This window comes from Pontibacter sp. 13R65 (assembly GCF_047525655.1).
Classification (GTDB): domain Bacteria; phylum Bacteroidota; class Bacteroidia; order Cytophagales; family Hymenobacteraceae; genus Pontibacter.
In genome coordinates this window covers 1-115,343 of record NZ_JBLIQL010000015.1, presented here as the reverse complement: position 1 = coordinate 115,343, position 115,343 = coordinate 1, and the positions used below count along the sequence as shown (strand labels likewise).

General features: G+C 46.6%; 93 protein-coding genes (1 of these 93 running past the window's edge). 31 read left to right on the top strand and 62 right to left on the bottom strand.

The features are described 5' to 3' along the window. A protein-coding gene (locus ACMA1I_RS16645) for a GntR family transcriptional regulator (RefSeq protein WP_337069547.1) crosses the window boundary here: on the bottom strand, positions 1 to 411 show its 5' end (the start). The gene continues 603 nt to the left of window position 1, outside the view; 411 of the gene's 1,014 nt are visible here — the first part of the coding sequence; its start codon is at positions 409 to 411; the stop codon falls past the left edge of the window. A gap of 504 nt (positions 412 to 915) precedes the next feature. Between ACMA1I_RS16645 and ACMA1I_RS16640 the strand changes: the two genes are divergently transcribed. The 4 genes from ACMA1I_RS16640 (at position 916) to ACMA1I_RS16625 (ending at position 5,014) form a co-directional block, all read left to right on the top strand. Continuing rightward, a complete protein-coding gene (locus ACMA1I_RS16640; RefSeq protein WP_337069546.1) occupies positions 916 to 1,944 on the top strand; it encodes a LacI family DNA-binding transcriptional regulator in 1,029 nt (342 codons plus the stop codon). A gap of 167 nt (positions 1,945 to 2,111) precedes the next feature. Beyond that, positions 2,112 to 3,101 carry an L-glyceraldehyde 3-phosphate reductase gene (gene mgrA / locus ACMA1I_RS16635; RefSeq protein ID WP_337069545.1) on the top strand — a complete coding sequence of 330 codons (990 nt, stop codon included), beginning with the start codon at positions 2,112 to 2,114 and terminating at the stop codon, positions 3,099 to 3,101. A gap of 165 nt (positions 3,102 to 3,266) precedes the next feature. Next, positions 3,267 to 4,052: a rhamnogalacturonan acetylesterase gene (locus ACMA1I_RS16630; protein ID WP_337069544.1), complete on the top strand. Its 786-nt coding sequence runs from the start codon at positions 3,267 to 3,269 to the stop codon at positions 4,050 to 4,052. Positions 4,053 to 4,171: 119 nt separating this feature from the next. Further along, complete coding sequence (locus tag ACMA1I_RS16625; RefSeq protein WP_337069543.1) at positions 4,172 to 5,014, top strand: rhamnogalacturonan acetylesterase; 843 nt, start codon at positions 4,172 to 4,174, stop codon at positions 5,012 to 5,014. 225 nt (positions 5,015 to 5,239) lie between these two features. On the opposite strand, the gene ACMA1I_RS16620 is transcribed toward ACMA1I_RS16625, so the two are convergent. Further along, a complete protein-coding gene (locus ACMA1I_RS16620; RefSeq protein WP_337069542.1) occupies positions 5,240 to 6,781 on the bottom strand; it encodes a SulP family inorganic anion transporter in 1,542 nt (513 codons plus the stop codon). A gap of 601 nt (positions 6,782 to 7,382) precedes the next feature. Between ACMA1I_RS16620 and ACMA1I_RS16615 the strand changes: the two genes are divergently transcribed. Next, entirely contained in the window at positions 7,383 to 8,264 is an 882-nt protein-coding gene (locus ACMA1I_RS16615) for a YicC/YloC family endoribonuclease (protein WP_337069541.1), read from the top strand. Between the two features lie 396 nt (positions 8,265 to 8,660). Here ACMA1I_RS16615 and ACMA1I_RS16610 read toward each other — a convergent pair whose 3' ends face one another. The 7 genes from ACMA1I_RS16610 to ACMA1I_RS16580 all read right to left on the bottom strand — a co-directional run bounded on the left by ACMA1I_RS16610 (position 8,661) and on the right by ACMA1I_RS16580 (position 21,771). Continuing rightward, positions 8,661 to 8,819: a hypothetical protein gene (locus ACMA1I_RS16610; protein ID WP_337069540.1), complete on the bottom strand. Its 159-nt coding sequence runs from the start codon at positions 8,817 to 8,819 to the stop codon at positions 8,661 to 8,663. Between the two features lie 512 nt (positions 8,820 to 9,331). Next, a complete protein-coding gene (locus tag ACMA1I_RS16605; RefSeq protein WP_337069539.1) occupies positions 9,332 to 10,615 on the bottom strand; it encodes a M28 family metallopeptidase in 1,284 nt (427 codons plus the stop codon). Between the two features lie 258 nt (positions 10,616 to 10,873). Then, on the bottom strand, positions 10,874 to 11,218 hold the full coding sequence (locus tag ACMA1I_RS16600; RefSeq protein ID WP_337069538.1) for a VanZ family protein: 345 nt from the start codon (positions 11,216 to 11,218) through the stop codon (positions 10,874 to 10,876). A 61-nt stretch (positions 11,219 to 11,279) separates the two neighbouring features. Further along, positions 11,280 to 11,660, bottom strand: coding sequence for a glycine cleavage system protein GcvH (gene gcvH, locus ACMA1I_RS16595; protein WP_337069537.1), 381 nt, complete (start codon positions 11,658 to 11,660; stop codon positions 11,280 to 11,282). A gap of 63 nt (positions 11,661 to 11,723) precedes the next feature. Continuing rightward, entirely contained in the window at positions 11,724 to 18,896 is a 7,173-nt protein-coding gene (gene sprA / locus ACMA1I_RS16590; RefSeq protein WP_337069536.1) for a cell surface protein SprA, read from the bottom strand. A 14-nt stretch (positions 18,897 to 18,910) separates the two neighbouring features. Beyond that, positions 18,911 to 19,501, bottom strand: a complete 591-nt coding sequence (gene ruvA, locus ACMA1I_RS16585; RefSeq protein WP_337069535.1) for a Holliday junction branch migration protein RuvA — start codon at positions 19,499 to 19,501, stop codon at positions 18,911 to 18,913. Next, entirely contained in the window at positions 19,498 to 21,771 is a 2,274-nt protein-coding gene (locus tag ACMA1I_RS16580) for an NADP-dependent malic enzyme (protein WP_337069534.1), read from the bottom strand. The genes ruvA and ACMA1I_RS16580 overlap by 4 nt, the downstream gene beginning before the upstream one ends. 574 nt (positions 21,772 to 22,345) lie before the next feature. Here ACMA1I_RS16580 and ACMA1I_RS16575 point away from each other — a divergent pair. Further along, positions 22,346 to 22,777, top strand: coding sequence for a DoxX family protein (locus tag ACMA1I_RS16575; protein ID WP_337069533.1), 432 nt, complete (start codon positions 22,346 to 22,348; stop codon positions 22,775 to 22,777). A 170-nt stretch (positions 22,778 to 22,947) separates the two neighbouring features. Here the strand turns inward: ACMA1I_RS16575 and ACMA1I_RS16570 are convergent, their stop codons facing one another. The 12 genes from ACMA1I_RS16570 to ACMA1I_RS16515 all read right to left on the bottom strand — a co-directional run bounded on the left by ACMA1I_RS16570 (position 22,948) and on the right by ACMA1I_RS16515 (position 36,552). Continuing rightward, positions 22,948 to 24,453: a lytic transglycosylase domain-containing protein gene (locus tag ACMA1I_RS16570; protein ID WP_337069532.1), complete on the bottom strand. Its 1,506-nt coding sequence runs from the start codon at positions 24,451 to 24,453 to the stop codon at positions 22,948 to 22,950. 8 nt (positions 24,454 to 24,461) lie between these two features. After that, on the bottom strand, positions 24,462 to 25,901 hold the full coding sequence (gatA, locus tag ACMA1I_RS16565; RefSeq protein ID WP_337069530.1) for an Asp-tRNA(Asn)/Glu-tRNA(Gln) amidotransferase subunit GatA: 1,440 nt from the start codon (positions 25,899 to 25,901) through the stop codon (positions 24,462 to 24,464). After that, positions 25,898 to 26,116, bottom strand: a complete 219-nt coding sequence (locus tag ACMA1I_RS16560; protein WP_337069529.1) for a twin-arginine translocase TatA/TatE family subunit — start codon at positions 26,114 to 26,116, stop codon at positions 25,898 to 25,900. Before ACMA1I_RS16560 ends, gatA begins: the two co-directional genes overlap by 4 nt. Before the next feature lie 29 nt (positions 26,117 to 26,145). Further along, complete coding sequence (locus ACMA1I_RS16555) at positions 26,146 to 26,355, bottom strand: twin-arginine translocase TatA/TatE family subunit (protein ID WP_337069527.1); 210 nt, start codon at positions 26,353 to 26,355, stop codon at positions 26,146 to 26,148. Between the two features lie 865 nt (positions 26,356 to 27,220). Further along, entirely contained in the window at positions 27,221 to 28,408 is a 1,188-nt protein-coding gene (locus ACMA1I_RS16550; RefSeq protein WP_337069526.1) for a thioredoxin family protein, read from the bottom strand. Between the two features lie 144 nt (positions 28,409 to 28,552). Beyond that, a complete protein-coding gene (locus ACMA1I_RS16545; RefSeq protein WP_337069524.1) occupies positions 28,553 to 29,797 on the bottom strand; it encodes a murein hydrolase activator EnvC family protein in 1,245 nt (414 codons plus the stop codon). Positions 29,798 to 29,963: 166 nt separating this feature from the next. Continuing rightward, on the bottom strand, positions 29,964 to 30,707 hold the full coding sequence (locus ACMA1I_RS16540) for a DUF4292 domain-containing protein (RefSeq protein WP_337069522.1): 744 nt from the start codon (positions 30,705 to 30,707) through the stop codon (positions 29,964 to 29,966). Next, positions 30,700 to 32,463, bottom strand: coding sequence for a tetratricopeptide repeat protein (locus ACMA1I_RS16535; protein ID WP_337069521.1), 1,764 nt, complete (start codon positions 32,461 to 32,463; stop codon positions 30,700 to 30,702). Before ACMA1I_RS16535 ends, ACMA1I_RS16540 begins: the two co-directional genes overlap by 8 nt. Positions 32,464 to 32,469: 6 nt before the next feature. After that, positions 32,470 to 33,477, bottom strand: coding sequence for a sugar phosphate nucleotidyltransferase (locus ACMA1I_RS16530; protein WP_337069520.1), 1,008 nt, complete (start codon positions 33,475 to 33,477; stop codon positions 32,470 to 32,472). 299 nt (positions 33,478 to 33,776) lie between these two features. Next, entirely contained in the window at positions 33,777 to 34,223 is a 447-nt protein-coding gene (dut, locus tag ACMA1I_RS16525; protein ID WP_337069519.1) for a dUTP diphosphatase, read from the bottom strand. A gap of 19 nt (positions 34,224 to 34,242) precedes the next feature. Further along, a complete protein-coding gene (locus ACMA1I_RS16520) occupies positions 34,243 to 35,736 on the bottom strand; it encodes a lipopolysaccharide biosynthesis protein (protein ID WP_337069518.1) in 1,494 nt (497 codons plus the stop codon). A 33-nt stretch (positions 35,737 to 35,769) separates the two neighbouring features. After that, positions 35,770 to 36,552, bottom strand: coding sequence for an enoyl-CoA hydratase/isomerase family protein (locus ACMA1I_RS16515; RefSeq protein ID WP_337069517.1), 783 nt, complete (start codon positions 36,550 to 36,552; stop codon positions 35,770 to 35,772). A gap of 995 nt (positions 36,553 to 37,547) precedes the next feature. Here ACMA1I_RS16515 and ACMA1I_RS16510 point away from each other — a divergent pair. Both ACMA1I_RS16510 and ACMA1I_RS16505 read left to right on the top strand, forming a co-directional pair. Beyond that, entirely contained in the window at positions 37,548 to 38,507 is a 960-nt protein-coding gene (locus ACMA1I_RS16510) for a DUF3078 domain-containing protein (protein WP_337069516.1), read from the top strand. Between the two features lie 390 nt (positions 38,508 to 38,897). Continuing rightward, positions 38,898 to 39,233, top strand: coding sequence for a hypothetical protein (locus ACMA1I_RS16505; RefSeq protein ID WP_337069515.1), 336 nt, complete (start codon positions 38,898 to 38,900; stop codon positions 39,231 to 39,233). Positions 39,234 to 39,345: 112 nt separating this feature from the next. On the opposite strand, the gene infB is transcribed toward ACMA1I_RS16505, so the two are convergent. From infB to rimP, 3 genes are all read right to left on the bottom strand, one after another. Further along, a complete protein-coding gene (gene infB / locus ACMA1I_RS16500; RefSeq protein WP_337069514.1) occupies positions 39,346 to 42,555 on the bottom strand; it encodes a translation initiation factor IF-2 in 3,210 nt (1,069 codons plus the stop codon). Positions 42,556 to 42,677: 122 nt separating this feature from the next. Beyond that, positions 42,678 to 43,931: a transcription termination factor NusA gene (gene nusA / locus ACMA1I_RS16495; RefSeq protein ID WP_337069513.1), complete on the bottom strand. Its 1,254-nt coding sequence runs from the start codon at positions 43,929 to 43,931 to the stop codon at positions 42,678 to 42,680. A 7-nt stretch (positions 43,932 to 43,938) separates the two neighbouring features. Further along, entirely contained in the window at positions 43,939 to 44,412 is a 474-nt protein-coding gene (rimP, locus tag ACMA1I_RS16490) for a ribosome maturation factor RimP (protein ID WP_337069512.1), read from the bottom strand. 357 nt (positions 44,413 to 44,769) lie between these two features. Between rimP and ACMA1I_RS16485 the strand changes: the two genes are divergently transcribed. From ACMA1I_RS16485 to ACMA1I_RS16475, 3 genes are all read left to right on the top strand, one after another. Continuing rightward, positions 44,770 to 45,858: an endonuclease/exonuclease/phosphatase family protein gene (locus ACMA1I_RS16485; protein WP_337069511.1), complete on the top strand. Its 1,089-nt coding sequence runs from the start codon at positions 44,770 to 44,772 to the stop codon at positions 45,856 to 45,858. Between the two features lie 340 nt (positions 45,859 to 46,198). Continuing rightward, a complete protein-coding gene (cysS, locus tag ACMA1I_RS16480) occupies positions 46,199 to 47,692 on the top strand; it encodes a cysteine--tRNA ligase (protein ID WP_337069510.1) in 1,494 nt (497 codons plus the stop codon). Further along, on the top strand, positions 47,682 to 48,692 hold the full coding sequence (locus tag ACMA1I_RS16475; RefSeq protein WP_337069509.1) for a M28 family peptidase: 1,011 nt from the start codon (positions 47,682 to 47,684) through the stop codon (positions 48,690 to 48,692). Before cysS ends, ACMA1I_RS16475 begins: the two co-directional genes overlap by 11 nt. Before the next feature lie 106 nt (positions 48,693 to 48,798). Here the strand turns inward: ACMA1I_RS16475 and ACMA1I_RS16470 are convergent, their stop codons facing one another. After that, complete coding sequence (locus ACMA1I_RS16470) at positions 48,799 to 49,452, bottom strand: hypothetical protein (protein WP_337069508.1); 654 nt, start codon at positions 49,450 to 49,452, stop codon at positions 48,799 to 48,801. 309 nt (positions 49,453 to 49,761) lie between these two features. Between ACMA1I_RS16470 and ACMA1I_RS16465 the strand changes: the two genes are divergently transcribed. From ACMA1I_RS16465 to ACMA1I_RS16445, 5 genes are all read left to right on the top strand, one after another. Continuing rightward, a complete protein-coding gene (locus ACMA1I_RS16465) occupies positions 49,762 to 50,820 on the top strand; it encodes a class I fructose-bisphosphate aldolase (RefSeq protein ID WP_337069507.1) in 1,059 nt (352 codons plus the stop codon). Positions 50,821 to 51,094: 274 nt separating this feature from the next. Continuing rightward, positions 51,095 to 51,991 carry an acetyl-CoA carboxylase, carboxyltransferase subunit beta gene (gene accD / locus ACMA1I_RS16460; protein ID WP_337069558.1) on the top strand — a complete coding sequence of 299 codons (897 nt, stop codon included), beginning with the start codon at positions 51,095 to 51,097 and terminating at the stop codon, positions 51,989 to 51,991. 342 nt (positions 51,992 to 52,333) lie between these two features. Next, entirely contained in the window at positions 52,334 to 53,101 is a 768-nt protein-coding gene (locus tag ACMA1I_RS16455; protein WP_337069506.1) for an OmpA family protein, read from the top strand. 317 nt (positions 53,102 to 53,418) lie between these two features. Then, positions 53,419 to 54,084, top strand: a complete 666-nt coding sequence (locus tag ACMA1I_RS16450) for an OmpA family protein (protein ID WP_337069505.1) — start codon at positions 53,419 to 53,421, stop codon at positions 54,082 to 54,084. 170 nt (positions 54,085 to 54,254) lie between these two features. Beyond that, complete coding sequence (locus tag ACMA1I_RS16445) at positions 54,255 to 54,602, top strand: hypothetical protein (RefSeq protein ID WP_337069504.1); 348 nt, start codon at positions 54,255 to 54,257, stop codon at positions 54,600 to 54,602. Positions 54,603 to 54,742: 140 nt separating this feature from the next. Here the strand turns inward: ACMA1I_RS16445 and ACMA1I_RS16440 are convergent, their stop codons facing one another. Continuing rightward, on the bottom strand, positions 54,743 to 55,375 hold the full coding sequence (locus ACMA1I_RS16440; RefSeq protein WP_337069503.1) for a DUF2238 domain-containing protein: 633 nt from the start codon (positions 55,373 to 55,375) through the stop codon (positions 54,743 to 54,745). Between the two features lie 516 nt (positions 55,376 to 55,891). Continuing rightward, on the bottom strand, positions 55,892 to 56,581 hold the full coding sequence (locus ACMA1I_RS16435) for an MBL fold metallo-hydrolase (protein WP_337069502.1): 690 nt from the start codon (positions 56,579 to 56,581) through the stop codon (positions 55,892 to 55,894). Between the two features lie 213 nt (positions 56,582 to 56,794). Here ACMA1I_RS16435 and ACMA1I_RS16430 point away from each other — a divergent pair, with 213 nt between their 5' ends. Further along, positions 56,795 to 57,505, top strand: coding sequence for an endonuclease III (locus ACMA1I_RS16430; RefSeq protein ID WP_337069557.1), 711 nt, complete (start codon positions 56,795 to 56,797; stop codon positions 57,503 to 57,505). A gap of 30 nt (positions 57,506 to 57,535) precedes the next feature. Here the strand turns inward: ACMA1I_RS16430 and ACMA1I_RS16425 are convergent, their stop codons facing one another. Together ACMA1I_RS16425 and ACMA1I_RS16420 are read right to left on the bottom strand one after the other, a co-directional pair. Further along, positions 57,536 to 58,300: a DUF4184 family protein gene (locus ACMA1I_RS16425; protein ID WP_337069501.1), complete on the bottom strand. Its 765-nt coding sequence runs from the start codon at positions 58,298 to 58,300 to the stop codon at positions 57,536 to 57,538. Positions 58,301 to 58,490: 190 nt separating this feature from the next. After that, the gene (locus ACMA1I_RS16420) at positions 58,491 to 59,384 is read right to left on the bottom strand and encodes an LD-carboxypeptidase (RefSeq protein ID WP_337069500.1); all 894 of its coding nucleotides are present in this window, start codon (positions 59,382 to 59,384) and stop codon (positions 58,491 to 58,493) included. Between the two features lie 169 nt (positions 59,385 to 59,553). Here ACMA1I_RS16420 and ACMA1I_RS16415 point away from each other — a divergent pair, with 169 nt between their 5' ends. Further along, a complete protein-coding gene (locus ACMA1I_RS16415; RefSeq protein WP_337069499.1) occupies positions 59,554 to 61,077 on the top strand; it encodes an AbgT family transporter in 1,524 nt (507 codons plus the stop codon). Positions 61,078 to 61,269: 192 nt separating this feature from the next. Here the strand turns inward: ACMA1I_RS16415 and ACMA1I_RS16410 are convergent, their stop codons facing one another. Together ACMA1I_RS16410 and ACMA1I_RS16405 are read right to left on the bottom strand one after the other, a co-directional pair. Then, complete coding sequence (locus ACMA1I_RS16410) at positions 61,270 to 61,878, bottom strand: porin family protein (protein ID WP_337069498.1); 609 nt, start codon at positions 61,876 to 61,878, stop codon at positions 61,270 to 61,272. A 116-nt stretch (positions 61,879 to 61,994) separates the two neighbouring features. After that, positions 61,995 to 62,387: a RidA family protein gene (locus ACMA1I_RS16405; RefSeq protein WP_337069497.1), complete on the bottom strand. Its 393-nt coding sequence runs from the start codon at positions 62,385 to 62,387 to the stop codon at positions 61,995 to 61,997. Between the two features lie 91 nt (positions 62,388 to 62,478). Here ACMA1I_RS16405 and ACMA1I_RS16400 point away from each other — a divergent pair, with 91 nt between their 5' ends. The 7 genes from ACMA1I_RS16400 (at position 62,479) to ACMA1I_RS16370 (ending at position 73,301) form a co-directional block, all read left to right on the top strand. Then, positions 62,479 to 63,462, top strand: a complete 984-nt coding sequence (locus ACMA1I_RS16400; RefSeq protein ID WP_337069496.1) for a radical SAM protein — start codon at positions 62,479 to 62,481, stop codon at positions 63,460 to 63,462. Between the two features lie 601 nt (positions 63,463 to 64,063). After that, positions 64,064 to 65,557, top strand: coding sequence for an arabinan endo-1,5-alpha-L-arabinosidase (locus ACMA1I_RS16395; RefSeq protein WP_337069495.1), 1,494 nt, complete (start codon positions 64,064 to 64,066; stop codon positions 65,555 to 65,557). A gap of 123 nt (positions 65,558 to 65,680) precedes the next feature. Further along, positions 65,681 to 67,672: an alpha-L-arabinofuranosidase C-terminal domain-containing protein gene (locus tag ACMA1I_RS16390; protein WP_337069493.1), complete on the top strand. Its 1,992-nt coding sequence runs from the start codon at positions 65,681 to 65,683 to the stop codon at positions 67,670 to 67,672. Positions 67,673 to 68,116: 444 nt separating this feature from the next. Next, positions 68,117 to 70,108: a glycoside hydrolase family 97 protein gene (locus ACMA1I_RS16385; RefSeq protein ID WP_337069492.1), complete on the top strand. Its 1,992-nt coding sequence runs from the start codon at positions 68,117 to 68,119 to the stop codon at positions 70,106 to 70,108. A gap of 39 nt (positions 70,109 to 70,147) precedes the next feature. Next, positions 70,148 to 71,203, top strand: coding sequence for an arabinan endo-1,5-alpha-L-arabinosidase (locus ACMA1I_RS16380; protein WP_337069491.1), 1,056 nt, complete (start codon positions 70,148 to 70,150; stop codon positions 71,201 to 71,203). A 210-nt stretch (positions 71,204 to 71,413) separates the two neighbouring features. Next, complete coding sequence (locus ACMA1I_RS16375) at positions 71,414 to 72,598, top strand: aldose epimerase family protein (RefSeq protein WP_337069490.1); 1,185 nt, start codon at positions 71,414 to 71,416, stop codon at positions 72,596 to 72,598. A gap of 184 nt (positions 72,599 to 72,782) precedes the next feature. Further along, positions 72,783 to 73,301, top strand: coding sequence for a gamma carbonic anhydrase family protein (locus tag ACMA1I_RS16370; protein WP_337069488.1), 519 nt, complete (start codon positions 72,783 to 72,785; stop codon positions 73,299 to 73,301). Between the two features lie 262 nt (positions 73,302 to 73,563). Here ACMA1I_RS16370 and ACMA1I_RS16365 read toward each other — a convergent pair whose 3' ends face one another. Together ACMA1I_RS16365 and ACMA1I_RS16360 are read right to left on the bottom strand one after the other, a co-directional pair. Further along, positions 73,564 to 74,013, bottom strand: coding sequence for an N-acetyltransferase (locus ACMA1I_RS16365; RefSeq protein ID WP_337069487.1), 450 nt, complete (start codon positions 74,011 to 74,013; stop codon positions 73,564 to 73,566). Positions 74,014 to 74,042: 29 nt separating this feature from the next. After that, on the bottom strand, positions 74,043 to 75,359 hold the full coding sequence (locus ACMA1I_RS16360; RefSeq protein ID WP_337069486.1) for a hemolysin family protein: 1,317 nt from the start codon (positions 75,357 to 75,359) through the stop codon (positions 74,043 to 74,045). Between the two features lie 898 nt (positions 75,360 to 76,257). Here ACMA1I_RS16360 and ACMA1I_RS16355 point away from each other — a divergent pair. Continuing rightward, a complete protein-coding gene (locus tag ACMA1I_RS16355; protein WP_337069485.1) occupies positions 76,258 to 78,480 on the top strand; it encodes a protein-disulfide reductase DsbD family protein in 2,223 nt (740 codons plus the stop codon). A 578-nt stretch (positions 78,481 to 79,058) separates the two neighbouring features. Here the strand turns inward: ACMA1I_RS16355 and ACMA1I_RS16350 are convergent. The 8 genes from ACMA1I_RS16350 to ACMA1I_RS16315 all read right to left on the bottom strand — a co-directional run bounded on the left by ACMA1I_RS16350 (position 79,059) and on the right by ACMA1I_RS16315 (position 88,241). Beyond that, the gene (locus ACMA1I_RS16350; protein ID WP_337069484.1) at positions 79,059 to 80,363 is read right to left on the bottom strand and encodes a DUF3999 family protein; all 1,305 of its coding nucleotides are present in this window, start codon (positions 80,361 to 80,363) and stop codon (positions 79,059 to 79,061) included. After that, on the bottom strand, positions 80,308 to 82,701 hold the full coding sequence (locus tag ACMA1I_RS16345; RefSeq protein WP_337069483.1) for a DUF2339 domain-containing protein: 2,394 nt from the start codon (positions 82,699 to 82,701) through the stop codon (positions 80,308 to 80,310). Before ACMA1I_RS16345 ends, ACMA1I_RS16350 begins: the two co-directional genes overlap by 56 nt. 122 nt (positions 82,702 to 82,823) lie before the next feature. Continuing rightward, positions 82,824 to 83,789 (bottom strand): hypothetical protein, encoded by a 966-nt coding sequence (locus tag ACMA1I_RS16340; protein WP_337069482.1) that lies wholly within the window; start codon positions 83,787 to 83,789, stop codon positions 82,824 to 82,826. Positions 83,790 to 83,792: 3 nt separating this feature from the next. Beyond that, positions 83,793 to 85,274 carry an MBOAT family O-acyltransferase gene (locus tag ACMA1I_RS16335; protein ID WP_337069481.1) on the bottom strand — a complete coding sequence of 494 codons (1,482 nt, stop codon included), beginning with the start codon at positions 85,272 to 85,274 and terminating at the stop codon, positions 83,793 to 83,795. 464 nt (positions 85,275 to 85,738) lie between these two features. Continuing rightward, positions 85,739 to 86,347, bottom strand: coding sequence for a superoxide dismutase (locus ACMA1I_RS16330; RefSeq protein ID WP_337069480.1), 609 nt, complete (start codon positions 86,345 to 86,347; stop codon positions 85,739 to 85,741). An 87-nt stretch (positions 86,348 to 86,434) separates the two neighbouring features. Next, positions 86,435 to 86,887, bottom strand: a complete 453-nt coding sequence (locus ACMA1I_RS16325; protein WP_337069479.1) for a nucleoside deaminase — start codon at positions 86,885 to 86,887, stop codon at positions 86,435 to 86,437. An 86-nt stretch (positions 86,888 to 86,973) separates the two neighbouring features. Next, positions 86,974 to 87,549, bottom strand: a complete 576-nt coding sequence (locus ACMA1I_RS16320; RefSeq protein ID WP_337069478.1) for a TonB family protein — start codon at positions 87,547 to 87,549, stop codon at positions 86,974 to 86,976. A gap of 137 nt (positions 87,550 to 87,686) precedes the next feature. Continuing rightward, positions 87,687 to 88,241: a hypothetical protein gene (locus ACMA1I_RS16315; RefSeq protein ID WP_337069477.1), complete on the bottom strand. Its 555-nt coding sequence runs from the start codon at positions 88,239 to 88,241 to the stop codon at positions 87,687 to 87,689. A gap of 233 nt (positions 88,242 to 88,474) precedes the next feature. On the opposite strand from ACMA1I_RS16315, the gene ACMA1I_RS16310 reads away from it, so the two are divergent. Then, complete coding sequence (locus tag ACMA1I_RS16310; RefSeq protein WP_337069476.1) at positions 88,475 to 88,918, top strand: hypothetical protein; 444 nt, start codon at positions 88,475 to 88,477, stop codon at positions 88,916 to 88,918. A 397-nt stretch (positions 88,919 to 89,315) separates the two neighbouring features. Then, complete coding sequence (locus ACMA1I_RS16305; protein ID WP_337069475.1) at positions 89,316 to 89,705, top strand: GtrA family protein; 390 nt, start codon at positions 89,316 to 89,318, stop codon at positions 89,703 to 89,705. A 185-nt stretch (positions 89,706 to 89,890) separates the two neighbouring features. Here ACMA1I_RS16305 and ACMA1I_RS16300 read toward each other — a convergent pair whose 3' ends face one another. After that, positions 89,891 to 91,255 (bottom strand): hypothetical protein, encoded by a 1,365-nt coding sequence (locus ACMA1I_RS16300; RefSeq protein ID WP_337069474.1) that lies wholly within the window; start codon positions 91,253 to 91,255, stop codon positions 89,891 to 89,893. Positions 91,256 to 91,770: 515 nt separating this feature from the next. Between ACMA1I_RS16300 and aspS the strand changes: the two genes are divergently transcribed. After that, entirely contained in the window at positions 91,771 to 93,516 is a 1,746-nt protein-coding gene (gene aspS, locus ACMA1I_RS16295) for an aspartate--tRNA ligase (protein ID WP_337069473.1), read from the top strand. Between the two features lie 249 nt (positions 93,517 to 93,765). Here the strand turns inward: aspS and ACMA1I_RS16290 are convergent, their stop codons facing one another. The 5 genes from ACMA1I_RS16290 to ACMA1I_RS16270 form a co-directional block, all read right to left on the bottom strand. After that, a complete protein-coding gene (locus ACMA1I_RS16290) occupies positions 93,766 to 95,148 on the bottom strand; it encodes an NADH-quinone oxidoreductase subunit N (protein WP_337069472.1) in 1,383 nt (460 codons plus the stop codon). Positions 95,149 to 95,180: 32 nt separating this feature from the next. Then, a complete protein-coding gene (locus ACMA1I_RS16285; RefSeq protein WP_337069471.1) occupies positions 95,181 to 96,647 on the bottom strand; it encodes an NADH-quinone oxidoreductase subunit M in 1,467 nt (488 codons plus the stop codon). Positions 96,648 to 96,659: 12 nt separating this feature from the next. Then, positions 96,660 to 98,618 carry an NADH-quinone oxidoreductase subunit L gene (gene nuoL / locus ACMA1I_RS16280; protein ID WP_337069470.1) on the bottom strand — a complete coding sequence of 653 codons (1,959 nt, stop codon included), beginning with the start codon at positions 98,616 to 98,618 and terminating at the stop codon, positions 96,660 to 96,662. A 43-nt stretch (positions 98,619 to 98,661) separates the two neighbouring features. Then, on the bottom strand, positions 98,662 to 98,991 hold the full coding sequence (nuoK, locus tag ACMA1I_RS16275; protein ID WP_337069469.1) for an NADH-quinone oxidoreductase subunit NuoK: 330 nt from the start codon (positions 98,989 to 98,991) through the stop codon (positions 98,662 to 98,664). Positions 98,992 to 99,171: 180 nt separating this feature from the next. Continuing rightward, the gene (locus tag ACMA1I_RS16270) at positions 99,172 to 99,318 is read right to left on the bottom strand and encodes a hypothetical protein (protein WP_337069467.1); all 147 of its coding nucleotides are present in this window, start codon (positions 99,316 to 99,318) and stop codon (positions 99,172 to 99,174) included. A gap of 496 nt (positions 99,319 to 99,814) precedes the next feature. Between ACMA1I_RS16270 and ACMA1I_RS16265 the strand changes: the two genes are divergently transcribed. Next, positions 99,815 to 100,750 (top strand): DUF6929 family protein, encoded by a 936-nt coding sequence (locus tag ACMA1I_RS16265; protein ID WP_337069466.1) that lies wholly within the window; start codon positions 99,815 to 99,817, stop codon positions 100,748 to 100,750. A gap of 49 nt (positions 100,751 to 100,799) precedes the next feature. Here the strand turns inward: ACMA1I_RS16265 and ACMA1I_RS16260 are convergent, their stop codons facing one another. The 15 genes from ACMA1I_RS16260 to ACMA1I_RS16190 form a co-directional block, all read right to left on the bottom strand. Next, on the bottom strand, positions 100,800 to 101,309 hold the full coding sequence (locus ACMA1I_RS16260) for an NADH-quinone oxidoreductase subunit J (RefSeq protein WP_337069465.1): 510 nt from the start codon (positions 101,307 to 101,309) through the stop codon (positions 100,800 to 100,802). 6 nt (positions 101,310 to 101,315) lie between these two features. Continuing rightward, the gene (locus ACMA1I_RS16255; protein ID WP_337069464.1) at positions 101,316 to 101,825 is read right to left on the bottom strand and encodes an NADH-quinone oxidoreductase subunit I; all 510 of its coding nucleotides are present in this window, start codon (positions 101,823 to 101,825) and stop codon (positions 101,316 to 101,318) included. 78 nt (positions 101,826 to 101,903) lie between these two features. Beyond that, positions 101,904 to 102,965 carry an NADH-quinone oxidoreductase subunit NuoH gene (gene nuoH, locus ACMA1I_RS16250; RefSeq protein ID WP_337069463.1) on the bottom strand — a complete coding sequence of 354 codons (1,062 nt, stop codon included), beginning with the start codon at positions 102,963 to 102,965 and terminating at the stop codon, positions 101,904 to 101,906. Continuing rightward, positions 102,953 to 103,951, bottom strand: coding sequence for a 2Fe-2S iron-sulfur cluster-binding protein (locus ACMA1I_RS16245; protein WP_337069462.1), 999 nt, complete (start codon positions 103,949 to 103,951; stop codon positions 102,953 to 102,955). Before ACMA1I_RS16245 ends, nuoH begins: the two co-directional genes overlap by 13 nt. A 233-nt stretch (positions 103,952 to 104,184) precedes the next feature. Further along, complete coding sequence (nuoF, locus tag ACMA1I_RS16240; protein WP_337069461.1) at positions 104,185 to 105,531, bottom strand: NADH-quinone oxidoreductase subunit NuoF; 1,347 nt, start codon at positions 105,529 to 105,531, stop codon at positions 104,185 to 104,187. Between the two features lie 53 nt (positions 105,532 to 105,584). Next, on the bottom strand, positions 105,585 to 106,133 hold the full coding sequence (locus tag ACMA1I_RS16235) for an NAD(P)H-dependent oxidoreductase subunit E (RefSeq protein WP_337069460.1): 549 nt from the start codon (positions 106,131 to 106,133) through the stop codon (positions 105,585 to 105,587). A 58-nt stretch (positions 106,134 to 106,191) separates the two neighbouring features. Then, positions 106,192 to 107,445, bottom strand: a complete 1,254-nt coding sequence (locus ACMA1I_RS16230; RefSeq protein ID WP_337069459.1) for an NADH-quinone oxidoreductase subunit D — start codon at positions 107,443 to 107,445, stop codon at positions 106,192 to 106,194. A gap of 57 nt (positions 107,446 to 107,502) precedes the next feature. Then, positions 107,503 to 108,009, bottom strand: a complete 507-nt coding sequence (locus tag ACMA1I_RS16225; protein WP_337069458.1) for an NADH-quinone oxidoreductase subunit C — start codon at positions 108,007 to 108,009, stop codon at positions 107,503 to 107,505. Positions 108,010 to 108,011: 2 nt separating this feature from the next. Next, entirely contained in the window at positions 108,012 to 108,566 is a 555-nt protein-coding gene (locus ACMA1I_RS16220) for an NADH-quinone oxidoreductase subunit B (RefSeq protein ID WP_337069457.1), read from the bottom strand. Between the two features lie 83 nt (positions 108,567 to 108,649). Continuing rightward, the gene (locus ACMA1I_RS16215) at positions 108,650 to 109,024 is read right to left on the bottom strand and encodes an NADH-quinone oxidoreductase subunit A (RefSeq protein WP_337069456.1); all 375 of its coding nucleotides are present in this window, start codon (positions 109,022 to 109,024) and stop codon (positions 108,650 to 108,652) included. Positions 109,025 to 109,257: 233 nt separating this feature from the next. Then, positions 109,258 to 110,091, bottom strand: coding sequence for a T9SS type A sorting domain-containing protein (locus ACMA1I_RS16210; protein WP_337069455.1), 834 nt, complete (start codon positions 110,089 to 110,091; stop codon positions 109,258 to 109,260). A gap of 57 nt (positions 110,092 to 110,148) precedes the next feature. After that, complete coding sequence (locus ACMA1I_RS16205) at positions 110,149 to 110,649, bottom strand: hypothetical protein (RefSeq protein WP_337069454.1); 501 nt, start codon at positions 110,647 to 110,649, stop codon at positions 110,149 to 110,151. A gap of 387 nt (positions 110,650 to 111,036) precedes the next feature. Beyond that, positions 111,037 to 112,671 (bottom strand): L-glutamate gamma-semialdehyde dehydrogenase, encoded by a 1,635-nt coding sequence (pruA, locus tag ACMA1I_RS16200; RefSeq protein ID WP_337069453.1) that lies wholly within the window; start codon positions 112,669 to 112,671, stop codon positions 111,037 to 111,039. 178 nt (positions 112,672 to 112,849) lie between these two features. Further along, positions 112,850 to 113,545, bottom strand: coding sequence for a YjjG family noncanonical pyrimidine nucleotidase (locus ACMA1I_RS16195; protein ID WP_337069452.1), 696 nt, complete (start codon positions 113,543 to 113,545; stop codon positions 112,850 to 112,852). 143 nt (positions 113,546 to 113,688) lie between these two features. Beyond that, on the bottom strand, positions 113,689 to 114,075 hold the full coding sequence (locus ACMA1I_RS16190) for a metalloregulator ArsR/SmtB family transcription factor (RefSeq protein ID WP_337069451.1): 387 nt from the start codon (positions 114,073 to 114,075) through the stop codon (positions 113,689 to 113,691). Between the two features lie 69 nt (positions 114,076 to 114,144). Between ACMA1I_RS16190 and ACMA1I_RS16185 the strand changes: the two genes are divergently transcribed. Beyond that, positions 114,145 to 114,819, top strand: a complete 675-nt coding sequence (locus tag ACMA1I_RS16185; protein ID WP_337069450.1) for a carboxypeptidase-like regulatory domain-containing protein — start codon at positions 114,145 to 114,147, stop codon at positions 114,817 to 114,819. Positions 114,820 to 115,343 lie beyond the last annotated feature (524 nt).

Sequence of the window (115,343 nt, the reverse complement as noted above, 5' to 3'; positions counted from 1 at the left end):
TGTATTCTCCTGAAGCAGGTTTTCGCAAATGCGGCCATCGAGGTGGTGAATCTGAAGATCTATCTCCGCATCTTCGCCCAAGGTATCTAAAATAGAGTAGTAAATGTTTTTCTTATAGGTGCTGAGTTTGTTGAACAGGAGGAGTACGCGCAATTTGCCAGGCGTAAAATTGTCGCTCACAAAGCAGCCTTTGCATTTTATGGAAACGATTACGCCACGCTTCCGCAGCAACTGGTATGCTTTTTCAACGGTGTCTCTTGATAAGTAATAGCTTTCGCTTAGCTCGTTGATCGACGGTAGTTGCCGGTCGCGCCGTAGAGTGCCTGACTCAATATCCGATACAATCGCATTAGCTACCTGCATGTAAACAGGCATAGCAGAAGTGGTGTCTATACGATCTAAAAGCTCCATAAGAAAGTAATTTTCAATGAAAGATAAGCTTTGTAAAACCTGTAATTCAATCCAGTACACCTCCACCATCTGCCTTGTCAGCAAAATGTATTGTGGCTACCGAGAGTCTGGTAAGCAACTATTTGTTCTTAAGTAGTTATATGGCAGAGCCCTGCTAATCCTGCGAAGTGGTTACGTAATCGATTACATAGATATAGAGTTTAAGCTGCATTAACAAATGTTTGTTTATTTAGTTTAAAATAAATCGTTGTTTAGTTTTATTTTAAATTACAATAGTGTCTCTACATTTCAGCTGCTGATCGTGTTGATATAAAGTGTAAGTGGTTGATTTATATAATTTTGTTCTTAACCTGGTTTGCTGCTGCTGTTATCTGGTAAATGCACTAAATAAGGGGTTAGCTGGAATTGGTTTAAAGATTTGAATGAATGGAGTTTAAGGGCATGTTATGGCAGGTTAGATAGCTTAAAAGCCTTAATTACATTTGAATAAATGCTTGCAGAAATATGAAGAGGAGAATCACTTTACAGGATATTGCGCTCGATCTCAATTTAACGCCTGCCACCGTTTCCAGAGCCTTAAATAACCATCCGGAAATAAGTGATAAGACGAAAAGAATGGTGGAAGAAACAGCCTCTCGTCTGGATTATAACCGTAATAAAATAGCTTCATCATTAAGATCAGGCAAAACACATGTAATTGGTGTACTTATTCCTACAGCAGAGCCGGCTTTTTTCGGATCGGTAATTCATGGCATCACCAATATGGCCAACCACAATGGCTACGATGTTATTATTTATCAGTCTAATGAATCGTACGATTATGAAGTAAAGGGCATAAAGGCTTTTATCAGTGCGCGTGTAGATGGTATACTGGCTTCTATTTCTAAAGACACCATAGATTGTTCTCATTTTTTAAGGGCGAAGCGCAATGGTATCCCGGTTGTGCTCTTCGACAGGGTAAACAATGACCTGGATATTCCGTCTGTAACCGTAGACGATTACCAGGGAGGCTTTCTGGCGACAGAGCATTTAATCAGGCAAGGTTATAAGCGCATTGCCCATGTATCGGGGCCACAGCACATCAAAGCCTTTTATGATCGCCTGAAAGGGTATAGGGGCGCTTTGCAGGCAAATGGCGTTGCATACGATCCTTCGCTGGTGTTTGCCGGCGACATTTGCATAGAGGCTGGCAAAAGAGCCGTAGAAAGCTTTGTGAGCTTGCCCAACCCACCCGATGCTATTTTTGCAGTAGAAGACTTTGCGGCGCTGGGCGTTATAAAGAAACTGAAAGAGCTGGAAGTAAAAATGCCTGAAGAAATAGGTGTGTTTGGCTTCTGCAACGACTTGTTTAGCGAGCATATAACTCCTGGCCTTTCTACCATAGACCAGCAAACTGTTCTGATGGGGCAGGAGGCCTTTAAAATGATGCTAAACATGATCGATACAAATGATCTGAAGTACCAGCCAACCAACGTTATACTTAATCCTGTTCCGGTCATCAGAGAATCGTCTTTGAGAAGCAGAAAAGCATAGCTGATTTTTCGTAATCGATTGCGAAAAGCAGGTGGAAGGGCTCCTGCAGCACAAGGCTCAATATCCAATTTGTTTGATGCTGCGGCGTACAAATACAATCAAATTAGCTGTAATTATTGCCATATAAATGTAAATTAAAGACTTTACCTATAAGTAGAACCATAACTATGACATACAAACCATCTGAGGCACGATACCAGAACATGCAGTACAGGCGATGTGGCAGGAGTGGACTAAAGTTATCTGCCATGTCGCTGGGCCTGTGGCATAATTTCGGTTATGTAAACAACTTCGAGAACAGCAGGAATCTGATTAGAACAGCATTCAACAACGGCATAACGCACTTCGACCTAGCTAATAATTATGGTCCACCACCAGGCTCAGCCGAAGAAAACTTTGGCAAAATCCTAAACATGGACTTTCAGGGCTACCGCGACGAAATGATTATCTCATCAAAGGCCGGTTACACCATGTGGGACGGTCCGTACGGCGATTGGGGATCTAAAAAATACTTGGTCTCCAGCCTGGACCAGAGCCTGAAAAGAATGGGGCTAGATTATGTAGATATTTTTTACCATCACCGGCCCGACCCGGATACACCGCTTGAAGAAACCATGGCCACTCTGGACCTGATGGTACGGCAGGGAAAGGCCCTGTATGTAGGCATTTCTAACTACAGGCCAGCAGAAGCCGCCGAAGCTTTCCAGATTCTGAAAGACCTTGGTACGCCCTGCCTCATTCATCAGCCTAAATACTCTATGTTCGAAAGATGGGTAGAAGAGGGACTGCTTGATCTGTTAGGCCAGCAAGGTGTGGGATGTATTCCGTTCTCGCCGCTTGCCCAGGGGCTTTTAACAGATAAATACCTGCACGGCATACCTGCAGATTCCAGGGTAGCCACCAGTGGCGTATTTCTGAAAGAAAGCCACCTGACACCAGAGAAGCTGGATCAAATTGCACAGTTAAACGTTATCGCACAGCAGCGTGGACAAAAATTGGCGCACATGGCCCTCTCTTGGATTTTGAAAGATGAGCGCATCACCTCTGTTCTGATAGGCGCGAGCAAACCCGAACAAATAACAGACTCGCTCCAGGCGCTCGATAATATCAATTTTAGTGCCGAAGAGCTTGAGGCAATTAACAAAATCCTGAGCTGAAAACAGGTGGGACGGCACGTAAAAGTTGATTGCTGTGTAGGAGAGGATAAATAAGGCTGGCCTAAAGCAGGTTCTTACAGAGCTAATTCATTATTGTAAGAAAGGCAGAAGCTTAACTAAAGAAACTCAAGCTGATTACGCTTTCTTCCTTTATTGAAGTATCTTATGATTCATCAGAAAAATATTTTTTACGCTTTACTGGTACTGGTTTGCGCAGCCTGTGCAGTAGGAACCGGCAATAAAACAAAAGAAAAGCCGACACTCTACATTATTGGGGACTCTACCGTGCGCAACACCGGAGAAGGTGCCGGAGGCTGGGGATCTTATATGCAGGAGCATTTCGACAGCACTAAACTTGCTGTGAGCAACCAGGCTATGGCCGGCCGGAGCACCCGTACCTTTATAAAAGAAGGGCGCTGGGACAAAGTCTTGTCTACGCTCAAGCCAGGCGATTATGTGCTCATGCAGTTTGGCCACAACGAAGGCAGCGAACCAGACACCACCAAAGCTGGCTACAGGGGCGTACTGCGCGGCATAGGCGACGAAACAAAAGACCTTACCTGGAAAGACGGACAAGTAGAAACCGTGCACACCTATGGGTGGTACCTCCGCAAATTTGTGAACGAGGCCAAAGCCAAAGGAGCCACACCTATCATTGCCTCCATGATACCCCGCAACCAGTGGAAAGACGGCAAAGTAATTCGTGCCACCGACACGTTTGGAAAATGGGCCGCAGAAGTAGCCGAGCAAGAGGGTACTTATTTTATAGACCTCAACCAGATTACTGCTGATAAGTACGATGCCTGGGGACCAGAGAAAGTAGGAGCCTACTTCCCAAAAGATCATACCCACACCAATGTAGCCGGAGCCCGCATTAATGCAGCTTCCGTAGCAGAAGGTATAAAAGCCCACAGAAAGCTAGGGCTGAACAAGTACTTTATGAAGAATTAAAAATTCAATAATAGAAATTGAGCCTCAGGAGCAGCAGAACACCCCTCCGGATCGTTCTGCTGCTCCTGAGGCTGTTGCAGTTGATGCCTACATATAACTAATAACTCTTAATCCATATAATGAAGTCGATATTTCTTTTTAAAAAAGCAACTTTTACTTACCTGCTGTTGCTAAGCATGCTGCTGGCTGGCGCATCGTGCGCAGTGGTAAAGAACAAGGAGGAGGCAAAGCCTACTATATTTTTGATAGGAGACTCCACCGTAAAGAACGGAAAAGGCAAAGGCGATGGCGGTTTGTGGGGCTGGGGCAATTTTCTGGATGTGTACTTCGATAGCACCAAAGTATCTGTAGAGAACCACGCGCTTGGTGGCACCAGCAGCCGCACGTTTCGCACTTATGGGCATTGGGAGAAGGTGCTGGCCCAGCTAAAACCAGGCGATTATGTGCTCATGCAGTTTGGCCACAACGACAGCAGCCCGGTAAACGATACCCTGCGGGCACGCGGCACTTTAAAAAGCAACGGCGACGAAACCGAGGAGATAGAGAACCTCATCACTAAAAAGCACGAGGTGGTACACTCGTATGGCTGGTACCTCCGTGAGTTTATAAATGATACCAGAGCCAAAGGTGCCACACCGGTAGTGTTGTCGCCGGTGCCACGCAACACCTGGAACAATGGCCAAGCAAACCGCAACAACGACACCTATGGCCAATGGGCATCTGAAGCAGCGGCTCAGGAAGGAGTGGTGTATATAGACCTGAACGGCATTATAGCAGACCGCTACGAAGAAGAGGGCGAGGCAAAAGTAAGAAGCACCTACTTTAACACCACCGACCATACTCACACCATAGAGGAAGGTGCCAAGTTAAATGCCGCAGCCGTGGTGGCAGGCATAAAGCGAAAGAAGCAACTGCCCCTGAACAAGTACCTCTCCAGGCAAGGAAAGAAACTGAGCTTCTAATTACACCGGTAGCAGGCAAATGTTGCCTTATGTGGTATTTGGTTAGAAAGCCTCTGGAAGGTCAAATTCATTAGAATAATTTAGTTTTCATGGCGCAAGCGGAGACGCTTGCGCCATGGTGGCTTTTCAAAATCAGGCAAAACGCTTCTGACTTCGATAGGCAGTTTGACTTATTGACCTCTTATCCACAAATTTCAAAGAGAGGAAAGTGTGGATAAGGCTGCACTAATCCATTTTATCAGAAGCGATGTGGTACGTGGGGTCTTCCATAATATTTACATCTATTACTTCATCGGCATTTTTGAGCAGCACCAGGCAATCGGGGCTCAGGTGCTTGAGGTGCAGTTTTTTGCCTGCTTTGTGGTACCGCTCTGTTAATTTATTCAGCGCTTCTATACCCGACATATCGGCTACACGGCTTTCCTTGAAATCGATTATGACCTCTTCCGGGTCTTGTTGCACATCAAATTTTTCGGTAAAAGCGGCAACAGAACCAAAGAACAGCGGGCCGTACATTTCATAGTGCTTTACCCCGTTGGCATCGGTATACTTGCGGGCCCTGATGCGCTTGGCACTTTCCCACGCAAACACCAACGCGGCTATAATTACACCTATCAATACGGCCAAAGCCAGGTTGTGCAGCCAAATAGTAATAGCGGCCACCAGTATGCCAACAAACACATCAGACTTAGGCATTTTGTTTATAATCCTGAAACTGATCCATTCAAAGGTGCCAAAAGCTACCATAATCATAACGCCTACCAGCGCGGCCATAGGTACTCTTTCTATAACAGGAGCACCAATAAGAATAATAACCAGTATGGTAAACGCGGCGACAATGCCTGCCAGGCGTGCTCTTGCACCAGCCGAGAGGTTCACCAGCGTTTGCGCGATCATGGCGCAGCCTCCCATCCCAAAAAAGAAGCCATTCAGAAGGTTAGCGCTGCCTTGCGCTACACATTCTCTGTTGCCGTTGCCACGTGTGCCGGTAATTTCATCTACCAGGTTGAGCGTGAGCAGACTTTCTGTAAGGCCCACACCAGCCATAATCAAAGCGTAAGGGAAAATAACCTGCAACATGTCCAGGGTGAGTGGTACCTCCGGTATATGGAACGGCGGTAATCCACCGCTTACGGAGGCAATATCTTTTACTATTTTAGTATCTATACCGAACCCGAACACTATCGCAAACACGACTATAATGGCAACCAGAGAGGGTGGTACTGCCTTCGTAACTTTAGGCAGAAAAATAATAATAGCGATGGTAAGAGCCACCAGTCCGGCCATTATGTACAGCGGCTCGCCCGATAACCAACTTACCTCTCCGTTTACGACCGTCTTGAACTGCTCAATCTGCGACATAAAAATGATAACCGCCAGACCATTTACAAAGCCGAACATTACGGGCTGCGGTACCAGCCGAATAAATTTGCCCAACTTAAATACTCCGACTATAATCTGTAATACTCCTGCCAGTGCTACCGCAGCAAACACGTACTCCAGGCCATGCGACTGCATAAGGGCAATAAGCACTACAGCCGTAGCACCCGCCCCACCCGAAATCAGTCCTGGTCTGCCGCCGAATACTGCCGTTACCAAACCCATAATAAAGGCGGCGTATAAACCAACCAAAGGCGGAAAACCGGCTAGTATGGCAAACGACAGCGATTCCGGAATCATAGTCATGGCTACTGTGAGCCCAGCCAGAATTTCAATTTTATAATCGACCTTGTTGCTGAAGTCGAACAGGCGTAAATATGGTTTCATATAAAGAGCTTAGTTGAGCTAATAAAAAGGATAGTGTGCTGTAATAGGAGCAGCAATGGTTAAAGCGCAATTATTCTAATGAAAATGGCCTTCCGGAGAGATTTGGCTAAAAAAAGCCTCTGGCCCAACGGGGTATGCGCCACTTTCTTAAAAGAGTGAACTTATAAAATGATAGATACAGAAAATGAGCTCAGTGCCGGAAAGGAGTAGCACTGAAAACAGAATGGTATTATAGAGCAGAAGCTCAGGGTGGAGTCACCAGGCTATGTTGAACTTTGTTTCTCATTTTGGAGCTGCAAAGCTAAAGATATATTTTGTAAATAAAAACCGACTGGGCTTAGCCTTAACCTCTTCAGGCATTGCTTCTGCAGTTATGGCGCTTCTCCCAGAAAGTAACAAATTCCCGTTGCGTCCCTTCCTGAAGGATGCCTTTCAGCCCACTGTTTCGGGCTGAAAGGCAAAGCAACTTCTTCCATACTAGCGCTTCAACATCTGTTTATAGGCTCACCACACCGCCTGCTCAAATTGCTTTTGTGGCTGTAGCTGCACGAAATTGAATATTTATAGCTAATTTGGCAGATATCACTTTAAAATTAAGCTTATGTTGCAGTCTATGACAGGCTTTGGCAGTTCCCGCCTCGATGCTGACCAATACACGATATCCGTAGAAATACGGTCTTTAAACTCAAAAAGCATGGACCTGAGCGTGCGGCTTCCGCGCTTTCTGGCCGAGCAGGAATATGAAGTCCGGAACTTGTTAACTAAATCGCTGGTGCGTGGAAAGGTAAGTATCTGCATCGACTTTAGCCGGAACAAAGCACAGAGAACCCAGAACTCTATAAACAAGGAGCTGCTACAGGCTTACTACCGCGAGCTGGAAGAGGCTGCCGACTTAGTGGGGGCCGAGAAACAGGATCTTTTCCGGTTGGCACTGCAGATGCCCGATGTAATGCAGCAGGAGCAGGCAGAAGATGAAGCCGGCGACACGGTATGGAGTGTAGTGCAGCCGCTGGTGCAGGAGGCGCTGGAAAGCATTAACACGTTTAGGGCAGATGAAGGGAAGGCACTTACAACCGAGATCATGTCTTACATAGATCGCATCCGGATTCTGCTGGCCGAAATAGAAAAACGCGACCCGGTGCGGATGGAGCACATCCGAAACCGCATTAAAAGTCACCTGACTGAAATTTCAGCGTCCGAATCGTTCGACCAGAACCGATTTGAGCAGGAGATGATCTACTTTATGGAAAAGCTCGACATTGCCGAAGAAAAAGTACGCCTGATAAACCACCTGCACTATTTCACAGAAACGGTTTACCTGCCCGAACCAACCGGCAAAAAGCTTGGTTTTATTTCGCAGGAAATTGGCCGCGAAATAAACACCATCGGTTCCAAAGCAAACGATGCCGTTATTCAGCGGTATGTGGTAGAAATGAAAGAGGAACTGGAAAAGATAAAAGAGCAAATAAATAACATCCTATAACAGGTGCCGCACAGGCGCATGTTATTGCCTGCTGTTGCTTTTGCAACAGCAGGCTTTTTTTATCAATACCAATCCCAGGGTACTTTCCGAAATCAGAAAGTACCTATTCAAATATCATAAATTGATGCTGTTCCTGTGCCAGGTACTTTTAGTAGGAGGCAGGTACGGTCAAAAATTTAATCGGAATAGAAGTAAGGGGTCTCAGCCTGATGACTGCTGCAAGCGGTGATGGTGCGGAGCTTACTGTAAAGATCCTGAGAGCCTGTATGCTGGTTCGAAAGGGTAGGAGCAGGCAAGGCTGGAGCCTGAGAAGGAGTGGCAGAAAAGGAAACGCTGTAGTTTTATTTTGACTAATGGTACATTGTCTGGATTCCTGAAACAGGAAAAGCTATAATACTAAGGCAACCGCTTCGCAATAACTTCTACAGTCGGTAATAGGTTAGGGTATTGCTTCATTTCTGTTCTAACTGCAATTTGATCTACATCGTCAGCAGTTTTTTTAATAATGCCTGCAAACATCAGGACTATGGCGCATAATAATGTGATGATTTTCATGGCGATATCTTTTTAGGGTTAATAAATTCATTGATACTCTATAGATAGTGAAAGCAACCTGAAGGTTGCTCCGGAATCTAAAAATATTTTATACATTTTAAATTATTTGTTTCTGTCTTATTCTAAGTAGCTACGAGGCTTTTAAACTGGAATTACCTGCCGTTTAAAAGTTGTTTGATGGGTTCAATTTCTCTCTAAATAGTATACGAGAAATTCTGGAATAATGCCATTGTATTCTAACAAACATTAGTATATAATTTGTTTTATTAAATTGTAAATCAGAGAATTAAGGTGTTCAATCCTTTGCTTCTGTAGCTGCAGTGGGTATGGGCTTTCTGCAGCAGAACCTGCTCCTTTACTCTGTGTTTAAACCATAACTTAAGTATGATATTGCTTTAGCTACACTTAGGTTCTTTAAAACTGAATTATTCTAATGAAAAGAGCCTTCCAGAGCTTTCCTGGCGCTGAGTTATATAAGAGGCCTTACCTCAGGACTAATGTGACGCCCGCAACTACTCAGCCTGTAAGGCAGCAGCAAAATCGATGAGGAGCTTATACACCTCCGGAAAGCGGGTTAGCGGTAGTTGCTCCGGCTTATCGTGTACGTTGTGGTAGGCTGTGGTGCCGCCCAGGGTATAGAAAAAGAAAGACGGAACTCCTTTCTCCGAAAACGGATAATGGTCGGAGTTAGCTGCTTTTCCCCTGCTCCTGATTTGCGGCAGGTAATTTCCGGCTTTATTTATGTCGGTAAGCAGTTTAAATTCCTTTGGGTGTATACTGCCGTTTACAGCCATCATGCCTTCATCGCCTGTGCCCAACAAGTCGAGGTTCACCAGAAACCTAATTTGGTGAAGCGGGAACAGCGGATGTTGGGTGTAATGAAAGGAGCCGACTAAACCTGCCTCTTCGGCTGCAAATGCTATAAAGGCCAGACTATAGGCGGGTTGGTTTTCTGGTTTTCCGTAATGAGCGGCCAGCTCCAACAGCATAGCGGTGCCGCTGGCGTTGTCGTTGGCTCCCGGAAAATATACGTCTTTGCCCTGACCTCCTAAATGGTCGTAGTGCGCGGTAAACACCAGAAAAGAGTCTGGCTGCATGCTGCCTTTTACCACAGCTATTACATTTTGAGTCTGGTAAGCAGGCTGATAATCGGCTGCAACACTGAATTTGACTTTGCCAACTTTTTCTGGCCAGGCAGATGACTGAACGTCAAAAGCCGGGAATTGGCTCTGTTGCCGTGCCACAGTGCTTAGCAGCCCCTTTGGCTGCAGTACTATATGGGCCTGCGCTTGCAGAACCTGCACCTGATAAGGCTGGGGCAGGTTCTGCAGCAAAGGCTGGTGCTGTTGCCTGTAAACAAGCACCCTCTTATGCAGCGGCTGTGCAAAAAAGCGACTGGCAGCAGCGGCATCTGTAAACAGTAGCGTGTCGAGGGGCAGCAATTTGGCTTTGCCTTTACCTGAGGCCGCTCCTGACTGAGCCACAAACTCTGCCCCGGCCCGAAGCTGTTTTCCATCGGCTTGCAGTAGCGGGGTTTCTGTTATGCGATTTACAGGTAACGTAAAGTTCTGGAAGTAGCTCTTGCCTATTGGCTGCAGGCCTGCAGCTTCTAATCTGTGCTGGATGTAATTTGCTGCCTTGGCATCGCCTTGGTAAAGGTAGCCGCGGCCATGCATGGTGGGTGAGCAGAGCGTGTCGATAGTTTGCCGCACGCGCACCATATCTTGCGCCTTACCAGCGAGGCAGGCAACCAGGCAGAAGAACAGGAGGAGCAGTGAGTGGGGTTTTAGGCTCAAGTCTGTGAGGTTTTAAATTAGGATGGTTTGATGTGCAACAATGGTTAAGATACAGAAAAGAAATACCTTACCGAGTCCTTGGGCAGGCTTTTTGCAGCAAGAGGGACTTGGCTTTGCTGCACATGGCTGCCTTCGAACAGCTATAATTTCTAATTTTTAATTGAGCGCAGCCAAAAGATTCTTCTAATGAAAATGCCCTTCCGGAGGCAGTTTTGCCTTTTATATCCTGGGAGTGGAGTAGGGTAAATTTAGTGAGGGCTACTGCTGGTAAATCCATTTAAACAGCACAATTCCGCTTAGGCAGCCAATGGTGTTACTGAGTACATCAATTATATCGCCTTGCCTGCCATAAATGATGAATTCTTGCAGAAGCTCAATTGCTATCCCGTAGAGAGTGCATATGAGCAGGGAGTAGCGGATGGCATAATGCCTCAGGCGGGTATTGGTATACTGTTTTCTGAGTCCTACGATCATTAGGAAAGTAAGTACCGAAAACAGGAAAATATGGGCAAAAGAATCAAATGAAAAAAGCTCCCTAACCGAGGTGGCAGGTGCTGAAGTATTGGGCAGCAGTGTCGTGATCAGAATCACTGCTGCCCACATAAAAGTAAAGAGGTTGTACCGTAGAATCAAGTCTTACAGGTGTGTGTCGCGCGGTGGTGAGTTACTGACCAATTAGCTCGCTGTAGGCAGCGGCAGATAGCAAGCCTTCCAGTTCGCTGGCATCTTCTATAGAAATTTTTACGATCCAGCCGTCGCCGTAAGGGTCAGAGTTTACAAGCTCCGGGCTGGCGTCTAATTTTTCGTTTAGCTCAAGCACAGTGCCGCTAACCGGGCTGAAGAGGTCAGAAACTGTTTTTACAGCCTCTACTGTACCAAACACATCGTTCTGGCTGATTTGTTTATCTACAGTGTCAACGTCTACATACACAATATCGCCTAGTTCGCTTTGTGCAAAGTCTGTAATACCAACGTAGGCTACATCTCCCTCTACACGTATCCACTCGTGGTCTTTCGAATACTTCAGGTTTTCAGGTAGGTTCATTTGTTTGTTAGTTTAGATGGAATGTCTTCCCAAAAGTACTTTCTTTTTCCCAATGCTGAAATATTATTGCAAACTTACTCGTAGCTGAATGCCTCCCTCCGTTACACTATTACGGAACGAAGTAGATATTTTAGGATCAGAAACAGTACGTAGCAAATAAAACTGCATGTTTACCCGCTGGCTCAGCACATAGTCTACGGTTGGGCGCAAGGTGAGCTGTTTGGTGCCGTTTGTGATCTGGTTTTGGCTGTACTCATTTCCATGCTCATCCCGGGCGATAGCCCGCTGCACCGTCTGGTTATCACGTACCGAGAAATCCATTCGCATGGTCACCTCATTATCGAGCGCCCTGGTCATAAACGGTAGTTTTAATTTATTTTTAGTGTAACCGAAGCCAAATACATAATCGATTACATTAGTCTCGGTTACCTGCGCATTGGTCATGTTCAGCGATAGGTTCCGCTCCACCTTATACTCCAGACGGCCTGTAAAGTTAGTTTTGGTTCTGAAGTTAACACCTAGCAGCGGGGCCAGCCGTTCCATAATTGTTACCTGGCTCACAATGTAATACGGAATTATCTGCCCAAACTCATTTCTGTTAGATGGGAAGCCTGCAGGTTCCTGATCGTAGGCCAATGAGCTGGTAAAGTTGGTAATGTTGTACGAGGAGTTGTAGGCATGGGTCAGGTTTACCTGACTAAACCAGCGCTTAAAGAACTCCAGCTGCGACAGACCGTTGTAGTCGATACGCCAGTTTGGAATAGGCAGGCGGTCAAACGGCTTCGAAGATTTTGCCTGGTACTTGTTTATGTCGCGGCCCTGGTAAGCATACAGGAAAGACTCCATCAGTACCGACTGCGAGTTAAGTCTGTAAGCAGAGTCTGCCGCTGCTGGGTTGGCATTTGTCAGCTTCTCCTGCACATTGTACCTGTTCTTTATATAATCATCGAAAGCTTGAGACGTGCCGCCGGAAGTCGATTGGAACAAGGTGCCCAGCGCCATAAACGAGGTACTGAACGAGCCCATGTTGATGGGGTTCTGCCGCTGGTCTATTGCGCCGGTATTGCCAAAGTCATCGAACTCCTTACGGTAAAACACTTCCTGTATTCTCGAAAGATTGCGACGGGCATCTATCTGCACGTTAAATGATTTAATTGGCTCCAGGTTGGCACGCAGCGTCATAATCTCTGCTAACTCCGAGCTGAAAGGAGTATTGAGGTACTGGCTGCTATCGGTGTACCAGCCATTGCCAGATACTGTGTTGTAAAGCTCATCAAGGTCGTATTGCCTGCCCAGCACAAATGGTAAACCAGGTGCCTCAAATCCTTTGTCGAGGCCAAACATATGGCTCGATGGCAGGTATCCCGGAACCATGCTGCGCTTATCCTGCTCATATACAAAGTTAACAGAGCGTGTCATCATCAGCAGGCGTGCCAAAGACTTGGCAAACTTCATTTCAGACCTTGGCTTTTGTGCGGTAGTGTCGTTAGGAGCTGCAAGTGGGGGCTGTGCCTGTGGCGGCGGTGGCGTATTAACATCTTTCAGGAACCGCACCTTGTTGTAGAGCTTTACCAGGTCGAACTTGCCGTTTAAGGTAAAGTCGGTGCTGTTTTCAGCAATATTTCCGAGCCTGAACTCTGCATCCTGGTTCAAAGCTGTAGAGCCTGCTGTCCAGATGTAGGTGGCGGCATAACGCGTTTCGGCGCTCATCCAGTCTGTTAACGGGAACTTGTCGAGCGGGAGCTTGTAGTTCACGGCAATTACCTGGTTAAAGTTGGTATTCCGTCCTCCTGACTTCAAATTTTTCCATATAATCGCATTTTTATAGGCAATAGAGTCTATGTCGCTGTTTATACGATCGTCTGGCTCATCTACTACCGAGCGATTAGAAGCGGTGTAATCTATTGTTAAACTCTTTGTTAGGTCCCACTTCATGTCGTAGATGCGATTGAAGAAGAAATACTTCTGGAAGGTTGGCGCAATGCCTCTGGAGCTAATAACGCTCGAGCCTGCCTCGCGGCGCTGCAGGAAGGTTTCGTTGTAGCGGCGGTCCAGGTCAGCCCGGAAAGCGAAGCTGCTTGGCAGGGGGGTAAAGTTCAGGTCTTTAATCAGGCGCAGGTAAGGCGATTTGATGGCCTCCACCTGTGCAAACGGGGTATAGTTCTTAGGTGTGTTATTGTAAGTATAGGCTACACCGCCTGTATATGTTTTGGTGAAATCGCGTTCTGTTTCGATGTTGGTAAACAAGCGCTCGGCATAAGAATAGGAGAAAGAAAGGTTCTCCACATCGTATGGCTTCACTTTGGCTTCGGGGTTGGTACGCTCTTTCCGGACATTAAGCAAGCTGATGCTTTTCCGGGTCTCCATGGTCGTTACTTTCCTTTTGTATTCCCGCTCCGAATCATCAGAATTAAAGCGTTCCAGCGACTGCTCAAGCGGCACATCCTTGTCCAGCGGGTCGAACTGAGGCTGGCTGTTTAAAGTACCATACTGCACACTTAGTGGCACCTTAATGCCAGATTTCTCGGGCAGGAACTTGTCGGCTGCCACGTTGGCGCTAATATCGAACAAAGCAGTATTTTCGCGGGCGCGCTGTGCTATTTTTTGCTGCAAGCCACCAAAGCCTATAGTAGTGTAGCTACCGGTGGCTGTAATGCTGGCAAAGTCGGCGAGTTTGGTGTTCAGGCGCGCGTTAGCTGCCCAGCCGGTCTGGTTACGGAAGTCGGTTACGCGCAGCTCGTTTACCCACACGCAAACAGAGTGCGGGCTGCTGTCTTCGTTCGGCCTACTAGGGTTCCGCACCCCAATCATAACGCTTTGCACCTCACTAAAATCGGGGTTACCCATTACCCTGATCGTTTTGCCATTGATCGAAGTATCGTAAGGAAGACGCATATCGTAACCGGCAATTTTATTCCGCTCCATCTTAGCGTTCACAAGGTCCTGAATGGCAATGTCTATTTCGTTTTCAGAGGGCCATATTTCCTCTCGGGTGTTGGCACTAGGGTTGGTGAGTTTGAGCGGAACAATGTACTCGTAGTAATTTTGCGAATAGTCTGTTCCGATACGAATAAATACCTGAGTGTCGTCGTCTCTGGTATTCGGGTTGCTGCTCTCTGCATGTACAAACATTTTCAGGCGCTTGTATATCAGCATGTCGAGCGAAATATTTTTATAAACAGCCTTTGAGAAAGAGTCTCTCAGGTCTTCTACACACAACTGCAGCGACTGCTCGTTCTGGCGGCGGTTGTTGGTAGAGGCGTAGTCACGCAAACGTTCAATTCCAGGCGGCACTACATACGGAATGCTACCTTCTACCGGTTGGCCGTTTTCTTCTATGTTCACAGTAGAAACCGTAAAAGCACGAGCATCGTCGGTACAGGTTAGGCAGGGGTTGCCATCTGTAATAGGTTGCAGGAACGTACGCCACTGATTAGCCACAAACTGGAACTGCAGGAAACGCAGCACCACCGGGTCCGCAAACTGCGTCATGTACATCCGCATAAACCGGATAGACTTAAAGCCGTTGATGTTACCTACGCTGCCTGTAGGCTGGCGCACAGGAATGCGGAACTGGTACCAGTTTACCTGGTCGCCGTGAATATTCTGCACAATGCGGTCTACAATATAGTTCTGCCCTACATTTAGTTGACCAGGCTGCAGGTTTATTTTGTATTCGTAATACTGCTCCAGATCACTGATGATGTTGTCGCGGTTCAGGTCTTCTTTGTCTGGGAAGGCATAGTTGGAGAAGCGGCTATTTTCAGGCGAGTTATTCTCCATGCCGTTAAAGTTCTTATAGCGGCGCAAAATACCTGCCCCCTGCTGATCATAAATCGCATCCAGGTGGTGGTTAAAGTTATCAGCTGAGGGGTCGTCTAAAACAGATTGTGCTGGCGAGCCCGGAATCAGGTTTAGGAAGCTTGACTGAAAGTGTCGTCTTTCATCTTCATCGTTGAGTCCATCCAGGCCGATATCTTGGAACTGGCGACCTCCTGGTACTCCGGTAAAAGCATCTGTCAGGAATTGTTGGGTAGTTACGCGTCCCCAGATAGTCTCCTCCAGGTTCTGTACATCGGTAGGAGAGGCAGGCAAGCCATTTTCAAAGGAGTAACGGCCGTCCTTCATAATATCTTCCGAAACACTTCCAAGGTTCAGTACTAATTCGCCTCCTTCGGTGCTGGTAATAGGGTTTCCCAGATCGTCTTTACGGCCGTTGGGGCCTGTAATGAAAGGGTCCATCATCCAAAACTCCACATACTCAATATTGGCGTTATCAAAGTCAGTATCGAAAGCAATGTCGCGGCTGATGCCTCCCCAGTTGTTGCGTGGGTCTCCCTGTAACCTGCCCTGGGCATCCAGGTTTGGATTATAGTTGTACTGTCCACGGTCGCGTGGGTAGTAAGCCAAGTCGAAGGTATACTCGTAGGTATTTGCAACCTGAGGGTCACGGCCCGGAAACACCTCGGTTCTTCGCACACCCCGCACATAATGGTTGGAAACTTCCTCTTTGGTGATATTAGAAGGCCGGAGGTTATCGTTTTCGCGGTAGAAAATTTGATCTACGGTGTACCAGGCAAGTTTAGCACGGTTGTAAGAAAATGCGAGACCTTCGCCTTTTATAAGTGGCGCGGGAGTGGCTGCCAGTCGCCAGTTGTTGTTATTAAACCCGCCCAGGCTGAAGGGGGTTTCAGAGCCTTCAAAATCATCGATGTAGGAAGTGCCGTCTTCATTTACCGGAGACTTTGATTTGTTAGGTACCAGCTGGGCAAATTCTCCGCTAAAGGTAACGCTGGAGGGAGCTTTGGTCTGGATAAGTGGAATACGATCTGTCAGTTTTGTTAAGAAACGAGATTCTTTGCTCAGGTTTATATCCAGTCCGTAGATGGTGTTATTGCTGGGCTCGTCACCGATACTAACACGGTTTATAAAAGGTTGCTCCTTCAGGTGCAGTACTGTGGCACCTACATTAATATCATCGCTTACGGCATAATCAAAGCGGGCTCCCAGCAGGGTACGCGGCTGAATATTCATTAACTCGGCCTTCTCGTAGGTTACCCGCAGGTCGCTGGCAGAACTAATGTAGCTGGGGTTTAATATTTTAATCCTGCCCATGTCGTAGAACACCTGATAATCGGTGCCTTCTGTCAGGCGGGTGCCACCTGAGTAAACCGCCACAGAACCTTCTGCTATACGAAAGCCCGGCAAGGCAATCTCATCGGTGGAGGAGGCCTGAAAACGACCTTTCAAAAAGAACTTGGCTTTTACAGTGTTTTGCTGTGCATCAGTTTGAGTTTGTTCATACAGTTCCTGAAATACGTAGCGCTCTACGAGTTCGGGCCTGCCTGTAAATTGCTCGGCCAGGTAAGTGCCGAAAGGCTCCACAACCGGGAAAATAACAGTGCCCATTTCAGGGTCTATGGTAATTCCCGGAATAAAGTCGAAGTTACCGTCGCGTGGCTTATCGTTGTTGGTGTTTACATTGTCGAGGTTAAAGACTTCTATCAGCGGGATGTTCTGGATTGGACTTGCCTCTTTCAGGCTGGTAATGTCCACACCTGTTTCGTCGTCTTTGTACACAATCTGCAGCTGAAAGTTTTCTCTGTTGAGTTGGGTGGCATCCAGGCGGTATACGTTCTTCATGAGCAGGTCCCAGGTGGGGTACTCCAGCGAAGGATTGGTGGCGCGCAGCATTTTCATTTGAATAACCTGGTCATCCTGGCGGTTCTGGTAATCGTCCATCAGCTCCCCAACTTTATAGGTACGACCATTATAGGTATATTCAAACGCTACACCCAGCACCTGGTCCGGCAGAAGCGGCGTGTTCAGCGAGATATAGCCTAATTGAGGGTTAAATTTGTATTCGCGTGTATCCAGCTTTCGCGCCCGTACGTGCTCAAAGTCCACACCTTTTTGCAAGCCTAAGCCGCTTAAGTAGCTATCTACCCGGTTGTTGTCGCGGGCGGCGTTGTTGTTGGCTACCTGGCTGTAGAGGGTGTTGACATCGTTGGAGGCGGGAGCATTGGCCCGGCCGCCAAATTGCTGGCGATAAGGGGTGGCCTCACCCATATCCATGTAAGTAACCATGTTGCGCAGGTTTTCTGTAGACCGGTTGTTGTTGGTAACATAAAGCTCAATTCGCCTGATAACAATGCCAGAGTTTACCAGCGGCAGGTTGCTTAGCGTGTTATCGTAGCGGTTACGGAAGAATTGCGACAGAAAGAAGTGGCGGTTGTTATCATATTGGTCTGCCCTGATTTCAAAAGGTTTATTCTGCGCGCCATTCTGAATCACAATTTCATCGTTGCGCCCGCGAACGTTGGCAGCAATGGCCGTAACCCCTAAACGGCCGAACTGCAGCTGCGTTTTAATACCGAACAGGTTCTGGGCACCTGTAACCAGCGAGTTGTTGAGGGGCAGGCTAACGTTACCAGCTTCTATCTTCCTGATAATCTCTTCTTCGAAGCCGGTATAATCCAGCTTCATGTTGTTCTCGAAATCGAAATTGGCGTTATTGTCCCAGTTAAAGTTGAGCTGCATTTTCTCGCCTATTTTACCGACAAGGTTTAACGAGATGTTCTGGTCAAAATCAAAATCGCCGGTGCGCTGCTGGCGGAGCGGAATGTTAGGGTTCTCGTTGCGGTTAAAGCGTGCACCAAATTTTAGTGCGATGTTACCATTAGGCTGAATGTCCACATAGCTGCCTCCAAAAATACGGTCGAAAACAGGGCTTAAGTAAATTTTGGGAACCAGGCGGTTGCTGCTGAGCACGCTCTCGCCATCGAGGCTGGCTGATTTGGAGCGCCAGTAGTCGCGGATTGCCTGCTTTTGCTGCCACTCCGAGTACTCTTGCAACGACATAGACGAAGGCATGCGGTAGTTTATGTCGCCGATCTTCTCTGTGATGTTATAAATATTCAAACTATCATCCAGTTCTACTTCCATTTTGAGGTTATCTGGCTGACCTAGCAGGAGGGGTGAGGAACTGGAGCGGGTGCTAAATGGGTTGCCGCGCCTGTCGCGGGGAACAAAAGTAGGACGACGACTAGGAATATAAGGTAATAATTTGGCAGTATCTGATTTTACTGTGTCTTGCAGTGCAATCAGATGTTGGAAAGCCAATAATCTAAAATGGTTGCGCGAGCGATTACCTTCTGCCTGCGACCACCAGGCTATCATAGATATAGTAGCAACTGCTGCCAGGAGCAGGTTGTGCTTTTTACTTTTCCAGATCAAAATCGGATATTATTCTAAGAAGATTTTAACGCAAACTTTATCAGCTCTTCCACACTCAGATTGCTGCCTTCACGCTTGATAATGGCATCCAGTGTCTTCTCTGCCACGGTTTTAGCAAAGCCTAAAGTCACTAAAGCAGATAACGCCTCGGCCCTGTTTGTATTGTGTGCTGCTGCAGGAATAGAAGTGGTATCAGTTAAAGCATCTTTTTTAATTTTATCTTTCAACTCCAGAATAACACGTTGTGCTGTTTTGGCACCAATTCCTTTGACCTGTTGTATGGTGCGTACATCTTCCCGAACAATAGCCTGCTGAATTTCCTCCACCGTAAGCGACGAGAGAATCATCAGGCCCGTGTTGGGGCCCACTCCTGAGATAGAGATCAGGAGCAGGAAGGTTTCTTTTTCAGCTGTAGTAGTGAAGCCATAGAGTGTATGGGCATCTTCTTTTATGTGCAGGTACGTCTGAAGGCGGCACCTTTCTCCGGTTGGTAAAGACGAATAAGTGCTGAGCGGTATTTTGATCTGGTAACCTACGCCATTAACATCTATAATGACGTAGGTCGGATCTTTGTACGCTAATTTGCCATCGATATAGGCTATCATCTGGTACGTTTATAATGGTTTTGAGCATCTACCACGGCAATAGACACCATGTTAATAATTTCGCGGATGGAGCTGCCTAGCTGCAGAATATGTACTGGCTTGCCCATGCCCATGAGCACAGGGCCTATTACCTCTGCGCCACCTATTTCCTGCAGCACTTTATAGGCAATGTTGCCTGATGTAAGGGTCGGGAAAATAAGTGTATTGGCACCTTTCTCAGCCAGCTCACTAAAAGGATACACTTCGCGCAGCAGGTCGCGGTTCAGGGCGGTGTTGGCCTGCATCTCGCCATCTATGAGCAGTTCCGGGTAACGCTGTTTAGCTTTGCGCACTGCCTCTGCAGCCTTGCTCGGTATATCGCCCTGTACCGACCCGAAGTTGGAGTAGGATAGCATGGCAATACGCGGCTCGGTGTCGAAAAAGCGAACAGCACGGGCAGTAAGGCCAATGATGTCTACCAGCTCGTCGGCAGTAGGATTTACGTTAACGGTGGTATCGGCAAAGAAATAAGGCTCTTTGTTGTTCAGGATAATGTACATACCTGCCACTTTGTTGATACCTTTCTCCACCCCAATTACCTGCAGGGCAGGTAGTATAGTTTTAGAATAGTCGCGGGTGAGGCCTGAGATAAGGGCATCGGCTTCACCTACCTGCAGCATCATACTGCCAAAGTAGTTCCGGTCGCGCAGCAGGCGGCGACTGTCTGAAAGCGTAAGGCCCTTGCGCTGACGCTGCTTGTAAAGCAACTGAGCAAATTCTTCACGCTTGGCATCTTCTTCGTAAGGGTCTATTATCTGGCAGTCGCTCAGGTCTAAGTTGTGCTCCTCAATAATGGCGTTAATGGTTTTGCGATCGCCGAGAAGTATAGGCTTTGCAATGCGCTGTTCCTGTACCGACTGGGCTGCTTTTAATATTTTGTAATGATCTGCCTCGGTAAACACCACAGTTTGCGGATCTTTCTTGGCCTGAATAGTAATGCGGGTCATCAGCTTCTGATCTATGCCGATGCGCTCTTTCAGTTCTTCTTCGTATGCTTCCCAGTTAGTAATCGGAATGCGAGCTACACCACTTTCTATGGCTGCTTTGGCCACCGCCGGCGAAATAGCCGTGATCAGGCGTGGGTCCAGAGGTTTGGGAATAAGATAGGTGCGGCCGAAAGCGATAGAGTTGTCGCCGTACGCTTTGTGCACAATTTCTGGTACAGGTTGCTTTGCCAAGGAAGATAGGGCATATACGGCTGCCAGTTTCATGGCCTCGTTTATTTCGGTAGCGCGCACATCCAATGCTCCCCTGAATATGTAAGGGAAACCCAGCACGTTGTTTACCTGGTTAGGATGGTCGGAGCGGCCGGTAGCCATAATAATGTCTTCGCGGGTAGCCATGGCTACATCGTAAGGAATTTCGGGGTCCGGATTAGCCAGCGCAAAAATGATAGGATTGGGGGCCATTAGTTTCACCAGTTCCGGCGCCAGCACGTTACCTGCCGAAAGGCCTACAAATACATCTGCATCGGTTAGGGCTTCGGCCAGCGTACTAATCGGGCGATCTGTTACAAACTGGGCCTGGTACATATCCAGGTCATCGCGCGAAGTGCTGATGATGCCGTTTTTATCGAACATCACGATGTTGCCGAGCTTTACACCCAGCGACACATAAAGCTTGGAGCAGGCAATGGCGGCTGCTCCGGCACCGTTTACCACAATGCGCACTTCATCTATGTTCTTTTCTGCCAGCTCCAGCGCGTTGAGCAGGGCCGCCGACGAAATAATAGCTGTGCCGTGCTGATCGTCGTGCATCAGCGGAATATTCATCTGCGACTTGAGCGCAGTTTCTATCTCAAAGCTTTCCGGCGCTTTAATGTCTTCGAGGTTAATGCCGCCAAAGGTTGGTTCCAGCGATTTTACAATCCGGATGAACTCCTTTGGGTCGGTGCAGTCTATTTCAATATCAAAAACATCGATGCCAGCAAATTTTTTGAAGAGTACGCCTTTGCCTTCCATTACTGGTTTAGAGGCGTCGGGCCCAATATTGCCTAAGCCTAATACGGCCGTTCCGTTAGAAATTACACCTACTAGGTTTCCTTTGGCAGTATATTTATAGGCATTGTCGCGGTTAGCGGCAATTTCTTTACATGGTTCGGCAACACCCGGTGAGTAGGCCAGGGCCAGGTCGTGTTGCGTACTCAGCATTTTAGTTGGTACTACTTCTATTTTGCCGGGTTGCCCCTGCATATGGTAATTTAAGGCATCTTGTTTATTGACTTTAATCATGTTACGTGTAGTAGGTGTATGTATCAAGGTTGCACTAGACTTTCGATCGTACTTAAGGTTGCAGGCTTACAAAAAATAGTACTCCATTTCTGAAAAATTTCTTGTTGCTTTTGCCGAAACCAGAAACAAAGATACTGTCTCTCTTATTTATATGCTCACAATGTTTCGTTTTTTGAGCAAAAAACAAAGTGCCCCGCTATTGAAATTTCACTATAGTTTCTATTCAAAATTACCTATATAAGCTATAGGAGCAGCAGAGGCGATAGTTTTGTGAAAATAAGGGAGCATGATTTTTTTGTTATGCCACAATTATTGTAATAAAAACGGCCTTCGGGAGGTACAATTGTATTTTACAGACCAAGGGCTTACATGCACTTCAGAAAATGAATTTTGCCGGAGTTTGCTGAAGTAAAAAGTAGCTGGTTCTTTAATCTCAGCAACTCTTCCTGGAGAGGCATTAGTATAGAGCAGCCATTTTGCGTTTGTCGCAAAAGCCCTGCAAAATGTCTTAATTACACCGCTTTAAAGCGCCGCCTGTTCTATTCCTTTGTATAAACAAAATGCTTTAGGAAACATGAAAACAAATAAGACAACCAAGATTATTTATTGGGTATCTACCGGCATCATTTTTCTTTTTGAAGGCCTTATGCCAGCTCTTACCTCCCATACAGAACTTGCGGTGGAGGGAGTCCGGCATTTGGGCTACCCGGATTATTTCAGAGTAATGCTGACGGTTTTTAAAGTAGTGGGGGCTTTGGCGCTGGTGCTGCCTTTTGTAAGAGGCCGGTTTAAAGAGTGGGCTTATGCTGGTTTCGGCATTACCATGCTTTCGGCATTTGTGAGTCATGGCGTGGTAGATGGTTTCCACGGGCAAACGTTCTTCCCGCTTTTCATCTTTGGTATTCTGGTGGTATCGTACCTTACCTATCACAAGCTCTCTAAATTACGATATGCCAATTACCTCAAGCAAGAGCAGCATAAAACAGCATCAGCACTGCAGGTTTGATGTATTAAGAGGGTTTGGTTTCCGAGCAGTAATTATTCTAATGAATTCCGCCTTCCGGAGGTAAAAAATGCTATTTTATCAATAGGGTACTGGGGTATTAGCATAAAACCATAGAGCCCCTTCTGCAACAGAAGAGGCTCTATGGTTTTAATGACATGTGATTACCTATATTAGCTGATAATGAGCTTTTGACCAGGCTTTAGTTTATTCGACTTTAAGTTGTTCACCTTTTTTATCTGATCTACTGTAATGCCATTGTACTTCTGAGAAATATCCCACAGAGTATCGCCTGGCTGCACATGATATATTTTCTTCAGTTTTTCTGCCGGTTTTGGTTGCGCCTGCTTTTTGGCAGCTGCCGGAGTTTCTGCTGCCACAGCAGGAGCTGCAGAGGCTAATAAGGTAGTAGGCTTAGTGGCAGGAACCATAATGGTTAGTTTCTGGTCGGGCTGAATATAATTGCCCTCCAGTTTATTCCACTTCTTTAATTCTTCTACAGTTACCTGGTGGCGTAACGCAATGCGTATAAGGTTATCGCCGCGCTTCACTACGTAAGTAGTTTCTTGTTCGGCCGTATCAGCAGGGGCTTCGGTGGTGGCAGAAGCCAGGATAGCCGGTGTTTCTGTGGGAGCGAGGTCTTTTAAAAGATCAGGCTGTTTAGAGGCAGGCAGCGAGGCCAGTAAAATACATTCCTTATCTGTTTTTAACAAAGCAGTGCTGTGAGCAGGAATGCGTAATTTATAATTTTTTATACTTTCCGGGAGCTCAGGCTTCTTGATTTCGGGGTTCAGTGCCATTAGTTTTTCCGGGGCTATATGAAGTTGCTCGGCTAACCGCTCCAGGTCGATTGGCTGATCTATAACCAGGTGCTCGGTAGGTACGGCATATAAAATAGAGTCGGAGAAGATGTTGTGCTCCGGCGCATAGTGCATGGCATAGATGACGGCCGTCATGGAAGGCACATAGCTGCGGGTCTCTTTTGGCAGGTAAGGAAACACCTGCCAGAAAGTTTTTTTACCGCCACCTGCACGCCTGATGGCCTTATTTACATTGCCCTGGCCACAGTTGTAGGCGGCCATAGCCAGTTCCCAGTCGCCATAGGTGTTGTAGAGTCGCTTCAGAAAACGGCAGGCCGCCTCAGTAGACTTTTCAGGGTCCATACGCTCATCTATATGCTGGTTGTGGTGCAGGCCGTATTCTCTGCCTGTAGATCCGATAAACTGCCATAGACCGACAGCTCCTGCCCAGGAGGCTGCCTTGGGGTTAAGGCCTGATTCTACAATAGAGAGGTACTTGAGCTCCTGCGGCATGTTGTGCTTTTTCAGGTAGCGCTCGTAAATAGGGAAGTACACGTTTTCCCGCGAAATCATGGTGCGGGTATACTTTCTGTTTCGGATTGTGAAGTAATCGATAAAACTTCTTACAAACGGATTAAATGTAAGCGGAACTTCCGATTCGATGCAGCTTAGCCTATCCTGGATCACCTCGTTTGGCTCATTCGGAATGTATTCTACTATTTCCTCCTGAAGGAGCAGTGTTGTGTCTAATTTAGGCTTAAGCGAATCTTCCTGGATATGGCTTGCTACCCTAAAGCTAAAATTGGCAGCGCTGGCACTCAGGGCCAAAACACTGCCAATTATAACTGTAAGAATGGTAATGCGTTGTAAGTACTTCATTCTGTAATTTATACTTCTACGGTTGTCTTTTCCAGGATATAGTTCGAAAAAGCTAACAAAGAAGCTTCTGCAAACGACCGGCTCATAAGTTGTAAGCCAATGGAAAGACCTTTTTCGTCGCGCCCGACAGGAATTGAAATAGCCGGAACGCCAGCAAGAGAAGCCTGTACTGTAAAAATATCAGCCAGGTACATGGCCAGCAGGTTCTCTGAATTTTCGCCTATTTTAAAGGCCGTGGTTGGAGCAGTTGGCAATATAAGAAAATCGTAGCTCTGCAGCAACTCTTCTGTTTTCTCTTTTATTAGTCTACGAACTTTCTGAGCCTTAGTATAATAGGCGTCGTAGTAATCGGCGCTAAGCACAAAGGTGCCCAGCATAATGCGGCGTTGCACTTCCTCTCCAAAACCCTCTGAGCGAGTCTTTTTGTACAGCGACTCCAGGTCAGTTACGTTCGGGCTGCGGTAGCCGTATCGTACACCATCGTAGCGGCCAAGGTTAGAACTTGCCTCTGCTGTGGTCAGAATGTAATAAGTAGGCACTATAAAGTCGAGGTACGGAAAATCTACCGCCTCCACCTGGTGGCCAGCGTCTTTGAGCATGCTCTTTACGCCAAGTATGCATTCTTTTACCTCTGCATTCAGGCCTTCGCGCTCAAAGCAATCTTTAATGTAACCGATCTTGAATTTTTTATCTCCGGTAGAAAGCTGCGTGCTGTAAGAAGGCACCTCCCGATGACTTACGGTGCTGTCAAGGTCATCCGGTCCGGCCATTACTTCTAGCAGAAGTGCGGCATCTTCTACGCTGCGGGTAATGACGCCAATCTGGTCAAAAGATGAAGCATAAGAAATTAGTCCGAAACGTGAAATCCGTGAATAGGTGGGCTTAAGGCCAACAATGCCACAGAAAGAGGCAGGCTGACGAACAGAGCCCCCGGTGTCGGTGCCGATAGAGGCAAGGCAAAGATCAGCTTGTACGGCTGCTGCCGAACCACCGGAAGAGCCACCCGGCACGCGGGTAGGGTCGTCGGCATTGAGTACAGGGCCAAAAGATGAGTTCTCGTTAGAGCCGCCCATGGCAAACTCATCGCAGTTCTGGCGACCAATAATAATGGCATCTTCTTCCAGCAGGCGTTTAACAGCCGTGGCGGTGTAAAGCGATTTAAAACCTTGCAGAATCTGGCTGGCGGCCTGCAGCGAGTGACCTTCGTAAGCCAGCACATCCTTAATGCCAATGACCATACCTGCCAGCTTGCCGGCCGTGCCGTTTGCAATTTTCTTGCTAACTGCATCTGCCTGCGCAAAGGCCTCCTCTTCAAATACTTCCAGAAAAGCATTAAGATCCGCTTTTTCTTTGATGTTGTGCAGGTAGTATTCTACGAGTTGGCGGCAGGTTACCTGTCCGCTTTCTATATCCGCGCGGACAGCACGGAGCGAATTATACTTTTTCAAACTGTTTTAGGTTTGTTATCGTCGTCGATATGTCTTTCTAATTCGTTTTTGATCTCGTTTGTAGCGTCTTTAAACTCCCTGATGCCTCTGCCGAAGCTACGGGCGATGCCAGGGATTTTATCGGCACCAAACAGCAGCAGCACTGCTGTAAGTACAACAAACAGTTCGCCCCCTCCCAGATCGCCCAGGAAAAGGAAAAGTGTACCTGAGTACATAGTAATAATGAATTATGTGTAAGGTGAAACTACTTTACGTGGTTATCGTCTTTCACGGAGCTTTCGATGTCGCTCTTTATTTCTTTGGTAGCGTCTTTAAACTCACGGATACCTTTGCCCAGGCCTCTTGCCAGTTCAGGAATACGCTTTGCACCGAAAAGCAGCAGGATAGCGATCAGGATGAAAGCTATTTCTGTGCCTCCTAATCCCATAAAAAGAAATACGTTGGTGATTGCCATAATCTTAAATGTTAAGATGAAATTACTACAAAATTACAGTATATATTTTATTAAAACCCATAAAACCTTACTTTAGTTTACTGGTCGCCATTTTGTTTGCCGCCAATGATGGGAAACTGCCATAACAAACGATATAGCAAAGACTTTGGATTGCAACCTCAAATAAATATTATTTGCAGCCAAATACATTTTACCGCTTTTGCTATTCCACTTTTACACCTACTTTGAATGAAAAATGTCTCTTTTTGGGTGTTGTTTTCCAAAAATGGGATGAGTCTTGTGTTCTCTGAAATATTATATGTTTGAATGTTAGTGTTTTATATTTTTGGCAAGAGCTGGTACGACATTTGTTATAGAATAAACACAGGAAACGACGTAATCTCCTGAAAATAATATATATAAATTACGTTTTTCCGTTTACCGTTTTTTTATTAATTTGGCTGACGTTTACTTAGTCGGTATTGGATAAGTAAAAAAATACATTTATATTAGTTTGAAATTAATACAGGAGAAGAAATATATAATCCTGTTTTATATAAAAGATTTATTAAGTTTGTTTTCATAGCTTGGAAAGGCACCCTGCATTGTAGGGTGTTTTTTTACTTTTATCCCCTCCCTGTACTAGAAGATCCACATCCCTAAGGCAGTTACAGTCTCAAAAGCCTCCGGAAGGGCAAATTTATTAGAAAAATTTGATTAGCGTGTGCTGTATGTTCAGGTGCTGATGTGGCAATGAGAAGAACTGGAAACGAGATAGAGAATTTTTGTCTACAGCAGATCATGGGGAAGAAGACGGAAAATTCAGGCTCAGTTCCAAAAAGCAAAATCTTTATTTATTCTGAAGTGGCGCTTTCACCGGATGATATTATTTCTCATTTAACCTCGAAACAAGTTTTTCAGCGTCTCTAGTGTCTTCGCCTGTGAGTTTTGCTACTGTAATTGCTTCTCCTGCTGCTTCTATGGCTGCGGCATTTTTGCCTGTTTTGGTTAACAGCCGTGCAAGCAGGAGCAGGTTATCGTAGCTTTTTTCCAGGTCCACAACTCTTGCCATAATTGCCGCACCTACCTGTAACGCTTCCTTTTCCTTAGCGAAATGGTGCAAATAGGCCGCTGTTTCGTGTAAGGTTATCCAGTCTGCCCCACCTTCACCTTTTGCATAAGCCCATGTTTCTGCTGCGTATTTAGGCCAGTTTCCCTGACCTCCAAAGAAGTAAATTTTTGCTAAGGAGGAAAGCCTGCTTGTATCGTATATGGCGGAGGATATTAGCCCCTGAATATTCTTGAAAAGTAATGTGTCGTTTTCGTGTCCTGCCTTATGTGCTGCCCGCCTAATTATTTGTTGAGCCTTTTGCGCTATCTCATCGTCCGGAAAGTATGGCAGAAACTTTTGCTGGTTTAGCAGAAAGTATTGTGTGGCTGAAGCATTTAGGTCAAGGTACCTTGTAAAAATAAACCTCAGGTTCTTTTCAGAAGAAAGTTGCCTGGTAGATTGTGTTTTTAGATACTGCGCCACTACAACTTCTTCCGGACTATCAGCCTGGTGAAAGGTGGAAAGCGCCTGGCTGTAGTCGTAGAGGAAACGAGCAGACCTGCCTCCTTTATCGTATTTTCTTTTTAGCGTGAAGAGGGCAGTACGCGGGTTAAAAGCATTTTTACCGTCCAGAATAAAATCTGGGGCAGACTTAGCTGAACCGCTCTGGTGGAGTAGCGTTCCGTTTTTATCGAAAAATAGGTAGGTCGGAAATCCAACTATAGCATATTTTGCTGCTAGTGCCTCTCCCTCTGATCCATCTTCTATGTTTATCTTGTAATTTACAAATGTGTAGTTGTAGTACGAAACTGCTTCAGGGTTTGTAAACACTTCCTTTTCCATTTGCCTGCAAGATCCGCAAGAGGGTGTGTAGGCATACAAGAAAACAGGTTTACGTTCCTGTTTTGCTTTCTGAAGCACGCTTTCCCAGTTGGCAGTTTCGAATGTTATGCCATTTGATTGGCCCTTGCACACCAGTGCTAGGAAAATAAAGAAAAGAAGGAGGTAGTATTGAGCTTTCATATGAGCTCAAGATAGGGAAATTAATAAAACGTCCTTACATGTTTATGCAAAGTAACTCCTTCTGGAGGCCAATTTCATCTCAATAATCTAATGCATAGCTTCCTGTGCCATAGCAGCAAACGCCTTCCTTTTTATACGGCGGTACTATTTTGCTCTGATCCAGCCTTCAGGGTTTAAGGTTTCGCTGTTCTTCCAGATCTGGAACTGGAGTTCGGTGGTACCATTTGCATCAGTAAAAACAGAGCCAATAGGGTCGTTTGGTTTCACATTCTGTCCTTCCGACACGCTAACTGATTTAAGCTTGGCGTACACGGTGAAAAACTCGCCATGCTGAATCATTACAATGTTGTTCATGCCGGGTACGCTGGCTACAGTAACTACTTTGCCTTCGAAAATAGCACGCGCACTTTCACCTGTTGCCGTCTGAATATCGATTCCACGGTTCTCTACCACTACTCCCTTCAGCACCGGGTGGTTATGCCTGCCGAAACGCTGCGAAATAAACCCACGCGATACCGGCCAGGCCAAACGGCCTTTATTACCTGAAAAATTAGAAGATATAAGCGCGGCCTCAGGTGTAAGGGTAATCTTATTTGGACTGGCACTGGCTTTGCGGCCCTCTTCTCGGGCAGCCCGAGCAGCTCTCTCCATTTCTTCCCGTACCATATCGGCGATCAGGTTGTCGAGTTTCTTTACAGCCTGCTGGCGCTGTGCCACTTCTTTTTTAAGGCTCTCTTCCTGCTTGCTAAGCTGCTGCACTACATTGTCCTGCTGCGTTTTCAAATTCAGAAGGTTTTTGTTTTCGACAAGCTGCTTGCTGAGCAGACCCTGCTTCTCGCGCCTTTTAGATTCTAATATAGCAAGTTGCCCGCCCAGGGCAGTCTGTACCTTACTGATTTGCTCCACCTGCTTCTTGCGTGCTTCGGAGTACTGTTGCAGGTAGCGCATGCGCCTAACGAGCTGGTTAAAAGAGTCGGCTGCGAACAGGAACATGAGCTTGTTGTAGCTGTTTGCCGTTTTAGAGGCGGCGTACACCATGCGGGCGTACTCTGCCTTTAGCTGCTCCAAGTCGTTTTGCAGGGCCACTACTATAGACTCTGTTTCTTTTACATCGGAGTCTATAAATTTTATTTCTTTGGAGATGGTACCAATTACTTCTTTCTGTACCGTTATTTTTTCCTGAATGGCATTTAACTGGCCGAGAGAGGCCTCCTTTTTAACCTTAGTTTGCTGCAGCACACGGTTTGCTTCTTGTATGCGCTTCAGGTTTTCGTTCTTCTCTTTTTCCAGCTGCGCCTTAGATTTAGGTTTGCTTTTGCTCTGTGCAACACCAGTAAATGGCAACAGGACCAAAGAGATGAAAAAGAGGAATATGTAAAGGGGCTTCATTTGTATCGTATTCTTCGGCTCGTAGATTACAAAGATGGCAAATCTAATCACGAAGAACCAATTGCTTTATTATTTTTAAGCGGCAAGATTAAACTACTCTGCTGTAAAGTGTTGAATAAAAGCTTGTAAAGGCTTATACCTGATTTTGTTTAAGCAGATTTTTAATTTAAAGTCTTTTATAATCGGCGGGCACTGCAAACGGAAATTCCAGGGCTTCGTCTACTACCGTTATTCTGTTATGGTTTAAGGTAAAAGAGGAGGTCTGGCCGGCATGAAGTATCTTGGCGGCCAGGCCATGAGCAAAAGAGACAGCGCCTATGGGCTGGAAGCTATCATACTTTACTGTGATCTGGTTCGAGGTAGTTTGGTCGGTAATTTGGAGTTGCTGGAGCTTCTGGCTCTCTTTGCCAATAAAATAATCAAAGAGTTGGTGCTGGCGCAGCTGCTGTACGTGCTGTAGTTGCGCTTCGTCCTGCACCTTTTCGGCACCGTTTGGCTGATAATTTCCGGTAAGAATGGCTTGCAGTATATCGAATGTAATATCTACCTGAAATTTTTTGCTTAAAAACGCAAAGTCGGTGGCGAGGTATTCTTTGTGGATGCGGTTCATCATAAATACAGAGTCGCGGGTAACTTTGAGGCGGGCAGCTTCTATGCCCAGACCCGGTAGTACCGACACCCAGATGATGCTGTCTTTTTTCATGCGCAGCGACATGCCGGAGCTTTGGCTTCCGTTTTTGTCTTCTATTTTTACCTGGCTTCTGGCGCTTAGGTAACTAAAGTCCAGGTTCTGTACCGTTACCTTGCCTATAGTTTCGGTTGCTGTAGTAGCAGTGGTAGGAATTACTTCTTTTTTGCAGGCTGTTAATAACAGGAAGCCCAGCAGGCAGTACACCAGCTGTTTATTCATACAGTTTCTTTTCTTTTATTTTTTGTTCTATAAAAGCAGAGGCTTCTCCTTTTACTTTTGCTTTTTGCCATTGTTTTACGGCCTCCTCTTGCTTTCCGAGTTTATAGAGCACATCGCCATAATGCTCTACAATAGTGGCATCGTCCGATACGGCAATGGCTTGCTCCAGGTAAGTTTTGGCTCCCTGGTAATCTTCCAGCTTGTACAACACCCAGGCATAGGTGTCGAGGTAAGTAGGGTTGTTGGGGTGCCTTTTTACGAGCTGCGATGCCATTTGCTTGGCTTTGTCGAGCTTCTCGTTGCGCAACGACAAAAAATAGCTGTAGTTGTTCAGCACATGTTCGTTGTTGGCATCCAGCGCCAATACCGCTTCGTACGCCTCATCTGATTTTTTATATTCTTTCAGCGAGTTATAGCCATCGCCCAGCTGCATGTTGAACTGCTTTACCAACTCTGTTTCCTGCGACGACAGCCTTTTGCCACGCTCCAGTGCGTTTACTGCTTTTTTATAGTTTTTCTCAATCAGGTGGGCAGTGCCGTTATAGAACCAGAAAATAGCCTGGTTCGGGAATAGCTCCAGCGCCTGCTCAGAGTGCACCACCAGCGAATCTGTTTGCGATAGCTCGGCATCGAGCAGCACAATCTGCTGCCATATTTTGAAATGAGAATCGTCGAGCTTAATTGCCTTCAGGTAATTGTTTCGGGCTGCTTCTTTCTTGTGTACAATAGCTTGCAGGTCGCCGGTTACGGCATAGGCTTTGGCCTCCTCAGGGTGCGACTCAATGGTGAGGTTAGCCAGCTCCAAAGCTACACCTTCTATGGCCGGGTTCGGTAGCTGACGAATAAAGTCGACCAGTATCCGCACCTTGGTATCTATGTCGAGTTCCGGATTGGCAAAAGCCAGTTTTACCTGTTTTTCTGACTCAGCTGTGTTGCCTTTCTGCCGGTTAAGGTCAGAGAGCATGAGGTGAGCATAGGGGTTATTAGGTTCCAGGCGCAGGGCCTTGTTCAGCGTCTGGATAGCAATGTCTGTTTTCTGTGCGGCATTGTAAAGTTCTGCCTGCGACAAAAAGTAGCGGACTTCTGTTGGGTTGGTGGCAATTAGTTTTTCGCCTTCCTGCAGTGCCTTGTCTATGTTTTTCTGGCGGAGGTAAATTTGCTGCCTGTTTACAGAGAGCTGCTCCATTGGCCCAAATTTCTTCTCGATCCGGTCGTATGTTTTTATGGCATCGGCGTAGTTGCCTTGTGCCAGGTACAGATCGGCAAGGTTAAAGAGGTATTGGTCGGTGTCGGGCACCTTTTGCAGCATGGTATTGTATACCTGAGCGGCCTCTGTGAACTGCTTTTGCTCAGCATATGCCTGTGCCAACAGCAGGTAATAGTATGTGTTGGATGGGTCTTGTGTTACTGCAGATTGAGCAAACGTAACAGCCTCTTTCGGATTCTTGAGGAGCAGGCTTGTTTCGCCTATCTTGTAGTTGAGGGCGGCGTTATTGGGGTTAAAAGAGTGCGCCTTCTTAAATATTTTGAGGGCTTCGGAATAATCCTCGACCATAAAATACTTCATTCCATCCAGAAACAGTGTCTCGCTAAATTGCTGCTCCTGCTCGTTTGGCTGAGCAGCAGGTAAAATAACCGTTGGAGTTGCTTGTACGGCTTTCGTCTTTTTTTTCTTAGACTGGGCCAGCGTATCTCCGGCTGTAAGCAACGTGAAGCAGCAAGTTGCAAGAACAATGTTTCTGAACAGAACAATCATGGTAATTTATTCTTTAAGCGTATTGAAGTCACCTAAGCTGAGATCAGACTGGTGCCCTTCATACGTAACATTGTTTCCTACCATAGAGTTTGAAATGTTACCGTTTTTTAGGGTGGTGCTTTCCTGTACAATAGAGTTGCTTACTATGGAATCGTACACTTTTGTGTTGTTACCAATAGAAACGTGAGGACCTACCACAGAATTCTGAATAAGGGCATTCTCTCCGATGTAAACAGGAGGTATTATCACCGAGTTTTGTACTGTAGCCGATGATGCCACCAAATCCTTCTCATCCTTTATATACTCCAAATAGCGCTGATTAGTATATACTGTAGCGTTTTTATTTCCGCAGTCGAGCCATTCTGAGATAAGGGCAGGTATAAATACAGTGCCTTTGTTTTTCATGTTCTCCAGCGCGTTGGTAAGCTGAAACTCACCTTTGTCTTTAATGTCATTATCGAGCAGGTACTGCAACTCATTGCGCAGGTAAGCTCCGTCTTTAAAGTAGTAGATGCCAATAATAGCCAGGTCGGACACAAATTGTTCCGGCTTCTCTACAAAGTCTGTGATCTCGTTTTGCTCATTTAACTTGATCACACCGAAAGCGCGCGGGTCTTCTACTTTCTGTACCCAAATAGTACCGTCGGCGTTGGTGTCGAGTTGGAAGTCGGCTTTAAAGAGCGTGTCTGCAAAGGCAACAACTACTTTGCCCTCCAATGAATCCTGCGCGCAAAGAATAGCATGTGCTGTGCCTAAGGCTTCCTCCTGGTGGTAAATGCTGCCTTTTGCGCCTACCGATTCAGCAATGTTAATCAGGTCTTGTTCTACTTTTTTTCCAAAGTCGCCTATAATAAAAGCCACTTCCTCAATGGGCTCCTGACAAACTTTGGCAATGTCTTCTACCAATCGTTGCACAATTGGTTTGCCTGCAATTGGAATAAGAGGTTTTGGAATAGTAAGGGTATGCGGGCGCATTCTTTTTCCCATTCCGGCCATTGGTACAATAATCCTCATAGCTAGTGTCTTTTTAAGTTAAATTAATTTATATGTTTTAAAGGGGCTTGTGCATCAGCGATAGAACAAGCTTTTGGTTTTTAAATTGGTGGTTGCTGGAGTAACATTAAGCATTGGTTGTCCTGTTTTGACCCAAAGCCAAGAGCAGGTAATTTTGCCTCCGGAAGGCCTTTTTCATTAGAAAAATTGTTTAAGGCCAGAATACCGATACTTTATGTTAGACTAATTGTTTCATGTTTTTTTGAAGTGAAGCGAATTATAAAAGAATATTTGCGTTTCATCAGCTCTAACATGCGTTATTACCGCGTTCCGGTGCTGCCGTATCCGCCGGCGCCACGCACGGTGTCTGTTAATTCCTGGGCTTCTACGAGTGCAATACGTTCGTATCTGGCAACTACCATCTGTGCGATGCGTTCTCCGTCTTCCACTACGAAAGGCTTATCAGAAAGATTAACCAGCAATACCTTTATCTCGCCACGATAATCAGCATCTATGGTGCCGGGGCTGTTTACTATTGAAATGCCATGCTTGTAAGCCAGCCCGCTGCGTGGCCTTATCTGCGCCTCGTGCCCCTCAGGCAATTCTATGTAAAGCCCTGTGGCAATAAGTGCCCGTTGTAAGGGCTCCAACGTAATAGGTGCCTCCAGGTTTGCTCGCAAATCCATGCCAGCCGAATGATCTGTCTGGTAAGAGGGAAGCGGGTGCTTTGATTTGTTCAGGACATTAACCTGTAAGTTGCTGTTCATCTGTCAAAAATAAAGATTATTATTTATTAAAAAAGAGCAATCTTTCCCGTCCGGCTACTACTAGCAGGAACAGGGCACACATGCCGAGGCCAAATAAATAATTTAGCCAGATATTTTGGATTGGCATATATATAACGGCCAGCAGGAGGAATATTGCCAGCAGCACATACCCCAGAATGCTGCGCACAGGATACGGAATGGGGTAGTAACGTTGCCCCAGCACATAGCTAACAGCCGCCATTCCGAAGTAGCAGCACAGGGTGGCCCAGGCAGAGCCTACATAGCCCAGCACCGGAATAAGCAGCAGGTTGAGTATGATCGTGACAATAGCACCGCTAACGCTGATCCAGGTGCCGAAGTGGGTGCGGTCGGTGAGTTTAAACCAAACGGAGAGGTTGTAGTAAACCCCCAGAAACAAATTGGCCAGCAGCAGAATCGGTACCACCACCAGCCCACTGTGGTAACGTTCGTCTATAAACACACTGGCAATTTCGTCGCGGAAAGCGCTTACAAACAAAAAGATAAAAGCGCAGCTAATTACAAACCACTTCATAATCTGCGCAAAGGCCTGAGGCGAATTTTTGTCGTTGGCCTGCGAAAAAAAGAATGGCTCGGCCGCATACCGGAATGCCTGTATGGCCAGCGACATAAAAATAGAGAGCTTGTAACAGGCGCCGTAAATACCCACTGCGGCCATGTTGCTCATGTTGGGATAAAAATTTTCGGGCAGGTGGTACTCCAGCAGAATTCTGTCTATCACCTCGTTTACCATACCGGCCACACCCATAAAAAGCAGCGGATAGGCGTAGCGGAGCATGGGCTTGAGCTGCTCCGCATCCAGGCGGAACCGGAAGATGCTGAGTTCCTTCCAGAGAAGTGGCAACTGCAAAGCATTGGCTACCAGGTTGATCAGGAAAATGTAACCTACACCAAAATCAGGATCATAAATAGTGGTGACAAAAGGCCGAAGTTCCGGCAAGTAATCGCCGTTGTACACCTGGCGGCAGAACACCAGGAAAAACATGTTGGCTCCTACAGTCAGGAGGATGTTGGTAAGCTTAATGGAGGCAAACTTTACTGCTTTGTTCTGTAGCCGGAGCCAGGCAAACGGAATAGAGGCAACAGCATCTATGGCCAGTACAATCGCCAGCCACACAATATACTCCTGCCGCTCCGGAAACCCGATAAAATTGGCAATGGGGCCCGAGGCAAGAAGCAGAATGGCTGTGAAAATAAGGCTGCTGCTGCCTATCAGGCTCAGAACTTTGTTGTATAGCTCGCGCTGGTCGGTACCGGACTTGTTAGCAAACCGGAAAAAAGCGGTTTCCATGCCATAGGTGTAGAGCACGTTAAACAGTGCTACAAACGAATACAGGTACGTAACTACACCGTAGGCTTCCGGAAGAAAAGCTTTGGTATAAACTGGTACGAGCAGGTAGTTAAGAACCCGGCCAATAATGCTGCTTAAGCCGTAGGCAGCCGTTTGCCCGACCAGTTTTTTAGCAATACTCATAAGTGGTAAGGGTCGGGGAGAAGTCAGATTAAATTATTTGCCTGTAAAAGCTGGCTTTCGTTTCTCCAGAAAAGCGTTAGTGCCTTCCAGAAAATCTTCGGAGCTGCAGCAGCGTGCAAAAGAGTTGGCCTCCGTCTGATAGCCGTTTTCGTCTTTGGTATACACGGCGTTTACACAATCTATAACCAGGCCAATAGCCAAGGGCGCCTTGTTCATTATTTTTTCCAGCAACTCCACACATTTAGGATACAGCTCTGCTGGCGTGGTTACAAAGTTTACCAGCCCGAAATCTTGCGCATCCTGGGCCGTAATCATATCGCCTGTCATGAGCAGTTCCATGGCTTTACTCTTGCCAATAAGCTGTGTAAGGCGCTGTGTGCCGCCATAGCCTGGTATCAGGCCCAGGTTTACTTCGGGTTGGCCAAAACGGGCATTGTTGCTGGCTACGCGCATGTGGCAGGCCATAGCCAGTTCGCAGCCGCCACCCAGTGCAAATCCATTAACAGCAGCCAGTACAGGCTTAGTGCAACGCTCTATCAAGTTAAATACTTCCTGGCCCTGCTCTGAAAAGCTTCGTGCATTTACCTCGCTGAGTTCCGAAATTTCGGCTATGTCGGCGCCTGCCACAAAGGCCTTAGAACCAGCGCCCGTAAAAATGGCCGCTTTAATTTTAGGATCATCATACACTTGCTGAATAGCGTGCTTGATCTCTCTCACGGTGTCTCTGTTAAGGGCATTCAGTTTGTCTTCGCGGTTAATCGTAATCGTAAGAATGCCGTTTTGCAGTTGAAGCAGCAGGTTTTCGAATGAGGCCATTAGGTTATTCAACTAGAGTTTAAAATTAATTAAGAGCTACAAATATAGTAAATTCAGTAAACCCCTGCACGACCAACTGGCAGCGCAGCCACAGGGCCATGCCTTGGGTTTGTGCCGGAGCAACTGTTACGTACGGAGCAACGCAAGCGAGGTAACATTTTTACTGAAAAAACAGGTCTTTCCTGTAAAAGTTTGCCACAACCATGCTAAGCCCCATGCTATTAGGACAGGAAAACTCTCTGGAAGGGCGTTTTCATTAGAATAATTAGGTAGTGCGGTAGTCGATCGTGCTTATCGCTCCTCCGCTATTTCTTCTCTGTCACCCTGAAAGGAGCTTGTAGCGAGAGGCAAAAGCAGTGGCTAACGATTGTCTGGTTTAAGTTCACATAGCTGCTGTTCTCTCTTTGACTGCAGCATATTATTGTTTTATTGCCTATGTCTTTATTCTTTTTGTCCTGATACAAAAAGAACCAAAAAAATCGTCACTAAGTGCACCTGGCTCAGGTGTTCCCACTGTAGCCTCCTGCCGCAATAAATTCAAAGAAGCAGTTACCGACTTAGGTTAGAATAATTTGGCTACTAGCTATTGATTGTTGAAAGGTTAAAAGATAAACAGAGTGGTTTTACCTTCGCTTAGCTATTTGCTAATCTATTGGACTTGTGTCTCTTATATCTTACGCCTATTATTATGCCTCCGGAAGGGCGTTTTTATTAGAATAATTGAAGATACCTATTTTTGGTAAAACCCTCTTTACAAGAATGTTACATGGCCAGTGCCAGTAGAGGTACTGTTTGTGGCAAGGCTAAGCCAACTTAAACCCGATTTTATGCAGATTTTTAGGCAGACAGTATTTAACTTTGCTGCTGGCCCAGCCCAGTTTTATTTTTTTTTATTAACCAACTGCCTCTTTTTTACACCTGCGGGTGGCAAGAAGAGCGAAAGGCAGAAATTGGCATGACTCCTGCTTTCGGGTTGGTTATTTAAATTATTACTGATGTTTAAACCTCTATTCTTCCTTATTGCAATCGTTCTATTCTTTTGCATTTTTACAGCGGCACCCACTCAGGCCCAGGAAATTAAACCCGATACAGCTTCTGCTGCCAACCTCTGGGACTTTAGCGGCCTTGGTAACGTTAACTTTAGCCAGATCAGCCTGAACAATTGGGCGGCCGGTGGCCAGAATTCTCTCTCTGTGCTGAGTACCCTGAACCTGGTGGCTAACTACAAAAAAGGAAAAAATACATGGAACAACTCTGCCAACTTTACCTTCGGCTTTGTTAAACTGGAGGGCCGGCGGCTGCAGAAAAGCGATGATCGACTGGAGTTTAACTTCAAGTATGGCCGCGAAGCCTCCTCAAAATGGTTCTATACAGGGCAGGTAAACGTAAGAACTCAATTAACCCCCACCTTTACCTCCACCCGCGATACGGTTATTTCAAACTTCCTGTCGCCGGCTTTCTCGCTGGTTTCTATTGGTATGGACTACAAGCCAAGTCCACGGCTGTCTGTTTTTGTGTCTACGCTCACCGGTAAGTTTACTGTGGTAATGAGCCAGAAACTAGCTGACCTTGGGTATTTCGGTGTGAGGCCTGCCTGGCGCAATGAGGCTGGCCAATTGTTGCCAGGCACGGGAGAGCGCTTCCGCAGCGAGGTCGGTGGTTTCCTGAACGTGCGCTACTCAGACAAGATATTTGAGAATGTGAGCATCAGGTCGCGGCTCGACCTATTTAGTAATTACTTGAGAAATCCACAAAATGTAGATGTTAACTGGGAAAACCTGATCGATTTTAAAGTAAACAAATTCATTTCCGCCAGCTTGTTTTGCCACCTTGTTTACGACGACGATATTATGATAAATGTTGATAGGAGCGGTGATGGTGTAATAGATGGTAAAGGTCCACGTTTACAATTTAAAGAAACCCTTGGTATAGGCTTCTCCTATAAATTCGAATAGTTTCTCCACCGTTTGGCTTTTACCCACCCTTGGGGTGCAAATGGCCAATATGCCTCTGGAAAGCAATTTTTATTAGAATAATTAAAATTGCAGCTTTGAACTTCGTGGCTGTAGGCTTAAATATTTCTGATTATTCTTATTGTTACCCAAATAAAATTTTGTAGCTTTTGTCTTGCTACCTGCTCTTATAGTAATTAAAAGTGTGGCTTAGGTGGCGCATTTAATTATTTGCGCTTCGGGTAGGTATAGCCACGTTTCGGTATTATACTTGCTATAGTTTTGCTGAACTTTTAAAACATAATCTTACGTTCTGAGTAAAGCTTTACCGGCACATTTTGCGGTCGAAATTTAATTTAAAGTACTACTTAAGACATCTATAAAAACATACTTATGAAGAAAAATGCCTTTTTATTATTCTTTTGCCTGGGGCTAATGTTTTGCGCTATGCAAGCGCAGGCACAGTCACAGGGGCCGCGCAATACCACTGGCAAGGATGAGTTTTGGGGAACACCAAAAGATGCTACACGTGGTGCTACTGCCGATGCTATTGGTGCCCGCGAAGCTAACATGGATAAGCGCCTGAATACCTATGAAACAGGGAAGAAGAAGAACTTTAAGATAATGCATTACAACGACAAAAAGTTGCAGGAGTACGAAAAGCGCGAAAAGCAGATGCTCAAGCAGTATAAGCGTCAAAAGAAACAGTTAGCCCGAAGAAGAGATTAACTTAAAGTGTGTAGCAGGAGATAGTATTCCTACATCTTGTAATAAAAAAGCAGAAGCCCCGCTGAATTTCTCAGCGGGGCTTCTGCTTTTTTATCTCTTACTTTTCTAAAGCTTAAAGCGTACGCTTCACTTCTTTTTCTTCGTAAGCTTCTATGATATCACCAATCTGGATGTCATTATAGTTTTTCAGGCTGATACCGCACTCGTACCCTTGTCGTACTTCTGAAACATCATCTTTAAAGCGTTTCAGCGCAAGTATCTCACCGTCTAAGACTACAATACCTTCGCGCACGAGACGTACTTTGGCATTTCTATGTATGTTACCATCTGTCACCATACAACCGGCGATAGTACCAACTTTCGTAATCTTGAACACATCGCGAACCTCAGCATTACCAACTATTTCTTCCTTAACGGTTGGTGCAAGCATACCTTCCATGGCGTCTTTCACCTCGTTTATGGCGTCGTAGATAATGGAGTACAGGCGAACATCTATCTGCTCCTGCTCCGCCAATTTGCGTGCATTTTGCGATGGACGAACCTGGAAACCGATGATAATAGCATCTGAGGCTGAGGCCAACAAGACATCTGACTCGGATATGGCACCCACACCCTTGCTGATAATATTTACCTGCACCTCGTTGGTAGAGAGCCTTAACAGGGAGTCGGAGAGTGCTTCTACTGAACCATCCACGTCGCCTTTCACAATTACGTTGAGCTCCTTGAAAGAACCAATTGCCAAACGTCGGCCAATCTCATCAAGCGTAATGTGCTTGCGGGTACGCAGGTTCTGCTCACGCTGTACCTGTGCACGGCTTGAAGCAATTTCGCGGGCCTCACGTTCAGAGTCCATTACTACAAACTTGTCGCCTGCCTGCGGTGCTCCATCCAGACCCAGTAACTGTACTGGAGTAGATGGGCCAGCCTCTTTCATTTTCTTGCCACGATGGTCGGTCATGGCTTTTACTCTACCATAGTGCGAGCCGGCCAATACTACATCACCAATATTCAAAGTACCGGTTTGTACCAGTACGGTGGCAACATAGCCACGGCCTTTGTCAAGCGATGCTTCGATAACCGTACCAACGGCATGGCGATCTGGATTCGCTTTCAGTTCCAGTAATTCTGCCTCTAGCAAGATTTTCTCCAGCAAGTCTGGTATACCGGCACCTGTTTTGGCCGATACTTCCTGCGACTGGTATTTACCGCCCCATTCTTCTACCAGTATGTTTAACTGGGCGAGTTCTTCACGAACCTTATCTGGGTTGGCGCCTGGCTTATCTATTTTGTTCAGGGCTATGATAATTGGTGAGCCTGCTGCCTGCGCATGGTTGATGGCCTCTTTTGTCTGTGGCATCACAGAGTCGTCGGCCGCTACCACAATAATTACTACGTCGGTTACCTTGGCACCACGGGCACGCATAGCCGTAAAGGCTTCGTGACCAGGAGTATCGAGGAAGGTAACGGTACGGCCGCTTTCGGTCTTAACTTTATAGGCACCGATGTGCTGCGTAATACCACCCGCCTCACCAGCGGTTACGTTTGCGTTACGAATGTAGTCAAGCAAAGACGTTTTACCGTGGTCAACGTGACCCATAATGGTAACAATAGGGGCGCGTTCTTCCAGTACTGCTTCGTCTTCTTCCTCTATCGTTTCGAGTGCCTGCTCATCTTCGCTGGTAATAAATTCTATGCTGTAGCCAAACTCATCTGCAATAATGGTAATGGCTTCTGCATCCAGGCGTTGGTTTATAGAAACAAACATGCCTAGTTGCATACAGACCTTAATGACATCGTTTACGCTCACATTCATGAGTGCTGCCAGGTCATTGGCAGATACGAACTCCGTTACACGCAGGGTCTTAGACTCTGCCTGCTCCTGCATTCTGCGCTCCTCCATAGAGTCGGCAATAGCAGATCGTTTTTCGCGACGGTACTTGGCACGGTTACCTCCACCGCTCTTGCCACCGCTTAGTTTAGCAAGTGTGGCTTTAATCTGCTCCTGAATTTCCTTATCGGTAACTTCAGCTTTGTCTGCTCTGGCAGGGGCTGGTCGGCCCTGGCCGCCAGCTGGTCTGTTGCCCTGGTAGCCAGCTCCTGCTGGTCTGTTACCCTGGTAACCACCACCACCTGCTGGTCTGTTACCCTGATAACCTCCGCCACCTGCTGGCCTGTTGCCTTGGTAGCCTGCACCTGCTGGTCGAGGCTGGCCGCCCTGACCAGCTGGCTGGTTGCCCTGCTGTGCTGGGCGTGGCTGACCTGGTTGACCTGTCTGGTTCTGTTGACCTGGTTGCCCGGCCTCTCCGGAAACCATGATGCGCTTGCGCTTTTTCTTTTTGTTGCCGTTCTTTTTGTCGTCAGACGACGCAACTGGCTTAGTGCCCTTTCTTCTAGAGCTGTCTGGCAATTCTATTTTGCCGAGTACCGTCAGACCTTTTAGTTGGTCTGCTTTGGCTGTGATCGTTTCTATTGGTGTTTTTACGTTTTCGTCAGTAGTAGGTGCGGGTTGCTCTGGTGCGCTCTGCACTTTTGGTTCTGCGGGAGCGGCTGGAGCAGCCTGTTCTGCTACTGGTGCCGGAGTTGGCTCCGCTGGCTTTTCTGGGGCCGGCGTAGCTGGTCTGGCTGGTTCTTCTTTAGGTTGTTCTGTTGCCTGAGGCGGAGTGGTGGCCGGTGCAGGGGCACTTGGTTGTGCTTTTTCCTCTACCGGCGGCGCTGGTTTTTCTTCAGGAGCCTGGGGTGCTACAGGCTGTGGTGGCGTAACTACTGGCGCTGCGGCAACAGGTTGCTCTGGCGCAGGCGCAGCTTTTGGCGCTGGCTCCGGAGTAGGAGCAGGGGCCTCTGGTTTTTTAGGAATTGGTCGGCCTTTGGCATCAAGCTCAATTTTGCCCAGTATTTTAAAACCAGGTAATTTAGGGCTTTCCTTCTCCTCTTGCTTTGGAGCTTCCGGGGCTGGAGTTGGTGCGGGTGCAGGCGTAGGCGCTACCACTGGGGCAGGTGCCGACTCCGGCTTAGGCTGATGCACACTTTTAATGAATATCTCCTGTTCAGGCTCGCTGGTTCTTTTGGTTTCTTGATGCTCCGTACCGACAACCTGGTTGCTTTGAGGCTTTTTGCCAATATTGAGCTCTTCTGCCACTGCTTTATCTTGCATGGAAGAAGCAAATTCTTTAGCCAGCATATTGAACTGCTCTGCGGTGATTTTGGTAGTGGGTTTGTTTTCCACAGCAAAACCTTTAGCAGAGAGATAATCTGTAATGGTAGTTGTACCAATATTTAAAGTAGTTGCAACCTGTTTAAGCCTCCTTATTTTGTCTTCTGCCATGTGTTCTTATATGCTGTCTTTTAATTCTGATTTAATGGGTACTATGCCTTCTTTGCCGAGAAAGGCGGAGCTCAGTAACCAAATCTTTTTCAAAATTAAGCTAACGGAGCAAAACTCGCAAACTATTGATTGTCTTCTGCTTCAAACTCTTCACGAAGTATGGCTAGCACATCGTCAATTGTTTCTTCTTCCAGCTCTGTTCTTCGTAGCAGGTCATCTTTGGTAACTGCCAGCACACTCTTGGCTGTGTCCAGGCCTATGCGTCTGAACTCGTCGATTACCCAGCTTTCAATTTCATCAGAGAACTCATCCAGGTTAATGTCTTCTTCATACGTTTCTGACTCCCTGAACACGTCTATCTCCATATCTACCAGCTTGCTGGCTAGTTTTATGTTCTGACCACCTTTACCGATAGCCAACGAAACCTGGTCTGGCTTCAGGAATACCGATACGCGGCCGTTCTCTTCGTCTATCTTCATGCTGCTGATCTTTGCAGGGCTCAACGCACGTTGAATATAAAGTTCGAGGTTATCGGTATAGTTAATTACGTCAATGTTCTCGTTCTCCAGTTCGCGCACAATGCTGTGAATACGGGAACCTTTCATGCCCACACAGGCACCTACCGGGTCTATACGGTCATCAAACGATTCTACGGCTACTTTGGCGCGCTCGCCTGGCTCCCGCACAATCTTCTTAATGGCGATCAGGCCATCAAATATCTCAGGCACTTCATTCTCGAACAAACGCTCAAGGAACGATGGAGAGGTACGCGAAAGAATGATTTTCGGGTTACCGTTCACAATTTCGACACGCTGTACCACGGCACGTACTACATCGCCTTTACGGTAGCGGTCTTTTGGTATTTGCTCGGCTTTAGGTATGAGCAGTTCGTTTTCTTCCTGGTCGAGTATCAGCACCTCGCGGTTCCATACCTGGTACACTTCACCCGAAATAATTTCACCAACCTGATCTTTGTATTTCTGAAACAGAAACTCCTTCTCCATGTCTTTGATACGCTGGATCAGGGTTTGGCGAGCAGTAAGCACGGCACGACGACCAAAGTCTTCGAGCTGTATTTCTTCCGATACTTCTTCTCCTACCTCAAAGTCAGGCTCTATTTTACGAGCTTCCGAAAGGCTGATCTTGTCAGAGTCCCAGATGTCTTCGGAGTTGTCGTCCACAATTTCGCGGTTACGCCAGATCTCCAGGTCACCCTTCTCCACGTTCAGGATGATGTCAAAGTTCTCGTCGGTGCCCCATTTTTTACGGATCATGGTGCGGAATACATCTTCGAGGATGCGCATCATGGTCGGGCGGTCTATGTTCTTGAATTTCGCAAATTCAGCGAACGACTCGATCAGGACTGAACTGTTCATTATTCTTTTATTTAAATGATATTACAACATTTGCTTTCACAATGTCCCCGAAGGGTATTTGCACAGGCACATACGTAGCCTTCTTGCCTTTTTGTTTTATTTCTTCTGCCAGGCTGATGCCGGTTTCTGTTACCTCCTCCAGCTTGCCGGTTTTTTCGGTACCATCCTGCAGTTTTACCTTCAGGCTGCGGCCAACATTTCGTTGGTACTGTTTGGGCTGCGTCAGTGGGAAATCCACACCGGGCGAACTTACCTCCAGTACATAGCTGAACTCCTCTCCGAAAGCCTCTTCGATACGCTTGTTAATACGGCGGCTGATGGTGGCGCACTGGTCTATGGTAATACCTTGCTCGCCATCGGCCAGCACCGTTATTTTGGGGCGTGCCGGAGAATCAGACACGGCCACATCTACAAGGAACAAGTCGCTGTCGGGCAGGCTGTCCTGTGCCATTGCTTTTATTATCTGTGCCGTTAGTGCCATAGTTAACCTTTAAGAAATAAAGAAGGGGACTCTGTGTCCCCTCATCTCCCTGGAATATAATGCCACAAATTTACGATAAAAACATTATATATACAACAGGCAGTCGTTAGCTGCTGTTTGTTATACGATCTTAAGCTGTTTTTGAGGGTGATATTACCTGGTAATGGAGTGGGCTGCAGGTGCGGCCGTAAGATAAAACACCGCCTGGCGCTAGAAAGTTCGATCTTTCTGTTAGTTGTTTCTGTAGGGTTGGCTGAGCTTTCTTAGCACAAAGATAATTAGCGAGCAAGCTTATATACCTTACGCTTAATTTGTATGTTTGCTATTATGTCAGGTGCATTTAAAAGAATTCGGCGGATGATTTGGTTCATCCTTAATGTAGGGGTGGTACTATGGCTGCTTGCAGGGGTGTATTGCCTGCAGGTTCCTCCATACGATTATTGGCCTGCCGGCTTTATTGCATTTTCGCTTCCTGGTGCCCTGGTGCTCAACTTCCTGTTTTGTGTATACTGGCTGCTCCGGCGCTCCTGGCTTGTTTTGTTGCCCTTGTCGGTAATTGTGCTCGGGTGGCAATATCATACCCGGTTTCTGGCCCTAAACTTTACAAATGAAGAGCCCGCCGACGAGCTAAAGCAAGTTGAGGTGCTCAGCTACAACGTGCATGTCTTTAACGCCTACGATGACCGTGATGGCAGCGAACTCGAGGCCTCTGCCGATATGATCGAGTGGGTCGCCACACACCCGGCCGATGTGTTCTGCCTGCAGGAGTTCTATAACAGCACCAAAGGCTCTTCTGTGTACAACACCATGAGCCGAATTGGGCAGCGGTACGATAAGTTCAGGCATTTTTCGATAGCGCACAAAGACTGGAACAAAGCAGAGATAGGCATTGCCATCTTTTCGAAATACCCTATATTTAATAAAGGAGTAATTGAGTTTGGCGAAACCAAGCACAACCGCGCTATTTTTGCCGATCTTAACATTAAGGGAGATACCGTGCGGGTGTATTCAGCGCACCTGCAGTCCATGAATATTCAGGCGCAGGATATAGAGAATACCTATTCCTCTATCGGAAACCAGGACAAAATGAAGCGGGAGGGCAGAAACCTGGCACGGCGGTTGCGCAGAGGTTTTATAGCCCGGGGGCACCAGGTAGAGCTGCTGTACGAGCACATAGCGCAATCGCCTTACCCGGTTATTGTGTGCGGCGACTTCAACGACATCCCCTTCAGCTACACTTATCAGGTGCTTTCCAAAAACTTGTCGAATGCTTTTGAGGAAGCCGGTGCTGGTATAGGTGCTACTTACAACGGGCCTATCCCTTTTCTGCGCATCGATAACCAGTTTTATTCCGAAGGCCTGCGCGCTTACCAATTCCGTACTTATCCCGAAATGGGTTTGTCAGACCATCTTCCTATTTCGGCAAAGTATGTGCTGGAGAAGTAAACCGGATTGGCAAAAGTTATTGCTTTCGTTCTGACCCAAAAGATCGGAGAAAGCGCTTAAGCCCATGACCCCCATAAGCCGCAAATGCCTCTGGAAGGCCCATTTTATTACAAGAATTTAGAGCAGTGCCATATGCAGTCTTAAATTTAAGCGTTACCATTTACCTGTGCCTTCCTCCTTGTTCAGGTAAAATCAAGATGCATTCGTAACTTTGCCGACAGTTAGGAGTTAGAGGGCATAATTCATAGTTTTGGGCCTGAATAGCAGCTACAGCTGATCAAACAAAAACAATAAACAAGCGCAGCATACTCTGTAAATTAAGTTGCGTTTATGCAGAACCATGCAACAGAAACTAAATCTATACAACACACTCACACGCAAAAAGGAAGTTTTTGAGCCGTTGCATGCCCCCTTTGTAGGCATGTATGTGTGCGGCCCTACTGTTTACGGTGAGCCTCACCTGGGCCATGCCCGCAGTGCCGTTACCTTCGATACGCTGTACCGCTACCTGAAGCACCTTGACTACAAGGTACGCTATGTGCGCAACATTACCGATGTGGGGCACCTGGTGAACGATGCCGATGAGGGCGAAGACAAGATTCAGAAAAAAGCGCTGCTGGAGCAACTGGAGCCAATGGAGGTGGTGCAGCACTACACCAACATTTACCACCAGGACATGGCCATGCTCAACATGCTCTCCCCTGACATTGAGCCGCGTGCCTCAGGCCATATTATAGAGCAAATCGAAATGATCCAGGAGATTCTGGATAATGGGCTGGCCTATATTGTTAACGGTTCTGTTTATTTCGACGTGCCGGCTTACCATAAAGAATACAACTACGGAAAGCTTTCGGGGCGAGTAATAGAAGACCTGCTTGGCAACAGCCGCACGCTGGAAGGGCAGGAGGAGAAGCGCTCGCCGCTCGACTTTGCCCTCTGGAAAAAAGCGGCACCTTCGCACATCATGCGCTGGCCGTCGCCGTGGAGCGATGGTTTTCCGGGCTGGCACCTGGAGTGCTCGGCCATGAGCCGTAAGTACCTGGGCACCACCTTCGATATTCATGGAGGCGGACTAGACCTGATGTTCCCCCATCACGAGTGCGAAATTGCGCAGAGCCAGGCCAGCCACAGCCATTCCGACTCCGCCCGTTATTGGGTGCATAACAACATGATAACCGTGAACGGGCAGAAAATGGGCAAGTCGCTGGGTAATTTTATAAACCTGCGTGAGCTGTTTAATGGCAACCACGAGTTGCTTACCGACAAGTACTCGCCCATGACCATCCGCTTTTTTATTCTGCAGGCCCACTACCGCAGCACCCTCGACTTTAGCAACGAGGCGCTACAGGCAGCCCGCAAAGGCTACATGAAACTCATGAACGGCCTGCGCGTGCTCGACAAGCTGCAGTACCCCGAAGAAACAGCCGCCACTCCGGACGAAAAACTGAACGAGGAGCTGCTGAAACTGACGCAGGATTGCTTCAGAGGGATGAACGATGACCTGAATACAGCCAAAACCATTGCTTCGCTGTTTAACCTGCTCAAGAAGATCAACAGCTTGTACCTGGGGCAGCTGGCGCTGGATACCCTGAGCAGAGGCACCTTCGACACCATAAGGAGCACTTACAGGGAGCTGGTGCAGGAGGTACTGGGTTTAAAAGAAGAGCCAACCGGCGATGTAGAGCACATGCTCGACCTGGTGCTGGGTTTTTACAAAGAAGCAAAGGAAACAAAAGCATACGATAAGGTAGATGCCATACGGGCAGAGCTCAAAAAGCAGGGCATCGTTATCAAGGACCTGAAAACGGGCGTAGATTGGGCTTATGAAGAATAACATGAACTGGCTGGCACTACTGCTATTTAGCATCCTTACCATCTCTGGCTGCGACTCCGGTGGCCGCCAGGAAGCGCGACAAGCAGAAGCAGCTGAAGAAACCACGCCAGCCGTACAGGCTCCTGACTTTAATGCAGACTCCGCTTACTACTACATAGAGCGGCAGGTAGCCTTTGGGCCGCGTGTACCCAACACCGCAGAGCATTACAAAACAGGCGATTACCTCATTAGCACCCTTAAGAGTTTAGGGGCAGAGGTAAAGGTGCAGAGCTTCCAGATGAAGGCTTTTGACGGGAAGATGCTGAACCTGCGCAATATCATTGCTTCTTTTCAGCCGCAGGTGGCTAACCGTGTGTTGCTTGCAGCCCATTGGGATACCCGCCCTTTTGCCGACAAAGACGATACTGACCCTAAAAAGCCCATAGCTGGCGCCAACGACGGTGGCAGTGGGGTTGGTGTGTTGCTGGAAATTGCCCGAATATTGGGCTCGGCCGACTCAAAGCCAAAAGTAGGGGTAGATATTATCTTATTTGATGGGGAAGATTATGGCCAGCCCGATGATAGTGGCCTGCCGTACCAGGAAGACACCTGGTGCCTCGGCGCTCAGTACTGGAGTAAAAACAAGCATGTGCCGAACTACAGAGCTAAATACGGTGTCCTGCTTGATATGGTGGGAGCCGAAAATGCCAAGTTTGCCCGCGAAGGCACCTCTATGCAATATGCTAAAAACATAGTAGCCAAAGTCTGGAAAGCCGGAAACGCCATTGGCTACTCCGACTACTTTATTTACAAAAACGCTCCTTCTATTGTAGATGACCATTCCTACATTAATGCCTGGGCTAAAATTCCGATGATCGACATTATAGAGTACAACGTAGCCAACTCAAACGATTACTTTGGGCCTTACCACCACCGCCACACCGACAACATGGATATTATCAGCAAAAATACCCTGAAAGCAGTGGGGCAGACGGTGTTGCATGTGCTTTATAACGAATAGGCCCTTGGCATGTGTAAGGCCAAATAGCCTCCAGAAGGGCCATTTCATTAGAATAATTTAGTTCATAATAAAAAGAGAGGCAGCTCATGAGCTGCCTCTCTTTTTATTATGGAATCAGGTTCTCCGATTGCATTCTGCTAACAGTCAGCTCCGCAAACTTTCCGGCAAAGCGGTTAAGCGAAGACGGATTGTAGCTTCTGGATTGGGCAGACCAAAGCAGACCCTCTGTATCGGCATCGTACAGGTTTGTTTCCAGGAAATACACTTTGTCCTCGCGGTAGTAGCCGGGGTCGTAAATCATGGGGTGCCAGTGGCTGTAGTACCCTCTAAACGTGCCATACCAGCCAAACCGGTTCATAGGCGCATATGGGTTGCCAGGCACATACCGGTTCTCTGTCTTTTCGTCTACCACGGCTGCCGTTAAAATAGCATCGTGTCCATCTCCCTTAATTTTCTGGAGCAGCATATCGCCGGTAGAACCACTCTCCCGCATCATGGCCGGTGGAAAAATGTCGATGCTTTTAGTTACAGCAATACCGCGCTTTTGCAGCTCTGCCTGCAGCTGATCTTCTACAATCTGGCGTGCCTGCGGGCTGTCTGTAAGTGCGGCTACAATTATTTTGGTGTATTGCTGGGTAGTGGCTTCCGGACTTTTCCAGGTGCCGGTTATTTGGGTAGAGGGGCTGCAACTAAAAACCAAGAGGCTGGCCCCAAACAATAAAAGCGTTTTTATGCTATTTCTAAATGAATATTGTTTCATAAGGCTCAAGTATTTAATGTTTTTATCTGTAGTAGAATAACGAAGCTTACATAAAATTGATACCATTAGCCGTTTGAACTGTCTGTTAAAACAGTTTCTGGTTTTGCAAAAAAGCGTCTTAGGTGAGCAGAATAGCTTGATAATGAGATATCTGACCTGCCTGTGTAAATAACCTTTGCCAGGGTAACACAGTAAGAGAAGGAATGTGCACTTGCTACGGCTCACCCCTGTATAGCACCGCATGGCAGGCTTGGGCCGGAGCAAAAGAGCACTCCCAATAACTTTGTTCATCATCTTTAGACAAGCATTATGAACTACGAAAAACTTGTAACATTACTCGGGTCGGAGGCAGAAGATCTACTCCAGCACGAGTGCAAAACCTTTTCAAGTGAATTGCTGCACCTGCCGGGCCCTGACTTTGTAGATCGTATATTTATGCAGTCAGACCGAAACCCGCAGGTGCTGCGTAACCTGCAGCAGCTCTACAACCATGGCCGGCTTGCCGGTACGGGCTATTTGTCTGTTCTGCCCATAGATCAGGGAATTGAGCATACAGCAGGAGCCTCATTTGCGCCTAATCCCATTTATTTCGATCCGGAAAACATACTAAGGCTTGCGCTGGAAGGAGGCTGCAATGCCGTGGCTACTACCTTTGGCGGCCTTGGTTTTCTGGCTAGAAAATATGCCCATAAAATACCGTTAATTGTAAAGCTCAACCACAACGAACTGCTAACCTACCCTACCAAGTACAACCAGGTTATGTTTGGCTCTGTAGACGAAGCCTGGAACCTGGGTGCCGCAGCGGTAGGCGCCACCATTTACTTTGGTTCCGAAGAGTCTAACCGGCAGTTGGTAGAGGTGGCACAGGCCTTTGAGCGAGCGCATGAGTTGGGCATGGCTACCATCTTGTGGTGCTACACCCGCAACAGCGCCTTTAAAAAAGACGACGTAGATTACCACACCGCAGCAGATATAACAGGCCAAGCCAACCACTTGGGTGTAACCATTCATGCCGACATCATCAAGCAAAAGTTACCCGAGCTTAACGGTGGTTTTACTGCAATTGGCTTTTCTAAATCGGATGAGCGGATGTATAGCCAGTTAGCCACAGACAACCCTATAGACCTTACCCGCTACCAGGTGGCCAACTGCTACATGGGGCGTGCCGGGCTTATTAATTCGGGAGGAGGCTCTGAGGGAGAAACCGATCTGAAAGAAGCCGTGCGTACGGCCGTTATAAATAAGAGGGCAGGTGGCATGGGGCTGATCCTTGGCCGCAGAGCGTTTCAGCGGGAGTTTAAAGAAGGTGTATCGCTGCTGCATGCGGTGCAGGAAGTTTACCTGGCCAAAGAAATAACCATAGCCTGATTTTGCTGCCAAAAAATATCTTGCAAAGCAAAGTGCCACATCTGAAAGTTGATGTAGCAGGGAGTGTTGAGCCGGTACAAACAAAATTTAAACATACCAGAAGCTCTAGCAGAACTGCCGAATATTAACTAATTTTGTGCCCGGCCTTTTGAAAACCTGTTCAGAAGCACCATATGCAAATATTGGTGCCGTTGGGATAGCCTGTAATGCAGCGTAATAGCGATAATAACACACCTAAATCCTTAAATGTGCGGTAGCACCCAGTCAAAGTATGATGCCTTGGTTTAAAAGAGTAGAAAAAGGAATTATTACCCCTACAGAAGAAAAAAAGGAGACACCTGATGGTTTATGGTACAAGTGTTCCTGCTGTAAAACAGTTACCAGCATGGCTGAGCACCGCCGTAACCTGAATGTCTGTGTGAAATGCAATTTTCATGAGCGCATTGGCTCTGCAGAATATTTTGCCATCTTGTTTGACGAGAACCAGTTCGAAGAGTTAGATGCAAATATGACTTCCTCGGACCCTCTTGCTTTCGTAGACTCTAAACCATACCCAGATAGAACAAAAGCCACGCAAAAGAAAATCGGATTAAAAGACGCAGTGCGTACAGCGCATGGCAAAATGAATGGCGAAGGCGTTGTAATTGCCTGCATGGACTTTTCCTACATAGGCGGATCTATGGGATCTGTGGTAGGAGAGAAAATTGCCCGCGCCATCGACTTTGCCCGCCAGAACCGCCTGCCTTTTCTTATGATCTCTAAATCGGGAGGAGCCCGTATGATGGAAGCCGGTTACTCGCTGATGCAAATGGCTAAAACCTCTGCCAAACTGGCACTGCTGGCCGAAGAAAAGCTTCCTTACATTTCATTGCTGACCGACCCTACCACTGGTGGCGTTACCGCCTCCTTTGCCATGCTCGGAGACTTTAATATTGCGGAGCCAGGTGCCCTGATTGGATTTGCAGGCCCACGTGTTATTAAAGAAACGATAGGCAAAGACCTGCCAAAAGATTTCCAGAGTGCCGAATTTGTGCTCGATCACGGCTTCCTTGATTTTATAGTAGATAGAAAACAGCTAAAGCAAAAGCTAAGCGATTTACTTACCATGCTAAAACCTGTGGTGGCTGAAGAACCGGTAGTTGCCAGAGAGCCTAAAGCCGCAAAAGCATAAGCTATACTTTATTACAAGCTACATTTTTGCAGTCTGCGCTGCAAACAGGCTGCTTTTTGTTAATTTTTTAGCCTTTGCAGCATTAATGGCCCAAGCTCCATCAACCTCACCTTCTTTTTATTTTTCAGGCTCCGGCAATATAGTGCAAAGGAGGGGAGTTGTAGTAAAAGTTAAACTTTTTACGTAGGCAGGTAGTATTACACCCAAGCAAACCATATACATGGTATAGTTTGAATATAGATTGGCATCAGTATTGCAGAGGCAGGAGGAGTAACCATACTGCAACGATTTTTTTACTGATTAAAAATTTTAAAATTAAAGTTATTACAAACTTACTAACAAATGAAAACTCTAAAATTATCATTAGCCTCTTTCTTAGCAGCTTCTATGCTGTTTGCCTCTTGTCAGTCGTCGCGGCCTGTGAGCAGCGGTAGCACATCAGGGGCAGGTACCTCTACTTCTACTACAACAGGTACTCAAAACGACACCGACGCTGAAAAGCAAGGAATGAATAAAACAACCAAAGGTGGTATAATAGGAGCCGGTGGCGGTGCCGTACTTGGTGGCATAGTTGGTAACCGCTTGGGTAACACAGCTGCAGGTGCCATTGTTGGTGCTGCTGTAGGTGGTGCTACCGGTGCTGTAATTGGCCGCAGAATGGATAAGCAGGCGGAAGAACTTGAGAAGAGCATGGAAAATGCTACAGTAGAGCGTGTAGGTGAAGCTATTCGTGTGAACTTCGACTCAGGTATTCTGTTTGCTGTGAATTCTGCCGAGCTAAGTGCCAATGCTAAAAAAGACATCGACAAGCTGGCGCAAACGCTGAAAAGCTACCCAGGCACCAATGTGATCATTGAAGGCCACACGGACAACACCGGTTCGCGTGAATTGAACCAGGGATTATCTGAGCGTCGTGCGCAGGCTGTTCTGAATTATGCCCGTACTACAGGTGTAGATGTTAACCGTCTGCAGGCTAAAGGTTATGCCTTCGACCAGCCTATTGCCGATAACACTACGGCAGAAGGACGTCAGAAAAACCGCCGTGTAGAAATTATTATCGTAGCAAACGAAGAGCTTAAAAACGCTGCCGAAAAAGGCGAGATAAAATAAGTCTAGAACGCTATTAAAGCTATACAGAAGGCGCCTGTCAGTTTTTACTGGCAGGCGCCTTTGTTTTAGGTTGCTACGAACAACAGCAACCTGGATCTTTCCTAAACTCTGCCTCTTTTAAAACCCGGTGGAGTGAATGTCGTTAAAGTGTATTAAATACAAAATATAATATTTCGAGTACGAGGTGGCGATAGAGTTGCAATTTGAGCAATTGAATAGTACATAACCAAACTTAAAAGAGAATCAGAACATTTTTTGGAAAACAGAGTATTACCCTCAGATTCTGAATTTCAGATTAACCAAGAACAGAAATAACTATGAGAAATTTTAAAATTTATGTTACCCTTTTTGCCGTGCTAGGTATGTTGTTTTCGTCGTGTAACACCAGCAGAACAACGAGAGGCGGAGCCATTGGTGCAGGTGCCGGTGGTGTGCTTGGTGGTGTAATAGGTAACCGGGCAGGCAACACAGCTGCAGGTGCCATTATAGGTGCTGCTGTTGGTGGCGCTACCGGTGCTGTGATAGGCCGCCACATGGATAAGCAGGCAGAAGAGCTGCAGCGAGACCTCAAGAACGCCCGGGTAGAGCGTGTGGGCGAAGGTATTAAAATTACATTTAACTCCGGAATTTTATTTGCTACTAATTCTGCCCAGGTGCAGTCTAATGCGCAGACAGAGCTAACGCAGTTGGCCCAAACCTTGAAAAAATACGAAGACACAAACATTTTAGTAGAAGGACACACTGATAATACCGGTGGCCGCGACCTCAACCAGCGTCTCTCGGAGCAGCGGGCAGAGTCAGTGGCGAACTTTTTGTCTAACCAGGGCGTGTCGCGCAGCCGTATGACCTCACAAGGTTATGCTTTCGACCAGCCAGTAGGCGACAACAGCACAGAGGCAGGTCGCCAGCAGAACCGACGCGTGGAAATCGCCATTTATGCAAACGAGAAAATGAAGAAAGCCGCAGAACGGGGCGATTTATAATAAAAACAGGTGCTTTGGCTTTATAAAAGATCTAGTGCAACGTACCTAAAGATAATTGTTATTTTCGATTTAACAGCCGGGCGAAGGTCCGGCTGTTTTTTTATAATTAAAGTTTTAACATTCATTTGTTTAGCGCGTAAGCTGAAGATAATTTATTTAAGAAACTTAATATGAAGCACCATTACTCCATCATTTTATTAGGGCTCCTCTCCAGCTTTACCTTTAGTGCCTGTGAGCGTATGCCCGATACTGAAACCAGCAGACCCGAGCTTGCCATTGCTCCAGGGCCTGTTGAAAGCAGGGTAGAAGAAGGCAAACCCGCCACAGTACAAGAAGCTCTAAAAGCCGATGCGCAGCTGGCCCGCACCATGAGCCTGCAGGAGTTTGTGGACCATATGCAAACCCGCACAACATATTACAGCCAGTTTAAAGAAGTAGACTACGAAGACGATTTCGTGAAAATCAGGAAGGACGGCGAGAAACTGAAAGTAGAAACAGCTGAAGGAAAAGCCAAATAACAACATGGCGACAGCAAGACAGAAACGGAAAAACAGAAGCAATAAGTATGGTGCCATGGTAAACCAGAAATCAAGGCAATGTTTCTAATGAAAAAGGCCTTCAGGAGGCATTATTAGCGAAGAGGTTCAAGGGGCTGAACTTATCGACTTCGTTTGTGCAGCAGGTAAGTCAGCGTCATGGTGAAGGCAGCACCAGCAAAAGCCAGTCCCATATCTTTTTGGGCATCCCAAATATCACCTTGCATGCCCAAAAAGGCCATTCCCTGCTCATTTTCGTTAAATACAATATCGGCTACAAACCACTCCAGTAGCTCATACAGGGCACTCAACGACAATGTAATCTCGACCGGTAAAAAATAATTGTATGGCCATTTTATTTTAAAGCCGCGCGTGAATAAATCGTGCATGGGGTAAGCCAGCAGCAGCCCAAATCCAAGGTGCACAAAACGGTCGTAATGATTACGTGACAGGTCAAAACGCTCTCTCAGCCACTCTCCAAAAGGGTTTTGGTCGTACTGGTACTGGCTCCCGTACACATGCAATAGCAGAAAAAGGAAAATAAGCGTGTAAGAGAGATTAGTGAAGCGGAATATATTGTAAAACGCGACCAGGAAAATAATAAGGGAGAGTGTCAGGAGGTTTTCCAGCAACCAGTTGTTCAAGTCCGGAGTGGTAAAGCCGCTATAGAGGCAGAAGGCTCCAAAAAGCACAGTTAATACAATATGTAGAGGCTTTACAGTATAAGGTGCTTTCACATCAGGTATGGCTGGCATCAGGATCAGGTTCGGTATAAACTAGGCACGTTAGTGCTGACTGCATAAGCCAGCTGATCTAGCATAATACACCGGTTTAAGTAATTTAGATGCAGATTCCAACACTTTAGCTTGTAAAAAAAGAACATTTTAGATACACTTAGTACATTTTGTCAATTTTACTTTGTTTACCTAAACCTGAGCGGGTTGTTTAAGCCAGGCGCAGGAATAATTCCCGCCCCAGTTATAGTACCGTTCGTGAGGATGCGGCAAATTGAGGATTTGAGATTAAAGCTATTTTTCCCAGGTGAGTGGGACCTAAAAAAGACCTCCTGTTTTTTGCCTCTTAGAAGGCTCCGGAAGGCCAGTTTCAATAGAAGAATTAGCTGAATGAGATGCCTCTTGCCCATAGAACCTTTGCAGGAAGACAAAAAGGCAAAGGAAAACAAACAAGGTAGCTCCTCCAGTACGACCCAATTCTTCTAATGAATTTGACCTTCCGGAGGAATTTTTAAGGTGTGCCGAAGTTTGGCTGCCTCAGACCATAAAAGACTGTTGATAAAACACCAGCTTTACCGGACAATCGTCCGGAACCTTAGTTGGATCGCAGTGGTAACCAAACATGTCGTAACCGTTCAGGTAAGGCAGCAGCTTCTTGTAATAGGTGTGCCCTGTGTTTTCAGCCTCAAAAGTAATGTCATGAAAAATGCAGGTAGGCATATGAGGTAGCTTCTCCAGCTTTTCGAACAGATTGTCGGGCTTACCTAAATCGCCTGAGTACACAAAGCGCTTCTCTTCTTCAAAAATGTAGGCATAGGTCTGGAAATTTTCTACATGTTGCCCATATGTATCGATGCATCTAAGCCCTTCTATCTGCTCTATAGGAACAAACTCTGCGTACTTTTCCGGTTCCTTAAGCTGTATCACCAGGAAATCGTAAATCTGCATTCTGAACTGCTCGGAGGTATAGAGAATAATAGGGCGCTCCGCTTTTTCTATAATGCTTTTGTGCAGCAGCAAACTTGCCAGGCTACCGCAATGGTCGTTGTGCAGGTGAGTTAATAAAATGTACTCTACCTTGTTAATCAGGTTTTTCTTAACAAGAGTAGGATAAACAGTATAGCCACAATCTAACAAAATTGTTTTGCTCCTGAATTCAACAAGGGCAGCAGAGTTGAGATAATCAACATCAAAAGCACCGCCAGTACCTAAAAATTTAATCTGCATATATGTTCCTTGTAAAGCTTCTGATGCTGCAATATCCGTATTTGTACCCGGTTATAGCGTTATTTATTACTATTTGTTTCTGGAAACACGCTGTTTTTATGCTGCTTTACTTGATGTACGATTTTTTTAAGGTGAGAGCGATTACACAAGGAGGTAAAAGCAGGCTAACAGCAATTTTGTGGCTACGTAAACCATAAAAAATGCCACATGCCTATGGATGCGCACCAACTACCGGTACAGCAGAAAACGGAGCAGACGCACGAGCTGTTGAATACGGCTTATAAAGTGCTGACCCTCGAGAGCCGGCGCACGCCTATGCAGGAGCTTATCTCTACGATGCTCTCGCACCGCACCACCCATGCCGATGAAGTAAAAGCCTACAATACCATGCTCGAACAGTTTGGCGATTGGCAGGGTGTAATAGATGCGCCGGTGCAAGAGCTGGCGCGGGCAATTGCCACCACCCGCTACCCCGATCAAAAGGCTCCACAGATACAGCAAACACTTCGTATTATTAAAGAGGAGCGGGGCGAGATCAACATCGATTTTCTGAACGATATGCCAGTAGAGGAGGCCATGGCCTGGCTCACTAAACTTCCGGGCGTAGGACTGAAAACTGCTACGCTGCTCTTGCTGTTCAATTTTAAGAAGCCGGTGCTACCCGTAGATACGCACGTGTTTCGGGTGAGCCAGCGGGTGGGGCTAATAGGAGCCAAAGTAACTGCTGACAAAGCGCATAAACTGCTGCTGGACATGCTGCCTAAAGATGCTGTGGAATTGTTTAACTTTCATAAGCATCTGTTCTGGCACGGGCAGCGCGTTTGCACTTGGTACACACCAAAATGTGAGCAATGCGTGCTGCAGCCTCTGTGCAACTACTACCAAGATGTGCGGGCAAAAGGCATAGACCAGCAGGCAGAATAGTCAGCTGCTGAAAACAAAAGGCATGGTAAATTATTCTAATGATTTTGTCCTTCCGAAGGGTTTGTAGCTGTTAAAAGCCTTAGACAGGAGCAAGGGGGTCGCTATAAGGCCTACAAGACCGCCCGCAATGTAAATAAACACCAGGTCCCATTTCGAATGCTCCCCGAGCACGTACTTCAGGAGCACCACCAAGGTAGTAACTGTAAAAACAGTTAGCCAATAGATTACTATATTCCATAAGGAAGCGGGAGGTACTTTTGCTGGGGGCAGTTTTAGGATAGCAACCAGTATAACCAGCAACCCAACTAAGGAGCTCAGTAGCTGCAGCACAAAAAAGTAAGTGTAGCGGTAGCCATCGTACACAAAGCTATCCAGCAGCACCGGAAACCAGCCAACCGCGCGTCCGTTTTTATGCGTAAAACTATCCCAGAAAATATGAGAGGCAGCACCCAGTATAACAGAAACGATAACCACACCATAGTTCCGCTTAAAGTAACTAACCCAGTTAAAGGCCTTAAAACGATGCAGGCGCTTGCGCAAAAAACCGGGCAGGCTATCAATTAAAGCATCCCGAACTATTATATGGAACACAAACGCAAGCAGCAGGCCCATCGGCAGGTTAAAATAAAAAATGCTACGCCAGGTGTGGCTATAAGGGTCGTGAGCCTCCATTCTGATGAATTTTTCGAAATCAGGGGCCAGGCTGCCCACTACCAGTCCGGTAAGGGAGGTCCAGCGCCTAAAAACAGAATGTACTGGTAAGACAATGGCTGGGTGTGAAAATGTAAAGGGCATGTAAAAGTTGCTTTAGGGTACAAGCCCCTGGTCAAATGCTGAAGTTATACTTCGGTAAACGCAGAAGGGTTGCCTATAGTGTTCTGATACTGAAGCTCTTGCTAACAATTGTTAGAATGAAAACAGACTTCCGGAGCCATTTTGACCTGAAAATGCGGAGGGTGCTCTCAGAGTAAAATAGTTTGAGGCTTTAGGCATAGTGGAGGGTAGCACCCTGGGGCAGCACCTGCAGGAGTGCCTGTCGCCCACAGATAAGCGCCAGGTTATGAGGTTCGTGCCCAACCGGAAAACCGTAGCAAATGGGGTAGTTATATTTGCCGGTGTGTTCTGCAATAATCTCGTAAGCATCTTTCCCGAACGGAATAGTATTGTCGTGCATGTCGCTCATGTGGCCTACTACCAGGCCAGCCAGGTGGCTGAGCTTGCCGGTTCGGTCGAGGTGCACGAGCATGCGGTCGAGGTGGTAAAGGTACTCGTCCAGGTCTTCCAGAAAAAGGATTTTGCCTCGCGTGTCGATGTCGGATCGGGTGCCGGTGAGGTTGTGCAGCATAGACAGGTTGCCGCCCACCAGTTGCCCCTGCGCCTGGCCGGTGCGGTTTAAGGCATGCGGTGCCGCCTGGTACGTAACAGGCTCGCCAAAGAGCACCTGCCGGAGCGTTTCAATGGCCCGCTCTGTGCCTTCTCTCGAAAACAAAACAGGCATAATGGCATGCACCGATTCCAGGCCGAGCGTGTGCAGGTGGCAGTGCAGCGTGGTTACATCGCTAAAGCCTATCAGCCACTTTGGTTCTTTCTGTAGAGGAGTAAAATCTACCTGATCTATAATGCGGGTGGTGCCGTAGCCTCCGCGGGCGCATACAATGGCTTTTATGGCAGGATTGTCGAGCATCTGTTGCAGGTCCTGCAGCCGTAGCGCATCGTCTCCGGCAAACTGGTTGTAGCTCGCCCCAATTGTTTCTCCAATAATTACTTCCAAGCCCCAGCTCCTAAACACCTGGACAGCAGCTTCTATTTCTGGAAGGCTAATTTTTCGGGCTGTGGCCACAATGGCAATTTTATCGCCCGGACGAAGAGGTGGGATCATGCGCAGTGTTTTTTTACAGAAAACGAAGTTAGGGCTTTTTAGGCAAAATTTGCTGAACACCTTTTTTTTGAGCAAATTCGGCAGCTTTGCTTTTTAAAGGGGCAAGTTTAGCGCGCTAGCGCCTCAGTTGCCCTATTTTTGTCTCGTGCCATTTGTATCTTGCTAAAATATGCCAGAATTAAAGAAGAAGTCTTGGGTCGATAAGTTTTTGTCGGTAATAGAGCGTATCGGAAATGCCTTGCCACACCCAGCCACCCTGTTTGCCGGTTTTGCATTGCTTGTCGTGCTGCTCTCGTGGGTAGCCAGCCTATTCGATCTGGCGGTGGTGCACCCTGGTACCGGCGAAACCATAACCCCTGTAAACCTGCTCTCCCGCGATGGCCTGCACATGATCCTGACGCGCATGGTCACGAACTTTACGGCTTTTGCGCCGCTGGGTACGGTGCTGGTGTCGTTGTTGGGTATTGGTATTGCTGAGGGAACTGGCTTTATTGGGGCGGTGCTGCGGCTGGTGGTGCTATCGTCACCGAAGCGATTGCTGACGTTTGTTATTGTGTTTGCCGGTGTACTTTCTAATACGGCCAGTGAGGTGGGCTATGTGCTGTTGGTGCCGCTGGCTGCGGTTATCTTTCTGGCGGCTGGTCGGCACCCGCTGGCTGGTTTGGCGGCCGCCTTTGCAGGTGTATCGGGTGGCTACAGCGCCAACCTGCTGTTGGGTACTGTAGATCCGTTGCTGGCTGGGCTCTCTACAGAAGCTGCCCGTATCATAGACCCGCAGTATAGCGTAAACCCTGCCGCCAACTACTATTTTATGTTTGTCTCTACTTTTTTAATTGCGGGTTTGGGTACCTGGGTAACGGAGCGGGTGGTTATACCGAGGCTTGGCGAATATACAGGCGATGAAAAACCGGAGCGGATAGAGCGGCTCAATGCACAGGAGAAACGGGGGCTGCTTTATGCCACTGTTGCTTTTTCCTTGCTCACAGCCTTTATCCTGGGCGGGTTGTTGCCAGAAAATGGTTACCTCCGCGACCCAGAGACAGGCGAAATTCTGCACTCACCGTTCATGTCGGGTATTGTAGCGTTCATCTTCTTAATTGCGGCCATTGTGGGTATTGCCTACGGCATCGGCGCCAAAACCATACGCAACGATAGCGACGTAATGCGTGGCATGTCTAAGTCTATGGAGACGCTGGGGTCGTACATTGTGCTGGTGTTTTTTGCCGCTCAGTTCGTGGCTTATTTTAACTGGACAAACCTGGGTCTGATTCTGGCCATTAACGGAGCCGATGTGCTGAAGACGATGGGACTGAGTGATATTCCGCTCATGATCATGTTTATATTGGTAGCTGCTGCCATTAACCTTGTAATGGGAAGTGCTTCGGCCAAATGGGCCATTATGGCTCCTGTGTTCATCCCGATGTTCATGTTGCTGGGTTACACCCCAGAGTTTACGCAGGTCGCCTACCGCATCGGCGACAGCGTAACCAACATTATCTCACCTATGATGTCGTACTTTGCCCTGATTGTAGCCTTTATCCAGCGCTACGATAAAAATGCAGGTATCGGCACCGTTATCTCCACCATGCTGCCGTACTCCGTGGTGTTCTTCATCGGCTGGACCATTCTGCTCATCATCTGGATATTAGTTGGCTTACCAGTAGGCCCAGGTGCAGAGATGTATATGCCGTGATGCATGTTCAGTATTATTAGTTAAAAATGGCCCAACATATTCAAACTTACCAAGGAACCCTAGGAGCCTTTAAAGCAAAAAAGCTTCGGAAAGGCTGTTTTTATTAGAATAATTTAGAGCTCTATTCAAAAACAGCAAGGGCAGCCTCGTTTACCGGGGCTGCCCTTGCTGTTGCTCAGAAACGAAGCATTTTTAAAGTAGCTTATAGCCAAGACTCAAAATTAGTTGTTGGTTACGCATATTGTATTTGTTGCTCGTTTCGGTGAATTGTCTTTTTATGGTTTCGTAGCGCAGGTCCAGTGTGAGCCGCGATATGTCTATGCCAACGCCACCCTGGATGCCCCAGTCAGATTCGTTCATGTACTCGTCTATGGTTTTGCCTTCCTGCTTGGCGCTCATCATAATAGAAGCCACCGGACCAGCCTGCACTCTCAGAACATTAAAAATGTTATAGCCAACCAATATCGGAACATCCAGGCGAGTAAACTTGAATTCCTGTGAGCTGCCAGTAGGCGTGGTTACCTGGTTATCGAATACCTGTATTTTACCTCCCGAAGAAGCAAGCACTGCTTCAGGCTGTATAAAAAATCCTGCTATCTGTAAGCGGGCAAATGCTCCGGCATGGTAACCAGTAATGTTTTTAGGATCTTTAAACTCTGAAGTGCTCTGCACATCGTTGAACAGGACTTTGGTAGAACTTACGCCGCCTTTTATACCAAGCGTAAAAGGCGAAGCTGGGACTTGGGCATTTGCAGTTACAAAGGCTAGTCCCGCTAAAACTGTTAATAATATTTTTTTCATAGTGGTGGTTATAAAGATTTAAATTGACTGATGTATTATTTAACGAGCCAATTCTATCATGTTGTACGTTACTTTAGTTTTTTCGGTGATTAAATGTTACAACTATGGAGTACAGTTTAGCTCAAAACGGCAGTTGCTTCAATCTCCACCAGCAATCTCGGGTCTATTAAGGCTTTTACCTCTACCATAGAGGCTGCAGGCTTAATGTCGCGGAAGAACTCGCTGTGCGCGCGGCCTACTTCCTGCCATTGTGTAATATCTGTCACATACATTCTAGTCCGGATCACATCTTGCAGCGAGGCACCTGCCTGTTGTAAGGCTTTCTCCATTTTAAGTAAGATAAATTTTGTCTGCTCGTATGGGCTGTCGAGGCCAATAATCTGGCCGCCATCTGTAGCGGTAGTGCCTGCCACTTCTACCACATTGCCTATGCGAACGGCTCTGCTGTAACCTACCAGGTCTTCCCAGGCGGTGCCGGATAAAATATTCTGTCTTGCTGTTTTCTCCATTGTTGAGATTTAGTTGTAGTAAAATAGCGGCTTGCCGAGGTTGCAAGGGCTGCTGTGTAAACTTCGTATATTTTACTTACTTTTGAAGCCTATGCGCCTCACCTCAAAGCCTGTGCTCTGCAACTATTACGTTACCTACCGGTGTAACGCCAAGTGCTCGTTTTGTGATATATGGGAGAAGCCATCGCCCTATATAAAAGTAGAAGATGTACGTAAAAACCTGCAGGACCTGAAGCGGCTAGGGGTAGAAGTAATAGACTTTACCGGAGGCGAACCGTTGTTGCACCGCGAGATAGACGTTTTTCTGCAGATGGCGCACGACATGGGTTTTATCACCACGCTCACCACCAATGGGCTGCTATACCCCAAGTTAGCCAATCGGCTTAAAGGGCTGGTAGACATGCTGCACTTTTCCCTCGACTCTTCTTCCAAAACCGAGCACGACACCGGTCGTGGCGTAGCCTGCTTCGACTTTGTGATGGAATCCATTCAGGTGGCAAAGCAGTTGGGGGAGCGCCCCGATATCATCTTTACCGTTTTCAAGCACAATCTGTCGCAGCTGGAGGAGGTTTATCAGCAGATAACGCAACCCAACAAGCTGATGCTGCTTATCAATCCGGCTTTCGAGTACAACGGAGTGGCGGCAGGCGAGCAACTCACGGAAGCAGAATTAGCTTACCTCTCGGCCTTTGGCAAGCGCAAGGGCGTGTACCTAAACGATGGCTTTGTGGAGCTCCGGCGCGATGGTGGCAACCACACCGATAAACCTGTCTGCAAGGCTGCCTCTACCACACTTGTTATTTCGCCAGAAAACGAACTGGTGCTGCCTTGTTACCATCTGGGTGCCAAAGGCTTTCCTATTAACGACAACCTGTACACCCTCTACCACTCCGAGGAGGTAAACAAACTCAAGCGCCTGGAAGGCCGTTTGCCAGCCTGCGAAGGCTGCACCATTAACTGCTATATGCAGCCTAGCTTTGCCGTAGAAGTAAATAAATATTTTTGGAAGGCGCTGCCCAGTACCCTCAAATACAACCTTTACAAAGGCACCTGGAAACGACTGGTAGGTTTATAGTGCAAAACCTTTGAATGGAATAGTGAGAAAAAGCTCTGGGAGGTCATTTTTATTCGAATAATTTGATGACTGACCTTATGGAGCAGGAGCGTGCGCAATACTCACCTTCCGATTGAATTTGTTATTTATTGATTAGGCGGCTACAAAGGCCGCATGGGCATAATAATATTCCTCACCACAGCAACATCCAAACAGAAAGTTCGCCAATCATTTTCCTGCCAAAGAGCTTCTTCTAACTACTACAAAATCCCTAAAATAATATTTCAGGAGTTCTTAGTTTTTAAAAGTTTATAGAAAAACAACATTTGTTGTCAAATTTACAATTGTGTCCCGATTTTCTCTTTCTAGATGATAATGAAGGTGTTTTGACTTTACAAAGGAACATTAGTTTTTTCTGTTTGGTTACTTGCTATTGATCTTCATAATAAATACTTTTATAAATATGTTTAAATGTTAAAATAACACTTAACAATTAAAACCTATTTTGTCTTGCGTAGGTACCTATCTATTGTACTGATTGTTTAGGTGCGTATATGATTTAGAAAATAAGGCAGGTTTGGACAAGTCTGGTACCTGAAAAACAACACATATAAATACAAACATGAAGAAGTTACTAGCAGGGGCTGCAAAAGCAGTAGGGTATATGTTGTTGTTAGGTGTAATGGCTTGTTCCAAAGACAAAGACCCGATAGCCGATGCTACTTACACGCAACCTCAGCAACCTTTCAGCATCGACAATATTCGTGATACTTACCCTGATCTGGCGCCTGTGGCTATGTCGAACAGGTGGGGCCCCTATAATACCCACGATCCCTCAATCCTGAAGACAGGTGAGTACTTTTACTCTTACAGCACCGATGTGGCGTTTGGAACAGCCGTGCAGCCTGGTATTCAGGTGAGGCGGTCGAAGGATCTGGTGGAGTGGGAGTTCAGAGGCTGGGCGCTTAGCGGACTGCCACCACAGGCTGTTGCCTACATCAGAGGTAAAAATGCTTCGCCAAATCAATCTATCTGGGCTCCTTATATAATGAAAATAGGGAGCGAGTACAGGTTGTACTACTCTCTTGCCTCCGATGGTTTTAGAATAAGCGCTATCGGGTTGTTAACCTCCTCCTCACCGGAAGGCCCCTGGACAGAGAAAGGCCTGGCTGTGACATCCGAAACCAATGGGCCTGGCACAAATGCCATAGACCCCTCGGTAGTGGTAACGCCATCAGGGGAGCACTGGATGCACTATGGCTCCGCCTGGGACGGCCTGTTTGTAGTACAACTCGACCCTGCCACCGGACTGGCTAAAACGCCTGGGGACCGGGGTAAACGCATTGTGCGCAGAGGGCAAACGAACGGGGTGTATAATGGCAACCTGGAGGGCCCGGAAATTATTTTTAACGAGCAGCAGCAAATGTACTATCTGTTTGTGTCTTACGACTGGCTCGAGAGCAAATATAATGTGCGCGTATACCGCTCTGCAAACCCCGATGGCCCATTTCTAGACTGGAGAGGAGCAAACGTAGACGATCAGGCCGACAACGGACCTATGATTCTGTCGCCGTACAAATTTATGAACCATGGCGGCTGGCAAGGCGTGTCGCATCCGGCTGTTTTCAAAGACAACAACAAGTATTATATCGCCCATCAAGGCAGACCGGGCGGACCCGGAAACGAGCGCTTTTACATGGTGATGCACGTCCGTGAAATTGTTTGGTCAGAAAATGGCTGGCCTCTGGTGTCGCCGCAGCGTTATGCCGCTGTGCCGCAAACCCCTGCCATTACTGCTGCCGACCTGGCCGGAGATTATGAGCAGATAGTGCTTACGCAAACGGTGGTGCCAGGCTATGGCAACGAACAGACAAATCCTGATTTTTCGGAGGCACGTACTACAAAACTGAATGCCGACGGCACCATAAACGAAGGAGGTAATAACACCTGGACCTACAACGCACCCTGGCTGGAGTTGAAATGGAACGGAGGCCAGTTCGTGGATAAAGTGCATGTGTCGCGGGGCCGGGACTGGGAAAACAAGATCGCCTCTACTATCGTCATGACCGGTTTCAACGGCGATGGTACCGCTATCTGGCTGAAGAAAAAACAATAAGCACGAATGCTGCCTCTGGCTTTTATGCCTGCAAAGCCAGAGGAATGTACACGCTACCGGCAGGCAACAGCTATAAGTATTAACCTATTTTACACACAACACAACTTTTACACACAACACAACATGACAAGTAAGTTTTCATCTTTTGCTGCTTTGGCACTGGGTTTAACGATGTCGGTTAATGTATCGGCTCAAAAAGCATCAACTTTTGTAGTACAAGCCAATCAACCAACTGCCACCGTGGCACCTACTATGTGGGGCTTGTTCTTTGAGGATATTAACCTCGGAGCAGATGGCGGAATTTATGCAGAGTTGGTAAAAAACCGCTCTTTTGAATTCTATAACCCTATGATGGGCTGGAAAGAGGAGAAAAGAGGCGGTGGTGAAGGCTCCTTGCTGGTACACAACCGCAGCGAAGTAAACCCCGCTAACCCACGTTACCTGCGCCTGCAGGTTAAGTCAGATCAGGGCGAATACGGCCTGATAAACGAAGGCTTCAGAGGTATGGGCGTAAAGCAGGGGAATCAGTATGATTTTTCGGTTATGGCGCGGCAGCACGAAGGCAGCAACCTTGCTCTGACCATAGAAGTTGTAAATGCCAAAGGTGAAAAAATAGGAGGAGCTACTCTTACACCATCTGGTAAAGAATGGAAAAAATATACTGTAAGCTTTACGGCTTCTGCCACAGAGCCTAAAGCACAAATGGTTTTATTGGCAAAAGGTAAAGGAGCCGTAGACCTCGACATGATCTCGCTCTTCCCGAAAGATACTTGGAAAAACCGCCCCGGTGGTCTGCGTGCCGACATGGTGCAGCTGCTGGCCGACATGAAACCAGGCTTCCTGCGTTTCCCCGGTGGGTGTATTGTAGAGGGCCGTACCCTGGATGAGCGCTTTCAGTGGAAAAAGACAGTTGGTAAGCCAGAAGAACGCGAGCTGATTGTAAACCGCTGGAACACCGAGTTCAGCCACCGCCCCACACCAGACTACTACCAGAGCTTCGGCCTCGGCTTCTTCGAGTATTTTCAGCTTTCTGAAGACATAGGTGCTGAGCCAGTGCCGATTTTAAACTGTGGTATGGCCTGCCAGTTTAACACCGGCGAAGTAGTGCCACTCGACCAGTTGGACCCTTACATACAAGATGCCCTGGACCTGATCGAATTTGCCAACGGACCTGCTACTTCTAAGTGGGGAAAAGTACGCGCCGATATGGGCCATCCCGCACCCTTTAACCTGAAGTTCCTCGGTATCGGAAACGAGCAGTGGGGCGAGCAGTATGTAGAGCGCTACAAAGTGTTTGAAAAAGCGCTTTCAGAAAAATACCCGAACATTCAGCTGATTTCTACAACCGGCCCGTTCCCAGATGGCGAAGAGTTTGAATACCTCGACAAGACGCTGCGCAGCATGAAAGATGCGCGTGTAGATGTAATAGATGAACACTATTACCGCCCTGCCAAGTGGTTCCGCGAAAACGCCACTCGCTACGATAACTACGACCGCAAAGGCCCTAAGATTTTTGCAGGTGAGTATGCCGCACAAAGTGTAGCCATTGCCAGCCCCGATAACAAAAACAGCTGGGAAATGGCCTTGTCTGAAGCTGCTTTTATGACTGGCCTGGAGCGAAACGCCGATGTAGTAACCATGACCTCGTATGCCCCGCTTTTTGCTCACGCAGAAGGTTGGCAGTGGACACCGGACATGATCTGGGTAGATAACCTGCAGGCTTATGGCACACCAAACTACTACGTGCAGAAGCTGTTTTCTACCAATGCCGGTACGAACGTGGTGCCTGTACTGCGCGACAACAAAGCCGTAACCGGACAGGATGGCTACTACGCCTCTGCCACTGTAGATAAAAAGACAAATGAGCTGATATTGAAAGTGGTAAACACCAGCGACAAAGCACAGAACGCAAATTTCACGATAGAAGGTATTAAGAAATTACAAGGCAAAGGCACACACACCGAGCTTACCAGCCAGAAACTGGATCAGGTAAACTCTTTTGCAGAGCCAAAAGCTATAAGTCCAACACAGAAGCAGGTAAATGTAAAAGGCAATACTGTTTCTATGTCGTTAAAGCCGCACTCGGTGAACGTGTTCCGGGTAAAAACATCTTAAAACAGGAACATGAGCCGTTTCTATAGTTCTTAAGAAAACCTCATGAGCAACCCGCCAGATTTAGGAGTTACCTCTTACCTCTGGCGGGTTTCTTTTTAAACAAATAAGCCCAGCCCAGCCTTAAGCAAAAAAGATGCTCTAACTCTCTGGAAGGCCTTTTTCATTAGAAAAATTAAAGTGCTGGAAGGTTACATGGCTAACTTGTTTTTGATAAATTTTCATTGTGTGAGTAAGCGGATAAGAGAATAAAATTTATCTTGGACACATTCCTACTGAAACAGCTTGTAAATCTTCTATTTCTGCACATTCTTAGGGTATGGACCCTATATTAGTAGGCAGCCTAGAATTAGATGTTTTAAGTATGGAGATATTGTAAACATTCAAACTAAACAGGTCTAACATTTATAATTTGTAATCTATTTGATCAGCATCTAACACATACCCATGCAAAAAAACAATTTTATGTTCCGTCCCGAAAGCAAAGTCTTTATCTGGGCTTTTCTACTAATGGGGGCATTTGCCTGCTCTTCATCAAAATCAGAACAAGCTGAAGCTGGTACAGGCACGGCTGAGGCCGCCTTAACCAGTCCGGACAAAAGCATCAGCGTTAAATTCAGTGTGTCTGACGACAAAAAAGCCTTCTATAGCATCAGCCGCCAGGATACTGTAGTGCTGCAGGATTCAAAATTGGGTGTGATGATGAGCGATGCCGACTTTACGCAGGGACTGGTGCTGGAATCGGTTTCGGAGGTAGAGCCGGTGCAGGACAGTTATGAGATACTGAATGCCAAGCGCAGAAACAATACGTACAAAGCCAACAAACAAACTTACCACCTGCGCAATGCAAATGGCCAGAAAGTGGACATTATTTTTCAGGTGTCAGACGATGGTGTCGCCTTCCGCTACCATTTTCCTGGCGAGTCAACAGACAAGAAAAAGATCAGCAAGGAGATAACAACTTTTAAGATGCCAGAAGGAACAAAGGCCTGGTTACAGCCCATGTCAGATGCCAAAACTGGTTGGGAGAAGACAAACCCATCTTATGAAGAATATTATCAAAAAGAAATTGCAGTTGGTACACCTTCGCCTATAAAAGCAGGTTGGGTATTCCCTGCTTTATTTCGTAGTGGTGGCACCTGGCTGCTCGTTACTGAATCGGCTTCTTACGGCGACTACTGCGCCACCCGCCTGCATGCCGAGTCACCGGGAGGAGAATACAGCATAGATTTTCCGCAGGAACAGGAGAAGTATCCTGGTGAGGTGCTGAACCCTGAATCTACGTTGCCGTGGTTTACGCCTTGGCGTATTATAGCTATCGGCAGCCTCAAAACCATTGCCGAATCTACTCTAGGCACCGACTTGGCTAAGCCAGCTGTTGCCATGGATCAGTCGTTTATTAAGCCGGGTAAAGCCTCGTGGAGCTGGGTTCTTTTAAAAGACGACTCTACCGTGTACCACGTGCAGAAGCGCTTTATAGACTTTGCTGCCGACATGAACTGGAACTACTGCCTCATAGACGCCGACTGGGACAAAAAAATAGGCTATGAAAAGATAAAAGAGTTGGCCGACTATGCCAAAACCAAAAATGTAGGTCTGCTGCTCTGGTACAACTCTGCCGGCCCCTGGAACACCGCCCCCTACACTCCCCGCGACAAAATGCTGACACGCGAAGTACGCCAGAAGGAGTTTGCACGGTTGCAGCAAATGGGCATTAAAGGCGTAAAAGTCGACTTCTTTGGCGGCGACGGACAATCAGTCATGCAGTACTACATCGATATCCTGAACGATGCGGCTGCTCACAAACTGCTGGTGAATTTCCATGGCTGCACCTTGCCACGCGGCTGGCAGCGCACCTACCCGAACCTGATGACGATGGAGTCTATAAAAGGGATGGAGTTTATAACCTTTGAACAGGAGAATGCCAATGAAGCGCCTGCGCATACTACTATGCTGCCTTTTACCCGCAACGCCTTCGACCCAATGGATTTTACGCCAGTAAACCTTACCAAAGTGCCGAACATCGACAGGAAAACGACGGTAGGGCATGAATTGGCGCTGTCGGTTGTGTTTTTATCAGGAATCCAGCATTATGCCGAAACGGATTGGGGCATGAAGACGGTGCCGGCTTATGTAAAGAACTTTATGCGGCAGGTGCCCGCCATTTGGGACGATAGCCGTTTTGTAGATGGTTATCCCGGAAAGCTGGCTGTAATAGCGCGTAAGGCAGGAGACCGCTGGTATGTGGCCGGCATTAACGGAGAAAACACAGAGAAGAAAGTGCAGCTCGACCTTTCGTTTATAAATAAAGCAAAAGGCGAGTACATAACCGACGGCAACGAAAAATCATCGTTCCGGAACAACACCATAGATTTATCTGCCAATAAAACCCAGGAAGTTACCCTGAAACCGAATGGCGGATTTGTGATGGTATTTTAGTGCAGGTTGAGGTTAATCTTAAACAGAAGGAAATAGAATATGAAGTTGAAGTTAAAAGGCCTGCTGCTGGTGTTCTTGTTGGCAGGTATAAGTCTGCAGGTGCAGGCGCAGGAAAAGGAAAAATGGCAGCAAGTAGGAGAAGTAAGGCAGGATATTGTTACACACGATCCGGTTATGGCCAAGCACGGCGATCGGTATTACCTGTTCAGTACTGGTCACGGCATTTCCAATTGGTCTTCAGACGATCTGAAGAACTGGAGGCTAGAAAAGCCTGTGTTTGAAACAGCGCCACAATGGGCCGTAGATGCCATTCCTGGATTTAAAAACCACATTTGGGCTCCAGACATCAGCTTTTACAACGGCCAGTATTATTTGTATTATTCGGTATCGGCATTTGGTAAAAATACCTCGGCCATCGGCTTGGTTACAAATCCTACCTTAGATCCGAACGACCGGAACTACAAGTGGACAGACCATGGTAAAATTATTCAGTCGTACCCTGGTAAAACCAACTGGAACGCCATAGACCCGCATATAATCGCCGATAAAAAAGGTACTGCCTATATGAGCTTCGGATCCTTCTGGGATGGGCTGAAACTGGTAAAGCTGAGCAAAGACAGGAAGAGTATTGCCGAAAACCCGGACAACCTGCCTACTATTGCCAGTCGCAAAAAAGATCCTTCGGCACCTAATCCGCCAGCTATAGACAATAACCCTGTAGATGCAGGAGGCAATGCCATTGAGGCACCCTTTATTTTTCAGAAAGGCAAATACTACTACCTCTTTGCTTCTATAGACTACTGCTGCAAAGGCGTAAACAGCTCCTATAAAATGATTGTTGGCCGGTCTAAAAAAATCCCTGGCCCCTATGTAGACAAAGATGGAGTACCTTTGAACAGAGCAGGAGGTACACTGGTACTAGAAGGAGACGAAAACTGGCATGGCGTAGGTCATAACTCCGTCTATACGTTTGATGGCACCGATTACCTGATCTTCCATGGCTACGATGCCAATGCTAACGGAGCGCCTAAACTGCGCATCGAAAAGCTGAACTGGACCAAAGACGGCTGGCCCATTATTCAGGGCAAAGAGTAATTGTAGCTGGCTTTAACCACATACCTTGGAAGCAGTTTTGCCGTTATCAAAACTTTATAAGCCGTTTATATAGCTAAAAGGCTCTGGAAGGGCATTTTTATTAGAATAATTTATTTCCTGAAGGAGATATGCCTAACAAAGAGTAGTTTTGCTGCTGCTGAAGAGGCACTACGCTAGTATCTATCCATCTTTTATATAAAAGACCGAAACATGAAAATTCACACCCGATTACCTTTTGCCCTGCTCTGTGGCGGTATGCTAATGTTGGGAGCATGTAACCAAACTTCCACAACCGAAGAAACAGCTGCAACTGAAACAACTACCAGCAGCGAACAAGCTGTACTACCGGCCAGGGCAGATTTTCAGAAGACCATAGATGGCAAGGAAACAGACCTTTACATCCTGAAGAACAAAAACAATGTACAGGCTGCCATCAGCAACTACGGCGGTCGAATCATCAGCCTTTTGGTGCCAGACAAAGATGGCAACATGCGCGATGTTGTAATTGGCTTTGGCGATGTGGACTCCTTTACCAAGGGAGCTGATACCTTTTTTGGTGCCACCATCGGGCGCTACGGAAACCGTATTGCCAAAGGCAGGTTTAAAATAGACAATACCGAATACAAGCTTGCCACCAACAACGACCAGAACCACCTGCACGGTGGCGAAACAGGTTACTCGCGTGTAGTGTGGGATGCCCGCCAGGTAGATGACAAAACGCTGGAACTGACGTATCTTTCTAAAGACATGGAAGAAGGTTACCCTGGCAACCTCAATGTAAAGGTGACCTACACCCTTACCGACGACAACGAGCTGAAGATCGATTACGAGGCAACAACAGATAAAAAGACCGTTGTAAACCTGACCAACCACGCCTTCTTTAACCTGAACGGCGAAGGCAGTGGTACCATTAAGAACCACTTGCTGCAGATTAATGCCGATCACTACACGCCAGTAGACGAAACCCTGATACCAACAGGCGAGCTGGCCCCAGTAGAAGGCTCTCCATTCGATTTCAGGAAACCGACAAAAATTGGCGAGCGAATAGAGCAGGACCACGAGCAACTGAACTTCGGCAAAGGCTATGACCACAACTTTGTGCTGAACACCACACAAGGTGGCGGAATGACCAAAGCTGCCACTGTGGTAGGTGACCAGAGCGGGATTGTAATGGAAGTGTTTACCGAGGAGCCGGGCATTCAGTTTTATGGCGGCAACTTTTTGGAAGGCAAAAACACCTTGAAAACAGGTGCGAAAGATGAACACAGATCCGCCTTCTGCCTGGAGACACAGCATTTCCCGGATTCTCCGAATCAGTCAAATTTCCCGTCTACCCAGCTAAACCCTGGGCAAACATATAAAACCACTTCTGTTTACAAGTTTTCCGTACAATAATTCGTTAAAGGAGTGTTGCAGCAGTTCTTAGTTGCTTCAGGCAACTAAGAACTGCTGCATTTTTTTATGCAAGAGCTTGTGCCGGAGCCAGTATATCCCAGGGAGCATTTTGTAACTTTGTTGCTGAGGCGCGTACACCTGCTGTAAACAGATGATCATTTTACATAATAAAATTTAAGCTGATATGCCTGTCATACTTCCTGTAAAAGGTAAAAAACCCCAAATGGGTAACGATTGCTTTATTGCTGAAAACGCTACTATCGTAGGCGATGTAATATTGGGCAACGAGTGCTCGGTATGGTTTAATGCCGTTATCAGAGGAGATGTAAACAGTATCCGGATCGGCAATAAAACCAATATTCAGGATGGCGCGGTAATTCATTGTACCTACGAAAAAGCGGCTACAGCTGTAGGAAACAATGTCTCTATCGGGCATAATGCGATAGTGCATGGTTGCGTAATAGAGGACAATGTGCTCATAGGGATGGGTGCCATTGTAATGGATAATGTACTGGTGCAAAGCAATTGTATTATTGCAGCCGGAGCCATTGTGCTGGAGAACACCATCTGTGAGTCAGGGTTTATTTATGCCGGTATTCCGGCCAAAAAAGTAAAACAGATCAACGATGAGCAGGAGGCTGGTCTGGAAAAACTGGCAAACAAATATGTGATGTACAGCAGCTGGTTTACAGGCCCCATGTAACCCAAAAGTACTCTAACAAGTACAAAACAATGAAAGCTGCCTCGCTAGAGGCAGCTTTCATTGTTTTGTACTGAAGCTATCAGCTTTTAAAAATTATGTTGCTCTTTTTACCCTAGAACAATTCATGCTCATTTTGCATCCTGAAGGCCATTTTTATTGGAATAATTTGAGCGTGTACTATTTGAGGGGGTATACTTCATAAATAGAAACTACCGGTGCCACCGGCTTTTAGCTCGTGGCAGCAGGGAGAGCCAGTCTTTGATTATGCAGGTTCAGGAATTTCCAGTCTCAGCTGGTACAGGTCAAAACCTTTGGCCCAGAAGTCTTTTTCTATCTTTTCTAACTTGAACCCAAGCTTCTGGTAGAACAGGAACACTAACTGCGAGGTCCGGACGACAACTAGCCTTACAACCGGATTTTTTTTGATCTCGTTTATTCTGAATATGGTAAGCGTTTTGCCCAAGCCTTTCCCCTGAAAATCGGGGTGAATGATGTCCCAGGAAATGCGGGCAGTAGCGCCACCATCGAACCAGTTATATCCGCCGGAACCGATAATGCGACCAGCTTCTTCCAGTACAAAATAGTTTTGAGCATCCTGTTCCAGGTACACAACAAAGTCCTCCACCTCCGAAGCATCAAAAAACTCCGGAATGTTAAGCTGTAGTAAAGCAACAAGGGATTCACGATCTTTTGTTTCGTAAGGTCTGATCATGCCATTATCTTCCCCATTTAAAAAGAGTTTTACGAAGCAGATTTCTCCTGCATTTCCTCCCGCACTCTGAGTAGCACCGACTCTACTTTTCGCTCTGATTTTTCGAGCACGCTAACTTGGTACTGGTTAAAAAGGGCTGTGTCGTTTATATCTTCTGGTATCTGACCATAGATCATGTTTACCAGGCCGCCAACAGTCTCGTAATCTTCACCCTCTGGGAGGGGATATGGCAGGTGGTCGTTTGCGTCTGTTATAGAGGCAGACGCATTTACTTTGTACTCATAGTCGTTGAGCTGTTCTACAATTGGCACTTCCTCATCGTACTCATCCTGTATCTCGCCCACCAACTCCTCAATAATATCCTCAATCGTGACAATGCCCGATACGCCGCCAAACTCATCGGTGGCAATGGCCATGTGCATGTGGCGCTTCTGGAACTGCTTTAGCAAAAGGCTGATTTTTTTCGTTTCCGGCACAAAATAAGCTTGCCTGATGAGTTTCGACAGCACAATGGGTTCCTTCAGACGCAGCAGTGTAAGTATGTCTTTTACATAAAGCACACCTACAATATTGTCGATGTTGCCATTGTAAACAGGTAATCTGGAGTAACCTTCGTTAAAGATAACCTCCATCAGCTCTTCTACCGGTATGTTTATGTCTACGGCTACCATTTTCGTTCTCGGCACCAATATTTGCTTTACCATGCGCTCGTTAAACTGAAATACATTCTCGATGAGCTCATGCTGCGAGTCATGGATCACGCCACCCTCCATACTCTGCTCAAACAGCAGTCGCAGTTCTTCTGCGGTATGCACCTCGGTGCCATGCAGTGGTCTGATGCCTACGGCACGCAAAATAAAATTGGAAAAGCCGTTTAGTAGCCAGATAAACGGCCTGAACACAAAGTAGAAAAAGCGCATAGGCACTGCAACAGCCAAAGCAGTAGACTCAGACCGCTGAATGGCCAACGACTTAGGAGCCAGCTCACCAAACACAATATGCAAAACAGTAATCAAGGCAAAGGCAATGGGGAGGGCAATTTTGTGCGCCAGTTCGTCGCTGCCACCATAGCCAAAAGCCTCCATAATATTGATGATTATGCGCGATACCACGCTTTCCCCAATCCAACCCAAACCTAGCGATGCCAGTGTAATACCCAGCTGCGTGGCCGAAAGGTAGGCATCGAGGTGAGAGAGCATGTTCTGCGTTAGTTTAGCGAGGGTGTTGCCGGTTTGGGCCCGCAGTTCTATCTGAGAGGATCTTACTTTAACAATAGCAAATTCAGCTGCCACAAAGAAGCCATTTAGGGCAACAAGTAGTATAGTTAAAAATATGTCTAAGGCCATAGGGGGAATTAGCTGTATAAAAGTACCGCTAAAGCTGTAAAATTAACTAAAATACGTGCTTTTACTAGAAGAGTATGTGAATTGAATTGCAAAAGCATTGCGAGAAGCCACTAGCATCGCAAAAGAGCCCTTTTATTTTAATATACACCTGCATAGCATAATAAAAAAGGCGCCCTAAGGCGCCCTTTTGTTGTTAGACACTAGGCAGGAGATCAGTAGTTGGCTTTGCTGTGGGTGCTTTAACGGTTTTTAACAACTCGTTGGCATCCGGCTGAAGTGGAAGCGATCTGATTACTTCGCCTCATCTCTTTCGGAAACAGCTTATACACCTATACTGAAGCGTGTCTTGGAAGGAATGTTATCGTCTTGGTTAAAATTTTTGTTCTATTGTTTTTAAATTTAAAGCTTTCTCAAAATGCAGCAGTTAACTAACTAGGTTTAATAATTGGTAGCAATTGCTGTAGGATGTTATGAAATATATAAAAATATTCTGTTAAAATGTACTTTAAATTTAGCTTATTCGGGAGCTTGTAAGTTAACGGTCCGGTTTAAAGGGTGAAGAACAGGCTAGAATAGGTGAACGAGCTATTTAATTATGAGGTAGCTGCTCCTTATGCGACGAAGAAAATGAAATCTATAAAATAATGTAGCTACATTAAAATACCTTTTCTCTTCAACAAGGCGTTTTAAGTCTGACATTCCGGCATGCAGTTAAAAGCTGGACCACATGCTGCCACCACGGGCGGTATGCCGCTTTAAGGTAAATTCCGTACTTTTGTATTACGATCTAAAACAGCATGACCTGGTACACAAGGTTTGTTTTTGTCTGATTTAGAATTGGCTTCATATGTACTGCTGCTGGAGTTGCCAGGGTAGTGCTTTAATTATAGATTACTTCATGAACAACCTGACTTTATTACGGCATCTGCTGCCGCTTTTACTTCTGTTTACCCTTGTAGGGCAAGCACAGGCGCAGGTGCTTAAACCGGCTACCTGGAGCTACGATGTGTCTAAAAAACAAGTAGAAGTAGGAGAGGAGGTGGAACTCATTTTCAACGTCCGCATCGACAAAGACTGGTACCTCTACTCCTCCGACTTCGACCCGGACCTGGGGCCCATGGTAACGGAGTTTAAGTTTGCCAAACATCCTTCCTACGAGCTGGTAGGCAAGGTTAAGCCTATCAATCCAAAAAAGAAGTACGATGACCTGTGGGATGGAGAGTACACCTATTTTGTAGGCACTGCCCAGTTCCGGCAAAAGATTAAAGTGCTGCAGGCCGGACTGCTTGTAAAAGGAACTTATGAGTACCAGGTGTGTACCGATGTAACAGGCAAATGTATTCCCTTTGATGATGACTTTACATTTAACACCAGCCAGATACAGGTAACAGCCGCCGCCGCGCCGGCACCCGGCACAACACCTGCCACCACTTCCCCGTCAGAAGCACGGCAACAGCCAGAGGCTCCGGCAGGGGCCACACAAGCACCTGTGCCAGATGCTGCAGGAACTGCAGCCACACCAGAAGCTGCCTCGGTAGATACCGCAGCCTCAGCTCTTGCCGCCGACAGTAATACAGTCGGCCAGGCTGCCATTGCCTCAACAGAGCCGGTTGCACCAGCACCGCTACAAGGTTACGATCCAGGCGAAGAAGCAGAGTCTGGAGGTTTATGGGCCTTTTTTCTGGTAGCCTTTATATTTGGGCTAGGCGCCCTGCTAACACCATGTGTTTTCCCAATGATTCCCATGACAGTTAGCTTTTTTACCAGCAGTGGCGACAGTCGGAGCCAGGGCATTTTTAAGGCTGCTATCTATGGTTTGTCGATTATTGCGATTTACACCCTCATAGGCACAGTAGTAGCTAAGTTATTTGGGGCAGATGGAGCTAACTTTATCAGTACACACTGGCTGCCTAACCTCCTGTTCTTTGCTGTGTTTGTCATCTTTGCGATGTCATTTTTCGGCCTGTTCGAGATTACATTGCCTAGTTCTTTCCTGACCAAAGTAGATGCCCAGGCCGACAGAGGTGGTATGATTGGTGTGTTCTTTATGGCTTTTACGCTGGTGCTGGTATCCTTTTCCTGCACTGGTCCCATTGTAGGGAGTATTCTGGTAGCATCAGCAGGTGGTGAAACCGTAAGGCCTGTTATGGGTATGTTTGGGTTTTCACTGGCCTTTGCCCTGCCGTTTACCTTGTTCGCTATTTTCCCGTCGTGGTTGAGCACCCTGCCTAAGTCTGGTGGCTGGCTGAACTCCGTAAAGGTGGTGCTGGGTTTTATTGAACTGGCCCTGGCACTTAAATTTTTGAGTATTGCCGACCAGGTATACCACTGGGGCATTCTGGATCGCGACATTTACCTGGCACTCTGGATCGTGATCTTTACCTTAATGGGCTTTTACCTGCTGGGCAAGCTCAAGTTCTCGCACGATTCTGACCTGCCTTACCTAAGCGTGCCGCGCCTGTTTCTGGCCATTGCTACCTTTGGCTTTGTGGTGTACATGATTCCAGGTTTGTTTGGTGCGCCGCTCAAAGCACTGGCCGGTTACCTGCCGCCACAGTCCACACACGATTTCGACCTGAACGCGCTCATTCGGCAACGTGGAGGCAGTACTGCAGCCGCATCAGCCAACCAAATTTGTGAACAGCCAAAATATGCAGATTTCCTGTCGTTGCCACATGGGTTGCAAGGCTACTTTGACCTGGAGCAAGCTAAGAAATGTGCCGCCGAGCAAGGCAAACCTATCTTTATCGACTTTACAGGCCACGGTTGCGTGAACTGCCGCGAAATGGAGGCCAACGTATGGTCGGACCCGGAAGTGCTTCGCCGCCTGCAGGAGAACTATATTATTGCTGCTTTGTATGTAGACGATAAATCGGAACTGCCGCAACAGGAGTGGTACACCAGCAGCTACGACAACAAAGAGAAGAAAACGCTCGGCAAGAAATACGCCGATTATCAAATTACCAAGTTTAACGTGAATGCTCAGCCTTATTACGTGCTGATGGACGAAAATGAAAACGTGCTGGTAAAGCCTATTGCTTACGACCTAAACGTTCAAAACTTTATCAAGTTCCTTGATGCTGGAGTGGCTACTTATAAAGCCAATCAGCAGGCGCTGTAGTTTCTGTCTACAGCATCTGTTGCAGGTTGTAAATACGGAACTCAATTAATCTAACCCATTTGTGTGGTAGCCGGATGTATTTATTGCTCTTCCGCTATTCCTCTTTTATCGATCTTGTGGGCGAGAGGCATTAGCAGTGGCTATTTGCTTTTTGGTTCAAATTCCTCGCTAGTGTGAGCTTGTAGCTCGTACTTTCATGCCAACGGTATAACCTTCTAGCGTGAGCGAGATTCGTTAGCTTCTGCTATTTTTGGGTTAATCTAAGTTCGCATAGCAACTGCCCTGCTGTGACAATGGATTGAGGCTGTTTTATTGTTGGCTTTCTTGTTCTTTTTGTCTTGATACAAAAAGAACCAACTTGATACAAAAAGAACCAAAAAAATCAAGACGATTTTGAACTCGCTGAACGCTCAAACAAAAAATCGTCAGTAGGTGCACCTGGCTCAAGTGTTCGCTCTGTTGCCACCTGCCGCAATACATTGGTTTAGGTTAGTCTTCCGGTAAATTCTTCTAATGAATTTGACCTCCCAAAGCATTTTTTGTGATTTTGAGTCAATGCTTTGTAGGATATTCGGAGCCTACGTTTTCTTCATTTCATTCAACAACCGCACTGTCATCAATCCTAAACCAGCCAGCACAACAGCCAGAGCTACCCAAATCAGGATTTTGGAGGCAGGTGTTTTAGCAGGCTTTGCTGCTGTTGGTAAAGCCGTTGCTTTTCCGGGTTCCAATGCTGGTAAGGCTGTAGGGATATTAGCTTTAAAGTGCTGCAACTCATAAGCAGGAGAAGCAGCAGCCTCGTCTCCAAATTTTAAGGTGTATTGTTTACGGGCCTCCAGGTTTGCCACCAGGTAGCGGTTGAGCTGATATACTTTTACTGTCGCTACGTCCAGCGGAGGGTTATCTGCATTGTCAATTTCTATAACCAATTCCTCTGCCTGCCTGCGTGGTAACTCCAGCACGGCAGGGGTGTTAGAGCTGAGGGTGAAAGGAAGGAACGAAGCAGATTGTTGCAGCCTGCGTTTTTGCTTCCGAAACAAGCCACGGCGCCTGAACGTGCTACTCTCCGCTTCGGTGAGGATGCGGGCAGGGCGGTAATATAGAGCAGGTGAATTGATTTCAAACTCTAGCCGCTCCGGGTACACCGGCTGCGGAAACTGCAAGCGCAGGTACGTTTTTTTAGTGGCGGCGCTATCGGTTCGTGAAAAGCTCTGCTGTGGCAGAAGCGTGTATTTGCCGCTTTCGGGGTGCGTGTCGTAGTAGCCGGCGTTTACAATGTTGAGGGGAGCGCTGCTGGAGTCGTTGAGCACAAGGCGCAGGTACTTATAATCGTTCAGGGGGAAGTTGAGCAGCTTAACTTCGGTGGTGCCCTGCGTGTTTTCGATGGCGTAGAGCATGTCTTTTGCCTTTAGCACATACCAATCGTGCTGGTTATCGCTGCCACTGAGTGCCACCTGTTTCTGCACATCGGCATTGCGGATCAGCAGGCTGATGTTATTGATCTTGCGCTGCTCCGGGTTTGCAATAACCAGTTCGGAACAGCAGTCCGTGCGGTGGGTATACGAAACGATCTTGTAAGGCTGAAAAAGCTTCCGGTACTGCACAGGCTCCTCGGTGCGCAGCAGGTAAGGAACTTCTTTCCCGGCCTTATCATACAGGCGTATGTCGGCCAGGTCCTGCTGCAGCTGCCCTGTTATTTCGGGAGTGAGCAAAATATTGTGGTAGCCGTTGTGAGTAGGTGCCGGTACGGGTGCCTGCCAACTGTATTGCTGCGCTACGGCAGCGGGTATAGAGCAACTGCACCAGAATAGCAGCAGGAGCAAAAGGCTATAGCTGTGGCGCATCGGCAGGCGTGTCTGAAATAGCAGCTGAGCTTGCATCATCCTCTAAAATTAACACTTTCAGCTTCTGGTACATAAACGACACCACCAGCAGTATCACACCCAGGCAAATAAAGGCTGCTATTTTGCCTCCTTCCGAAATGCCTCTGATATCAAATAAGAACAGCTTGAGCAGTGTCAGGAAAAAGAGGGTGAGCGAAATAATACGGAGCGTCTTTAACTTGCGCGACATCCCTATTGTCATAAAGGCAAAGGAGCACACGCCCCAGAGGATGGCAAAACCGATTTTTCGAATCTGTGCCAGCTGGGTGCCAAGGTCGGTGCCGGAGTTATAGCTGCTGAGCAGAACCAGGTGCTCCAGTTCGGCGCTTAAAATAAACACAGCAACAAAGCTCATAAACCATAAGCTGATTTTGCCGATTTTGCTTTTAAACCCGACCTGCTGGTGCACCAACCGGAGTACCAGCGCCATAAGCACCACCACCAGCACCAGTGGCAGGTAATGCCAGGTAAAATTACTGAGCTTTTCGCCTGTTTCAGTTAAGTACAGGTCGCGGGCAAGCATAGCGGCAGGGTGCAGCAGCACCAGGTATATTGCTATGGCCAAAACTGCCAGTCCGGCAATGGCATTGGTCAGCTTTTGCAGGTACAGGCGCTTAGAGAACAGCAGCAGCCCTACCAGGAACAGGTAATTATAAAAAGCCAGTATAAAGGTACTGGTGCTGTAGGATTGGTCATAGCGGATAAGCTGGTAGCGAAGTTCGAGCAGTAAGGTCAGGTACAGGCAAATAACCAGCAACACACCAACTATGGCACGATACTCCGGGGCAGGCAGCATCTGGATCAGCACCAGTTCTACCTCCTGGCGCAGCAGCCGCAAGGTTATTGCCAGTGCAGCCACTGCCACAATGCCGGTAACGAACAGCTTGTTAAACACAATGTGGAGTGGTTCGATGTTAGTGGCGTTGTATGCGGTCCAGTCCATGAGCAGGCTCCCGAACATGAGCACGAGCACTGCCACCGATGCCACCCGAATAAGTGCAATGCCTGACCGCTGCGATAGCCACAGCAGCAGGACTGCTTCCAATGCCCAGAAAAGGGTAATATAATTTCCCTCCAGCTGCACCGGTGCCGCTAAACTCAGGAAAGTAAGCACCAAGCCAATGAGCAGGTACACCAGGTTACGGTCGGCCTTCTGGTTCTGGTAGAGCAGGTAGGCAAAAGCAAAGTTAAACACGGCAATGGCTACTGTAAACAAACCCTGGTAAGCACCGCCTGCCAGATGCTGCAGCACATACATGCCAGCCGAGTAGTAGAGGAAGGTGTTGCTGAGCAGCATCATTATTTCTGGTGCCGTAAATCTGCGCTGCGCCCTTACGTTATTAAGGATGTTCATCAGGAAAAACACCAGGTAAAAGATGGTGGCAAACACCAGCGCCCCAGTATAAGGCGGATCTGCTTCGCCTACGACACGGGTGGTAAGCCAGCCGCCATAAAGGATAATGGTAAACACATAAGCAATGATGTTGAGCAGGTTCCACTTTTTAAAGTAAGCCAGCACGAGAATACCCAGGTTCAGGATGAGCACAAAGGTGAAAAGCACCATGTAATTGCCTTCGCCGGTGCTGATCATAAACGGGCTGCCAAAGCCACCGATAAGTGCCAGCACTGCCAGCTCCATGCGGTCGTAAGCCACCGACAGAAAAATAGTAAAGCCTGTGATCACCACCATGATCAGGAAAGCGACCGTTTGGCTGAACAACTGGTACTCATGAAAGGCAATGGCAATGGTGAAGTACAGTACGGCCATACCTCCACCCACTAATACCGAACTAAAAGGTTTGTACTCCTGCCGCAGCCGGTGCGCCACACCTAACAAAATACCACCTGCCAGAATACCGATCGCTACGCGCCCTACTTCGTTTATCCAATCCTGGTCTATGGCGTATTTCACGAAGAAGCCAATGCCCAGCACCAGAATAGCGATACCTAACTTGTTAATCAGATTTTCGCCTATAAACTTCTCCCAATCGAGGTTCTTTCTGAAGTTCGTGAAAACGCTTTTGGTTGCCGCTGCTTCTGGGTTAGGCTCTGGTGCGCCTGCGAAAGCGGCTATAGGTGGAGCCTGTACAGGCATACTAGGCAATGCCGGCTCTTGCAGCGGCTGTTCTCTTGGCAAAGGTGCAGGTGCCGCAGTAGGCTGTTCAGTTGGTGCTGCTGTAGGTGCTGCCTTGCTCTGCTGTTTTACCAGCTCGCGCAGTTTCTGAATCTCTTCGTTCAGGTACCTTACCTCCTGCGATTGTTGGCTAATCTTGGTTAAGAGTTGGTTGCCGAACCAAAACACCAGCACTACCAGAAGCAAAAGCAGGAGTATTTCCATGGGGAGAGAAGGCAATTTAGCTGCCTATATTACTAAATTTTGGCAGAAATAGAAAATTCCATTCTCTGGACAGGTTTCTACGCTTTCTAAATTTAGAATATGACCAAAGTAAGACTTGCGGCTTAGTTGAGCAGCTTCTCTTGTCGCAGCGCTTCTAATAAAAACAGGTTAAACTTCCTCACGCCAGGCTGGGTAAGGTGGTGATAATCGTAGAAATCTGTTTCGGAGGAGAGGTGGAGCTGGTATTTACCTTCGTTAAAGTCTAATAAGGCAATGTCATACTGCTGTAAGTAGTTAGTTAACTGCTTCATAAAAGCGCTATAGTTTTTAACAGCTGTTTTATACTCGTTTGTTACTGGCGCAACTACAAACAGAGGGGTGGCACCATGAAATCGGGCTTGCTGGATTATTTTCTCAAGATAAACCAGCTGCTCTGGCTTCAGCTTCGCTTCTTTTGGCTTGAGTTTGTTCAGGTTTGATGTCTGGTGTGTAAGGGTAGAGGAGACAAAGCCACCAGGTATATACTGTTCTGTCGTATTTAAGATCGGTTCCACTTGCTTCTGTGGCTCCCATATTCGACTAAATGCAGCAGCTATCAATGTATTAAATGTACTTACATTTTGGGTTGAGACAGTCATCTCAACCATTGTTTTGTTTACTGGAACGCTAGAGAGTAGGTCTATGCAGGCTTCCGCTCCGTTATCTTTCAGCACCTCCCAATATAGCTCTACTACCAGGTACTTTGGCTGCAGACGGGGGAGATGATCCTGAAGCAGGTAATAGGTGTTGAGCGGACTTTGTGCCGTAGTGCCGAGGTTAAAGGAGCTGTAACCTGCCTCGTCAAAAATGCGTGTGTCGAAACCCCGGTAGGCGTGGGAGGAGCCGATAAACAGGAAATCTACTGGGCCAGTAATTTGTGCTACTTCCTGCATACGCCTTGTGGTGTTGCCTATGCCTGTGCCAGGCTTATCCAGCCTTACATTAAATAAATTATTTAGGTTTGTGAAGATCAGTAAAGCAATTACCAGCAGGTAAGTAATTGGCAAGGTGATTAGGAATAGCAGGATTTTCAGGAGCAGCTTTTTCATTTATCAGAACTGAAAGTAAATGAATGCTGTATCGGAAAAAATACCCAAAATGATTAGTGCAACCACAAAAAGGTTGTAAACCGACCATCGTAGATACAGGGGAGCAGCAGCTAAGCGTATACGGATAGGTCTAGACCTTTGCACAAGCTCCACACTCACCAATACAAAGAGTAGGAGCCACGATAGCACATAAGTATACCCTGAATAGCCAAGAAATAGATAATCCCGTTGTAGCTTGCTCGTTGGACCTAGTATAATCTGCAGGCTATCGGCAAAGCCTGTAAAACTGTGGGTTAAAATATAGCTGGCATCGGTGATGGTTTCGGCGCGGAAAAAGATCCATGCCAGGCATACCAAAGCAAAAGTCCCTAGCGCTCTAAAAGCCTTTTTAAGCTCTGGACTTGTGTTTTTATTAGAATAATTTGATTTTCGTTGAGGGGCGAAGGCAACCTCCAGTATCAGGAAGAGGCCATGCAGCGCCCCCCACACCAAAAAGGTCCAGTTGGCGCCGTGCCAGAGGCCGCTGACCAAAAACGTGATGAAGAGATTGTAATACCAGCGCCAGCGGACGACGCGGTTGCCTCCCAGCGGAATGTAGAGGTAATCGCGGAACCAGGTGGAGAGGGAGATGTGCCAGCGGCTCCAGAACTCACGGATGCTTGTGGAAAAATAAGGCCTGCGGAAGTTCTCCATCAGTCGGAAACCCATTACTTGTGCCGCCCCGATTGCCATGTCGGAATAGCCGGAGAAGTCGCAGTATATCTGGAAGGCGAAGAAGACGGTGGCCACCAGCAGGGGCAGGCCCTCGTAATCGGTGGGGTTGCCGTAGACCTGGTTGACCATCAGCGCCAGCCTGTCAGCGATGACCACTTTCTTGAACAGGCCCCAGGCCATGAGCTTTAGCCCGCCGGTAAGGCGCTGGTAGTCGAACTGGTGCTTCTCGCGGAGCTGGCCCAGCAGGTTACCTGCCCGCTCTATCGGCCCGGCCACCAACTGCGGGAAAAAGGTGACGAAGAGGGCGAAGATGCCCAAATGCTTCTCCGGCTTTACGCGGCCATAGTACACGTCAATAGAGTAGCTTATGGTCTGGAAGGTGTAGAAGGAGATACCCATTGGCAGCAGCAGCTCAAAGGCAGGGGCGGCATAGGTTACACCCAGCAGCTGCGCCAGGTCCTGCGCTGCAGAACTGAAGAAATTAAAATATTTAAATGTAAAGAGGATGCCAAGGTTGGAGAGCAGGCTGAGCCAAAGCCAGGGCTTCCGCCGCTGCCGTTGCTCCTCCGGGTGGCGGCCCATCATACGGCCACAAGTATAGTCGATGAAGGTAGAGAGGACCAGGATCAAGGCATAGTCTACGCGCCAGAACATATAGAACACGTAACTGGCCACCAGCAGCAATACCCACCGGAATCGGTGAGGCAGCAGGTAGTAGAGCGCAACTACAGTCGGGAAAAAGACAAGAAACTCGATGGAGTTGAACAGCATCTGGCGGCAGCGGGTTAAGCAACTGCTAATTTCTTTATTTTCCGGGGAAGGGACAAAGGCTTTTTGAAAGAACGCAGGGTATAAGACACAAGATCTTTTCTGAAGCAGAAGTAGAGTTGATCGTTTTAATCCGTTTTTTCTCCGATGAATTTAGCTCCTGGCGTGGCCGCTCGTTTGCCGGCATTATGGAGTAACAGATGAAAGAATTATGCAGTCTAAAATTCGGAATTAAGTGGTCTGTGCCATCTTAGGCATCTTATTAATCTGAGATTCAGAATACAATGAAATTGCCGACTGGGATAGCCTGCTGCTGCTGATGATGATCAAGATTTCGAATCGCAGAAAATCCTGTGTCCTGTGTCTGAAACCCTATGTCTATAGAAAAAGCCCTGCTGTTTAAGGCAGGGCTCTTCAAATTTAGACTATGATGCCTAAACAAGATCTAGCATCTATAATCTAAAAGATTATTTTGCTTCGTTAAAGCGTCTGGTTACTTCTTCCCAGTTTACAACGTTCCAGAAAGCGCTGATGTAATCAGGACGACGGTTCTGGTAGTTCAGGTAGTAAGCGTGCTCCCATACATCCAGACCCAGAATTGGCTGTCCGCCGCAACCTTCTGCGAAAGGCATAAGAGTAGAGTCCTGGTTTGGAGTAGAGCATACTTCCAGCTTGCCATCTTTTACACAAAGCCAGGCCCAGCCTGAACCGAAACGTGTAGCAGCAGCTGCATTGAATTTCTCTTTTAACTGGTCGAAAGAACCGAAAGCGGAGTTGATAGCATCTGCCAACTCGCCAGTAGGCTCGCCGCCTCCGTTTGGAGATAGCACTGTCCAGAACAGGTTGTGGTTGTAGAAACCACCGCCGTTGTTGCGAACCGCTTTGTTGTCGGCCGGAATGCTGGTTAAAATTTCTTCGATAGACTTACCTTCTAACTCAGTTCCCTGAATAGCGTTGTTCAGGTTAGTGGTGTAGGCCTGGTGATGCTTGGTATGGTGGATTTCCATGGTACGAGCATCGATATGTGGTTCCAGGGCATCGTAAGCATACGGAAGTTGTGGAAGTTCAAAAGCCATAGTTTTTATATAGTTTTATATGTGTAACATTACATACGCACATAGTTGCGCATACGTTTGTTCTTAAAATATATGCTTCAAATATAGTTAATTTCTTTTACTTGTAAAGAAGGTTGTCATGAGTTCGGCGCACTCCTGTGCTAATATGCCGCTCACCATCTCTGTTTTGGGGTGAAGCAGGTTTACGCCTAAGCGCCTGTAGCCACGTTTGGGTTCTGCCGCACCGTATACTACCCGCTTTAATTGTGCCCAATAACTGGCTCCTGCACACATCACACAAGGCTCTACGGTAACATATAAAGTGCAGTCGTGGAGGTATTTGTTTCCCAGGTACTCCGAGGCGGCAGTAAAGGCAATCATTTCGGCGTGCGCTGTAACATCGTTCAGCTTTTCGGTTTGGTTATAGGCTTTGGCTATAATGCGGTTGTTGCAAACAATAACAGCACCTATCGGTATCTCGCCTTCTGCCAAGGCATTTTTTGCCTGCCGGTACGCCTCCTGCATAAAATACTCATCGCTGTGAATAGATAAAATTCCCATAATTGGTTTTGCTGTTTTACCCGAAGGTATAAAAAAAGCCGCTCCTGCAAAAGAAGCGGCTGATGTAGGTATAGCAACAGGTGCTATTATGGCTGCTTATACCCCACTACCAGTATTTCGTCTGCACGATATACCGGATTGTCAGATTCGGAAGAAACACTTTTTACCAGCGCTTTCAGATTAGGCTTTTCAGCAGAGAAGGTTTCGTCATTGGCGTCTTTGTAAGTAAAATGTACTGGGAACAGATACGTGGAGGAGATTGGAGCACCGCCTTGTGTGGCAGGCGACCAGGTACGCATCTTCTTGAGTACTCTGATTACTTCTTCTTGGAAGATATTCGGAGCTGGTGAAGCCATTTTAAAATCCCCTATTTTGCCTTCTGCATTTATAGTAGCCTGTACCACTACATAGCCTACCATCTTTTGATTATGTGCCGCTAGCGGATACCTGACTGTCGTTGCAATAAAGCGATACAACTTTTGCTTTCCACCTGGGTACACAGGTTCCTGTATCTCTGTTTCTAAGGCTGATGTCTTATTCTGTGCCTGCTCCTGAGAGAGGGGCAAGGTGCTGGATGAGGTCAGGAACATCAGGAAAACAAGCAAGGGTAGCACCAGGATCATCCTTGTTTTAGAAATCTTGTTTTCAGCTGACTGTTTCATGTAAGGAGGTTTTATAGTAAGTATTATAAATATATGATCGTTTTTATATTTCTTAAAAACAATTTAATAATATTTTTTGCTTATAAAAAAAGGCCCCTCCTTGTGCAGGAGAGGCCTTATGAATGGAATGTGAAGGTTTATTTTACTTTTATAGATTTCATAACCTCTTGTGCAGTAGGCTGCCACTCTTTTTTCATGGTAAAAGGCACATGGAAGGTAAAAATTAGCAATTGGTCGCCTTGCACGGCATATTGTATAATGCTGTAGCGCTGTACCGGAGCCAGATTACTGCCCTGGCGCGTGTCTGTAAGCGTAGATACAAATTCAAACACGATCTGGTCTTTGCCTTTTACAGAAGTAATTTCTTCTCTTATAAAATCAACATTGGTAAATTTCTCTGTTATAGAAGCTTTGTAGAACTCGCGCAGCATCTCGAGGTCGGCTTCTTTAAAACGGGTGCGCTTTTGTGTTACGCTGAAATCTACCTGGCCATTGGGGCTTGAGTACACAGCAAGTGGTTTGGTAGTAGAAGGGTATTTGCGTGCAATGCCGTCGTCTGGCATAGGCAAAAAGTCCTGCGGTAGCATCACGCTAATTTCTTTGGTGATATTGATTTTTTTAAGCTTGGTATTGGCAAATGCGGCACCAGCTATCAGGATTATAACTAAAAAGGCTAGGTAACGAAAGTTCATAGGTTTAGTAGGCAAAATTCTAAAATCCGGTAGCAGAAAAACTTCAAGCTGCGGATGCAATTACTTTGCCAAACGTGCTAAAGCCAACTTAAATTATTTTGCTAGCGCAAAAAGTATTAGAGGCTAGAGGTTTTTGTATGCTTTAAAATCTTCTTTTTCTGGTTCCCGTTAGACAATGAACAGAAGGAGGCCTAAAATAGTGCCTGCGCCACACCATTCTAAAAAATACAACTATGTTAGATAAAGTAATATCACAGGTAAAAGGGCAGCTAACCGGGGAGTTGCAGAATAAATTTAAGCTGGAGCCTGACAAAGCAAATCGGTCTGTGGATATGGCAAAAGATAACCTGACGGAAGGGCTGAAAAAAGAAGCTGTGAACGGAGACTTTGGAGGCATTATGGATTTGCTGCAAGGTAATAAAGCAGTTGGCGACCATCCGGCTGTAAATAGCATGATCACTAATTATGTTGGCGACCTTACCTCCAAGCTAGGAATACCGGAGCAAACGGCCAAGCAGGTTGGGCCCTTTGTTATTTCGTTTCTGATGCAGAAATTCGGAGGCCAGGTAACCGGCGATGGCTTGAGCAAATTAGACATAATGGGCTTGTTTGGAGCCGGCATGAAAGATAAAGTAACCAAAGGCCTTGGCGATAAGTTGGGAGGTTTTTTTAAGTAAATCCAACAACAGGCTCTGTTTTCGGGCTGCCTGCTATGTCTTACCGATAGGAAGTGTTTAACGCTTTTATACAAACTCAACAACGAAAGCCATGCCTAACAGGTGTGGCTTTTTTGTAGTTGTTTTGAGCCTGCTTGTGCGGTTGGTAGGGCACTTGTAACATTCTTTGTTTTTTGCCTGCACCACATGTGGCGCTACGGATGTCAGATATTAGAGATAATTTTTGGTGTTTTTTGGTAAGTAAAATATTGACTTTAAAGAAAGGTGTAACAGGCAGTTTTATACAGTATGACTAAATTCTAAAATAGGTCATACATTTTACAGCCAGTTGCGCTAAATTTGTCCCCATACCTGCAATGCCGCTTAACCTACTGCCTTGTTTCACCTTTAATCGCGTATGGTCGAAAGTACAGATGTTGTTCTGCTGAAGTTTCTGAAGTTTGGATTGGTAGGCCTTACCGGCACAGCCCTGGACTTTGGTATTACCTACCTTGCAAAGGAGAAGCTGCGCTGGAATAAGTACGTAGCCAATAGTGCTGGTTTTGTGGTGGCCGTAACAAACAATTTTTTCCTGAACCGCATCTGGACATTCCATAATCACGACCCGGGGCTAGGGTGGCAATACAGCAAGTTTATGTCGGTGGCGCTACTTGGACTGGTATTTCACACGCTGCTGCTGTACCTTTTCTCCGATAAACTAAAAGCCAACTTTTACCTTTCTAAGCTGGGGGCCACCTTTATCGTGTTTGTCTGGAATTTTTTCCTGAACTACTTCTTTACTTTTTAAAAGCTCTTTACCCCCAAATCCTTAAAATACCTCCGGAAGGCGATTTTTATTAGCAGAATTTCTTCAGCATAACTATCAGGAGTTATATCTGTTGGTGCAATAAGCTGGCTCTCCAATTATTGTAATGAAATTGGCCTTCCGGAGGCATTTAGAGCTGCCATAAGGCTAGGGCAGGCTACCCGTTTTTAAGCAGTAGCTACATTTTGTGCATTGCTCTGAATGATATGTGGGGTAGCTGGCGAAGGCTGTGTGATAGCACCCGCCAGTGACAAGGTGAGCAGCGACACTGCTATAAAGCCCCAATCAACGGCATTGGGCTGGCCTGAGAGTATGGCTACAGAAATAAAAACAGCCCACCCTAAAGTACAGAGCCTGGAAAGCGAACGTTTATCTGCTTTCCACAAAAACGTTGTCAGAACACTTAGCAGAATGAGAGTAATCACCGTCAGGCTAGTGCCGAATCGGATGCTCAGCAGCCCGTAAAACGTGTAATAAATACTGCTGGCATAAAATGCCGATAACCCCACACAAAATATGGCTAGCATAACAAAAGCTCCTTTATGATGATTACTTTTAGAGGCGAGAAATAAACTGAGTAAACTTGCCAGGAAGGCAACAGCGCTAGGAAACCAATTCTCTGCAATGCCTGCATGCTCGTCTCGTTCGGCAGGTGCAAATAGTAGGAAAGCAGTTAATAAGCCTCCTGATAAACACAAACCACTTCCTAACAACAGCAGTACTAGCTTTGCCGACACTTCATACTGGAAATAAATTCCTTGTTTAGCTGCCAAGTTTTTGAAGTTGTTCCTGGTGCTGCTTTTGGCGGCATACACCAGCATAGCAAGTATCAGGCTCCACGAACCAAATATTTCGGAGCCCTCCTCCAGTAGAAGAAGCCAGGTTGGTCGTAGCCACACCTCATCAGCAGCGGCATTGCGCATAGCACTGATTTCAATATGCTCCTGAATCGGGTTACTGGCAAAAAATAAAATACCCACCATTGCCGGTACCAGAGCAGCCTTGAAAGACCAAAGCCTGAGCAGGACGAATCCTGCCATATAGAGGGCAACCAACCCTACCAGCACAAAGAAAACAATCCAGCCCAGATCATTGCCTATTACATTAAAAGCAGCAGTGTCGCCAATGGTTTCATGAAAGGAGCCCACCTCGTCGAGAGACAACAGCGCAAAAATTAAACTGAAGCCAATCCAGCCATAACTTAACATCCTGTCTTTCCAGCTAACATAATACTGATAATCGGCACTAAAACACAATAGCGCGGCAACAGATGCTAACAAGAGTAGCATGCCGGAGTACCAGGAGGCAAGAACATTCTCAGAAGCTAAGTTTCCTAAAGAGAATAACTTGATGACGTTTTTGGTCATAAGCTGGTCCATAAAAGCAGCAGATGCTCCTACTTCTAGAATGTTGTAATAGTAGTTTATAACTCCAGTAGTAGCTAAAAACGAGATGTTTAGCACTGCAAGGGCAGCAAGTAAACCTGTAATTTGCCTGCGGGTTACATAAAACGTGAGTAAAGATGTATGCATATAATGATGTAAAATTTACCGATAGGACAGGGTTAGTAATGAATTAAATTAAAGAGTATAGTAACCTAGGCACTCAAAGTGCCAAAATAGCTTTGGAAGGCTGTTTTTATTTAAATAATTTGAATCTGGCCACTTTGTTATAGCCCCTGTTATAGAGTAAATTCAGGCAGCAACTTTTCAGGAGTTTGTAGAACAGAGGTTTTAAGCAGTAGCTTCTGGAAAGCTCTGCCTTTCTGCCTCAAACTTAAATAATGCTGTGTGGCAGTGAGTTTAATTTTACTATGATTTTGTGTTTTGTTATTAATTTTTAAATATAGTAAACTTTAAATAACAATTAAAAAATATTTAGTTAATGCTAAATATTGACTAGTTTATTTTACTGCCGATTAAGGCAGGCTATTATACTCTATGTTCTATATTAGCACAGAACAATTCCACAATTTAGCAAGCCAACATCTTACAAATTATTACCTTTGCATCTGTTATAGTACTTGCATTACATAATTTATAAAAATATGCTCCGAACACATACTTGCGGTGAACTCAGACTAGACGTAGCAGGTGAAGAAGTAGTACTTACAGGTTGGGTACAACGCCTCCGCGACAAAGGCGGCATGCTCTGGATCGATCTCCGCGACCGTTATGGAATAACTCAGCTCAGCTTTGAAGAAGGCGTTACCTCGCCAGAACTTTTTGAGCAGGCACGTAGCCTGGGCCGTGAGTTTGTGATACAGGCGACTGGGCAGGTTATTAAGCGTTTCTCTAAAAACGATAAAATACCAACCGGTGCCATTGAAGTGAAGGTAACAAAGCTGGAGGTACTGAATGCAGCCAAACTACCTCCTTTCCTGATCGAAGACGAAACCGACGGCGGCGACGACCTGCGCATGAAATACCGTTACCTGGACCTGCGCCGTACGCCAGTGCGTCGTAACCTGGAGCTGCGCCACCGCATGATGCGCGAAACCCGCAACTATCTCGATAACCTGAGCTTTATAGAGGTAGAAACGCCGGTGCTGATTAAGTCAACGCCAGAGGGTGCCCGCGACTTTGTAGTGCCTTCGCGCATGAACCCAGGCGAGTTTTACGCCCTGCCGCAATCGCCGCAAACGTTTAAGCAGCTGCTGATGGTGTCGGGCTTCGACCGGTATTTCCAGATTGTAAAGTGCTTCCGCGACGAAGACCTGCGTGCCGACCGCCAGCCGGAGTTTACGCAAATAGACTGCGAAATGGCCTTTATTACGCAGGAAGATATTCTGAATACTTTCGAAGGCTTTATCCGTCACCTGTTTAAAACAGTAAAAGGAGTGGAGATAGCTGAGCTGCCCCGTATGTACTATGCCGATGCTATGCGCCTCTACGGTTCCGATAAGCCAGATACCCGCTTCGGGATGCAATTTGTGGAGCTGAATGAGCTGGTGAAGAACAAAGGTTTTAAAGTGTTCGACGATGCGGAACTAGTGGTAGGTATAAATGCCAAAGGAGCTGCCAGCTACACCCGCAAGCAACTCGACGAGCTGACCAATTTTGTGAAGCGGCCGCAGATTGGTGCTACCGGTTTGGTATATGCCCGTGTGGGAGAAGATGGCAGTGTGAAATCGTCTGTTGATAAATTTTACTCGCCGGAAGATCTTCAGGCCTGGGCTGCTGCTTTTGAAGCTGAACCTGGAGACCTGTTCCTGATATTGGCTGGTGGAAAAGACAAAACACGCAAAGCCCTGAACGAGCTACGCCTGGAGGTAGGGGAGCAACTTGGCCTGCGCGATAAGAATGTGTTCTCACCGCTGTGGGTAGTAGACTTTCCGCTGCTGGAGTGGGATGAGGAAACCAATCGTTACCACGCCATGCACCACCCGTTCACTTCTCCAAAGCCAGAAGACCTGCACCTGATCGACTCAGATCCGGGAGCTATTAGAGCAAATGCTTACGATATGGTAATTAATGGAGTAGAAGTAGGTGGTGGCTCTATCCGTATACACGATCGTGGGGTGCAGGAGCAGATGTTCAGCTTGCTGGGCTTTACCAAAGAAGAAGCAGTAGCACAGTTTGGATTCCTGATGAACGCCTTCGAATACGGCGCTCCTCCGCATGGTGGCATCGCCTTCGGCTTCGACAGGTTATGCTCCTTGTTCGGTGGTGCCGACTCTATCCGCGACTTTATTGCCTTCCCGAAAAACAACTCGGGCCGTGATGTTATGATAGATGCTCCGTCGCCAATTGCCAATGCGCAACTCGACGAACTGCAGATAAAGCTGAAGTAGCTTCTTTTGAGGTAGGACATAAGACGCAGACATAAGATTTATATAGTAGCGCCTGCCACAGATTTTCAGTGGCAGGCGCTACTGTTGTAAGTGGTCAGGTTTAAATCTTTGAAATTATTCTAATGTAAATAGCCTTCTAAAGGATTTTCCGCTATAGTATCTTCATATAAAAAGCACTTTAGAATCGGATAAAACAAAAAAGGCTGCCTCTTCCGAAGCAGCCTTTTTTGTTTTGATGTTAAAGAATACTTATATCAGGTCGCTTACGATGGCTGGTGCCAAACCGAGTAAGATAGTAATAGCAGCCATTATGATAAGTACTACAGATGCAAAGCTTGTGACACGTACGCGCTCGTAGTTTCCGGCTGGTTGCATATACATAGCAATTACTACTTTAAAGTAATAGTAAATACCTACGGCTGCCAACAGTACGGCAACAACAACTAACCAAATCAGGCTATTGTCTTCAACTACTGATGTAAACACAAAGAACTTACCGAAGAAGCCTGCTGTAAGCGGGATGCCAGCCAATGAGCACATCGACACCGTCATTACAAAAGCGAGCAGTGGGTTTGTCTGGCCTAATCCGTTAAAAGTGGCAAACGATTCCTCGTCACGTTGCACCGTTACCAGTTTCAGTACCCCAAAAGCAGCAATGGTAGCCACTGAGTATGCCAGCGAGTAAAAGAAGATAGCAGACTCAGACCGCTCGTTAAAAGCGATGAGTGCCATAAGCAAGTAGCCAGCGTGGGAAATACTGGAGTAGGCCAGCATTCTTTTTACACTGCCCTGCACGGCTGCTCCGATATTGCCTACTACCAAGGTAAGCACAGTAATGGCGATTAGTGTCGGGAACCAGGTGGTGTAAGAAGAGGCAAAGGCAGCGTTCATTAACTTGTAAAAGGCCGCTACACCTGCAATTTTCACGACGGTGGACATAAAAGCAGTGAAAAGAGTAGGAGTACCTTCGTACACATCTGGAGTCCAGAAATGGAATGGCGCGGCAGAAATTTTAAAGGATATGCCGATAATGGTAAGCAGCAGGCCCAGAATAAACATGGTGTTTTCAATGCCTTCTGCCCCAATGCTGGTGCCAGCTATGGTACTGATGTCGAAGGAGCCGGTGGCACCGTAGATCAGCACAATACCAAACAGCAGCACTCCGGTAAAGAACGAGCCCATCAGGAAGTATTTCAAGGCTGCCTCATTGGAACGTTGTTTCTTTTTATCGGAACCTGCCAGTATGTACATGCTAATAGAAAGAATCTCGATGCCAAGGAAAAGCATGATCATGTTCTCGAAACCCACCATCATGATGGCGCCTAAGAGCGAAAACAGCAGTAGCGAGTAGTATTCGGCCAGGTTCTCGTCCTGATCAGCCACATAGCGTTGCGAGAAAGGCAGAATCAGCAGGGTAGATAGCACCATAATGCCCGTAAAGGCCACCGCATAATTATCGATGGTGAGCATGTGGTTGAAATAGCTTTGCGGATCGTTCCAGCTAAATAGGTTTACCCCAAACACGATCGCCAGGAAAAGCAGTGCCAGTGGCAACAAAACTCTGTTAGATTTCAGGAACCCTGCAAAGAGGTTAATAATCCCGAATCCGGCTAGAAGTATAATGGAAATCATATCGTTGTTTTTCTTCTAAATCGTTTCTTATATTATCTCCTCTGAATAATGTTCAGCAGGTTAAACACGGCAGGCTCTGAAATATCGAGGAAGGTGTTTGGGAACAAGCCAATCCAGAATACCATGATTACTAATGGGATCAGCACTGCTTTTTCGTTAAAAGTCAGGTCTGCAAAAACCTCCGTCTCCGGCGATTTGGTGCCAAACATAACACCCTGGAACATACGCAGCATGTATACTGCACCCAGAATTATGGTTACACCGGCAACTGCTCCAAAAACATAGTTGTACTGGAACACACCAGATAGCAGCAGGAATTCGCCTACAAATCCATTGGTAAGCGGCAGTGCCACAGAACCCAGCATCAGAATCATAAAGCAGATAGAAAGGGCCGGCGTAGACTGTGTAATTCCGCCCAGGTTCAGAATCTCTCTCGTTTTGGTGCGGCTGAAGATAATATCGATGATGAAGAACAAGCCTACTACGTTGATACCGTGGCTCAGCATCTGGATAACGCCACCTTGCAAGCCCTGCTCAGTTAGCGAGAAAATACCCGCAGAGATAAGTCCTACGTGTGCTATAGAGGAGTATGCGATCAGGCGCTTCAGGTCGCGCTGCCTGATGGCGATTATAGAACCGTAGATAATACCGATTATAGATAGCACCAGCACCACATCCAGCCATTGGCTGGCGCCATTCGGCACCACCGGCAGCAACCAGCGCAACACGCCGTAAATACCCATTTTCAGCATAATGCCGGAAAGAAGCATTGTGGCTTGCGTAGGAGCTTCGGTGTAAGTATCGGGTTGCCAGGTATGGAACGGGAACACCGGCATTTTAATAGCAAAGGCCAGGAAAAGGAACCAGAAGATCCAGCTTTGGGTACTGGAATCCAGAGCGAGCTGGTAAAATGCGTTTACATCAGATGAGTGTGCTGCTACACCTGTACCTGCCGTCTGGAAGTACAGGTAAATAAAGGCAGCCAGCATAAAGAACGAACCAAAGATGGTGTAGACAAAGAACTTGAAGGTAACGGCCACACGTCTGGCTCCGCCCCAAATGGCAGAGATAAAGTAAACCGGAATAAGGGCCACTTCCCAGAAGAAGTAAAACAGGAAGGCATCTTGTGCTACAAACACACCTATCAGGCCCGTCTGCATAAACAGAATCAGAGCATAAAAGGCATTGGGTTTTTTGTAATCGTGCTTAAAGCTGGAAAGTACAATAAGAGGAACCAGAAAGGTTGTGAGCAGCACCATCAGGAGGCTGATCCCATCCATGCCAATACTGAAACTGATACCGGCACTTTCTACCCATGGCACAGAAAGTGCAAATTGAGGAGCTGTTCTGTCTACCACAAAGGAGGTGGCTGCAAAAAGGGCAAAGGCAAATTCAACAAGTGCTGCTATAAAAGCCACACGCTTGGCTCCCTGTCCTTTTACAAGGAGTACCAGCAGGGCAGCCAGGGCAGGCCAGAAAAGTAATAAAGCTGTGATCATCTTCTATGAACCTTATCCGATAAAGAAGTTTAAAAATAGAATCAGCACGATGCTGAATACCATTACCATAACATAGAACCCGATGGCGCCGCTTTGGGCATAGCGAAGGGTGCGGCCACTAAATGTTACAAACTTGCCTACACCATTTACAATGCCATCTACCAACACCACATCTACAAAGCGATAGAAGGCAGTTGAAAGCCACATAAGCGGACGTACAATGATGTTATTATAAATTTCGTCGATGTAATACTTGTTGTACACCAGGTTATGAACAGGCGAAAGCGGAGTGTCCTCTGATACGGGCACTGTTTCTTTCTTCACATACATTACATAGGCAATGATGATGGCTACAATAGCCACAGCCACTGAAATACCCATGAGCAAATACTCTGTTTCGTGCGAAAGGTGCATGGGTTCGAAAGGCGTAGCGTTAATGCCTTTGGCGTAGTTGTAAAGTGGCGACAGGTAACTGCCAATGATATGGTTAGAACCGAATACAGAAGGAATACCTAAGAAACCACCAAAGGTCGACAGAACAGCCAGTACGATAAGTGGAATGGTCATAACGGCAGGAGATTCGTGCAGGTGGTGGCGTTGCTCCTCAGTACCTCTGAATTTGCCAAAGAAAGTCAGGAACAGGAGGCGGAACATGTAGAAAGCTGTCATGAAGGAGGCCAGCAGACCAAATGCCCACATAATGGTGCTGTGCTGGTACACGTGCGCCAGCAGCTCATCTTTAGAGAAGAAACCGGCAAATGGTGGAATACCTGAAATAGCCAGTGTACCGATCAGGAAGGTGAGGAAGGTAATAGGCAAGGCTTTTTTCAAACCACCCATGTTACGGATATCCTGCTCGTTGCTCATAGCATGTATAACAGAACCAGCGCCTAAGAAGAGGAGTGCCTTAAAGAATGCGTGGGTAAGCACATGGAACAGCGAAGAAGAGAAAGCCATAACACCTAAAGCCAGGAACATAAAACCTAACTGGCTAACGGTAGAGTAGGCAAGCACTTTTTTGATGTCGTTTTGGGCCAATCCTATGGTAGCGGCTACTAAGGCAGTTACCAGACCAATTATGGCAATAACATCTAGTGTGGTAGGAGCGAGGATGAACAGCACGTTAGAGCGAACCACCATGTAGATACCAGCCGTTACCATGGTAGCAGCGTGGATCAGGGCCGAAACCGGTGTAGGACCTGCCATCGCATCTGGTAACCAGGTAAACAACGGAATTTGGGCACTTTTACCCATGGCACCTACAAACAGCAGCATGGTAATGGCAATCAGTACAGGAGTGTCTACGCCAGCTACGCGAGTAGCTTCTGCAAATACCTGTGGGTAGCTCACGCTGCCGAAGGTTATAAATATCAGGAAGATACCGAGTAGAAAGCCAAGGTCACCGATGCGGTTCATAATAAAGGCTTTCTTGGCAGCATTGTTATAGTTCGTGTTTTTGTTCCAGAAACCGATGAGCAGGTAGGAGCAGAGCCCAACGCCTTCCCAGCCTACAAACATCATCACGTAGTTGGAGCCCATTACGAGCAGCAGCATTGAGAACATGAACAGGTTCAGGAAAGAGAAGAATTTGCCGAAGCCTTCGTCGTGGCTCATGTAGCCGGCAGAGTACAGGTGTATCAGAAAACCGATACCTGTTACCATCAGCAGCATCAGGAGCGTAAGCTGGTCTATCAGGAATGAAAACCCGATTTGCAGACTCCCTACTGAAATCCAGTTATAAAAATCGACGGTGTAGGGGCGGCTGCCGGAAGAAGTGAAATCGAGGAAAAGGTAAACCGAGATCAGGAAGGAGGCCAGTACGGTGCCGCAGCCTATGAGCCCTACCAAACCTTTTGGTAATTTCCGGTTGCCCAGGCCATTTAAGGCAAAGCCAATAAAGGGGAGCAGTGGAATAAGCAAACACAGCAGTGCCATTTCCGGTCTATTCGCGGGCATTACTATTTCTTGCATGAAGCTATTGTAGTTAAGTTGAGCTGTTCAGAAAAATAAGATATTACCACTTCAGATGATTGAGCAGTTGCACATCGGTTGAGCGGAGGTTGCGGTAAATCATAACAATGATAGCCAGGCCAACGCAAACTTCGGCGGCTGCCACTGCCATAATAAAGAATACAAATACCTGTCCATTAGGGTCCGATCTGTAGGCCGCAAATGCTGTGAGGAGCAAGTTCACTGCATTCAGCATCAGCTCCACACACATGAAAATAACAATGGCATTGCGCCTGGTAAGCACTCCGATTACGCCAATAGAAAATAAGGCTGCGCTAAAGTAAAGGTAATACTCTAATGGAATGGTTCTGATAACCTCAGGTATATGGTTCATCTTCCGTGGGTCTGAACGTGATTGTGTTTATGGTACAAAGCTATACTTAAGTAGCAAAGTTACCCCAATTTTTAAAAAACCATAACATATTTCTCCTCTAATAGCGTTATCTCGGCGTTGTTTGCCTGGTTCAACCTGTTTTTTCCTGAATTTGGTGTAGACTATACTTGCTGGCTGGTTTTACTGCTCCTGCTGCGCCTCCCTTAGTTTGATTTCTGCTGTTTCTGTTACTGTTAGAATACAATTATAGGCTAAGGCATACAAGGTACTTTCTGCCTCTGGAAGTCTTGTTTTATTAGCAGAATTAGCAGGTCCTGATTGGGGCATGGCAGATAGCTAAATTACTGAATGATATATCTGGAGATACCGGAGCCTGTCTCAAATCCGGACCTGGGGTGGGGCCTGGCTCTCAGCTACTATTGTTTGCTCCGGAAGGGCATTTTCATTAGAATAATTTGTTTGCGATAGTATGTCGTTACGCAGTACAGGTATATTGGGAGGTGTATAATTATTTAAATTATAAAGACCTTCCGGAGCCTTTTAGTGTCTTAAGGCTTTGAGGGTTATAGGTAGTGGCTGGTGTGTCGGGAAACATGAAAATATAAAATTAAGCTTCCCATAATGGCACTGGCCCTTAAACCTGCGTATAAGCTTTTTCGAACGGTACATTTACCTCTAGTTTTATTTCATGATGCTACAAGATAATTTACCAAGTCTGCTGTTACTCTTTCTTGTCCTACTCACTGTTTCTTGCCGAAGTGTGCCAACCACTAACCATGTAGTTACTTCAGATGCTCCGTTTTCCATAGAAGCTAAATCCAGAATGAGAGCTGTTATCCAGAAAAAAATATTATTTGACAACATTCCCTCGGGCTCCGGCCTGGAAGAACACAACGGTTCATTTTATGTTATCGGCGACGATTCGCCGTACCTGTACCGGCTCGACCAAAACTACCACTTGTCTGAACGGTTTGCGCTCTCCGACACCAGTAGCTTTGCCTCCGGCAGAGTGGCGAAGGCTGTTAAGGCAGACTTGGAAGGGCTTACTAAGATTGAGGCAGACGGCTACACTTACTTGCTGATGCTTGGCTCAGGCTCCACTCCGGCCCGCAATAAAGCTTACCTGGTAGAGGTGCCCACTACCGCCACTGCTAAGCCTGTGATTACTGAGTACGCGCTGGACTCACTTTACCAGGATATGCAGCAAAACAAAGAGATAATTGGAGATGGCCTGTTGAATATAGAAGGGGTAGCATCGGGAGCGGGTAAGCTGTATTTGTTGCAGCGTGCGCTAGGCTCTAACCGCAATGTGCTTATAACTTTTGAGCAGCAGGAGTTCCTAGATTACCTGCAGGAGGGAGGAGGTGGTTCCCTTCCGACCTACACACTGTCTTTTTTCAGGCTCCCGATTATGGGGGTGCAGGAGGCAGGTTTTTCTGGAGCTTATTTTTATGAAGATAAATTATTTTTTACTGCCTCTATAGAAGGCACCACCGATGCCGTGGCCGATGGTGTTATTCTGGGCAGTTACATCGGGTTTATTCCTTTGCAGCAGCTCTCCACAGATTCAACGGTTGCCACTGTTGCGCCTGCTGGCGTAATTACCAGGCAAGACGGAGCCATTTTTACTGGTAAGGCGGAGTCGCTGGTCGTGCTTGAGAGTAGTAACCGGAACCGGCGTTACCGCATTCTGGCTGTAACCGATAACGATCGGGGAAATTCTGAATTACTGGAAATTAACCTTCGGCTAAACCAATAAAAAAGCCAGTGCTTGTAGGCACTGGCTTCCTGAATAAATTTAAAGCAGCTTAAAAATGCTTTTCTCCCACTTCTTTTTTGCCTAGCATTACGGCTCCTACCATGGCTACCAGAAAGAGCACCGAAGCTAACTCAAACGGCAGCAGGTAATCTCCAAAAAGTACTTTGCCCAGGTTTTCAACCATTCCGATTTGCGAATCGAACGTTTCGGGGTTGTAGGTTCTAACAGTAGCTTCTTTCATGGCTGCAATGAGAACTACAAACAGCAGGCCACCGGCAATGGTACCCGTAAATTTACTAATAAGAGACGTTTTGACCCGCTCCTGGTTCTGGTTCAGGAACATGATTACGAACAGGAACAGAACCATGATGGCACCGGCATACACAATAATGTTTACCGCTGCCAGGAACTGCGCATTCAGCAATACATAATGTGCCGTAATAGTAAAGAACGTTAATATCAGGAAGAGTACGCTATGTACTGGGTTTTTTGAAATAACTACCATTAAGGCACAAAGCAGCGTAAGCGACGCCAGAAAGAAAAACAGGTTATCTGTCATTGGAGTTTATTTTGTTTCGGTCGTTTTAAGAGGTTCTACCAGTCTGTCTTTGCCATAAATAAATTCATCGCGCTCATAACGGGCCGGTGCAATTTTATCGTCTTGCAGGAAGATGGCAGCTTTTGGACAAGCCTCTTCGCATAAGCCACAGAAGATGCAACGCAGCATGTTTACCTCGTACGTAACTGCATATTTTTCTTCGCGGTATAAATGCTCTTCTCCGGTTTTGCGTTCTCCGGCTATCATGGTAATAGCTTCCGCCGGGCAAGCTACAGCACACAGACCGCAGGCGGTGCAACGTTCACGACCTTGCTCATCGCGCTTCAGCACATGCAAACCACGCCATACATCGCTCCGTTGCCTTGTTTGCTCCGGGTACTGTATAGTGGCTTTCTTTTTAAAGAAGTGCTTTATGGTAATGCCAAGACCCTGTACTATGGCCGGTATGTACGCTCTTTCGGCGAACGACATTTCCTTCTTTCCCAGTTTCTTGCTTCTATTTGATAGTGGTTCCATTTCTTTTGTTTTGATTGTTAATCAGGTACTTGTTTTTAGAACAGGGCACCTGCCTGTAACATTCAATTAGATGAACTATTAATTAAAAAAGTGGTCTTTTAACAGAATACCGCCACCTGTCAGAATAATGTTCAGGATAGCCAACGGAATTAATATCTGCCATCCAAGTTTCATGAGCTGATCGAAGCGGAAGCGTGGAAGCGTCCAGCGAACCCACATGAAGAAAAAGATAAAGAAGAATATCTTTAAGAACATGACCACTACACCAATCACTGTAATCACATTGTTGGCTGTTACCGGATCATCTGAAATCAGGGCTCCCAGTTCGTTCATGAACGGAAAGTTGTAGGCTCCGAAGTAAAGCGTAGCCATTACCGCCGAAGCCACAAAGATGTTGATGTATTCTGCGAACAGGAATAAGCCCAGTTTCATAGAGCTATACTCTGTGTGGTAACCGCCTACCAGCTCAGCCTCACACTCTGGTAAGTCGAAAGGAGTACGGTTAGTTTCTGCAAAAGCACACACCAGGAAAATAATGAAGCCCAGTGGCTGGTACCAGATGTTCCAGTTAAAGCCTGCCTGCTGCGCTGCAATTTCTCTTAGCGATAGAGAGCCCGTCATCATTAGCACGGCAATAATAGAAAGGCCCATAGCCAATTCGTAGCTAATGTTCTGAGAGGCAGCACGAATAGCGCCCAGCAACGAAAACTTGTTGTTGGAAGCCCAACCACCAATCATCAGTCCATACACCCCCAGCGATACTACTCCAAATACGTAGAGCAAGCCAATGTTTACTTCAATGGCCTGTAGGTAAACTTCGCGGCCTCCGATAATAAGCATATCGCCAAACGGAATAACTGCACTCGACATACAGGCAATCAGCATTGCTACACCAGGACCCAGAATAAACAGGGTTCTGCTCGATTGTGCCGGAATAAATTCTTCTTTAAAGAACATTTTACCAGCATCAGCCAGAGGCTGCAGCAAACCAAGCGGGCCTGCACGGTTTGGTCCTACACGGTCCTGAATAAAAGCAGCTATTTTACGTTCTGCATACGTAGAGTAGGTGGCAATCAGGAGGGTAATACCAAAGATCACCAGGATGTAAATGGTTTTATAAATTAAATCTACTGATTCCATTGTTCTGGGGCGTTAGGTAAATCTTTTTTAGCTGATCGGGGCAGGTTTGGCACGATAGGTACGTTTACCACCGGTAGCTCGTAATGGTTTGCCGAAATTACAGACCCTCTGTCTATGTGGCGAGGTCCTTCTATTGTCCAGTCGCTCATTTCTTTTTTATCGAAACGGCAGGTATTACAGATAAACTCCTCCACCTCGTTGTACTTGTCTTTGCGCGCTGTTACGCGCAGCACCTGGTCGCCACGGTTCCATAGCGTTACTTTTCCACTACAGGTAGGGCAGTCGCGGTGGGCATCGAGTGGCTTGGTGAACCAAACACGGTTTTTAAAGCGCCAGGTCTTGTCGGTGAGGGCTCCTACCGGGCATACATCAATCACGTTCCCCGACATTTCGTGGTCAACTATGTTTTCGATGTATGTTCCAATTTCAGCTGCGTCGCCACGACCTAGTACCCCGTGCACTCGCTTTTCTGCAATTTGGTCTGCGGTGTATACGCAACGGTAGCAAAGGATACAGCGTGTCATGTGCAGCTGTATGTAAGGGCCTAAGTCTGTTCTGTTAAAGGTCCTTCTTTCTTCTTCGTAGCGCTGGGCACTTACACCATGCTCATAAGAGAGATCCTGCAGGCTACACTCACCAGCCTGGTCGCAGATAGGGCAATCAAGCGGGTGGTTTATGAGGAGCATCTCTACAATGCTTTTTCGGGCATTCAGTACATCTTCGTTTGTAGTGTTCTCCACCACCATACCATCCTGCACCTGCGTGATGCAAGAGGCTACCAGCTTAGGCATAGGGCGCGGGTCTTTGGTTGAGCCTTGCGTAACCTTTACCAGGCACACACGACACTTGCCTCCACTACCTTTCAGCGGAGTGTAGAAACACATAGCCGGTGGCACTACTTTACCGCCAATTTTTCGGGCAGCTTGTAGAATGGTAGTGCCATCCTCTACTTCTACTTCAATGCCATCGAATGTTATCTTAGCCATTAGTATTGTTTATCCTTTATGATTGTCAGCAGCTTTACTGCCTTTCATCTCTTTAGTTATTGTTAATTCCTTTTCAGGACTCTTATATATTACTTTTTAGATGGTTCTTAAGAACATTCTTTCTATTTGCCCTTAACTTCTCCTTGTTAAAGGAGGTAAGGTTTAACTCCCTGTTCCTGAAATTGCCTTTTAGAGAAGCAAGTAGCAATCATCTAAAGCCTAATATTTAAAATTTAAGCTGTAACTGTATCCAGTTGGCCTCTGTACACGGCTCCTGGTGCTGTGGCCTCTTTAGGATGTTTAATGTGCCATTCAAACTCATCGCGGAAGTGGCGGATGGCTGCTGCAACCGGCCATGCAGCTGCATCACCCAGCGGGCAAATCGTATTTCCTTCTATCTGTTTGGCTACGCTTACCAGCAGGTCTATGTCTTGCTGATGGCCGTGTCCGTACTCAATGCGGTGCAACACTTTTTCCATCCAGCCAGTGCCTTCGCGGCAAGGGCTACACTGGCCACAGGACTCATGATGATAAAAACGGGAGTAGTTCCACGTGTTACGCACAATGCATTGGTCTTCATCAAACACGATGAAGGCACCGGAGCCCATCATGGATCCAGAAACGAATCCTCCATCTGAAAGTGATTCATAAGACATTAAGCGACCTTCGCCGGCTGCTGTCTTCAGAATAAGGTTCGCAGGCAAAATAGGAACAGAGCTTCCTCCTGGCACTACCGCCTTCAGTTGTTTGCCTTTCCAGATGCCACCGCAGTACTCGTCAGAGTAAATAAATTCTTCTACCGGTACACCCAGTTCAATTTCGAACACACCCGGATTGTTGATGTTTCCGCTTGCTGAGATCAGTTTAGTGCCCGTGCTGCGGCCGATACCTACTTTGGCATACTCAGCTCCTGTGTTATTCACGATCCAAGGCACACTGGCAATGGTTTCCACATTATTTACCACAGTTGGAGAAGCAAAAAGGCCTTTCACAGCCGGAAACGGAGGCTTGTTACGCGGGTTACCACGTTTACCTTCCAACGATTCTAACAGAGCTGTTTCTTCACCACATATGTAAGCACCACCACCTGGAGCCACGTGCAAATCGAGGTCATAACCTGAACCCAGAATGTTTTTGCCTAGCAAACCAGCGGCATAAGCCTCTGCAATGGCTTTTTCCAGAATGCGCAAAATGAACATCAGTTCACCCCGGATGTAGATATAAGAAGTTTTGGCACCCAATGCGTAGCTAGAAGTAATCATTCCCTCTATCAAGGCATGTGGGTTACGCTCCATAAACCAACGGTCTTTAAAAGTGCCCGGCTCCGATTCGTCGGCGTTGCACACCAGGTAACGCGGCACACCTTCGGGTTTAGCCAAAAAGCTCCATTTCATACCCGTTGGGAAGCCTGCACCACCACGGCCACGGAGGCCAGAGGTTTTTACTTCTTCCACCACCTCTTCCGGAGTCATCGTTTTTACGGCTTTCTCTACAGATTTGTAGCCACCATGCTTGCGATAAACCTCCAGCGTTTCGATGCCGGGTACGTTAATATGTTCAGTTAATATTTTAAGTCCCATAAAGCAGGATATCTTTCTTTATTAGTCTTGGCTTATTAAAATAAATTCGGCCTTTATTTTTTAGAGTAAGCGGCTTGGTGGTAAGGCGTTTCTACCTCTGATTTGCGCATCATGTCTAAGAAAGCATCCACTTGTTCTTCTGTTTCCAGGTTTTCGTAGAATTTCTCGCGCACCTGCAGCATGGGGCCGGTACCGCAGGAGGCCAGGCATTCAACAGGCTTCAGAGTGAACAGGCCATCGGCACTTGTGCCACCTTCTTCCACGTTTAGCTTTTGCTTTAGTGTTTCTATCAGCTGGTCGGCACCACGCAGGCAGCAGGGGCCGGTGCGGCAAACTTCTAACACGTGCTTGCCAACTGGCTTCAGGTTAAACATGGTGTAAAAGGTTGCTACCTCATACACCTCTATAGGCTGAATATCCAGAATTCTGGCTACTTCGTCCATCACTTCCGGGCTCACCCAGCCGCCAAACTCGGCTTGGGCAATGTGCAGTATCGGTAAGATAGCCGATTTCTGACGGCCCTCCGGGTAGTGGCTGATGTACCGTTGTATATCGGCCATGGCCGCATCAGAAAACTTAACTTCGTTTTTAGTCTCTGCCATTATTACAAATTTCACTGGATGTTTCGAACAACCAATGTTACATGATGAATATAAAGAATTAAGAGTCCAGTTCGCCTGCAATTACGTTGAGGCTACTCAAAGTAAGAATAGCGTCTGATAACTGGCTGCCGATGATGAGCTCTGAGTAAGCCTGGTAATAGATAAAGCAAGGTCGGCGGAAGTGGAGCCTGTATGGCGAACGGCCACCGTCGCTGATGAGGTAGAACCCAAGTTCACCGTTACCTCCTTCTACAGAATGATACACTTCACCTTTAGGGGCATCCGTTTCTCCCATTACTATTTTAAAGTGATAGATCAGGGCTTCCATGCTGGTATAAACCGCTTGCTTCGGAGGCAGGTAATAATGTGGCGCATCGGCGTGGTAAGAACCTTCTGGAAGGTTGGTCACAGCCTGCTTGATTATTTTCAGACTTTGCCAGATCTCCTCATTGCGTACCATAAACCGGTCGTAAATATCGCCGTTGGTGCCTACTGGTATTTCAAAGTCGAAATCTTCGTAAGAAGAGTAGGGGTTCATAACCCGTACATCGTAATCTACGCCGGCAGCTCGCAGGTTTGGGCCTGTAAATCCATAGTTCAGGGCACGCTCAGCCGATATTGGACTTACACCTTCTGTTCTGTCTATAAAAATGCGGTTGCGAGTAAGCATGTTCTCAAACTCTCCCCACACTTTCGGGAAACGCACCAGGAATTCCTCAATCAGGTGAATGGCTTTAGGCGACAGGTCGCGCTCCATTCCCCCAATGCGACCCATGTTGGTAGTTAAACGGGCACCGCAAACCTCTTCATAAATATCGTAGATTTTTTCGCGCTCCTGCATTACGTACAGGAAGCCTGTAAGTGCACCTGAGTCCACGCCAATTACAGAGTTACAGATCAGGTGGTCCGAAATACGAGCCAGCTCCATCATGATAACCCGAATGTACTGGGCGCGTTTTGGTATGGTAATTCCCAGCAGCTTTTCCACCGTCATATGGTAGCCCATGTTATTGATCGGGGCAGAACAGTAGTTCATGCGGTCGGTCAGGGGCGTAATCTGGTAAAAAGGCCGGCGCTCTGCAATTTTCTCGAAAGCACGGTGAATGTACCCGATAGTAGGCACCGCCGATTTAATGATCTCCCCGTCCATTTTCAGAATGTTCTGAAAAATACCGTGCGTAGCCGGGTGCGTTGGCCCCAGGTTAAGCGTGGTCAGGGTGTCGTCGTTTTCGTGTTGTAAGGTAAGCTCACGGTACCCTTTGTAATTCTCAAGGGCTGTTGCTTGCTTTATATCTTTTGTTTCAGTAGCCATAAGTATGGTTATTCTGGTTGATCACCGAGCGCCAAATGCTAAGGTGACACAATAGGCCTAGCGCCCGAAAAAAGTATCTATCTTATCTTCTCTGGTCTGATCTTCCAGCGGATATTGCTTCAGCATGGGGTGGTACTGCATATCTTCCACATTTAGAATGCGGGTAAGGTTCGGGTGACCAGTAAATACAATGCCGTAGAAATCGAATGTTTCGCGCTCCATCCAGTTAGCTGTGGCGTAGAGGTGCGTGAGCGTAGGCACTACCGGATCGGCTGCCGAAACATACACCTTTATGCGGAGGCGATAATTGTGACGCAGGCTGTGGAGTTGGTACATTACACACAGTTCCTTGTCTTTCTGATCGGGATAGTGGATGCCGCACATGGTGGTAAGGAAGCGAATTTGCAGCGCCTCCTCATCGTACAGGTACTGTATTAGGGGTACGATGGTATCACGGTCGGTAAAAAAGGTCATGATGCCATCCGGATTGTAAGCATCGCGGATGTGGTCTTCCCCAAATTTGTCTACAAGCAGACCAAGTACATTCTCGTTCGTAAGCTCCATGCTTATTTTATGTTATAAGAGGCTAACAATGCCTGGTATTCAGGTGAGTTACGGCGGCGAAGCGATTCATTCTCGGCCAGGTCCTGCACACGCAGCACGCCATCCAGAATCTGCTCAGGGCGTGGCGGGCAACCAGGCACATACACATCAACCGGAATAATTCTGTCAATGCCCTGGAGCACTGAGTACGTATCGAAAATACCACCGGAAGTGGCACACGCTCCAACGGCGATTACCCAACGGGGCTCAGCCATTTGCTCATATACCTGCTTTACTACCGGTCCCATTTTTTTAGCGATAGTTCCCATCACCATCAGTACGTCGGCCTGGCGTGGTGAGAAGCTCATGCGTTCTGATCCGAAGCGCGAAAGGTCGTAAGTGGAGCCCATGGTGGCCATAAACTCAATGCCGCAGCAAGAGGTAGCAAAAGGAAGTGGCCAAAGCGAGTTCTTGCGAGCAAGACCTACAATTTTTTCGAGTGAAGTAGCAAAAAAACCTGCACCAGCGTGTCCTTCTGGTGCCTCCGCGTAATTTATATCTTTATTTGTATCGCTCATGTCTAACTTTTTAAAGTTGTTCAAAATTTGGTGTTTAGCCCTCAATCAGAACAACAGTTTGTTTGCAAAAGTTTAATAGTTTGCTACTTCAAAATACCTTTCTTAAGCTCATAATAGAAGCCGGCAAGCAGTACTCCAAGGAAGATAAGCATCGGCACAAAATAGGTCATACCATATTCCCTGAAGTTAACAGCCCATGGGTACATGAAAATAATTTCCACATCGAATAGCACAAACAAGATGGCCGTCATGAAATATTTATAAGAAATAGGCGTGCGAGCGTCGCCTATAGATTCGACTCCACTTTCCCAGGCAGCGTTTTTTACATCGCTTTTTCGCTTAGGTCCCAACAGGTGCGTAAGGCCAAGGGCGAATAACACAAAGCCCAAGGCTGCTGCAAACTGTATCAGAATGGGCAAATAATCTGATGGTACGTACTGATCCACAGATGTTTCCATATTGTTAAAGTGCTTTTTTGAATTTGGTACCAAAATTAGGGATAATTAGCCAAGAATCAAAAGGTAAAATCTAACTCAGGTTAATACAGATTTTCTGCCTTTTTTGCCCCATAAATACAAAAAAGAGCCATGCAAAGGGCATGGCTCTGGAGCATTAGTTTAAGGTGCCGATAAAAGATAACAATAATTTACTATTTCCTTAAGAAGGTAATTTTTAGTAATTGCTATACTTGTTAGAATTTAATCAACTTGCGAGTAGCTACTACCTCGCCGGCCTGCAACTGCAGCATGTACAGCCCAGCCGGGTAACTTGCCAGATCAAGTTCCTGCTGCTTGCTTGCCGCCGGAAGCTGTTTTTTGAAAACTACTCTACCCGTCATATCTGTAATTTGAAGAAGCGTTGGAGTAGCAGATTGTGTCAGGCTTAGGGTGATTTTGCCTGCTGTAGGGTTAGGATATGCTGCTGTCAGGAGTTCTGCTGCTGCCAAAGGAGAAGAAGTTACAACCTGAAAGTCTGAGTAGACAGTGCGGTTGGTGTTTGCGTAAGATTGAGAATTTACGTCCCATGTTTTTTGAATTACTTCTGAACGCTGATTATTGAAGTTATAGCTGTTTTCATAAAGAAAGCTATAACGTATAGCCCAGGCGTTATTAACCCAATCCTTTGCCTCTCCCAGAGTTGGATTCCCATTAGCATCAAAGCTAGTTTTGTATTTAGCTTTATTTATCCACGCATTACTTGTCCAACTCTCATATAAAGCTTCATAACCATTATTCTCTCCATAATTCGTGGTAACTTTATCATTGTTCATCCATGTATCGTTTTTCCATACTTGTTGGGTATAGCTTGTAAATATTTGTTCCAAGTAATGAGGAGCATCCCGATTGGTGTCAATGTTGTTCCAGACTATATTGATTATTTGGTAACTGTTAACTAAGGTGCCTAGCTCGTTCACCTCTTTATACAAAATCTCAATAGGAGGCAGGTTGGGCGCAGCGTAAGTGTATGTATAGCTGTACCTAGCTGTAGATCCATCTTTTGTATATCCAGATTCTGATACAAGCATTCCAACTTCATTATATGCAAATGCTTTTTTATACCTGGCTACTAAGGAGCCATTGCCCTAGTATTCATAATTTGATTCAGTTACTCGCCCAGCTTGATCATAAGTATTCTCATGCTTATTGCTGGTATTCAGAACCCAACTTTCATGCTTCCAGCTGTACCTAGATTCCTCTATTAGATGGTCAAATTTGTCATAAATGATAATCTCTTTTGAATAATTTGTATTGTCTTCTCTCTTTGTAAGACGTTCTATTGTACGACCCTTGCTATCATATTTATAGTATGTAGTTGAAATTTGTCCCCAATCAGTTCCGTTAAAATTATACTCCATGCTTTGAAGCGGTTTTGCAATAGCGTCTCTAATGCTATTGCCCAAGTATATTCCTGTGAAATTTATAGGAGTGGTTGGCTTAACTTCTTGGGGTTTAGCAATGAAAAGTCCAGAAGGTAAATAATTTTGTGCTCCGGCGTGTGATGGTGCAATTATTAAAAATATATTAAAAATTAATGCATAAATATGTGCTTTAAAGAGGAGGGGCAACATGTAAGGATTTCTCATGATAGCTGGTAAGTAGGTATGTCAATTATAAAAAAGGTAGCCAATATACTTTAAGTTATTGGTATGTGTTGATTCTTATAATATTGTTGTTAAAAGAAAGTGGTGATTTAAAGTAATATTGAGTAAAGCTAATTTTAGCTACCAAAACCGCTCTAGAAGGTCCATTTTATTAGAAGAATTGAAAAGTCATATTTTGCCTAAATTAAAGAGGAGTGTGCCCAAGAGAGGCCTATGTGTTAACCCTCATATAAAGCCTCTTGAAGGTCCTTTTCATTAGAAGAATTGTATTTAAGCGAGAGGTGCATCTGCAGTGCTTTGGGCTTGCCTCACAAAAAAGCCCTGTCTCTGATAAACAGAAACAGGGCTTTGAAGTCTATAGTTGAGTGCTTATTTATCTTCTTCCAGGAAGGGATAGCGATAATCAGTTGGCGATACAAAAGTCTCTTTGATAGAACGAGCTGATACCCAACGCAGCAGGTTAAGCATAGAACCGGCTTTGTCGTTGGTGCCGGAGGCGCGGGAGCCACCAAAAGGCTGTTGGCCCACAACGGCACCGGTTGGCTTATCGTTTATGTAGAAGTTGCCGGCTGCATGACTCAGCGCTTTTGCTGCTCTTTCGATAGCGTAGCGGTCGCGGCTGAAGATGGCACCGGTAAGAGCATAAGGCGAAGTTTCGTTGATCAGCTGCAGCGTGTCTTCAAAATTGTCCTCGTCGTACACATAAATGGTAATAACCGGCCCGAAAATCTCTTCGCACATGGTCACATACTGTGGGTTGTGCGACAGGAGTACGGTTGGTTCTATAAAGTATCCTTTCGATTTGTCGTAACCGCCGCCAGCAATAATCTCCACTTCTGGGCTTTCTTTGGCGTTATCTAGGTACTTGGCAATCTTATCAAACGACTTTTCGTCGATTACCGCATTAATGAAGTTCGAGAAGTCTTCGGGTGAGCCCATTTTAAACGACTTCACATCTTCCTGCACATAAGCTTTAACTTCCTCCCAAAGGTTGCTCGGAATATAGGCGCGCGAAGCAGCAGAACATTTCTGACCCTGGTACTCAAAAGCTCCTCTCGTAATTCCGGTAGCCAGCCCTTTGGCATCGGCAGAAGGGTGTGCCAGAATAAAGTCTTTGCCACCTGTTTCGCCTACAATGCGTGGGTAGGTTTTGTACTTGTGAATGTTATTGCCAATCGCTTTCCAGATGTTTTGGAAAACGGCAGTGCTACCGGTAAAGTGGATGCCGGCAAACTCTGGATGGCTGAAAATGATGTCCCCAGCTACTGGGCCATCTACATAAACCAGGTTGATAACGCCCTCTGGCAAACCTGCCTCCAGCAGCAGCTCCATAATTACATGGGCGGCGTAAATTTGAGTATAAGCTGGTTTCCATACCACTACATTGCCCATAAGAGCGGCAGAGGCAGGTAAATTGCCGGCAATAGCTGTGAAGTTAAATGGCGTAAGCGCAAACACAAAGCCTTCTAATGGGCGGTGCTCCATACGGTTCCATACACCCGGCGAAGACTCTGGCTGCATTTGGTAAATTTCGGTCGCATACTGTGCGTTAAAGCGCAGAAAGTCTATCAGTTCGCAGGCGGAGTCGATTTCAGCTTGATATGCATTTTTTGACTGACCGAGCATGGTAGCAGCGTTCATGCGGGCTCTCCAGGGGCCAGCCAGCAGGTCGGCTGCTTTCAGAAAGATGCTGGCGCGGTGCTCCCAACTCATGTTAGCCCACATTTCGCGAGCGGCCAGGGCTGCATTTATAGCCTGCTCCACATGCTCTCCTTCGCCTTCGTGGAAGTAACCCAGAATGTGCTGGTGGTCATGCGGCTGCACGAGTGGGTGCTTTTTGTCGGTGCGCACCTGGTCTCCTCCAATGTACATCGGCACATCCACCTCCTTCGATTTCATTTCTTTGTAGGTGCGTTGCAGCTCTGCTCTTTCCGGGGAACCTGGTGCATAAGTTTTTACAGGTTCGTTTATTGGGGTTGGTACTTTAAAGAATCCGATTCCCATAGATGTAATTTTCCTTAGATTTAAGATTAGTAATTTGTATCAGGGTAATGGCGCCACTCAGCATGCTGAGGTGGCAAACCATAAATATACGCCGATATTATGACAGAACGAAAGAAAGGGTAGTAGGAGTTCAGTAGCTCTGCTGCCTCCACTTCTGCTTTTTGCTTTAAACTGTTATTTACAGGATCTGCCGTAACTGGCTGAGACACTGTATTTCGTAGGTGGGCTTGCAGCGGTGCTTGTAGTTTTCAGGATTGAAAAACACTTGGTCTATGCCTGCTGCTTTGGCGCCTTCTATATCGCATTCAATGTTGTCCCCGATCATGAGGCAATCCTGTGGTCTTACTTTTATACGCTCCAGGGTGTGCTCGAATATGCGCTTGTCGGGTTTTTTGTAGCCGCAACACTCTGAGGTTACAATTTCTTTAAAGTAGCTGCTGAGCTTAGAGGAATTCAGTTTAATATATTGTACATCTCGGAACCCATTGGTAACAATGTGTAGGCCGTATTTGGGTTGCAGATATTGCAGCAGGTCGTAAGTAAAAGGAAATACGGCTGTTTTAGTAGGGCAAAGGTCTGTGTAGGCTTTTGATAACCCCTCCGGCACTTCATGCACCTCTAATCCAAGGCCGGTTAGTGTTCTGATAAAACGCTGGTTACGCAACTCTTCCTGTGTTATTTTCCCTTTGTTGTAGAGGTCCCAGAGGCGGTGGTTTACGAACTTATATTTTTTGTAAAACGAGTCTCGGTCAAACTTACCATGTGCGGCCAGTTCAAACTGATCGTATAAGGTAAAAAGAGTTTCTTCTGAATTTTTTTCAAAGTCCCAGAGTGTATGGTCCAGGTCAAATAATATATGTGTGTAGGTTTTCATGCAATGCTTACCGTGAAGTAAATAAAACGGCTGGCGCTCGCGGATGTTGCGGGGGCGTTGCCAGCTAAAAATAACAAGAGATTAACTGCAGATATGGTGCAATAATTGCTGGTATAGGAAGTTGAAGCTTTGGAGCGAGCCCGTCAGGAGGCAGTCCAGCGCCGGGCTTGCAACTTGTTGATAGCCAGCTCCCGGTTAGAATACAGAATCTGGTAAATTTCCTGATCTTTTAACAAAACGGCATCCTGACTGAGATAGGCGAATAACTGGTGCAGTAATTCGGAGGTATCTTCTTTGAGTGCATAATATACCCATTGGTCTATTTTGCGGGTAGTTACCAGCCCGGCGCTGCGCAGGTAACTAAGGTGCCTTGATGTTTTGGTTTGAGTGTAGTCCAGCACATGTTCCAGGTCGGAGGTGCACATTTCTTTGTTTCGGAGGATCAGGTGCAGTATCCTGATGCGGGACTCATCGGCCAGTGCTTTAAATACCTGTTCCCCGTAAGGTAGGTCAAACTGTTTAAGGCTCATAGTTAAGTTGTCTAAACAAATTTAGCAAAAAGCTGCTATAATAAATTATTATGAAGTAAATTGAACCACATGAAGCTGACTATAGTACCCGATTTCTTTTTTCTGAAAAAAAATAAATGGCTGCTCGTGCCTCTGCTGGCAGTTTGCTGCCTATTGTTGAGTGCGCCTCAGGAGGCAAAAGCTCAGGGCGGCGGACGCGTGGTGCAACTTTCTGGTTTTGTAGCGCTCGGCGATAGCCTGTATGGTGTGGCAGCTGTAAGCGTGTATGTGCCAGGTACTAACCGGGGTACTTATACGAATGAATATGGGTTCTTCTCGTTGCCAGTATTAGCCGGCGATAGCATTGTGTTTAGCGGATTGGGATACAAAAAGCAATACCTTAAAATACCAAAAACCTACAGCAGCCAAAGCTACTCCATTATTATGCAGATGCAGGAAGAAGCCACTGAACTGCCACAGGTGGAGGTGTTCCCCTGGCCAACCGAGCGTGATTTCAGGCAGGCGGTGCTAGCAGTGAAGTTGCCAGATCAAGGTCGCTCCAACGCAGCCAAGAATCTGGACCCGGCCTTGCTGGAAGAGTTGTTTCGGATCACGCCTATGGATGCCGGTGCTAACTTTAATGTCTGGAATCAGCAGCAGGTGCGGGGTATTGAGCAACAGAACATGATTCCGACGGTTAGTCCTTTTGCTGTATTAAAATTGATTGACATGATTAAGAAAGGTGAGTTTAAAAACAAAAAATAGCTAGTGGTATGGATCGTAGAAGGTAAATTTTAGATACTGGACTCTCCGAATAAATCATTTCTGCCACGAGCTTTCAGCCTTATCTCATTTAAACTTTTTACGAGTACAAAAAGCAAATCTTTAGGTTCTGTCCCCCGGGCAGAACCTTTTTTTATGCGGCTATTGGGCCTTTCTGATAATACTGAGGTCAATTTTCAGGGGGCAGTGGACGCAGAAGAAAATGGCGCATCTGCTTTTGCCAACAGAATGTTACCTAAATAGTTGTCGGGTCAACATAAGGCGGAAAGCTCGCGGCAGGAACGTAACCAAGAGGCATACAATCCCTCAACCACACCCAGCACATCTTCAAATTAATTACTGCATCGGTACATTATACCATTAGTACTTTAATAGATTATTCTAACGTGAACTCGGGAATTAAGCCAATGTTCTGGCGAGGTTAAACTTTTTGTTTTTGTGGTCGAGAAAGGTGTAGGCGGTCAGACCTGAGAGGATGTGGACCAGGGCGTTGATGGGGTTTCGGT

Bases quoted from the DNA above. Each gene is read 5' to 3' on its own strand.
- ACMA1I_RS16385 (WP_337069492.1), top strand. From the start codon at position 68,117: ATGCAAAAAAACAATTTTATGTTCCGTCCCGAAAGCAAAGTCTTTATC.
- ACMA1I_RS16620 (WP_337069542.1), bottom strand. From the start codon at position 6,781: ATGAAACCATATTTACGCCTGTTCGACTTCAGCAACAAGGTCGATTAT.
- mgrA (WP_337069545.1), top strand. From the start codon at position 2,112: ATGACATACAAACCATCTGAGGCACGATACCAGAACATGCAGTACAGG.
- ACMA1I_RS16260 (WP_337069465.1), bottom strand. From the start codon at position 101,309: ATGACAGATAACCTGTTTTTCTTTCTGGCGTCGCTTACGCTGCTTTGT.
- ACMA1I_RS16220 (WP_337069457.1), bottom strand. From the start codon at position 108,566: ATGAGCGATACAAATAAAGATATAAATTACGCGGAGGCACCAGAAGGA.
- ACMA1I_RS16610 (WP_337069540.1), bottom strand. From the start codon at position 8,819: ATGAAAATCATCACATTATTATGCGCCATAGTCCTGATGTTTGCAGGC.
- ruvA (WP_337069535.1), bottom strand. From the start codon at position 19,501: ATGATAGCCTATATCGATGGCAAATTAGCGTACAAAGATCCGACCTAC.
- ACMA1I_RS16450 (WP_337069505.1), top strand. From the start codon at position 53,419: ATGAGAAATTTTAAAATTTATGTTACCCTTTTTGCCGTGCTAGGTATG.
- ACMA1I_RS16190 (WP_337069451.1), bottom strand. From the start codon at position 114,075: ATGAGCCTTAAACAGTTTGACCTACCTTACGGGGAACAGGTATTTAAA.
- ACMA1I_RS16285 (WP_337069471.1), bottom strand. From the start codon at position 96,647: ATGATCACAGCTTTATTACTTTTCTGGCCTGCCCTGGCTGCCCTGCTG.
- ACMA1I_RS16315 (WP_337069477.1), bottom strand. From the start codon at position 88,241: ATGAACTTTCGTTACCTAGCCTTTTTAGTTATAATCCTGATAGCTGGT.
- ACMA1I_RS16375 (WP_337069490.1), top strand. From the start codon at position 71,414: ATGAAAATTCACACCCGATTACCTTTTGCCCTGCTCTGTGGCGGTATG.
- ACMA1I_RS16365 (WP_337069487.1), bottom strand. From the start codon at position 74,013: ATGATCAGACCTTACGAAACAAAAGATCGTGAATCCCTTGTTGCTTTA.
- ACMA1I_RS16360 (WP_337069486.1), bottom strand. From the start codon at position 75,359: ATGGCCTTAGACATATTTTTAACTATACTACTTGTTGCCCTAAATGGC.
- ACMA1I_RS16630 (WP_337069544.1), top strand. From the start codon at position 3,267: ATGATTCATCAGAAAAATATTTTTTACGCTTTACTGGTACTGGTTTGC.
- ACMA1I_RS16570 (WP_337069532.1), bottom strand. From the start codon at position 24,453: ATGAAGTACTTACAACGCATTACCATTCTTACAGTTATAATTGGCAGT.
- ACMA1I_RS16350 (WP_337069484.1), bottom strand. From the start codon at position 80,363: ATGATGCAAGCTCAGCTGCTATTTCAGACACGCCTGCCGATGCGCCAC.
- ACMA1I_RS16345 (WP_337069483.1), bottom strand. From the start codon at position 82,701: ATGGAAATACTCCTGCTTTTGCTTCTGGTAGTGCTGGTGTTTTGGTTC.
- nuoK (WP_337069469.1), bottom strand. From the start codon at position 98,991: ATGAACCATATACCTGAGGTTATCAGAACCATTCCATTAGAGTATTAC.
- ACMA1I_RS16290 (WP_337069472.1), bottom strand. From the start codon at position 95,148: ATGATTTCCATTATACTTCTAGCCGGATTCGGGATTATTAACCTCTTT.
- nusA (WP_337069513.1), bottom strand. From the start codon at position 43,931: ATGAACAGTTCAGTCCTGATCGAGTCGTTCGCTGAATTTGCGAAATTC.
- ACMA1I_RS16380 (WP_337069491.1), top strand. From the start codon at position 70,148: ATGAAGTTGAAGTTAAAAGGCCTGCTGCTGGTGTTCTTGTTGGCAGGT.
- ACMA1I_RS16400 (WP_337069496.1), top strand. From the start codon at position 62,479: ATGCGCCTCACCTCAAAGCCTGTGCTCTGCAACTATTACGTTACCTAC.
- ACMA1I_RS16355 (WP_337069485.1), top strand. From the start codon at position 76,258: ATGAACAACCTGACTTTATTACGGCATCTGCTGCCGCTTTTACTTCTG.
- ACMA1I_RS16370 (WP_337069488.1), top strand. From the start codon at position 72,783: ATGCCTGTCATACTTCCTGTAAAAGGTAAAAAACCCCAAATGGGTAAC.
- ACMA1I_RS16235 (WP_337069460.1), bottom strand. From the start codon at position 106,133: ATGGCAGAGACTAAAAACGAAGTTAAGTTTTCTGATGCGGCCATGGCC.
- rimP (WP_337069512.1), bottom strand. From the start codon at position 44,412: ATGGCACTAACGGCACAGATAATAAAAGCAATGGCACAGGACAGCCTG.
- ACMA1I_RS16470 (WP_337069508.1), bottom strand. From the start codon at position 49,452: ATGAAACAATATTCATTTAGAAATAGCATAAAAACGCTTTTATTGTTT.
- ACMA1I_RS16310 (WP_337069476.1), top strand. From the start codon at position 88,475: ATGTTAGATAAAGTAATATCACAGGTAAAAGGGCAGCTAACCGGGGAG.
- gcvH (WP_337069537.1), bottom strand. From the start codon at position 11,660: ATGAACCTACCTGAAAACCTGAAGTATTCGAAAGACCACGAGTGGATA.
- ACMA1I_RS16255 (WP_337069464.1), bottom strand. From the start codon at position 101,825: ATGGAACCACTATCAAATAGAAGCAAGAAACTGGGAAAGAAGGAAATG.
- ACMA1I_RS16330 (WP_337069480.1), bottom strand. From the start codon at position 86,347: ATGGCTTTTGAACTTCCACAACTTCCGTATGCTTACGATGCCCTGGAA.
- ACMA1I_RS16535 (WP_337069521.1), bottom strand. From the start codon at position 32,463: ATGATTGTTCTGTTCAGAAACATTGTTCTTGCAACTTGCTGCTTCACG.
- accD (WP_337069558.1), top strand. From the start codon at position 51,095: ATGCCTTGGTTTAAAAGAGTAGAAAAAGGAATTATTACCCCTACAGAA.
- ACMA1I_RS16300 (WP_337069474.1), bottom strand. From the start codon at position 91,255: ATGCATACATCTTTACTCACGTTTTATGTAACCCGCAGGCAAATTACA.
- ACMA1I_RS16215 (WP_337069456.1), bottom strand. From the start codon at position 109,024: ATGGAAACATCTGTGGATCAGTACGTACCATCAGATTATTTGCCCATT.
- ACMA1I_RS16425 (WP_337069501.1), bottom strand. From the start codon at position 58,300: ATGCCCTTTACATTTTCACACCCAGCCATTGTCTTACCAGTACATTCT.
- ACMA1I_RS16210 (WP_337069455.1), bottom strand. From the start codon at position 110,091: ATGCTTGTATCAGAATCTGGATATACAAAAGATGGATCTACAGCTAGG.
- pruA (WP_337069453.1), bottom strand. From the start codon at position 112,671: ATGGGAATCGGATTCTTTAAAGTACCAACCCCAATAAACGAACCTGTA.
- ACMA1I_RS16430 (WP_337069557.1), top strand. From the start codon at position 56,795: ATGGATGCGCACCAACTACCGGTACAGCAGAAAACGGAGCAGACGCAC.
- ACMA1I_RS16335 (WP_337069481.1), bottom strand. From the start codon at position 85,274: ATGCTGTTCAACTCCATCGAGTTTCTTGTCTTTTTCCCGACTGTAGTT.
- ACMA1I_RS16505 (WP_337069515.1), top strand. From the start codon at position 38,898: ATGAAGAAAAATGCCTTTTTATTATTCTTTTGCCTGGGGCTAATGTTT.
- ACMA1I_RS16485 (WP_337069511.1), top strand. From the start codon at position 44,770: ATGATTTGGTTCATCCTTAATGTAGGGGTGGTACTATGGCTGCTTGCA.
- ACMA1I_RS16420 (WP_337069500.1), bottom strand. From the start codon at position 59,384: ATGATCCCACCTCTTCGTCCGGGCGATAAAATTGCCATTGTGGCCACA.
- ACMA1I_RS16320 (WP_337069478.1), bottom strand. From the start codon at position 87,549: ATGAAACAGTCAGCTGAAAACAAGATTTCTAAAACAAGGATGATCCTG.
- ACMA1I_RS16435 (WP_337069502.1), bottom strand. From the start codon at position 56,581: ATGCAGATTAAATTTTTAGGTACTGGCGGTGCTTTTGATGTTGATTAT.
- ACMA1I_RS16390 (WP_337069493.1), top strand. From the start codon at position 65,681: ATGACAAGTAAGTTTTCATCTTTTGCTGCTTTGGCACTGGGTTTAACG.
- dut (WP_337069519.1), bottom strand. From the start codon at position 34,223: ATGAACAGCAACTTACAGGTTAATGTCCTGAACAAATCAAAGCACCCG.
- ACMA1I_RS16530 (WP_337069520.1), bottom strand. From the start codon at position 33,477: ATGAGGATTATTGTACCAATGGCCGGAATGGGAAAAAGAATGCGCCCG.
- ACMA1I_RS16475 (WP_337069509.1), top strand. From the start codon at position 47,682: ATGAAGAATAACATGAACTGGCTGGCACTACTGCTATTTAGCATCCTT.
- ACMA1I_RS16515 (WP_337069517.1), bottom strand. From the start codon at position 36,552: ATGGCCTCATTCGAAAACCTGCTGCTTCAACTGCAAAACGGCATTCTT.
- ACMA1I_RS16455 (WP_337069506.1), top strand. From the start codon at position 52,334: ATGAAAACTCTAAAATTATCATTAGCCTCTTTCTTAGCAGCTTCTATG.
- ACMA1I_RS16340 (WP_337069482.1), bottom strand. From the start codon at position 83,789: ATGAAAAAGCTGCTCCTGAAAATCCTGCTATTCCTAATCACCTTGCCA.
- ACMA1I_RS16410 (WP_337069498.1), bottom strand. From the start codon at position 61,878: ATGAAAAAAATATTATTAACAGTTTTAGCGGGACTAGCCTTTGTAACT.
- infB (WP_337069514.1), bottom strand. From the start codon at position 42,555: ATGGCAGAAGACAAAATAAGGAGGCTTAAACAGGTTGCAACTACTTTA.
- ACMA1I_RS16520 (WP_337069518.1), bottom strand. From the start codon at position 35,736: ATGAGTATTGCTAAAAAACTGGTCGGGCAAACGGCTGCCTACGGCTTA.
- ACMA1I_RS16395 (WP_337069495.1), top strand. From the start codon at position 64,064: ATGAAGAAGTTACTAGCAGGGGCTGCAAAAGCAGTAGGGTATATGTTG.
- ACMA1I_RS16440 (WP_337069503.1), bottom strand. From the start codon at position 55,375: ATGCCAGCCATACCTGATGTGAAAGCACCTTATACTGTAAAGCCTCTA.
- nuoH (WP_337069463.1), bottom strand. From the start codon at position 102,965: ATGGAATCAGTAGATTTAATTTATAAAACCATTTACATCCTGGTGATC.
- ACMA1I_RS16575 (WP_337069533.1), top strand. From the start codon at position 22,346: ATGAAAACAAATAAGACAACCAAGATTATTTATTGGGTATCTACCGGC.
- ACMA1I_RS16265 (WP_337069466.1), top strand. From the start codon at position 99,815: ATGAGAGCTGTTATCCAGAAAAAAATATTATTTGACAACATTCCCTCG.
- ACMA1I_RS16640 (WP_337069546.1), top strand. From the start codon at position 916: ATGAAGAGGAGAATCACTTTACAGGATATTGCGCTCGATCTCAATTTA.
- ACMA1I_RS16405 (WP_337069497.1), bottom strand. From the start codon at position 62,387: ATGGAGAAAACAGCAAGACAGAATATTTTATCCGGCACCGCCTGGGAA.
- cysS (WP_337069510.1), top strand. From the start codon at position 46,199: ATGCAACAGAAACTAAATCTATACAACACACTCACACGCAAAAAGGAA.
- ACMA1I_RS16615 (WP_337069541.1), top strand. From the start codon at position 7,383: ATGTTGCAGTCTATGACAGGCTTTGGCAGTTCCCGCCTCGATGCTGAC.
- ACMA1I_RS16415 (WP_337069499.1), top strand. From the start codon at position 59,554: ATGCCAGAATTAAAGAAGAAGTCTTGGGTCGATAAGTTTTTGTCGGTA.
- ACMA1I_RS16540 (WP_337069522.1), bottom strand. From the start codon at position 30,707: ATGAATAAACAGCTGGTGTACTGCCTGCTGGGCTTCCTGTTATTAACA.
- ACMA1I_RS16270 (WP_337069467.1), bottom strand. From the start codon at position 99,318: ATGCCCCAATCAGGACCTGCTAATTCTGCTAATAAAACAAGACTTCCA.
- ACMA1I_RS16555 (WP_337069527.1), bottom strand. From the start codon at position 26,355: ATGGCAATCACCAACGTATTTCTTTTTATGGGATTAGGAGGCACAGAA.
- ACMA1I_RS16205 (WP_337069454.1), bottom strand. From the start codon at position 110,649: ATGAGAAATCCTTACATGTTGCCCCTCCTCTTTAAAGCACATATTTAT.
- nuoF (WP_337069461.1), bottom strand. From the start codon at position 105,531: ATGGGACTTAAAATATTAACTGAACATATTAACGTACCCGGCATCGAA.
- ACMA1I_RS16230 (WP_337069459.1), bottom strand. From the start codon at position 107,445: ATGGCTACTGAAACAAAAGATATAAAGCAAGCAACAGCCCTTGAGAAT.
- ACMA1I_RS16580 (WP_337069534.1), bottom strand. From the start codon at position 21,771: ATGATTAAAGTCAATAAACAAGATGCCTTAAATTACCATATGCAGGGG.
- ACMA1I_RS16560 (WP_337069529.1), bottom strand. From the start codon at position 26,116: ATGTACTCAGGTACACTTTTCCTTTTCCTGGGCGATCTGGGAGGGGGC.
- ACMA1I_RS16625 (WP_337069543.1), top strand. From the start codon at position 4,172: ATGAAGTCGATATTTCTTTTTAAAAAAGCAACTTTTACTTACCTGCTG.
- ACMA1I_RS16225 (WP_337069458.1), bottom strand. From the start codon at position 108,009: ATGGAGCTTACGAACGAGAATGTACTTGGTCTGCTTGTAGACAAATTT.
- ACMA1I_RS16195 (WP_337069452.1), bottom strand. From the start codon at position 113,545: ATGAAAACCTACACACATATATTATTTGACCTGGACCATACACTCTGG.
- ACMA1I_RS16305 (WP_337069475.1), top strand. From the start codon at position 89,316: ATGGTCGAAAGTACAGATGTTGTTCTGCTGAAGTTTCTGAAGTTTGGA.
- ACMA1I_RS16510 (WP_337069516.1), top strand. From the start codon at position 37,548: ATGTTTAAACCTCTATTCTTCCTTATTGCAATCGTTCTATTCTTTTGC.
- ACMA1I_RS16325 (WP_337069479.1), bottom strand. From the start codon at position 86,887: ATGGGAATTTTATCTATTCACAGCGATGAGTATTTTATGCAGGAGGCG.
- ACMA1I_RS16445 (WP_337069504.1), top strand. From the start codon at position 54,255: ATGAAGCACCATTACTCCATCATTTTATTAGGGCTCCTCTCCAGCTTT.
- ACMA1I_RS16550 (WP_337069526.1), bottom strand. From the start codon at position 28,408: ATGAAAGCTCAATACTACCTCCTTCTTTTCTTTATTTTCCTAGCACTG.
- ACMA1I_RS16600 (WP_337069538.1), bottom strand. From the start codon at position 11,218: ATGTGGGCAGCAGTGATTCTGATCACGACACTGCTGCCCAATACTTCA.
- ACMA1I_RS16245 (WP_337069462.1), bottom strand. From the start codon at position 103,951: ATGGCTAAGATAACATTCGATGGCATTGAAGTAGAAGTAGAGGATGGC.
- nuoL (WP_337069470.1), bottom strand. From the start codon at position 98,618: ATGCAAGAAATAGTAATGCCCGCGAATAGACCGGAAATGGCACTGCTG.
- ACMA1I_RS16185 (WP_337069450.1), top strand. From the start codon at position 114,145: ATGAAGCTGACTATAGTACCCGATTTCTTTTTTCTGAAAAAAAATAAA.
- ACMA1I_RS16465 (WP_337069507.1), top strand. From the start codon at position 49,762: ATGAACTACGAAAAACTTGTAACATTACTCGGGTCGGAGGCAGAAGAT.
- ACMA1I_RS16545 (WP_337069524.1), bottom strand. From the start codon at position 29,797: ATGAAGCCCCTTTACATATTCCTCTTTTTCATCTCTTTGGTCCTGTTG.
- aspS (WP_337069473.1), top strand. From the start codon at position 91,771: ATGCTCCGAACACATACTTGCGGTGAACTCAGACTAGACGTAGCAGGT.